This is a genomic window from Streptomyces sp. NPDC045695 (assembly GCF_056432025.1).
The window spans coordinates 1-111511 of sequence record NZ_JBWKJU010000017.1; the positions used below are offsets into that span (position 1 = coordinate 1).

General features: G+C 71.7%; 107 protein-coding genes and 3 pseudogenes (1 of these 110 cut by a window edge). 59 read left to right on the top strand and 51 right to left on the bottom strand.

Annotation, left to right across the window (positions count from 1 at the left end; genetic code table 11):
- Nucleotides 1-246 precede the first annotated feature (246 nt).
- The gene (locus tag AC07DU_RS25160; protein WP_479113717.1) at nucleotides 247-627 is read left to right on the top strand and encodes a hypothetical protein; all 381 of its coding nucleotides are present in this window, start codon (nucleotides 247-249) and stop codon (nucleotides 625-627) included.
- An 18-nt stretch (nucleotides 628-645) separates the two neighbouring features.
- Here AC07DU_RS25160 and AC07DU_RS25165 read toward each other — a convergent pair whose 3' ends face one another.
- Nucleotides 646-1566, bottom strand: coding sequence for a hypothetical protein (locus AC07DU_RS25165; protein ID WP_479113719.1), 921 nt, complete (start codon nucleotides 1564-1566; stop codon nucleotides 646-648).
- A gap of 94 nt (nucleotides 1567-1660) precedes the next feature.
- A complete protein-coding gene (locus tag AC07DU_RS25170; protein ID WP_479113721.1) occupies nucleotides 1661-3268 on the bottom strand; it encodes a phospholipase D-like domain-containing protein in 1608 nt (535 codons plus the stop codon).
- A 335-nt stretch (nucleotides 3269-3603) separates the two neighbouring features.
- Between AC07DU_RS25170 and AC07DU_RS25175 the strand changes: the two genes are divergently transcribed.
- Nucleotides 3604-4311 (top strand): DUF4232 domain-containing protein, encoded by a 708-nt coding sequence (locus tag AC07DU_RS25175; protein ID WP_479113723.1) that lies wholly within the window; start codon nucleotides 3604-3606, stop codon nucleotides 4309-4311.
- A gap of 304 nt (nucleotides 4312-4615) precedes the next feature.
- Here AC07DU_RS25175 and AC07DU_RS25180 read toward each other — a convergent pair whose 3' ends face one another.
- The gene (locus tag AC07DU_RS25180; protein ID WP_453370582.1) at nucleotides 4616-4891 is read right to left on the bottom strand and encodes a hypothetical protein; all 276 of its coding nucleotides are present in this window, start codon (nucleotides 4889-4891) and stop codon (nucleotides 4616-4618) included.
- Nucleotides 4892-5159: 268 nt separating this feature from the next.
- Here AC07DU_RS25180 and AC07DU_RS25185 point away from each other — a divergent pair, with 268 nt between their 5' ends.
- The 7 genes from AC07DU_RS25185 (at nucleotide 5160) to AC07DU_RS25215 (ending at nucleotide 10198) form a co-directional block, all read left to right on the top strand.
- Nucleotides 5160-6077: an HAD family hydrolase gene (locus AC07DU_RS25185; RefSeq protein ID WP_479113725.1), complete on the top strand. Its 918-nt coding sequence runs from the start codon at nucleotides 5160-5162 to the stop codon at nucleotides 6075-6077.
- Nucleotides 6078-6121: 44 nt separating this feature from the next.
- Nucleotides 6122-6949 (top strand): M28 family metallopeptidase, encoded by an 828-nt coding sequence (locus tag AC07DU_RS25190; RefSeq protein ID WP_479113727.1) that lies wholly within the window; start codon nucleotides 6122-6124, stop codon nucleotides 6947-6949.
- 75 nt (nucleotides 6950-7024) lie between these two features.
- Nucleotides 7025-7669 (top strand): helix-turn-helix domain-containing protein, encoded by a 645-nt coding sequence (locus AC07DU_RS25195; RefSeq protein ID WP_479113729.1) that lies wholly within the window; start codon nucleotides 7025-7027, stop codon nucleotides 7667-7669.
- Complete coding sequence (locus AC07DU_RS25200; protein WP_479113731.1) at nucleotides 7666-9012, top strand: MFS transporter; 1347 nt, start codon at nucleotides 7666-7668, stop codon at nucleotides 9010-9012. The genes AC07DU_RS25195 and AC07DU_RS25200 overlap by 4 nt, the downstream gene beginning before the upstream one ends.
- A gap of 186 nt (nucleotides 9013-9198) precedes the next feature.
- Nucleotides 9199-9618, top strand: coding sequence for a phage holin family protein (locus tag AC07DU_RS25205; protein ID WP_453286624.1), 420 nt, complete (start codon nucleotides 9199-9201; stop codon nucleotides 9616-9618).
- Entirely contained in the window at nucleotides 9615-9935 is a 321-nt protein-coding gene (locus AC07DU_RS25210) for a DUF3618 domain-containing protein (RefSeq protein WP_479029640.1), read from the top strand. Before AC07DU_RS25205 ends, AC07DU_RS25210 begins: the two co-directional genes overlap by 4 nt.
- Nucleotides 9932-10198: a DUF4235 domain-containing protein gene (locus AC07DU_RS25215; RefSeq protein ID WP_479029642.1), complete on the top strand. Its 267-nt coding sequence runs from the start codon at nucleotides 9932-9934 to the stop codon at nucleotides 10196-10198. Before AC07DU_RS25210 ends, AC07DU_RS25215 begins: the two co-directional genes overlap by 4 nt.
- A gap of 90 nt (nucleotides 10199-10288) precedes the next feature.
- Here AC07DU_RS25215 and AC07DU_RS25220 read toward each other — a convergent pair whose 3' ends face one another.
- From AC07DU_RS25220 to AC07DU_RS25230, 3 genes are all read right to left on the bottom strand, one after another.
- A complete protein-coding gene (locus tag AC07DU_RS25220; RefSeq protein ID WP_479113733.1) occupies nucleotides 10289-10738 on the bottom strand; it encodes a hypothetical protein in 450 nt (149 codons plus the stop codon).
- A 146-nt stretch (nucleotides 10739-10884) separates the two neighbouring features.
- Nucleotides 10885-11940 (bottom strand): NAD-dependent epimerase/dehydratase family protein, encoded by a 1056-nt coding sequence (locus tag AC07DU_RS25225; protein ID WP_479029646.1) that lies wholly within the window; start codon nucleotides 11938-11940, stop codon nucleotides 10885-10887.
- A gap of 83 nt (nucleotides 11941-12023) precedes the next feature.
- Nucleotides 12024-12530: a DUF5709 domain-containing protein gene (locus tag AC07DU_RS25230; protein ID WP_479029648.1), complete on the bottom strand. Its 507-nt coding sequence runs from the start codon at nucleotides 12528-12530 to the stop codon at nucleotides 12024-12026.
- 194 nt (nucleotides 12531-12724) lie between these two features.
- On the opposite strand from AC07DU_RS25230, the gene AC07DU_RS25235 reads away from it, so the two are divergent.
- Nucleotides 12725-13624: an oxygenase MpaB family protein gene (locus AC07DU_RS25235; RefSeq protein ID WP_479029649.1), complete on the top strand. Its 900-nt coding sequence runs from the start codon at nucleotides 12725-12727 to the stop codon at nucleotides 13622-13624.
- 62 nt (nucleotides 13625-13686) lie between these two features.
- Here AC07DU_RS25235 and AC07DU_RS25240 read toward each other — a convergent pair whose 3' ends face one another.
- The gene (locus tag AC07DU_RS25240) at nucleotides 13687-15207 is read right to left on the bottom strand and encodes a serine hydrolase (RefSeq protein ID WP_479113735.1); all 1521 of its coding nucleotides are present in this window, start codon (nucleotides 15205-15207) and stop codon (nucleotides 13687-13689) included.
- A 176-nt stretch (nucleotides 15208-15383) separates the two neighbouring features.
- Here AC07DU_RS25240 and AC07DU_RS25245 point away from each other — a divergent pair, with 176 nt between their 5' ends.
- Both AC07DU_RS25245 and AC07DU_RS25250 read left to right on the top strand, forming a co-directional pair.
- Nucleotides 15384-15806 carry a CBS domain-containing protein gene (locus AC07DU_RS25245; RefSeq protein ID WP_360891710.1) on the top strand — a complete coding sequence of 141 codons (423 nt, stop codon included), beginning with the start codon at nucleotides 15384-15386 and terminating at the stop codon, nucleotides 15804-15806.
- A 193-nt stretch (nucleotides 15807-15999) separates the two neighbouring features.
- The gene (locus tag AC07DU_RS25250) at nucleotides 16000-16449 is read left to right on the top strand and encodes an SRPBCC family protein (protein ID WP_479029653.1); all 450 of its coding nucleotides are present in this window, start codon (nucleotides 16000-16002) and stop codon (nucleotides 16447-16449) included.
- Between the two features lie 68 nt (nucleotides 16450-16517).
- On the opposite strand, the gene AC07DU_RS25255 is transcribed toward AC07DU_RS25250, so the two are convergent.
- Nucleotides 16518-16901 carry a VOC family protein gene (locus AC07DU_RS25255; protein ID WP_479113737.1) on the bottom strand — a complete coding sequence of 128 codons (384 nt, stop codon included), beginning with the start codon at nucleotides 16899-16901 and terminating at the stop codon, nucleotides 16518-16520.
- A gap of 213 nt (nucleotides 16902-17114) precedes the next feature.
- On the opposite strand from AC07DU_RS25255, the gene AC07DU_RS25260 reads away from it, so the two are divergent.
- Nucleotides 17115-17966 carry an MBL fold metallo-hydrolase gene (locus tag AC07DU_RS25260; RefSeq protein WP_360891719.1) on the top strand — a complete coding sequence of 284 codons (852 nt, stop codon included), beginning with the start codon at nucleotides 17115-17117 and terminating at the stop codon, nucleotides 17964-17966.
- A gap of 116 nt (nucleotides 17967-18082) precedes the next feature.
- On the opposite strand, the gene AC07DU_RS25265 is transcribed toward AC07DU_RS25260, so the two are convergent.
- Nucleotides 18083-20098 (bottom strand): MFS transporter, encoded by a 2016-nt coding sequence (locus AC07DU_RS25265; RefSeq protein WP_479113739.1) that lies wholly within the window; start codon nucleotides 20096-20098, stop codon nucleotides 18083-18085.
- 341 nt (nucleotides 20099-20439) lie between these two features.
- Between AC07DU_RS25265 and AC07DU_RS25270 the strand changes: the two genes are divergently transcribed.
- From AC07DU_RS25270 to AC07DU_RS25280, 3 genes are all read left to right on the top strand, one after another.
- Nucleotides 20440-21561 (top strand): nucleotide disphospho-sugar-binding domain-containing protein, encoded by a 1122-nt coding sequence (locus tag AC07DU_RS25270; protein WP_479113741.1) that lies wholly within the window; start codon nucleotides 20440-20442, stop codon nucleotides 21559-21561.
- A gap of 247 nt (nucleotides 21562-21808) precedes the next feature.
- On the top strand, nucleotides 21809-22756 hold the full coding sequence (locus AC07DU_RS25275) for an NAD-dependent epimerase/dehydratase family protein (RefSeq protein WP_479113743.1): 948 nt from the start codon (nucleotides 21809-21811) through the stop codon (nucleotides 22754-22756).
- 14 nt (nucleotides 22757-22770) lie between these two features.
- Entirely contained in the window at nucleotides 22771-23643 is an 873-nt protein-coding gene (locus tag AC07DU_RS25280; RefSeq protein WP_479113745.1) for an aldo/keto reductase, read from the top strand.
- Here the strand turns inward: AC07DU_RS25280 and AC07DU_RS25285 are convergent.
- Nucleotides 23603-24100 (bottom strand): annotated as a pseudogene (locus AC07DU_RS25285) (TetR/AcrR family transcriptional regulator); the annotation flags it as partial. The gene AC07DU_RS25280 and the pseudogene AC07DU_RS25285 overlap by 41 nt on opposite strands.
- On the opposite strand from AC07DU_RS25285, the gene AC07DU_RS25290 reads away from it, so the two are divergent.
- Nucleotides 24084-24374 carry a hypothetical protein gene (locus tag AC07DU_RS25290; RefSeq protein WP_479113886.1) on the top strand — a complete coding sequence of 97 codons (291 nt, stop codon included), beginning with the start codon at nucleotides 24084-24086 and terminating at the stop codon, nucleotides 24372-24374. The pseudogene AC07DU_RS25285 and the gene AC07DU_RS25290 overlap by 17 nt on opposite strands.
- Here the strand turns inward: AC07DU_RS25290 and AC07DU_RS25295 are convergent.
- Nucleotides 24367-25758, bottom strand: coding sequence for a pyridoxal phosphate-dependent decarboxylase family protein (locus tag AC07DU_RS25295; RefSeq protein WP_360891737.1), 1392 nt, complete (start codon nucleotides 25756-25758; stop codon nucleotides 24367-24369). The genes AC07DU_RS25290 and AC07DU_RS25295 overlap by 8 nt on opposite strands.
- A gap of 187 nt (nucleotides 25759-25945) precedes the next feature.
- Here AC07DU_RS25295 and AC07DU_RS25300 point away from each other — a divergent pair, with 187 nt between their 5' ends.
- The 3 genes from AC07DU_RS25300 to AC07DU_RS25310 are packed head-to-tail and all read left to right on the top strand — an operon-like array spanning nucleotide 25946 to nucleotide 30164.
- Entirely contained in the window at nucleotides 25946-26344 is a 399-nt protein-coding gene (locus tag AC07DU_RS25300) for a hypothetical protein (protein WP_479029667.1), read from the top strand.
- Nucleotides 26341-28281 carry a GMC family oxidoreductase gene (locus tag AC07DU_RS25305; protein ID WP_479113748.1) on the top strand — a complete coding sequence of 647 codons (1941 nt, stop codon included), beginning with the start codon at nucleotides 26341-26343 and terminating at the stop codon, nucleotides 28279-28281. The genes AC07DU_RS25300 and AC07DU_RS25305 overlap by 4 nt, the downstream gene beginning before the upstream one ends.
- A 26-nt stretch (nucleotides 28282-28307) precedes the next feature.
- Nucleotides 28308-30164: a peroxidase family protein gene (locus AC07DU_RS25310; RefSeq protein WP_479113750.1), complete on the top strand. Its 1857-nt coding sequence runs from the start codon at nucleotides 28308-28310 to the stop codon at nucleotides 30162-30164.
- Nucleotides 30165-30191: 27 nt separating this feature from the next.
- On the opposite strand, the gene AC07DU_RS25315 is transcribed toward AC07DU_RS25310, so the two are convergent.
- Nucleotides 30192-30998 (bottom strand): ABC transporter ATP-binding protein, encoded by an 807-nt coding sequence (locus tag AC07DU_RS25315; RefSeq protein ID WP_360891748.1) that lies wholly within the window; start codon nucleotides 30996-30998, stop codon nucleotides 30192-30194.
- Between the two features lie 369 nt (nucleotides 30999-31367).
- Between AC07DU_RS25315 and AC07DU_RS25320 the strand changes: the two genes are divergently transcribed.
- The 9 genes from AC07DU_RS25320 (at nucleotide 31368) to AC07DU_RS25360 (ending at nucleotide 44034) form a co-directional block, all read left to right on the top strand.
- Complete coding sequence (locus AC07DU_RS25320; RefSeq protein ID WP_479113752.1) at nucleotides 31368-32981, top strand: extracellular catalytic domain type 2 short-chain-length polyhydroxyalkanoate depolymerase; 1614 nt, start codon at nucleotides 31368-31370, stop codon at nucleotides 32979-32981.
- Nucleotides 32982-33208: 227 nt separating this feature from the next.
- Nucleotides 33209-33907 (top strand): TetR/AcrR family transcriptional regulator, encoded by a 699-nt coding sequence (locus AC07DU_RS25325; protein ID WP_479029676.1) that lies wholly within the window; start codon nucleotides 33209-33211, stop codon nucleotides 33905-33907.
- A 448-nt stretch (nucleotides 33908-34355) separates the two neighbouring features.
- A complete protein-coding gene (locus AC07DU_RS25330; RefSeq protein ID WP_360891757.1) occupies nucleotides 34356-36155 on the top strand; it encodes a carbamoyltransferase family protein in 1800 nt (599 codons plus the stop codon).
- A 71-nt stretch (nucleotides 36156-36226) separates the two neighbouring features.
- Nucleotides 36227-36526 carry a hypothetical protein gene (locus AC07DU_RS25335; protein ID WP_479029679.1) on the top strand — a complete coding sequence of 100 codons (300 nt, stop codon included), beginning with the start codon at nucleotides 36227-36229 and terminating at the stop codon, nucleotides 36524-36526.
- A gap of 600 nt (nucleotides 36527-37126) precedes the next feature.
- Nucleotides 37127-38614 carry a UDP-N-acetylmuramoyl-L-alanyl-D-glutamate--2,6-diaminopimelate ligase gene (locus tag AC07DU_RS25340; protein ID WP_479113754.1) on the top strand — a complete coding sequence of 496 codons (1488 nt, stop codon included), beginning with the start codon at nucleotides 37127-37129 and terminating at the stop codon, nucleotides 38612-38614.
- A gap of 321 nt (nucleotides 38615-38935) precedes the next feature.
- On the top strand, nucleotides 38936-39139 hold the full coding sequence (locus tag AC07DU_RS25345) for a cold-shock protein (protein ID WP_014047008.1): 204 nt from the start codon (nucleotides 38936-38938) through the stop codon (nucleotides 39137-39139).
- A gap of 576 nt (nucleotides 39140-39715) precedes the next feature.
- Complete coding sequence (locus tag AC07DU_RS25350) at nucleotides 39716-40366, top strand: DUF6338 family protein (RefSeq protein ID WP_479113756.1); 651 nt, start codon at nucleotides 39716-39718, stop codon at nucleotides 40364-40366.
- Nucleotides 40363-40512 (top strand): hypothetical protein, encoded by a 150-nt coding sequence (locus AC07DU_RS25355; RefSeq protein ID WP_479029686.1) that lies wholly within the window; start codon nucleotides 40363-40365, stop codon nucleotides 40510-40512. Before AC07DU_RS25350 ends, AC07DU_RS25355 begins: the two co-directional genes overlap by 4 nt.
- Before the next feature lie 3 nt (nucleotides 40513-40515).
- The gene (locus tag AC07DU_RS25360; protein WP_479113758.1) at nucleotides 40516-44034 is read left to right on the top strand and encodes a CHAT domain-containing protein; all 3519 of its coding nucleotides are present in this window, start codon (nucleotides 40516-40518) and stop codon (nucleotides 44032-44034) included.
- 241 nt (nucleotides 44035-44275) lie between these two features.
- Here the strand turns inward: AC07DU_RS25360 and AC07DU_RS25365 are convergent, their stop codons facing one another.
- From AC07DU_RS25365 to AC07DU_RS25380, 4 genes are all read right to left on the bottom strand, one after another.
- On the bottom strand, nucleotides 44276-44773 hold the full coding sequence (locus AC07DU_RS25365; protein ID WP_479113760.1) for a hypothetical protein: 498 nt from the start codon (nucleotides 44771-44773) through the stop codon (nucleotides 44276-44278).
- A gap of 162 nt (nucleotides 44774-44935) precedes the next feature.
- Nucleotides 44936-45466, bottom strand: a complete 531-nt coding sequence (locus AC07DU_RS25370) for a hypothetical protein (RefSeq protein WP_479113762.1) — start codon at nucleotides 45464-45466, stop codon at nucleotides 44936-44938.
- A gap of 407 nt (nucleotides 45467-45873) precedes the next feature.
- Nucleotides 45874-46011, bottom strand: coding sequence for a hypothetical protein (locus tag AC07DU_RS25375; RefSeq protein WP_479113764.1), 138 nt, complete (start codon nucleotides 46009-46011; stop codon nucleotides 45874-45876).
- A 456-nt stretch (nucleotides 46012-46467) separates the two neighbouring features.
- Nucleotides 46468-46782 (bottom strand): hypothetical protein, encoded by a 315-nt coding sequence (locus AC07DU_RS25380; RefSeq protein ID WP_479113766.1) that lies wholly within the window; start codon nucleotides 46780-46782, stop codon nucleotides 46468-46470.
- 491 nt (nucleotides 46783-47273) lie between these two features.
- Between AC07DU_RS25380 and AC07DU_RS25385 the strand changes: the two genes are divergently transcribed.
- From AC07DU_RS25385 to AC07DU_RS25395, 3 genes and pseudogenes are all read left to right on the top strand, one after another.
- Nucleotides 47274-47726, top strand: a complete 453-nt coding sequence (locus AC07DU_RS25385) for a hypothetical protein (protein ID WP_479029702.1) — start codon at nucleotides 47274-47276, stop codon at nucleotides 47724-47726.
- Between the two features lie 72 nt (nucleotides 47727-47798).
- Nucleotides 47799-48517 (top strand): annotated as a pseudogene (locus AC07DU_RS25390) (IS5 family transposase); the annotation flags it as partial.
- Between the two features lie 332 nt (nucleotides 48518-48849).
- Complete coding sequence (locus tag AC07DU_RS25395) at nucleotides 48850-50304, top strand: hypothetical protein (protein WP_479113768.1); 1455 nt, start codon at nucleotides 48850-48852, stop codon at nucleotides 50302-50304.
- Between the two features lie 108 nt (nucleotides 50305-50412).
- On the opposite strand, the gene AC07DU_RS25400 is transcribed toward AC07DU_RS25395, so the two are convergent.
- On the bottom strand, nucleotides 50413-51018 hold the full coding sequence (locus AC07DU_RS25400; RefSeq protein WP_479113770.1) for a TetR/AcrR family transcriptional regulator: 606 nt from the start codon (nucleotides 51016-51018) through the stop codon (nucleotides 50413-50415).
- Between the two features lie 116 nt (nucleotides 51019-51134).
- Between AC07DU_RS25400 and AC07DU_RS25405 the strand changes: the two genes are divergently transcribed.
- Entirely contained in the window at nucleotides 51135-52019 is an 885-nt protein-coding gene (locus AC07DU_RS25405) for a class I SAM-dependent methyltransferase (RefSeq protein ID WP_479113772.1), read from the top strand.
- Nucleotides 52020-52128: 109 nt separating this feature from the next.
- Here AC07DU_RS25405 and AC07DU_RS25410 read toward each other — a convergent pair whose 3' ends face one another.
- Nucleotides 52129-52563 (bottom strand): SUKH-3 domain-containing protein, encoded by a 435-nt coding sequence (locus AC07DU_RS25410; RefSeq protein ID WP_479113774.1) that lies wholly within the window; start codon nucleotides 52561-52563, stop codon nucleotides 52129-52131.
- A gap of 307 nt (nucleotides 52564-52870) precedes the next feature.
- On the opposite strand from AC07DU_RS25410, the gene AC07DU_RS25415 reads away from it, so the two are divergent.
- Together AC07DU_RS25415 and AC07DU_RS25420 are read left to right on the top strand one after the other, a co-directional pair.
- On the top strand, nucleotides 52871-54235 hold the full coding sequence (locus AC07DU_RS25415; protein WP_479113776.1) for a (2,3-dihydroxybenzoyl)adenylate synthase: 1365 nt from the start codon (nucleotides 52871-52873) through the stop codon (nucleotides 54233-54235).
- A gap of 130 nt (nucleotides 54236-54365) precedes the next feature.
- Complete coding sequence (locus tag AC07DU_RS25420; RefSeq protein WP_453370620.1) at nucleotides 54366-54851, top strand: VOC family protein; 486 nt, start codon at nucleotides 54366-54368, stop codon at nucleotides 54849-54851.
- A gap of 48 nt (nucleotides 54852-54899) precedes the next feature.
- Here the strand turns inward: AC07DU_RS25420 and AC07DU_RS25425 are convergent, their stop codons facing one another.
- The 5 genes from AC07DU_RS25425 to AC07DU_RS25445 form a co-directional block, all read right to left on the bottom strand.
- Entirely contained in the window at nucleotides 54900-55502 is a 603-nt protein-coding gene (locus AC07DU_RS25425) for a dihydrofolate reductase family protein (protein WP_479113778.1), read from the bottom strand.
- The gene (locus tag AC07DU_RS25430; RefSeq protein WP_479113780.1) at nucleotides 55499-56359 is read right to left on the bottom strand and encodes a metalloregulator ArsR/SmtB family transcription factor; all 861 of its coding nucleotides are present in this window, start codon (nucleotides 56357-56359) and stop codon (nucleotides 55499-55501) included. Before AC07DU_RS25430 ends, AC07DU_RS25425 begins: the two co-directional genes overlap by 4 nt.
- A 102-nt stretch (nucleotides 56360-56461) precedes the next feature.
- Complete coding sequence (locus AC07DU_RS25435) at nucleotides 56462-56914, bottom strand: hypothetical protein (protein WP_479029727.1); 453 nt, start codon at nucleotides 56912-56914, stop codon at nucleotides 56462-56464.
- Nucleotides 56911-57153 (bottom strand): hypothetical protein, encoded by a 243-nt coding sequence (locus AC07DU_RS25440; RefSeq protein ID WP_479029730.1) that lies wholly within the window; start codon nucleotides 57151-57153, stop codon nucleotides 56911-56913. Before AC07DU_RS25440 ends, AC07DU_RS25435 begins: the two co-directional genes overlap by 4 nt.
- A gap of 154 nt (nucleotides 57154-57307) precedes the next feature.
- Entirely contained in the window at nucleotides 57308-57775 is a 468-nt protein-coding gene (locus AC07DU_RS25445) for a MarR family winged helix-turn-helix transcriptional regulator (RefSeq protein WP_479029732.1), read from the bottom strand.
- 90 nt (nucleotides 57776-57865) lie between these two features.
- Here AC07DU_RS25445 and AC07DU_RS25450 point away from each other — a divergent pair, with 90 nt between their 5' ends.
- Both AC07DU_RS25450 and AC07DU_RS25455 read left to right on the top strand, forming a co-directional pair.
- Nucleotides 57866-58747 (top strand): SDR family oxidoreductase, encoded by an 882-nt coding sequence (locus AC07DU_RS25450; RefSeq protein WP_479029735.1) that lies wholly within the window; start codon nucleotides 57866-57868, stop codon nucleotides 58745-58747.
- Between the two features lie 157 nt (nucleotides 58748-58904).
- On the top strand, nucleotides 58905-61319 hold the full coding sequence (locus AC07DU_RS25455) for an Orn/Lys/Arg family decarboxylase (protein ID WP_479113782.1): 2415 nt from the start codon (nucleotides 58905-58907) through the stop codon (nucleotides 61317-61319).
- Here the strand turns inward: AC07DU_RS25455 and AC07DU_RS25460 are convergent.
- Nucleotides 61305-62288 (bottom strand): aldo/keto reductase, encoded by a 984-nt coding sequence (locus AC07DU_RS25460; RefSeq protein ID WP_479113784.1) that lies wholly within the window; start codon nucleotides 62286-62288, stop codon nucleotides 61305-61307. The two genes, AC07DU_RS25455 and AC07DU_RS25460, sit on opposite strands and share 15 nt — an antisense overlap.
- 115 nt (nucleotides 62289-62403) lie before the next feature.
- Between AC07DU_RS25460 and AC07DU_RS25465 the strand changes: the two genes are divergently transcribed.
- Nucleotides 62404-63000: a TetR/AcrR family transcriptional regulator gene (locus AC07DU_RS25465; protein WP_479113786.1), complete on the top strand. Its 597-nt coding sequence runs from the start codon at nucleotides 62404-62406 to the stop codon at nucleotides 62998-63000.
- Nucleotides 63001-63118: 118 nt separating this feature from the next.
- Here AC07DU_RS25465 and AC07DU_RS25470 read toward each other — a convergent pair whose 3' ends face one another.
- Nucleotides 63119-63547: a MarR family winged helix-turn-helix transcriptional regulator gene (locus tag AC07DU_RS25470; protein WP_360891831.1), complete on the bottom strand. Its 429-nt coding sequence runs from the start codon at nucleotides 63545-63547 to the stop codon at nucleotides 63119-63121.
- 131 nt (nucleotides 63548-63678) lie between these two features.
- Between AC07DU_RS25470 and AC07DU_RS25475 the strand changes: the two genes are divergently transcribed.
- From AC07DU_RS25475 to AC07DU_RS25490, 4 genes are all read left to right on the top strand, one after another.
- On the top strand, nucleotides 63679-64593 hold the full coding sequence (locus AC07DU_RS25475; RefSeq protein WP_479029745.1) for an MBL fold metallo-hydrolase: 915 nt from the start codon (nucleotides 63679-63681) through the stop codon (nucleotides 64591-64593).
- 276 nt (nucleotides 64594-64869) lie between these two features.
- A complete protein-coding gene (locus AC07DU_RS25480) occupies nucleotides 64870-66474 on the top strand; it encodes a flavin-containing monooxygenase (protein ID WP_479113788.1) in 1605 nt (534 codons plus the stop codon).
- 62 nt (nucleotides 66475-66536) lie between these two features.
- Nucleotides 66537-67421: a GNAT family N-acetyltransferase gene (locus tag AC07DU_RS25485; protein ID WP_479113790.1), complete on the top strand. Its 885-nt coding sequence runs from the start codon at nucleotides 66537-66539 to the stop codon at nucleotides 67419-67421.
- A gap of 106 nt (nucleotides 67422-67527) precedes the next feature.
- Nucleotides 67528-69636, top strand: coding sequence for a protein kinase domain-containing protein (locus tag AC07DU_RS25490; protein ID WP_479113792.1), 2109 nt, complete (start codon nucleotides 67528-67530; stop codon nucleotides 69634-69636).
- Nucleotides 69637-69742: 106 nt separating this feature from the next.
- Here AC07DU_RS25490 and AC07DU_RS25495 read toward each other — a convergent pair whose 3' ends face one another.
- The 5 genes from AC07DU_RS25495 to AC07DU_RS25515 form a co-directional block, all read right to left on the bottom strand.
- Nucleotides 69743-71467: an acyl-CoA dehydrogenase family protein gene (locus AC07DU_RS25495; RefSeq protein ID WP_479113794.1), complete on the bottom strand. Its 1725-nt coding sequence runs from the start codon at nucleotides 71465-71467 to the stop codon at nucleotides 69743-69745.
- A 56-nt stretch (nucleotides 71468-71523) separates the two neighbouring features.
- A complete protein-coding gene (locus AC07DU_RS25500) occupies nucleotides 71524-72081 on the bottom strand; it encodes a PadR family transcriptional regulator (protein WP_360891847.1) in 558 nt (185 codons plus the stop codon).
- Between the two features lie 87 nt (nucleotides 72082-72168).
- On the bottom strand, nucleotides 72169-72987 hold the full coding sequence (locus AC07DU_RS25505; protein WP_479113870.1) for an amino acid ABC transporter ATP-binding protein: 819 nt from the start codon (nucleotides 72985-72987) through the stop codon (nucleotides 72169-72171).
- 37 nt (nucleotides 72988-73024) lie between these two features.
- Nucleotides 73025-73855, bottom strand: coding sequence for an amino acid ABC transporter permease (locus tag AC07DU_RS25510; protein WP_479029763.1), 831 nt, complete (start codon nucleotides 73853-73855; stop codon nucleotides 73025-73027).
- Complete coding sequence (locus AC07DU_RS25515) at nucleotides 73822-74589, bottom strand: ABC transporter substrate-binding protein (protein WP_479113872.1); 768 nt, start codon at nucleotides 74587-74589, stop codon at nucleotides 73822-73824. The genes AC07DU_RS25510 and AC07DU_RS25515 overlap by 34 nt, the downstream gene beginning before the upstream one ends.
- 474 nt (nucleotides 74590-75063) lie before the next feature.
- Between AC07DU_RS25515 and AC07DU_RS25520 the strand changes: the two genes are divergently transcribed.
- The 3 genes and pseudogenes from AC07DU_RS25520 to AC07DU_RS25530 form a co-directional block, all read left to right on the top strand.
- Nucleotides 75064-77163: a SpoIIE family protein phosphatase gene (locus AC07DU_RS25520; RefSeq protein ID WP_479113796.1), complete on the top strand. Its 2100-nt coding sequence runs from the start codon at nucleotides 75064-75066 to the stop codon at nucleotides 77161-77163.
- Nucleotides 77160-77747: a DUF4232 domain-containing protein gene (locus AC07DU_RS25525; protein WP_479113798.1), complete on the top strand. Its 588-nt coding sequence runs from the start codon at nucleotides 77160-77162 to the stop codon at nucleotides 77745-77747. Before AC07DU_RS25520 ends, AC07DU_RS25525 begins: the two co-directional genes overlap by 4 nt.
- Nucleotides 77748-77760: 13 nt before the next feature.
- Nucleotides 77761-78438 (top strand): annotated as a pseudogene (locus AC07DU_RS25530) (PP2C family protein-serine/threonine phosphatase); the annotation flags it as partial.
- A 66-nt stretch (nucleotides 78439-78504) separates the two neighbouring features.
- Here the strand turns inward: AC07DU_RS25530 and hemC are convergent.
- From hemC to AC07DU_RS25555, 5 genes are all read right to left on the bottom strand, one after another.
- The gene (gene hemC, locus AC07DU_RS25535) at nucleotides 78505-79443 is read right to left on the bottom strand and encodes a hydroxymethylbilane synthase (RefSeq protein ID WP_479113800.1); all 939 of its coding nucleotides are present in this window, start codon (nucleotides 79441-79443) and stop codon (nucleotides 78505-78507) included.
- A 104-nt stretch (nucleotides 79444-79547) separates the two neighbouring features.
- Nucleotides 79548-80168, bottom strand: a complete 621-nt coding sequence (locus AC07DU_RS25540) for a DUF4232 domain-containing protein (RefSeq protein ID WP_479029776.1) — start codon at nucleotides 80166-80168, stop codon at nucleotides 79548-79550.
- A gap of 197 nt (nucleotides 80169-80365) precedes the next feature.
- Nucleotides 80366-80764, bottom strand: coding sequence for a pyridoxamine 5'-phosphate oxidase family protein (locus tag AC07DU_RS25545; RefSeq protein ID WP_479113801.1), 399 nt, complete (start codon nucleotides 80762-80764; stop codon nucleotides 80366-80368).
- A gap of 278 nt (nucleotides 80765-81042) precedes the next feature.
- The gene (locus AC07DU_RS25550) at nucleotides 81043-81573 is read right to left on the bottom strand and encodes a GNAT family N-acetyltransferase (protein WP_479113803.1); all 531 of its coding nucleotides are present in this window, start codon (nucleotides 81571-81573) and stop codon (nucleotides 81043-81045) included.
- 105 nt (nucleotides 81574-81678) lie between these two features.
- Nucleotides 81679-82302, bottom strand: a complete 624-nt coding sequence (locus AC07DU_RS25555) for a TetR/AcrR family transcriptional regulator (protein WP_360891877.1) — start codon at nucleotides 82300-82302, stop codon at nucleotides 81679-81681.
- Between the two features lie 77 nt (nucleotides 82303-82379).
- Here AC07DU_RS25555 and AC07DU_RS25560 point away from each other — a divergent pair, with 77 nt between their 5' ends.
- Nucleotides 82380-83153 carry an SDR family oxidoreductase gene (locus AC07DU_RS25560; RefSeq protein ID WP_479029789.1) on the top strand — a complete coding sequence of 258 codons (774 nt, stop codon included), beginning with the start codon at nucleotides 82380-82382 and terminating at the stop codon, nucleotides 83151-83153.
- A gap of 161 nt (nucleotides 83154-83314) precedes the next feature.
- Here the strand turns inward: AC07DU_RS25560 and AC07DU_RS25565 are convergent, their stop codons facing one another.
- From AC07DU_RS25565 to AC07DU_RS25580, 4 genes are all read right to left on the bottom strand, one after another.
- Complete coding sequence (locus AC07DU_RS25565; protein ID WP_479113805.1) at nucleotides 83315-83767, bottom strand: iron chaperone; 453 nt, start codon at nucleotides 83765-83767, stop codon at nucleotides 83315-83317.
- A 98-nt stretch (nucleotides 83768-83865) separates the two neighbouring features.
- Complete coding sequence (locus AC07DU_RS25570) at nucleotides 83866-85446, bottom strand: serine/threonine-protein kinase (RefSeq protein ID WP_479113807.1); 1581 nt, start codon at nucleotides 85444-85446, stop codon at nucleotides 83866-83868.
- A 148-nt stretch (nucleotides 85447-85594) separates the two neighbouring features.
- Nucleotides 85595-86308 carry a hypothetical protein gene (locus AC07DU_RS25575; RefSeq protein WP_479113809.1) on the bottom strand — a complete coding sequence of 238 codons (714 nt, stop codon included), beginning with the start codon at nucleotides 86306-86308 and terminating at the stop codon, nucleotides 85595-85597.
- Nucleotides 86309-86382: 74 nt separating this feature from the next.
- Nucleotides 86383-86967, bottom strand: a complete 585-nt coding sequence (locus tag AC07DU_RS25580; protein ID WP_479113811.1) for a MepB family protein — start codon at nucleotides 86965-86967, stop codon at nucleotides 86383-86385.
- A gap of 120 nt (nucleotides 86968-87087) precedes the next feature.
- On the opposite strand from AC07DU_RS25580, the gene AC07DU_RS25585 reads away from it, so the two are divergent.
- On the top strand, nucleotides 87088-87738 hold the full coding sequence (locus AC07DU_RS25585; RefSeq protein ID WP_453370650.1) for an HAD family hydrolase: 651 nt from the start codon (nucleotides 87088-87090) through the stop codon (nucleotides 87736-87738).
- A 1-nt stretch (nucleotide 87739) separates the two neighbouring features.
- Nucleotides 87740-88243: a hypothetical protein gene (locus AC07DU_RS25590; protein WP_479113813.1), complete on the top strand. Its 504-nt coding sequence runs from the start codon at nucleotides 87740-87742 to the stop codon at nucleotides 88241-88243.
- A gap of 31 nt (nucleotides 88244-88274) precedes the next feature.
- Here the strand turns inward: AC07DU_RS25590 and AC07DU_RS25595 are convergent, their stop codons facing one another.
- Nucleotides 88275-89666: a hypothetical protein gene (locus AC07DU_RS25595; protein ID WP_479113815.1), complete on the bottom strand. Its 1392-nt coding sequence runs from the start codon at nucleotides 89664-89666 to the stop codon at nucleotides 88275-88277.
- Between the two features lie 131 nt (nucleotides 89667-89797).
- On the opposite strand from AC07DU_RS25595, the gene AC07DU_RS25600 reads away from it, so the two are divergent.
- Both AC07DU_RS25600 and AC07DU_RS25605 read left to right on the top strand, forming a co-directional pair.
- Nucleotides 89798-90508, top strand: coding sequence for a 4'-phosphopantetheinyl transferase family protein (locus AC07DU_RS25600; RefSeq protein ID WP_479113817.1), 711 nt, complete (start codon nucleotides 89798-89800; stop codon nucleotides 90506-90508).
- A 17-nt stretch (nucleotides 90509-90525) separates the two neighbouring features.
- Nucleotides 90526-91059 (top strand): hypothetical protein, encoded by a 534-nt coding sequence (locus tag AC07DU_RS25605; protein WP_479113819.1) that lies wholly within the window; start codon nucleotides 90526-90528, stop codon nucleotides 91057-91059.
- Here the strand turns inward: AC07DU_RS25605 and AC07DU_RS25610 are convergent, their stop codons facing one another.
- The gene (locus tag AC07DU_RS25610; RefSeq protein WP_479113821.1) at nucleotides 91060-91998 is read right to left on the bottom strand and encodes an MBL fold metallo-hydrolase; all 939 of its coding nucleotides are present in this window, start codon (nucleotides 91996-91998) and stop codon (nucleotides 91060-91062) included.
- Between the two features lie 101 nt (nucleotides 91999-92099).
- Between AC07DU_RS25610 and AC07DU_RS25615 the strand changes: the two genes are divergently transcribed.
- A complete protein-coding gene (locus AC07DU_RS25615; RefSeq protein ID WP_479113823.1) occupies nucleotides 92100-93068 on the top strand; it encodes an AraC family transcriptional regulator in 969 nt (322 codons plus the stop codon).
- A gap of 167 nt (nucleotides 93069-93235) precedes the next feature.
- On the opposite strand, the gene AC07DU_RS25620 is transcribed toward AC07DU_RS25615, so the two are convergent.
- Both AC07DU_RS25620 and AC07DU_RS25625 read right to left on the bottom strand, forming a co-directional pair.
- Nucleotides 93236-94183, bottom strand: a complete 948-nt coding sequence (locus AC07DU_RS25620) for a DMT family transporter (protein WP_479029820.1) — start codon at nucleotides 94181-94183, stop codon at nucleotides 93236-93238.
- 76 nt (nucleotides 94184-94259) lie between these two features.
- A complete protein-coding gene (locus AC07DU_RS25625; RefSeq protein WP_479113825.1) occupies nucleotides 94260-95624 on the bottom strand; it encodes an AMP-binding protein in 1365 nt (454 codons plus the stop codon).
- Between the two features lie 180 nt (nucleotides 95625-95804).
- Here AC07DU_RS25625 and AC07DU_RS25630 point away from each other — a divergent pair, with 180 nt between their 5' ends.
- Together AC07DU_RS25630 and AC07DU_RS25635 are read left to right on the top strand one after the other, a co-directional pair.
- A complete protein-coding gene (locus AC07DU_RS25630) occupies nucleotides 95805-96305 on the top strand; it encodes an anthrone oxygenase family protein (protein ID WP_479029826.1) in 501 nt (166 codons plus the stop codon).
- Nucleotides 96306-96361: 56 nt separating this feature from the next.
- Nucleotides 96362-97282, top strand: a complete 921-nt coding sequence (locus AC07DU_RS25635; RefSeq protein WP_479029829.1) for a S41 family peptidase — start codon at nucleotides 96362-96364, stop codon at nucleotides 97280-97282.
- Nucleotides 97283-97291: 9 nt separating this feature from the next.
- Here AC07DU_RS25635 and AC07DU_RS25640 read toward each other — a convergent pair whose 3' ends face one another.
- Entirely contained in the window at nucleotides 97292-97993 is a 702-nt protein-coding gene (locus AC07DU_RS25640; protein ID WP_479113827.1) for a response regulator, read from the bottom strand.
- Between the two features lie 11 nt (nucleotides 97994-98004).
- Nucleotides 98005-99300 (bottom strand): sensor histidine kinase, encoded by a 1296-nt coding sequence (locus tag AC07DU_RS25645; RefSeq protein ID WP_479113828.1) that lies wholly within the window; start codon nucleotides 99298-99300, stop codon nucleotides 98005-98007.
- Nucleotides 99301-99522: 222 nt separating this feature from the next.
- Here AC07DU_RS25645 and AC07DU_RS25650 point away from each other — a divergent pair, with 222 nt between their 5' ends.
- Nucleotides 99523-99957 (top strand): hypothetical protein, encoded by a 435-nt coding sequence (locus AC07DU_RS25650; RefSeq protein WP_479113830.1) that lies wholly within the window; start codon nucleotides 99523-99525, stop codon nucleotides 99955-99957.
- A gap of 100 nt (nucleotides 99958-100057) precedes the next feature.
- Nucleotides 100058-100597, top strand: coding sequence for a GNAT family N-acetyltransferase (locus AC07DU_RS25655; protein WP_360891934.1), 540 nt, complete (start codon nucleotides 100058-100060; stop codon nucleotides 100595-100597).
- Here AC07DU_RS25655 and AC07DU_RS25660 read toward each other — a convergent pair.
- From AC07DU_RS25660 to AC07DU_RS25670, 3 genes are all read right to left on the bottom strand, one after another.
- Nucleotides 100578-101591 carry an AraC family transcriptional regulator gene (locus AC07DU_RS25660; RefSeq protein WP_479113832.1) on the bottom strand — a complete coding sequence of 338 codons (1014 nt, stop codon included), beginning with the start codon at nucleotides 101589-101591 and terminating at the stop codon, nucleotides 100578-100580. The genes AC07DU_RS25655 and AC07DU_RS25660 overlap by 20 nt on opposite strands.
- Before the next feature lie 74 nt (nucleotides 101592-101665).
- Entirely contained in the window at nucleotides 101666-102535 is an 870-nt protein-coding gene (locus tag AC07DU_RS25665) for an NAD(P)H-binding protein (RefSeq protein WP_479113834.1), read from the bottom strand.
- A gap of 92 nt (nucleotides 102536-102627) precedes the next feature.
- On the bottom strand, nucleotides 102628-103227 hold the full coding sequence (locus tag AC07DU_RS25670; protein ID WP_479113836.1) for an NIPSNAP family protein: 600 nt from the start codon (nucleotides 103225-103227) through the stop codon (nucleotides 102628-102630).
- A gap of 149 nt (nucleotides 103228-103376) precedes the next feature.
- Between AC07DU_RS25670 and AC07DU_RS25675 the strand changes: the two genes are divergently transcribed.
- Nucleotides 103377-103925: a flavoprotein gene (locus AC07DU_RS25675; protein WP_360891945.1), complete on the top strand. Its 549-nt coding sequence runs from the start codon at nucleotides 103377-103379 to the stop codon at nucleotides 103923-103925.
- 54 nt (nucleotides 103926-103979) lie between these two features.
- Here AC07DU_RS25675 and AC07DU_RS25680 read toward each other — a convergent pair whose 3' ends face one another.
- Nucleotides 103980-105152 (bottom strand): epoxide hydrolase family protein, encoded by a 1173-nt coding sequence (locus AC07DU_RS25680; RefSeq protein WP_479113838.1) that lies wholly within the window; start codon nucleotides 105150-105152, stop codon nucleotides 103980-103982.
- Between the two features lie 142 nt (nucleotides 105153-105294).
- Nucleotides 105295-106743, bottom strand: coding sequence for an argininosuccinate synthase (gene argG, locus AC07DU_RS25685; protein ID WP_453370668.1), 1449 nt, complete (start codon nucleotides 106741-106743; stop codon nucleotides 105295-105297).
- A gap of 231 nt (nucleotides 106744-106974) precedes the next feature.
- On the opposite strand from argG, the gene AC07DU_RS25690 reads away from it, so the two are divergent.
- Entirely contained in the window at nucleotides 106975-107793 is an 819-nt protein-coding gene (locus AC07DU_RS25690; RefSeq protein ID WP_479113840.1) for an SCO4651 family lipoprotein, read from the top strand.
- Nucleotides 107794-107869: 76 nt separating this feature from the next.
- Here the strand turns inward: AC07DU_RS25690 and AC07DU_RS25695 are convergent, their stop codons facing one another.
- Nucleotides 107870-109165 carry an LCP family protein gene (locus AC07DU_RS25695; protein WP_360891956.1) on the bottom strand — a complete coding sequence of 432 codons (1296 nt, stop codon included), beginning with the start codon at nucleotides 109163-109165 and terminating at the stop codon, nucleotides 107870-107872.
- A gap of 212 nt (nucleotides 109166-109377) precedes the next feature.
- On the opposite strand from AC07DU_RS25695, the gene AC07DU_RS25700 reads away from it, so the two are divergent.
- Together AC07DU_RS25700 and AC07DU_RS25705 are read left to right on the top strand one after the other, a co-directional pair.
- On the top strand, nucleotides 109378-110607 hold the full coding sequence (locus AC07DU_RS25700) for a serine hydrolase domain-containing protein (protein ID WP_479113843.1): 1230 nt from the start codon (nucleotides 109378-109380) through the stop codon (nucleotides 110605-110607).
- A gap of 212 nt (nucleotides 110608-110819) precedes the next feature.
- Nucleotides 110820-111511, top strand: partial view of a dienelactone hydrolase family protein gene (locus tag AC07DU_RS25705; protein WP_479113845.1) — the 5' portion only. It continues 136 nt past the right edge of the window; only the first 692 of its 828 coding nucleotides appear in the window; its start codon is at nucleotides 110820-110822; its stop codon lies beyond the right edge, outside the window.

Below are 111511 nucleotides of genomic sequence, written 5' to 3' on the forward strand. Positions count from 1 at the left end.
TGGTAAGGGGAGAAGGGGAAGAAGAGGGGGGAAAAGAGCCCCCTTCTGTGGAGAGATCACCCCGGGGTGGGGGAAACAAAGGAGCTCCCCCACCCCCCCCCCCCCCCCCCTCCTTTTTCCTTCCCCCCCCCCCCCCCCCCCCCCCCCCCCCGCCGCACCGGACACCGCAACGCACCGACCAACCGCCACCCCGCCCGCCCGAGCCCTTGGAAACAGCAGCCGCACATCCGACCCGGAAGGTTCTTCGTGGAGTTCTGGCAGTGTTCCCCGTCCGACGTCACGGTCCCTCAGCTGGACCTCGACCCCTACCGGTTTCCCGGCGCCGACACCATCAGGCCCCCGGCCTGTGAGGCCTCGCCGCAGGACCGCCCGGGTGATACGGACCGGAAACTGCCCCTCGGCGGCGAAGAGGGTGGGCGGGCAGACCAGCGGGAGGCGTCCGATCCCCGGCTCCTCTGGCCCCTGAGGCCCGTGGACCGGCGGCGGTTGGACCTGCACGCCGCACTGACCTCCGCAGGGATCGCGCCGCTGCCCGGTGACCTGGAAGCCATCCACACGCTCGCCTCGCTCGACGACACGACCCATGCGGCCCTCGTGCGGTGGATCACCATGACAGCTGCTCTCTGATGGTGGCCCGCGCCGCGTTCACGCCTCCTGGCCGGTGAGCTTCTCGGCCTTCCGCGCCGCCCCATCCGCCCGCGCCCGTGCCTTCGCAGCGGCTCGCCCGGCTTCCCGGTGACGGGCGAGCGCTTCGGTACTGGCCGCGCGTGCCGCCCGTAGGCGCTCCTTCGCCGCACGTACCTCCTCCTCGGCCTCGGCGACGGCAGCGGCCGCGCGGTCCACCAGCTCCTGGCCGGCGGCCTGCGCGGCTTCGAGCCGTTCCGCCTCGGCCAGGGCCCCGGCCAGCTCCGCCCGGGCCGCCTCCGCGCGCTCCCGGTGTGCCTGCGCCGCCCGCTCGTCCGCTCGCGGTTCCGGCGCGGGGGGCGGTACGCGCTCCGCAGTGGGCTCCGTAGGGTCCATAGGCTCCGTAGGCCTCGTGCGCCGGACGGCCTGCGGTGCTCGAGGGGGCGCGGCGCCGGGCTGCGGTTCCAGCCCGGCGAACCCGAGCACCGGGTCCGGGGTCTTCCCCAGCCGGCCCTCCCTCCACTGCGCGGCGACTTCCGCATCGGCGAGGACCGTGTGCAGGATCTGCTCGACTTCGCGCAGCACCGCTTCGCTCACCGGCCGGCCCGCCTCGGCGGCGAGGGCCGACGCCGTGCGCGCGAGCCGGCCGATCACCACGTGCTGATCGTGCGACAGCTTCCGCAGCTGCTCGGGATCCAGCGTTCGGTGCGCGGTACGCAGCGCCTCGCCCAGCTCGACGAGGCGCTGGGCCTCGTCCGGCCTGGCCCGCGCGAGCAGCCCGGCGGTCCACGCCGCGGCCGTCGGCTTGCGCAACCGGGCGATCGCGGTGGCCAGCTGCCGGTCACCTGCCGTGCGCGCCCGGGCGGCGTACGCGTCCCGGGCCGTGGTGAACTCCGACGGGTGCAGCCCGTACAGCTCCACCGTCACCGACTCGACGTCCATGCCCGGAAGTCTCCCGCCCCCGTCGCCGCGCGGCCGGTACCCCGTACCCGACCGCGCGTCGGGCCCGGCCGGAGGGCCGGGCGGGGCGGGGTGATCAGCCCTGGCAGAGGCCGCGGGAGTAGTCGTACGTCGCGGTGGCCTGGGAGTACCGCCACTGCGGGTCGAGCAGGCCGCTCTTCAGCTGTGCGGCCGCGGCCGGGCTCTCGACGACGTACCCGAAGTCCTGCAGCCAGGACGGGTACAGGTTCTTGGATCCGATGTAGAAGGCCGATCCGTCCACCGAGACCAGCTTGTGGTGCTGGGCGTACGGCTTGCCGTCCGCCCAGGTCGGCTGGTCGGACGCGCGGAAGGTCGCCAGCTGGAGGTTCTGGCACAGGGCCGTCCGCGCCCGGCCGCCGTCACCGGTCAGCGCCGTCAGCCGGCCGCGCAGGGCGTCGCTGACCTCCGAGAGCGACTTGATCTGCGAGTAGCCGCCGCTGCCGACAGCGCCGCGGTTCGCCGGGTCGCTCACGACGATGCGGACCTTCACGCCGGAGACGAGCTTGGCGGCGAGGGCGTCGTACAGGCGTACGTCGTAGCGGGGCAGCGGCGGGCAGGTGGCGTGCACGTCCTGCTGGGAGATCTCGATGTGGGAGCTCGCGCTGGAGACGAGGGCGCGCAGGGCGCTCTCCTCCGGATTGACGGTGTCGTAGTCCCGGTCGGCGTTGGTGTAGTCGTGCACCCCAATCCCGCACTTGGTGTCGCCGGCCGTGGGCAGAGCCGGGCGGAAGGACGAGGTGGGGTCGTTCTGGCGGATGCCCACGCCGAGGCCGCCGACGGCGAGCGCGGGCACGTTCCCGCCGCCCTCCGGGGAGGCGGGACGGGGCAGGGAGGGCATGCAGTCCGCGCCCGGCGAGGCGGCGAACCAGACCGAGGTCCAGTTGCTCTTGTTGCGACAGGTCCAGTCCCACAGGGAGTCCAGGTAGCGGCCCCCGGAGGCGGCTGCGGGCCCGGACAGGGCGAGGTCCACGTCGCTCACCGGGTGGGAGGTGTCGAGGTAGTCGTCCTTCCAGCTGTTGATGCCGCCGGTGATCACCGAACTGCCGTCGACCACGACCAGCTTGGAGTGGTTCCAGGAGAACGCGGTCTTCGAGGTGGTCATCGAGGCGACGTTGAGGGTGATGTTGCCGGATGCGGCCGGGCCCAGCTTCGCGAGCAGCTCGTCGCGGTAGGACGACGGGATCACCGTGGAGTGGTAGAGGGGCGCGGCGCCCACCAGGATGCGCACCTTGAGCCGGTTGCCCTTCTGGGCGGATTCCCTGAGGCCCGCGACGATCGCCTCCTGGTAGCCGCCGTTGGGGAAGGGCGCCAGCGTGGATATGTCCACCGTCTGCCGGGCGCCGGCGATGTCCTGGCGCATCTTCTCCAGGAGACGGCGCGATCCGGGCCGGTCGGCGCACGTGGCGTCGCCCCAGCAGCCGGGGGTCTGGAGCAGCCAGTCGGGGCTCCCGGGCGTGGAGGAGCCGAGCCGGTTGTCGGAGGTGCGCTCCCAGAGCGAGCCCTCCAGGCCGGGCGAGACCTGACGCAGGGTCTGCTCGACCGAGTCCAGGTGGGGGGTGGGCGCAGCCGCGGCGTACGCGGGGGCGGTGGTGGCGAGGAAGGAGAAGCCGAGTGCGAGGGCCGAGGTGCGGACGAGGGCCGTCGTACGGACGGTGCGTGCCAATGTGGTTCCTTGACTGGGGGGTGGCTCGGGCCGGAGCGTGGTCGGCCACGCCTCCGACCTTGATCAACTCCCGCAAGTTACCAGCACGTAGCGCTCCGTTCGCCCGGCTCGGGCGAGTTCTGGCCACGCGAAGCGGAACCGCCCGCCGTCGGATGGCGGAGCCGGTGCGAGGGGGTGGGACCGGGGGTCCGACCCGGCCCGGTCCCGTCTTACGACGGAACGGTGACCACCGCATGAGCGAGGTGTAACGATGCCTGCGGGGGCGTGAATCCGCGGCCGGGGCGGGCATCCTGTCGGCACCGATCCCAGCACATCAGCAGCCACGGGGGCTCGTGATGCGTACTCTCCGCCAGACCACCCATGCCCGGACGCTCGGCGCCCTGGGCCTCGCCGCCACCGCACTCCTGGCCGCGGCGGCCTGCGGGCCGAGCGACGACAAGGGCGGCCCGACCGCACCGCCGACGTCCTCCGCCTCCGCCTCCGCCTCCGCCTCCGGGACGCCTTCCGCGTCCCCGTCCGTCGCCGCGTCCGCGTCGGCCGTCCCCTCAGCATCGGAGCCGGGCCGTCCGGGCGAGGCCGAGGGAGACTCCACGGGCATCGACGGCAACTGCCCCGACGACTACACCGAGGTGAGGGTGGAGTGGGCCGTGCCTCCCACCAAGGACGACTCGAAACTCCTGCTGACCGTCACCAACACCGGCACCAAGCCGTGCAGCCTGCGGACCCATCCGGTACTCCGGCTGAAGGACGGTCACGGCCGGCTGGTAGCGGTCTTCGAGAACTCGAAGCCGCAGACGGAGGTGACCCTGGCCCCCGGCAAGGAGGCGTACGCGGGCCTGCTCCTGCGCGAGGGCGGCAAGGACGTCAGCTCCCTCGTGAAGACCATGGCACTCGCGCCGCACGGCCAGAGGCCCGACCACAACACGGGCGAGGGCGTGCTGCTGCAGATGCCGAAGGGCGGCGTGTACGTGGACGACAAAGCCCGTGTGACGTACTGGAACAGCAGCTCGGAGGCGGCCGTGTCGCCCCTCTTCGTCCATTGACGAGTCGATACGAGCCCGTCACGGACCATCATGCGCAGTGACTCGAACCCGCCTCTCTCCTCGCCTGGCTCCGGCAACACGTTTTACGGACCCGGACCCTCGGATAAGAACTCGCCGACTCGCACACAGACGGCGCATGCCCGACGGATGGGCGCGGCAGCGGGAGAAGTGTCGGCGCCGACCAGCACTGTTCACACAAGCGGGGGCGCACTGACAGCACCAGTCTCCGGCCGCCCGTAGCCGCCGGCAAGCGCAGCACGTACGAGTCCGGGAGCCGACCTGGTCCGGGATGACGGGGCACCGCTCAGAAAGGGACGTCCAGCCCGGCTGCCCGCAGCCGGGACAGCGCCTTGCCCATGCACTCGGCGACGGAGGCGCCATCCGCCCGCAATCCCCCGGACAGTGGCCCACCACCGGCGACGAACGTCCATGCTGGGCGGCCTTCCCGTACACGCTCTGCATCAACGCGGACCATGGCTCCCACGCCCTGCTCGCCGAGCCATTCCAGGATCAGCAGCGTCACGTCCTCAATGCCGCTGCCGGGGTCCTGCTTGGGCCACCGCTCCGTCGCCTTCGTCATGGTCCGCAACCCTACTGAGCATCCGTGTCGACACCGCCGGCGAGGAGCCGCGAAACCACCTGGGGGCGCGAGCTCAAGGCGGCCTGGACCGGCCTGATCCTCGTCAGGCGGGAACGCGGTGGCGGACAGACGATGAAGGGGGGAACCCCGGTTCAGCGTGCACGGGTGCGGTCACGCCCAGGGACGGCGCTCGGGGGATTCGCACTCACCCGGCATCGTCCCTGTGTGCCGTTCAACTGTGCGCCGTTCAACCATCGGAGGCGCCGAGATGACCACGCTCTTCTTCGACATCGGGGCGACGCTGGCGGACCCCCTCTTCGAGGCCGACGGATCTTTGAGCCTGCGGCCTCGCCCGCGCGCCGTCCGGGTCCTCGATGCGTTCACCGGGGAACGCACAGGCATCATCTCCGACCCGGGCACCGGACAGGATGCGGTCGCGCGGGCCGCGGCAGCGCTCCACGAGGCGTTTCCCGGGCGGTTCACGGACGACCACCTCATTCACTTCGGCCCCAAGACAAGCCGCGCGATCTTCGACAAGGCGGTCACGAGCAGCGGCGGTCCGGCCGACGACTGCGTCTTCGTGGGGGAGAACCACGACGAGCGCGCGTTCGCGCGCACGGCGGGCATGCGCGTCGCCGCCCACCCCGTGTTCACCCGGGCCGCCATCGAGAACCGCCCCGTCTTCTGGACGAGGGTCGAGCTTCCGGACGGCCGGAGTCTGGCCGCACTGGCGGCCGTGGCGGACAGCGCCGAGGTCGTTCCCGTGCATGTCGCCTCCCCTCGGCTCGTGCTCTCCATGGCGAGCGCACTCGGCGTGGACGCGCTCCAGCAGGGCGGGTTCACGACCGACGTACGGGGGCAGGTCGAGGACACGGCCGCCTTCCTGGTCCGGGACGATCGCTCGGTCCCGTTCCCCGACGCCTTCGCGGGCGCCTCGGAGGAGTCCAGGACCGTGAACGAAGGGGCGATGCGCGCCGCGGCCGTGTTCTGCTTCGCCTCCGGCGAGCTGACGGGGTACCCACGGCCGATCGCGTCGCTCGGGCCCGCGCCCGGCGGTGTGTACGTCGCGGCGCCCGCCGGCGTCCCGATCGAGGACGTGCATCCGCAGGGAGCCAAGCCGGGGCACACGGAGATCCTGCTCCCGGACCCGGCCCTCCTGTCGCGCCCCGGCCGGGCCGGCCGCTGAAGGTCCGTAGCCGTGACGCGGCGAGTGCCGACAACGGGCTCGTCGTGGACGCGCTGGTCCAGCACTTCCAGGAAGTCGGGCTCGTGGTCCGACGGCACGCGTTCAAGTGGCGGGGCCACCAGTTGTTCAACGTGGAATCGGAACATCACGTCGAGGGGGCCGACTCCGCCTTCCTCATCACGGGGCATCTGGACTCGACGGCCAAAGGCGGCCGGTTCGTCGATGCGAACGGCGACCCCCGCCCCTACGACCCCGCGGTGGACCCGGCCCCCGGCGCGGACGACGACGGGAGCGGCACCGCGGCGGTCATGGCCGCGGCGCAATGCCTGCACGCGCTCGTCGCGGACGGCAGGGAGCCGACGCGGCACGTGCGCTTCGTCCTGTTCAACGCCGAGGAGCAGGCACTGTTCGGCAGCAAGCGCTACACGCTCGCCGCCGCGGCGGCGGGCGACCGCATCGCGGGCGTCTTCCAGATGGACATGATCGCCGGTTTGCAGGACGGCAGCGCCCCCACGGTGGAGATCCATGCCGGCTCCTCGGTGCCCGGGCCGGTCGTGGCCGCTTCCGACGCACTGGGTGGCCTGGTCGTGCGTACCATCCCGGCCCTCGCCTCCGGCTTCTCGGTTCAACAGCTCACGGGGCCCGGGGACCCGGCCATCGGCCGGAGCGACCACGCGAGCTTCCACGAGCGGGGATGGGCGGCCATAGCCGTCTCCGAGGACCTCTTCGGCCCGCACGACGGACCGGGAACCGGCACCCGCCAGTACCACACCCCCGGCGACACCCTCCTCGACGAGGACCACGACGCGCAGTACGCCGCCGCGATCGCCCGCTCGGTCACCGCGACCGCCCTGACCTTCGCGGGTCTCTAGCCGGAACCCGACTTTCCAAAAACATTTCTGCAAAAATACTTTTGGAGATGCTCTGGAGCCTTCTAACCTCCCGTCATGGTCAGCGATGAGCACAAACGCGTACTCGATCCCGAGCAGGACACGGCAGCCCTGAAGGCCCTCACCCACCCGCTGCGCATCCGGCTGCTCGGACTGCTGCGACAGGACGGCCCGGCCACCGCGAGCGAACTCGCGGTCAGGACCGGGGAGTCATCGGCTTCCACCAGTTATCACCTGCGGGTTCTGGCGAAGTACGCCTTCGTCGCAGAAGCCGAGCACCGTGACGGCCGGGAGCGCCGCTGGCAGGCCGTGCACGCCGCGACCGCCTGGAGCAACAAGGCGATGGGGGCGACACCGGGCAGCCGCGCATACGTCAGCTTGTCGCGCAGGGCCCAGATCCAGCACCTGGAGGCCTCTCTCGTCCGGCACGAGGCCGACATCGCCGACGGACGGCTGGGCCAGGAGTGGGTGGAGCCGTCCGGGATCGGCGACCTGATGCCTCGCCTGACGCCCGAGTCACTCACCGAACTCTGGCAGGTACTTGACCGTAAGCTGGAGGAACTGACGGCCCGTGACGCGGCAGATCCGCGCGCCGTCCAGGTCGTGCTCCTCACCGCCGGGCTCCCCCTGGCTCAGCGGGACCCGGGTGCAGAGCCGGACGCCCCGACCCCTGCGGGGACAGAGGCCGAGGATGCGTCATGACCCCGCCGCAGGACATACGTACCGTGCGCCGCCGCTACGTCACGGTCTGCCTGCTGTTCTGGCTCCCGCTGGGGCTGACCGTCGCTCCCCTGATCCTGCTGTTAACCGAGCGCGGCATGACCATGTCGGCCATCGCCGGCTTCTTCGCCGCACACTCCCTCACCGCCGGCGCATTGGAACTGCCCACCGGAGGGCTGTCCGACGTCCTGGGACGCCGCGTCGTCCTTGCGGCCGCCGGCCTGCTGAACCTCGCCGCCTTGGCCCTTGAGGGCCTGGGCACCGCGCCTTGGACGCTCGGCCTGGGCATGGTCCTGATGGGAGCGGGCCGTGCGCTGTCCAGCGGACCGGCCGAGGCCTGGTACGTCGACACGGTCCACGCGCACTGCGGCCCCGGCGCCGAACTGCGCACCGGCCTGGCCCGCGGCGCCTCCGCGACATCCGCCGCACTGGCGACCGGCACCCTGCTCGGCGGCGCCCTTCCCTGGCTGCTCGCACGGGCCCCCGGCTTCGGCTCCCGGCTGAGCGAAGCGACCTCCGGCCTGGTAGTGCCCCTTTCGACCCCGCTGCTCCTCGGTGCAGCGGTCGAGATCGCCTTCGTGCTGTACGTCCTGACCGCACTGCGGGAGGTGCCCCGGCCGCGGGTCACCCCACGCGAGGCGCTGCGAGGCATCCCTACGGCCGTCATGGACGGGCTACGCCTGGGCGGCCAGGACGCACTCGTCCGCCGGATCCTCCTCAGCGCGGGGGCTGCCGGCAGCGCCTGCGCCGCGATCGAGCTGCTCACGCCGGGCCGGGCCGCGGCACTCACCGGTGCATCGGAATCAGGCGCGGTGCTCTTCGCCGCCCTCGCCTGTGCCGGTTTCATCTGCTCCGGCATCGGCAGCCACCTCGCACCGCTGACCGCCCGGCTCGCGGGCAGCAGCGAGCGCGCGGTCATGGTGAGCCTCGGCACGAGCGCGAGCGGCCTGCTTGTGCTCGGCGCCACGACGGTGTCCACGGGCGCGGGCGCCATGGTCACGGCCGTCATCGGCTACGGCCTGGTCTACCTCGGGCTCGGCGCGGCGGGGCCGAGCGAGAACCACCTCCTGCACGGTCGAGTCGACCTTTCGGGCCGGGCCACCGCACTGTCCGTCCAGTCCCTCGCCCTCCAACTCACGGGAGCTCTCACCGGCTTGATCATCGGCGTCCTGCCGCCGTCCCCCCTGCCCTGGCTGGGGGCAGGCGCCGTGCTTCTCGCCGGTGCCCTCCTGTGGATGCCCCGTCCCGCGCGGGGCGGGATTGGCCCTCTGGAGGCTGGGCAGGCGCTCACCGACAGCCCTCGTACGCGGGTGCCTGGTCCCTGATGCGGCAGACCGGCTGTGCGCCGGGCGCTGCGGGGCGTGTCCGGACGTGAGCGGGGCGCGCGAAGCGGGCGGGCGCCGGGGGACGAACCACCGCGGGGCATCGAGCCGTGAGGGACCCCGGACGAAGCTGCGAAGGCTGGACCGGCAGAAAGGCGACACGTAGAGGCAGGAAGGCAGGTGAAGGGGATGGAACACGCTGTCCACGACGGCCACCCGAAGGGCCGGGACGAATCGGTGGCCGTGCTCGTGTCGAAGGCATCCCAGCAGGTGTCGCAGCTGGTACGGGACGAGTTGCGTCTCGCACAGGCGGAAATGACGGACAAGGGCAAACGCTTCGGTCTCGGCGGGGGCATGCTCGGCGGCGCGGCCGTGGTGACGCTCCTGGCCCTGCAGGCGTTGGTGGCCGCGGCGATCGCGGCCCTCGCTCTGGTCGTGCCCCTCTGGGGCGCCGCGCTGATCGCGGCCGGGGGCCTGCTGGTGATCGCCGCCGCACTGGGCGGCCTCGGCAAGAAGAAGGTCGGCCAGGCCGGTCCGCCGATACCCGGGCAGGCCATCGAGAGCGTGCGGGCCGACATCGCCGAGATCAAGGAAAGGGTGCACCGATGAGCAGGACGCACTCGCCGGCAGGACCGCAGCGGGACACCGCGCAACTGCGTGCGACCGTCGAGGATTCGCGGGCTGAACTGGGCCGGACCCTTCAGGCGCTCGCCGCCAAGACGGACCTCAAGGGCCAGATGCGCGAGAAGGCCGTCGCGGCCACGTACCAGGCACGCGAGCAGGCAGCCGTCGCGACGCACCGCGTGGGCCGGACGGCGTCCCGGACGTTCCGGCGTGAGGGGTGGCTGGTCGCCGTGACCGCGGGGTGCATCGTCTGGCTGGTGGCGCGGCAGGCCAGGGGGACCAGGGGACGGAGGTCCCGGTGAAGGCATCGAAGATCGCGTACAAGCCCATGGGCCTGGCTCTCGGCGCCACCGGCGGCGCCCTGGCCGGCGCCGTGTTCAAGCAGATCTGGCAGCGGCTCGGTCACGAGCAGGACGCGCCGAACGCCACCGACCAGGACCGGTCCTGGCGGGAGATCCTCATCGCCGCTGCCTTGCAGGGAGCCGTGTTCGCCGCCATCAAGGCCTTGATCGACCGCAGCGGCGCGGTGGCCGTCAAGCGGCTCACGGGCACTTGGCCCGCCTGAGAGACGGAGCACGCTCGGCCGGCCGGGTCCCGGTGGGCTCGGACCGGCCGGAGGGCTCTGACCGGCCGGAGGGCTCTGACCGGCCGGCGGTCATGCGGAGCGGATCAGCAGGTCGACCTCCTTCTCCTGGTCTCCCGCCACCGTCCCGCGTTCCTCGACCGCGAAGGCGTCCTTGAGTGCGGCCACGACCCGGTCGACGGCGCGCGGGCCGCCTTGCAGACCGACGAGGACGGTTCCGTCCAGGGGGACGCTCTCGATGCTCTCCACGGAGGCCGTCTGCGCCGGCCCGGACGCCGTTTCCGCCGCGTTCACCGTCGTGCACCACACGGTGGCCTTCCCGTGCGGCCCCGGTTCGACCGCCACGCCCTCGGCAGCGGACACCGGAAAGGCCCGCTCCAGTACGTCCAGGAGCACCCGGGCGGCCTCCTCCGAGCAGTGGGCGGCCGTCACCACCACGTCCGCCGAAGACGACCGCTCCGGTGCGCCGGCGTCACCGGCCTCACCAGCCGTCTCTTCCGTTCCGCTGGGGCTTCCGGGCATCACGGATCTCCTTCTCGGGGTACGTCCGCTGGTGTACGTCCGCTGGGTGCGTACGCAGGGTTCACCGTCATGCTGCGAGGCCGTGCGGGTTCCCGCACCCCGGGTCCGCCACATGGCACCATCGATCGCCCACCACCCGCCACCCGTCAGGCGGCCAGCGGCGCGGTGGCCATCCCCGCGCCCTCGCGCAGGCCCGTCAGGAACTCCTCCACCGCTTCGACCGCCGTGTGCCGGGGCTGCCACGCGAGCTCGGCACGGGCGCGCGCGGCGTCCATCAGGGGAAGGCGCAGCACGGCGTCGAACAGGTCGGGAGAGGCGGGGACCAGGTGGAGCCGCCAGGCGGCGGCCAGCGCCGCCCGCACGGGGGCGGTGGGGAAGGTGAACCGGCGGGCGTGCAGGACGCCCGCGAGGACTTCCGCGTCGAGGGGCGGGTCCGCGGCCAGGTTGAAGGGGCCCTGCACGTTGCGGGTGGCGGCGGCCAGGTAGGCGGATGCCGCATCGTCCGTATGGAGGGCCTGGAAGGACAGGCCGGTCAGGTCGGGGACCGCCGGGATCATCCCGGGGCGCAGCAGCCAACTGGGCAGGAGCCGGCCCGCGAAGATCCTCCGCTGTTCCGACGCGGAGGTGCGCTTGAACAGGAAGGCCGGCCGCATGCGGACCACCCGCACCTCGGGGTGGGACCGCTCGAAGGCGTCGAGGACGCGTTCCAAGTAGGCCTTCTCCCGGGTGTACGCGGCCTGGGGCCACCCGTGGGTGGGCCAGGACTCGTCGACCGCACGGTCCTTGGGCCCGGGCGAGTACGCGCCGACGGAGGAGGCGTGGATCAGAGCCGGCACCCCCGCCGTGGCCACCGCCTCGAAGACGCGCACGCTGCCGAGGACGTTGGTCTGCCACGTCTGGGCCGGGTGGTGGGTCGGCTGGAACATCCACGCCAGGTGGATGACCGCGTCGGCTCCGGCGAGCAGGGGCACCAGGTCCGGAGCGTCCCGCCCGATGTCGACGGCCGCCCAGGACGTCTTCGCCGGATGCCACTGCGGGATCCGTCGGGCCAGGCCGAGGACGGAGCCGACGGCCGGACTGTCGGCGCACGCCTGCACCACGCTGGTTCCGACGTTTCCGGTGGCGCCGACGACCACGATCCGCAGACCGTCGTGGCCGTCGTGGCCGTCGTGGCCGGGCTGCGCGGATCCGGAGCGGTTCATGGCTGGTCCTTTCGCTTCGGGTGCGTCGCATGGCAACGGCCCGGGCCCGTCCCGGACGGAACCGGGGTCCGAAGATCCGCCGCTCACGCCTCGTCCTGTGCGTCCCGGCCCGCCGCGTCGTCCTCGGGAACTCCGGCTTCGTCTTCGAAGGGCGGGGGCTCTTCCATCGTGTGGACGGCGGCCTCCTCCGCCGATGCCGCGCCTCCGTCGATCCCGACGTCGCGGGCCAGTACGGAGATGTGGCGCTGCGGAGCCGGATCCGCGACGGGGGCCAGGCGGCCGGCCCGGTCCGCCCCCGCCAGCAGGGGGTCGCCGGCCTCGTCGGAAGCCTCGTCGTCCTGCGCGGACACGTCGGGTACCTCCCGCGCGAGCCGCTCGTCCAACGTCTCGCCCGTGCGCTGTTCGTCGGCCGTCGTGCCTTTCTCATCGACTGCCAGGGGACGGTCGGGCGGGACGTACGCGGTGTCGAGCTGGTCGTCGAGTCCCGGCTCGTCCAGGGTGTTCTCCAGGTCGGGCTGGGCCTCGGCGGGCTCGTCCGCTTCCTGCGGCTGGTAGACGTCGTCGCCGTAGGATTCGTCGGCGCTGCTCATCAGGTGCTCCGATCGGTCGGGGTCAGCGGGCCGCTCGCTCGCCGGCGCGGAGTCGCTTACGGGACTCTCGTACGGGCCCGTCCGCGGGCGGCCACGGCGTACCTCCTCGTACGGGAAAGCGCCTGCCCCTCGCAGGACCTCTCAATCCCGTCGGGGGCCTGTGCCCGGGGACGGGCCGGGCGCATACTGGGCCCATGGCACGGGGGACGACGGCCGTCCAGCGGATCAGGCGGCAAGCGGGCGAGGCGATCTTCCTGCGCGTGGCGGGGCCCGAGGGGCCCCGCAACCGCGAGCGGATCCACTGTGCTCCCGGAGCGCGCTGGTTCGCTCCGGGACGGCCGGTGCGGCAGGTCCACGGGGACGCGTCGATGTTCGTCGGCGGCCTGGCCGCACTGCTCCTGCAGTCGCTGCACCCCGTCGCCATGGCCGCCGTGGCGGCGCATTCCGGATACCGCGGCGACCCGTGGGGGCGCCTGCAGCGGACCAGCACCTTCCTGGCGGTCACGACCTTCGGCACGAGCAGCGACGCCGAGAGGGCTGTGGCCCGCGTCCGGGAGGTGCACGCTCGTGTGCGGGGCCGGACGGCCGAGGGCGTACCGTACCGGGCCGATGACCCCGAGCTGCTGACGTGGGTGCACGTCGCCGAGGCGTACTGCTTCCTGCGGGCCCACCAGCGGTACGGCAGGCAGCCGTTGGACTCGGCGGGCCGCGACGCGTACCTCGCCGACACGGCGCGGGTGGCCCGGGCCCTGGGTGCGGACCGGCCGCCGGAGAACGAGCACGAACTGGAGCTGCGGCTCGCCGAGTACCGGCCCTCCCTGCGGCCGACGGCGGCTTCCCGTGACACCGCCCGCTTCCTGCTGACCGACCCTCCGCTCCCGGGGGCCGCCCGGCTGCCGTACACGCTGCTGGCGGTGGCAGCGGTGGAGCTGCTGCCGCCATGGGCGAGGTCGGCCGTGGTCACCGGCTCAGCCGGGGCGGCTGCGGCCGCGCGCATACCACCGCCGGTCGCCCACGCCGGTGGCCATGCCGTGACCAGGGCGATCCGCTGGGCCCTGCCTCCGGCTCCCCGGCCGGCGCACCCCGCCGAGTGACGCACCGGCGTTCGACTGAGCTGCCCTTGTCGGTTCGACTGAGCTGCCCCTGTCGGTTCGACTTAACTGCCCTTGTCGAAGGTGCCGAGGCCGTTGGCGTCCAGGTACTCCACCCGCATCCTGCCGTCGGTGAAGGTCACCCCGGTGCGGCCGACGGCGTTCTCGCCGATGGTCTCGAAGCTGAAGGTGTCCCCGTCGTAGTGGGTGAGGGGGAAGGCCATCGGCTTCGGTCCCAGGTGCAGCACCAGCCCGCCGCCCGGGCCGGCCTCGACACTGGCCCGGCCGTAGAACGGGTTGGTGTACGTACCGGTGTACGCGCTGTCCTCGCGGGCCGGCTTCGGGTCCGCGGGCGGCTTGGTGAAGTCCGTCTTCGAGCGGCCTTCACCTAGCTGCTGCTTGTAGACCTCGCCCACCACGGGCAGCCAGTCCCGGCTGGGCTTGCCGTACTCGGCGGTGTCGAAGAAGTTGAGGGCGACGGTGTCGGGGAGACCCGTGGGGGCGCCGTTGGTGAGCACGACGATGGCGAGCTTCTCCGCGGGGACCACCATGACGCTGGTGTTGGTGCCCAGTGCGAAGGCGCCGGCGTGGCTCAGCCGCAGGCGGCCGTGGTCGTCGTAGCGCACGTTCCAGCCCAGGCCGTAGTAGCCGGCCTGGGTGTTCGGTTCGCCGGGCGGCTGGCTGATGATGTGCGGGAGGTGGGTCTGGGCCAGGCCGGCGCTGTTGATGACCTGCTTGCCGTCGATCTTTCCGCCGCCCAGCTGGAGGCGTAGCCAGCGGGCCATGTCCCGGGCGTTGGAGCTGACGCCGCCGGCCGCGGTCTGCGCGTCGGCGTCGCGGACGTAGCGCGGCTTCCAGGTGCCGTCGTCGGTCTTGACGTGGGTCAGGGCGCGGTCGGCCGCCTTCTCGTAGTCGCTGAAGCGGGAGCTGGTGTGCGTCATCCCGGCGGGCTTGTACAGCAGGTCCTCGGAGAGCTTGTCCCAGGGCACGCCCTTGGCCTTGGCGACGGCCTCGGCGGCCGCGGTGAAGCCGAAGTTCGTGTACGCGTAACTGGTGCGGAACGCGCCGAGCGGCTCGTCGCGCAGGTGGGACAGGATGTACGCCTGGTCGTAGCCGAGGTCCTCAAGGAGGTCGCCCGAGTGGTCCGGCAGGCCCGAGCGGTGGGAGAGCAGGTCGGCCGCGGTGACGTGCGAGCTGATCCAGGGGTCCTTGAGGGTGACGCCCTTGAGCGGGGCGTCGAAGCCGTCGGCGCCGAGGGCCTGGGCCAGCACGGTGGAGGCGACCGGTTTGGAGACCGAGGCGAGCTGGAAGACGGTGTCCGGGCCGACCTTCTCTCCCGGAGCGGCGGTGCTGCGGACACCGAAGCCCTTGAGGTAGACGACCTTGTCGTCGTGGACCACGGCCACGGAGACGCCGGGGACCCCGGTGCGCCGCATGCCGTCCCGCACCTGCGCGTCCAGGGTGTCCAGGGCCTTCGCCACGTCCAAGCCCCCGGGGCTCGGCGACGGTGCGGCGGCGACGGTCCCGGCCGCCAAGGCGAGCCCGGCGACCACGGTCAGCCCCCTGCGCTTGCTGTTGCGTCGCATGTGTCCATTGAACGCCGCCCCCGCTTCGGGCGCCTGGGCAGAGCCGGGGCGGGGAAAACGGCGCCTCTGCCGGGCCTCCGCGGGCGTCAGGAGCAGCGCTTACCACTCGCGCGGGCTGGGTAGGCGTCGAGTGGGATCCGCTTCCAGCGGGATCCGTTCCAGCCGTGGGAGGATTCATGACGCGGCGCGTCCACGAGGTGATGACCGGCAATCCGGTGACGGTCGAGAAGCTGACGGCGCTGTCGGAGGCCGCTCGCTTGATGCGCGACGCCGGCATCGGGGACGTCCTGGTCGTGGACGAGGGGCGCCTGTGCGGCATCCTGACCGACCGGGACCTGGTCGTACGGGCCATGGCGGAGAACAAGGATCCCGCCGACACGACCGTGAATGCCATCTGCAGCACCGACATCGTCACCGTGAAACCCAGTGACGATGTCGACCAGGCCATCGATCTGATGCGCCGGAACGCCCTGCGGCGCCTGCCGGTGCAGACCGAGGACGGCGAACTCGTGGGCGTCGTCACCCTCGGCGACCTCACGGTCGAACGGGATCCCGGCTCGGCTTTCGCGGCCATCGCCGCCGCCGAGCCGAACGCCTGACGCTCCCTGTTCGCCGCAGCCGCGACTGCTGGAGGGCCGCCTGGTCCGGCAAGTGGCCTCATTCGGGGAATCACCGGCGGGTAGCCGGGGCAAGGGCGCGGTGAGTGGGCACGGATGCGGTGCCCTGCGGAAGCCGGAGCGGCCCCGGGCCGCCCGGCTCCCCGTTCACCACCCGGATCAAAGGAGTCAGCACATGTCGCAGGTCGAGGAATCCATCGAGGTCAGCGTCCCCGTCCGTACGGCGTATGACCAGTGGACGCAGTTCGAGACGTTCCCGCAGTTCATGGACGGTGTCGAGAGGATCGAGCAACGCACGGACACGCTCACGCACTGGGTGACGAAGATCGGCGGCGTGGCGCGGGAATTCGACGCCGAGATCACCGAACAGATCCCCGACCGCAAGGTCGCCTGGGTGACCATCGGCGGTGAGACCGACCAGTCGGGACTGGTGACGTTCCAGCCCATCGATCCGTCCCACACCCAGGTCACGCTCAAGATGGACTTCGACCCCGAGGGGCTGGCGGAGAACATCGGCGACAAGCTCGGCTTCGTGGACCGGCAGGTCAAGGGTGACCTGAAGCGCTTCAAGCACTTCATCGAGGACCGCGGCTCGGCCACAGGAGCATGGCGCGGCGAGGTCTGACCCGGTGCCCGCCGGCTCTCCGGCCCCGGGCGGGCGCTACGGCGGCCCGCCGCCACGTCGCACGTGGGTCAGAGGGGCCGGAGCCGGGCGTGCAGAAGGCAGAATTCGTTGCCTTCCGGGTCGGCCAGGACGTGCCAGTCCTCCGCACCGCTCTGGCCGATGTCGACGGGCTTGGCGCCGAGGGCGAGCAGCCGCTCCAACTCGGCGTCCTGGTCGGGGTCGGTGGCGTTGACGTCGATGTGCAGTCGCAGCTTCCCGACGCGCGGGTCGCTGCTGGGGCTGAGGACGAGGGTGGGCGCAGGGCCGCCGGATCCCACGCCTGGCGGCCCGATCTCGATGCTTCCGTCGGACTCCCGGCCGAGCTCGACGTAGCCGAGGACCTCGCTCCAGAACGCGGCGAGCCCTTCGGGGTCGGCGCAGTCGATGACGAGCTCACTGATGCGGCATGCCATGTCCGTCAGTGTACGCGGGCACCCGAAAGCTCCAGTCGATCGTCGGTCCCCGACCGTCAACCAGGCTCGTGCGGGGCGCTGTTCCCCGCGGGCGCACCGAGCCGGTGAGCGGCCGGGCCGCGGCCGGTACCCCTCCGCGTTTGACGGCTGTCCGGGGCGGGGCTGCACTGGACGTATGGACGCTGCGGTGACTCCGTCCTAGGGAGAGCAGCGATGACAACCGTAGACAGCTTCAACCTTCTGCAGCCGTACAAGATCGCCGAGGAGACGTTCGTCATCCCGTGGGCCCTTGAGGCACCGCCGGTCGGCCACTTCCCGATGAACTCCATGGTGATCCGGGGAGCCGAACCGGTCCTCGTGGACACCGGGGCGCCCGCCGTGCGCTCCCAGTGGCTGGAGGCCGCCTGGTCCGTCGTGGATCCGCTGGACGTACGGTGGATCTTCCTCACCCACGACGACCGCGACCACGCCGGCAACCTCCTGGCCGTTCTCGCGGCCTGCCCGAACGCGACCCTGCTGACGACCTGGTTCTCCATCGGCCGCATGGCCGAGGAGTGGGAGACTCCCATCAACCGGTGCCGGTTCATGACCGACGGCGACACGATCGACGCGGGCGACCGCACCCTGGTGGCCAAGCGACCACCCCTGTACGACAACCCCACGACCCGCGCTCTCTTCGACTCGAAGACCAACGTCCTGTGGTCCGTCGACACCTTCGCCACGAACGTGCCGGCCCCCATGCCGGAAGTGGCCGCGCTGTCGCCGGAGGAATTCCGCGACGGCCAGTTCTTCGGGGGACGCCTGGTCTCTCCCTGGGTCGCCCTGCTGGACTCGGAGAAGTTCGGGACGGTCGTCACCGACTTCCAGCACCTGAACGCCGAGGTCATCGCCGGCTGCCACTGCCCGGTCCTTCGCGGCCCGCAGATCCCCGAGGCGTACGACCTCCTCCGCCAGCTCCCCCACGTCCCGCCGTGGACGGAGTTCACCCAGGCCGACCTGGACCAGTGGATGGCGGTGGCCGAGAGCTCGGTCCCGCCGGAGCAGCCGCGCCCGTCGGCGACGTGACGTGAGGGCCTGCCCGCCCCGGGCCTGGGATCGAGCCCGGGCCTGGGATCGAGCCCGGGACTGAGCGTTCACCCGCTCGGCCGGACAGCCGCTCGTGTGGCTAGGCCGGGCGGTGGCTAGTAGTAGATGTAGCCCATGCCCATGAGCAGGGCGACGACGCCGGCGTTGGCCAGGGCCGTCGCGAGGAAGTACCCGACGTGGGCCTGGGTTGTGACACCGGACGGCGAAGCCAGGGCGCCCGTCGCCCTGGTCTGCCACCACACGAAGCCCGCGAGCAGGATCCCGGCCGCCGGAAGCACGATGACATAGCCCGTGAAGTGCGGAAGGGCCCCACTGAGCGCGGCGATTCCGGCCGCGCCGAGCAGCACCCCGATCCCGTTGAACGGAACGCCGATGCGCCCCTGGCGGTCCTCGACCAGGCGCGCCACCGCGACCAGGGCGATCACGGCGAAGGGGATCGCGGCGAGCAGGCAATCACGCCAGCCCGGGCCGAGGTTGAGCAGGCTCCACCAGATCGCCAGCAGGCCGAGCGCCGGGCCGCAGCCCGCGATCGCGGCGTGGATCCCGAATGCCTTGCGGCGTTCCTGCGGGTCGGTGAAGGAGAGGGATACGAGGACCGGGGCGGAGGTGGAGACCATCGCTGCGAAAGCGCCCTGCAGGGCGCGGCCCGTGATCCACATGCCGGAGGTCGGCGCCAAGCCGGTGAGGGCGGCGCTCGCCGCGAATCCCAGCAAGCCGACCATCAGCATCCTCTTGCGGCCCATGAGGTCGGCGATGCGGGCGCCGAACAGCATCAGCCCGAGGAAGGCCAGGACGTAGGCGATGGACATCATGTCCAGGTAGACGGTGGACGTCACCCGCACGCCGTGGAAAGGGATCCCGAGGTCGCTGTGGGCGCCTTGCCAGGCCATCGCCTTGCTGGAGAACGCCGCATCGAACAGCACGACCAGCTGGGCCAGTGCGAGCGCCGCCAGGGCCCACCAGCGCCGGGGAAGGGGCGTCTCCGGGCCCGACGGGTGCGCCGGGGACGTACGTCCGCCCCAGGGCTCGGGCCGCGCGGTCGGCAACGGCGGCGCGCCGAAGCCGGGAGCCGCGCCGAAGCCGGGGCCGGCACCGGAGTGCGCGGCTGCCGTCGGGGCGTACGCGGGCGGCGGTGGCGTGAGCCGGGCGAGCGGGGTGCGGGGGTCCGGCCGCACGCTGCCGGCATCCGAGGGGCCGGCACCCGCAGGGCCGGCGGGGGCGTAGTCCAGCAAGTGCGCCGCGCGGCGGCCGAGTTGTGCCAGTACCGCTCCCGGCAGCCATTCTCCGGCTTCGTCGGTCGCCGTGCGCGAGGCCACCTCGTGGGGAGTGGGCCGTTTGCTCGGGTCCTTGTCCAGGCACTGGCCCACGAGCCCGACGAGCGAGTCCGGAACGCCGGTCAGGTCCGCCTCCTCCTCCGCGACCCGGAAGAGGTGGGCGTTCAGGCCGGTGTCCGTGGCGCCGAAGAGCAGGCGGCCGGTGGCGGCGTACACCAGGAGCGCGCCCAGGCAGAACACATCGGACGCCGGGGTGAGTTCGAGACCGCGCACCTGCTCCGGCGACATGAACCCGGGCGAGCCGATCAACATGCCGGTACGGGTGTGCAGACTGTCCCCGGCCAGGGTGTCCATCGCCCGTGCGATGCCGAAGTCGATGACACGGGGGCCGTCGACGGTGATGAGGACGTTGGACGGCTTGAGGTCACGGTGGATCAGGCCCGCCCCGTGCACGGCTTGCAGGGCGAGGGCGAGGCGGTTGGCGAGGGTACGGACCGACGGCTCGGGCAACGGCCCGAAGTCCTGGGCCACGACGGTGGTCAGGTCGGGCCCCGGTATGTACTGGGTCGCCACCCACGGCACGGCGGCCTCGGTGTCGGCGTCCAGGACGTCGGCGGTCCAGGCTCCGCCCACCTGCCGGGCCGCGGCCACCTCGCGGGCGAACCGCCTGCGGAACTCATGGTGTTGGGCGTGCTCGGCCTGGACGACCTTGACGGCGACCGTACGACCCAGGTCGGAGCGGCCCAGGTACACCAGGCCCATCCCGCCCGCGCCGAGGCGGGCGATCAGGCGGTACGGGCCGATGTGCGCGGGGTCCGCCCCCGTCAGTTGTTCCACGGTGGAGGTCAGCCCTTCGGGTTCCGGTCGTCCGCACCGCGCTGCGGGGTGCGGACGGCGGAGGTGCTCGGGGGTTCCAGGAACGGGCTCGGGGCTCCCAAGACCAGTTCGTCGTCGGCCATGCGGTGTGTTCCCCCCAGGATGAATGCGGAGGTCTCACGGTAGAACACGGAGGGAAGGCGCCGATGTGGATTGCCGGGACCAGTGCTCGGCCCAGAATGTCCGATTATCGATCCTGAGGGGGGAACACAGCGTGCCGTCCCGTCAGTTCACCGAAGGAAACCCGGGGGCTGGCCCGCACGACTCGTCCTCGGTCGGCAGAACGACGGCAAGGAGACCCCGTGCGCATCCTCTTCACTGGCCCCCCCGCGGCCGGCCACCTCTTCCCGATGATCCCGACCGCACAGGCCTTACGCGCCGCCGGCCACGAGGTGCTGTTCGCGAGCTCGCAGCCGCTGAACCGGCTCCGCGAGGCCGGTTTTCCGATCGTCGAGATAGGCGACGGCCGCAGCATCCGCGACGTGTTCGAGGAGTCGACCGGCGAGGAGGTGCGTTACGTCTCCCCTGACGCGAGCACGGACGAGATCCTCGACCGGGCGGCCCGCGCCTTCGCGCTCGTCTCCCGCTCCACCGTGGACGGTCTGATGGAGGCCGCCGACAGCTGGCGCGCCGACCTTCTGGTCTACGACTCCTTCCAGGCCTCCGCCGCGCTCGTCGCGGCAAAGCTCAAGATCCCCTCGGTGATCCAGAACTTCGGCGTCACCTCCGGCCTCCAGATGGTCGGCCGGCTCGCCGCCAACTTCACCGAGGCGTACGAGACGTACGGGGTGGCGGGCCCCGCCGAGCCCACCGCGCTGGACATCGTCCCCGCTTCGCTCGGCGGCGACCCGGGCGGCCTGCGGATGCGCTACGTCCCGTACAACGGCGGTGGCATCGTCCCGGCCGGGCTGTTGCGGCGTGGCACCCGCCCGCGCGTCGCCGTGACCCTGGGCACCGTGCTCACGGAGGTCGACGGCGTCCGCGCCATCGCCCGTCTGATCGAGGCCGCCGCCTCGGTGGACGCCGAGTTCCTGCTCGCCGTCGGTGACGCCGACCTCGCCCCGCTGGGCACCCTCCCGGACAACGTCCGCCCGCTGCCCTGGGTTCCGCTCGCCGAGCTGCTGACCGCCTCGGACGCGCTGATCCACCACGGTGGCTCCGGCACCATGCTCACCGCCCTGCAGGCCGGCCTCCCCCAGCTGCTCCTCCCCCAGGGCGCCGACCACTTCACCAACGCCTCCGCCCTCACCGCGACCGGCGCGGCTGTGAGCTCCGCGTCCGACGACGTCGACGACGCTCTCCTCATCCGTCTCACCACCGACCCGGCTCTGCGCGAGGCGGCCGCCCGCTTGCGGGCGGAGAACGCCGCGCTGCCCAGCCCGGCCGAAACGGTCCCCGCTCTGGAGGCCCTGGCCGCCTCCTAGAGCGGCCCCGGCCGGCCGGACCCACCACGGCGCTCGCCCCGTTCCGGGGTGGTGGGTCCGGCGAGCCGAGGGGTCGGAGCCGGCCCAGTCCTCCGTGGGAGCGCGGGCGGCGGCCGGAGCAGCGCCACGGCACAGGACCCCGGTCCCGATCCCGATGCCGGTCCCGGTCCCGGTCGCCAGTTTTACTTCATACGCCTTCAGCAAGACGGCACTTCTGCTGATGACGGGAGGTGCCCAGGATGGGGGCATGCAAAAGGTCTGTGTCATCGGCGGAAGCCGCTACTTCGGAAAACTCCTGGTGAAGCGCCTGCTGGCAGCCGGGCATCAGGTCACCGTGATCAACCGTGGCTCGCTCCGGCCGCCGAGCGGCGTCGAGCACCTCGTCGTCGACCGCAACGACGAGGCCGCCCTGAAGGCCGCGCTCGGCGACCGTACCTTCGACGTCGTCGTCGATCAGGTCTGCTACACCCCCGTGCAGGCCGCGATCGCCGCCCGCGCCTTCGCGGGCCGCACCCCGCGCTACGTCATGACGTCCACGATCGAGGTCTACGACCCCGCGACCGCAGCGCTGCCGGCTGTCGCGCCGGGCACTCCGGTACCGGAGGAGAGCGTGGATCCGGCCACCTGGCCGGTGACCCCGGAGCTTCCCTGGCACGACGGTGCGTACCTGGACGCGCACTACGCCGAGGGCAAGCGCCAGGCGGAGGCCGTCCTCACCCGCGCCGGCGGCTTCGCGTTCGCCTCCGTGCGCAGCGCGCACGTGCTCGGCGGCGGCGCCCAGGAGTTCACCGGCCGACTCGCACACTACGTCGAGCGCATCGCCCGGGGGGAGGAGATCGCTGTGCACGCGCAGGCGCTGCCGACGGTGTTCATCCACTACGAGGAGCTGGCGGAGCTGCTGCTGTGGGCGGCAGCGGCCGAGTTCACCGGCCCGGTCAACGCCTGCTCCGACGGCCCGCTCGACGTGTACGGCCTCGCCTCGGTCATCGCCGCGCAGGCCGGGCGGGAGCCGGTCTACCGGGTCGTGCGGGCGGGTGGGGAGGCTTCACCGTTCTCCTTCGACCGCCACTACGCGATGAGCAACGCCCGCGCGAAGGGGCTGGGTTTCCCCTTCTCCCGCTCCACCGACTGGCTGCCCGGCGCCGTTGCCGAAGCCACCGCAGCCCTCACCGCCGAGCCGTCCCCCACCGCCTGAGGAACCGACCCACGATGCAGTACCGCACCCTCGCGGACACCACCGTCAGCGCCATCGGCCTGGGTGCCATGCCGCTGTCCATCGAGCACCGCCCGGACGAGGCGCGTGCCATCGCCACCGTCCACGCCGCCCTCGACGCCGGTGTCACGCTCATCGACACCGCCGACAGCTACCACTGGCACGCCGGCGAAGTGGGCCACAACGAGTCGCTGATCGCCCGCGCCCTCGCCCGGTACGGCGGCGACACCTCCGGCGTCCTGGTGGCGACCAAGGGCGGCCGCGGCCGCCCCGGTGACGGCAGCTGGACCGTCACCGCCACCCCCGCCCACCTCAAGCGAGCTGCCGAGGCCTCGGCACGGCGTCTGGGTGTCGACGCGATCGGCCTCTACCACCTGCACAAGCCGGATCCCGCCGCGCCCTGGGCGGACTCCGTCGGCGCGCTGCGCGAGCTGCTCGACGCCGGCACCATCCGCGCCGCGGGGATCTCCAACGTCACCACCTCGCAGATCCGCGAAGCACATGCGATCCTCGGCGACGGGCTCGTCTCCGTGCAGAACCAGTACTCCCCCGCCGTACGCGACAGCGAGCCCGAGCTACGGCTGAGTGCCCGGCTGGGCCTGGCCTTCCTGCCCTGGAGCCCTCTGGGAGGCATCTCGCGCAGCTCCCTCGACGGACCGTCAGGCCCCGCCCCGGCGGCCACACCCTTCCACCACATCGCGGCCGAACGCGGCGTCAGCCCGCAGCAGGTCGCACTCGCCTGGCTCCTCGCCCGCTCCCCCGCGGTGATCCCGGTACCGGGAGCGAGCCGCCCCGCCTCCATCGCCGCCTCGGCCCGGGCCGCGGAGCTCACGCTGAGCGCGGAGGAACTGATGCGGCTGGATCGATGAGGGTCGCGGTGGACGCCAGGGCGCGGGCGGTGTCGGCGAAGTACTGCTCGTCGGCACCGGCCGCGAGGCCGAGGATGACGCCCTGCGTGAGACCGACGAACAGCGCCCTGAGCGCGGTGACCAGACGCTGCGCCTGACACGAGGTCACGACGTTCCCGTTGTGTGATCTGCCGGTGAACAGCGCGATCAGGTGGCTCTCCTGTGTCCGGACGGACCTGGCGAGCTGAGAACCGAGCTCAGGGTCGTGCAGGGCCATGTCCAGCAGGGTGATCTGCAGCGACAGGGCCGAGGTCGCGGTCGGGGCGTCACAGCTGCGCCGGTAGTACCGGGCGAAGGCTTCCACTGCGTCCAGCAGTTCCATTTCTGCGGGAATCGCCTGCTCGATCTCGTCATAGTGCGGCCGCAGGTAGTCGCTGACCAAGGCCGCCACCAGGCCGCCCTTGCTGCCGAACATGGTCGCCTCGGGCGTCGCCCTGCTGATCGGCGGCGGTATCGAGCTCAGGTATGTGCGCCGCCGCCCGTTCCGCACCCACGTGCGGCTCATGGTCGGCTACGACACCGGCTGGGTGCTGACGGCCGTGGTCGGGCTACTGGTGGCATGGCGGGACGGCAGCGCCGGGGGTGTGGTGTGGGTCGGCTACCAGACGGCCGCGCCCCTCGTGTTCGCCGCACTGTTGCTGATCGCCACGCCCGTGCCGCCGGCCTCGGGCACCCGCGCGGGGATCAGGTGAGGGCGGAGGCGCGCCTGATCGCGTCCAGTGCGCGCGTCACGTCCTCGTCGGTCGTCGACCAGTTGCTGACCGAGATGCGCATGACGCGCCGGCCGTGCCAGGTGGAGCCGCTGATCCACGCCGTGCCGTCGTCGAGCAGCCGGGCGAGGACCTGTTCGGTGCGCTCGTCGTCGCCGAACTCGGCGCAGACCTGGGTGAACACCACGTCGTTGAGGACGCTCGCGCCCTCGATCCCGGCGATGCCGGCGGCGAAGGCGCGGGCGTGCCGGCACAGCCGCTCGACGAGGTCGGCCACGCCGGATCGGCCGAGGGAGCGCAGCGCCGCCCACACGGGGAAGGCTCTGCCGCGCCGGGAGAGCTCGGGGACCTTGTCGATGGGGTCGCCCTGTTCGTCCTGGATGAGGTAGTCGCCGCGCAGGCCCATCGCGGCGCGGACCGCGAACGGATCGCGGACGACGGCGAGTCCGCAGTCGTAGGGGACGTTCAGGGTCTTGTGGGCGTCCGTCGCCCAGGAGTCGGCTTCCGTGCAGCCCGCGGTCAGGTGTGCGTAGGCCGGGGATGCCGCCGCCCACAGTCCGAAGGCGCCGTCGACGTGCACCCATGCGTCCGCGTCGCGAGCCGCACGGATCGTCTCGGCGAAGGGATCGAAAGCGCCGGAGTGGATGTCGCCGGCCTGGAGGACCACGATCGTGGGTCTGTGGCCGCCGACCGCGAGGGCACGGCGCAGGGCCTCGGGATCGATGCGTCCTTGATCGTCCGCGGGCACCAGTTCGGGCTCGCCGAGCCCCAGGTAGCGCAGTGCCAGGTCGATGGCCATGTGCCGGTCCTGGCCTGCGAGGACGCGTACGCCCGGCCCGCCCGCCAGTCCGTCGCGGGCGACGTTCAGCCCGGCCCGCCGCAGCACCGCGTCGCGCCCTGCGGCGAGGCACGTGAAGTTCGCCATCGTGGCGCCTGTGGTGAAGCCGACCGCGCTGTCGCCCGGCAGGCCGAGCAGGTCGAGCAGCCAGGCGCCGGCGATCTCCTCGGCTGCCGCGTACGAGGGTGAGACGGCGCGCATCACGCAGTTCTGGTCCCAGGCACTGACCAGCCAGTCGGCGGCCAGCGCGGCCGGTTCGGTGCCACCGACGACGAACCCGTAGAAGCGGCCACTGGGGAACGCGGTGAGCCCCGGCTCACAGGCCGTGGCGAGCAGGTCGACGACGTCGGCGGGGGTGCTGGGGCCGGCGGGCAGTTCGGTGCCGAGCGCACGCACGATCTCCTCGACCGAAGCGCGGGCGGGCACGCGGCGGCCGGGCAGGCTCGCCAGCCAGTCGAGCGCATGTCCGTAGGCCTGTCGCAGCGCCGCCTCGCGCGCGTCCGTACCCCCGTCCGTCCCGGCGTCCATACCTCGGACTATGGGACCGTCACCGCCACCCCGCAAGCCACCACCACGCGGGCCGCCGGGCCACGAGGTGCACGCGCACCACCCTCCGCCTAGGGTGGATTCGGGGGACGTTTCCGCTGTATGCCCGGGGGCAGGGGGCACCCCCCTCGTTGTGGCCGCAGAAGCCGCCGCACTCCAGGGAGACACCATGGCCAAGCCACGCGTGGCCCGCCGTCCGGTCTCGGTGTACGCACTGGCCGGCATCCGGCTCTTCAACGGCGTCGCCGGACTCCTGACGCCCACGCTGCTCATCCGGCGCCTCGACCCCGACCGTGACCTCAGTCCGGCGGCCGTCTACGCCTTCCGGCTCTTCGGGATCCGCACGATCCTGCTCGGCCTCGATCTGCTCGTCAACCGCGGACCCCGCCTTCAGGAGGACCTTCGCGAAGGCGTCCTGATCCACGGGAGCGACACCGCGACCGCCGCCCTGCTCGGCATCCGCGGCCAACTGCCGCCCCGTACCGCGGCCCTGACGACGCTGATCTCGGCCGTCAACACGACCCTGGCCGCCAGCGCGGCCGACTTCGGGAAGAGGAAGGGCAAGTGAGCGCGGGGCCCGGCGCCCCGTCGGCCGAGACGGGCTTCGACTACATCGTCGTCGGCGCGGGCGCCGGCGGTGGCCCGCTGGCGGCCAACCTCGCCGCCGCGGGGATGCGCGTCCTGCTGCTCGACGCGGGCGGTGCCGAGGAGAACGACAACTACCTGGTGCCCGCCTTCCACGCCGATGCGTCCGAGGACCCCGTGCAGCGCTGGGACTACTTCGTACGCCACTACGCGGACGAGCAGCAGCACCAGCGCGACAGCAAGCTCGTGCCGGGGCAGGGCATCCTCTATCCGCGGGCCGGGACGGTCGGCGGCTGCACCGCGCATCACGCGCTGATCACCGTCTACCCCTACAACAACGACTGGGACGACATCGCGCGCGAGACCGGCGACGCGTCGTGGGGCAGCGCCGCCATGCGCGGGTACTTCGAACGGCTGGAGCGCTGTACGTACCGCCGCCGGCCCAAGAAGCCGCCCGGCAACCGGCTGCTGGCCGCCCTGCTGGAGCTGCTTCCCTTCGCCGCGGCCCGCTACCGCAACGACTCCCGGCACGGGTTCGACGGCTGGCTGGCGACCGCTCTCGCCGACCCCGAACTCATCATCCAGGACAAGCAGTTGCTCAAGGTCATCCTGTCCGCCGCACAGGACACCCTCGTCGACTTCATCGGCCGGCCGCTCTCCCCCCTGGAGGGCCTCGGATCCTTCGTCGACCCCAATGACTGGCACGTGCAGAGCGAGGGGCTGCAAGGGTTGTGGCAGATCCCGATCTCCACGGCCGACGGGCGGCGCAGCGCCGCCCGCGAGCGGGTGCTGGACGTACAGCGCAGCCACCCGGACCACTTGGTCGTCCGGACGAACGCCCTGGTGACGCGGGTCGTGCTGGACGAGGACGGGGCGGCGACCGGCGTCGACTACCTGGACCAGCCGCACGCCTACCGGGCGGACCCCGGCAGTCCCCACCCTCCCGCGTCGCCGCTCCCGCGCAGGGCGCTCGCCTCCCGTGAGGTGATCCTTGCCGCAGGGGCCTTCAACACGCCCCAGCTGCTGATGCTTTCGGGCATCGGCCCGCGCGAGGAGCTGGAGCGGCACGACATCCCGGTACGCGTCCCGCTCCAGGGCGTGGGCGCGAACCTGCAGGACCGGTACGAGGTCGGCGTGGTGAGCCAGATGGACCGCGAGTTCCCGGTCATCAAGGACTGCGACTTCCACGCGCCGGAGCCCGGAGCCAAACCGGACCGCTGCTACCGGGCCTGGCAGCGCGGCGAGGGCCTGTACACGACCAACGGCGCCGTCGTCGGCATCACCCGCAAGTCCCGTCCCTCGCTGGACGCCCCGGACCTGTTCGTCTTCGGCGGTCCCTTCGACTTCCGCGGCTACCATCCGGGTTACTCGCGCGAGCTGACACGCCACCGGGACCGCTTCACGTGGGCCATCCTCAAGAGCCGTACGCACAACACCAACGGCCGGGTGCGCCTGCGCTCCGCCGACCCCCGGGACACCCCGCTGGTGAATTTCCACTACTTCACCGAGGGCACGGACGAGGAAGCGCGGGACCTCGACGCGATGGCCTCCGCCGTGGCGTTCGTGCGCAGCATGAACCGGAGCGCCGACTCCGTGATCCTCAAGGAGCTGTGGCCCGGCGAGCAGGTCGCCGGCACCGAGAGCGTCCGCCGCTTCGTCCAGGACGAGGCATGGGGGCATCACGCCTCCTGCAGCTGCAAGATGGGCCGGGCCGACGATCCCTCGGCCGTCGTGGACAGCCACTTCAAGGTGCGCGGCGTGGAGCGGCTGCGGATCGTCGACGCCTCGGTCTTCCCCCGCATTCCCGGATTCTTCATCGCCGTTCCGGTCTACATGATCAGCGAGAAGGCGAGCGACGTGATCCTCGGCGATGCCTCGCGCACGCGAACCGCCGTGGCCGCGTCACGGCACCCGACCTGACCGGGAACCGATCCTAGGAGCCCACGATGAGCACGCAACGACGCGCCACACCCCGGCGGTCCGGTTCCGGCTACCGCTCATCCCTACCCTGGCGGATCATCACCCGCATCGCCGAGTTCGTCGACCGGCACAACGGCTGGAACAACCTGGCGGTCACCCCCGGCCTGCTGGTCCTGCTCGGGCTGCGCGTCAAACTCCGTCAGAAGAACCTCCACGACACCTCGCGGCTGCCCTCCGTCAACCTTCCCGACCCCGCGCCGCCCTCCCCGAGGCACCGGGTCAGCCGGACGGCCGACGGCAGCCACAACGACCTCGCCGAGCCGCGGATGGGCATGGCGGGGACCCGCTTCGGCCGGAACATCCCGCTGGACGAGATCCCCCCGGCCACCCCCGAGAGCGTGCTCTCGCGCCCGAACCCGCGCGAGGTCAGCCGCGCCCTGCTCACCCGCCACGAGCTGATCCCGGCCGAGTCCGTCAACTCCCTGGTCACCGCCTGGCTGCAGTTCATGGTCCGCGACTGGTTCAGTCACGGAAAGAGCCCCACGGACCGGCCCTGGGAAGTACCCCTCATGGACGACGACCCGTGGCCGGAACGCCCCATGCGGATCATGCGGACCCAGGAGGACCCGACCCGCGACCCCCGGTCGCCCGCCGGTACCCCCGACACCCGCGTCAACGTCTCCTCCCACTGGTGGGACGCGTCCCAGATCTACGGGACGAACGAGGCGGAGCAGCGCCAGGTACGCACGGGCCGGCTGGGCAAGCTGCACCTCTTCGACGACGCGACGCCGGTCCCCTCCGACCCCTCTCGCGATCCCTCGCGGGTTCCGGGATTCTGGCTGGGCCTGGTCATGATGCAGAACCTGTTCACCCAGGAGCACAACGCGATCTGCGACCACCTGCACGCCGCCTACCCGTCCTGGGACGACGAGGAGCTGTTCCAGCGGGCACGGCTCGTCAACGCCGCGCTCCTCGCCAAGATCCACACGGTCGAGTGGACGCCGGCGGTCATCAGCCACCCCACCACCGTCAAGGCCCTGCGGGCCAACTGGTGGGGCATCGCGGGTGAGCGAGTCCACGGCGCCTTCGGCCGGATCTCGCAGAGCGAGACCGTCAGCGGCATCCCGGGCAGCAGGACGGACCACTACGGCGTCCCGTACGCCCTGACCGAGGAGTTCGCGGCGGTCTACCGCATGCACCCGCTCGTCCGCGACGACTGGCACCTGCGCTCCCTCACCGACGACTCCACCCTGAGCGAGTGCACGTTCCGTGACATCGCCGGACCGGAGGCGCTCAACGTGCTGAAGACCAAGGGCATGGCCAATCTGCTCTACAGCTTCGGCACCCTCCACCCGGGACTGGTGACCCTGCACAACTTCCCCAGGTTCCTCCAGGACTTCGAGCGCCCCGACGGGCAACGCCAGGACCTCGCCGCCACGGACATCCTGCGCAACCGGGAGCTGGGTGTCCCCCGCTACAACGACTTCCGGCGCCTGCTGCGGCTGAAGCCGGCGGCACGCTTCGAGGACCTCACCGGCAACCCGGTGTGGGCCGAGGAGATCGAGCGGCTCTACGACGGCGACATCGAGAAGGTCGACCTGATGGTCGGGATGTACGCGGAGAAGCTGCCGACCGGATTCGCCTTCAGCGACACGGCCTTCCGCATCTTCATCCTGATGGCCTCGCGCCGCCTGAACAGCGACCGCTTCTTCACCGACTACTACACCCCCGAGGTGTACTCCAAGGCGGGCATGGCCTGGATCGACGACAACAGCATGATCTCCGTGCTGCTGCGCCACTATCCGGAGCTGCGCACGGTCCTGGCGGGGCTCAAGAACGCGTTCGTTCCCTGGCACACCGCCGACGGCAGCGCGCGTTCCTGACGCCACCCGCTCCGCCGCCCCTCGCGTTCAGGGGCGGCCGGATCGGGCCGCCCAGCGGCCGTCGTGGCGGCTGACGTCGATGGGGCGGCCGAAGCACGTGGTGAGCGACTCGCCGGTCAGGACGGATGCGGCCGGGCCCGCCGCATGGACGCGGCCCTCGCGCAGCAGCAGCGCGTGGCTGGTGCTCGGGGGCAGTTCCTCCAGGTGGTGGGTGACCGTCACGGTGGCCAGGTCCGGGCGAGCGGCGGCGAGCCGGTGCAGGGCGTCGATCAGGTCCTCGCGCGAGGGCAGGTCGAGCGCGTTGAACGGCTCGTCGAGGAGCAGCAGGGGCGGGTCGGCGATGAGCGCGCGGGCGATGAGGATCCGGGCCCGCTGGCCGCCGGAGCACACGCCGTACGGCCGGTCGGCCAGGTCCTTGCAGTCCAGCTCGGCGAGCAGGTCGTGGGCGCGCTCGCGGGTCTGCGTGTCGTACATGCGCCACAGCGGCTGGACGGTCCCGGTCGCGCCGGTCAGGACGATCGTGTGCGCGGTCTCGTTCCCGGGAGTGCGCTGCGCGCTGGAGACCAGGCCGATGCGCGTCCGCAGGGCGCGCAGGTCCACGCGCCCCAGCCGGTGGCCCAGGACCTCGACGGTGCCGTCCGTGGGGTGCATCAGCGCCCCGAGGAGGCGCAGCAGGGTCGTCTTGCCCGCGCCGTTCGCGCCGAGCAGCGCCCAGTGCTCCCCGGAGCGCACGGTCCACTCGATGCGGTCGAGGATCACGAGGCCGGTGGTGAACCGGCGCACGCTCGCGGCGTTGAGCGCGGCGACGGTCCGAGGCTGCGCGGGCGTGTCCATGGGCGCTCCTGCCTTTCAGTCAATGCGACAGTGGTGAGGCGTACCTCCGCTGCCGGCAGTACGCCGCCTGCCGTCGCCAACGATCGGAGTTCCCGTGTCGTTCCGCATACCCGGCCGCCGGACCACCCTTCGCGCCTCCCAGCCCGCCGCTGAGGGCGGGAGGCGCCGGTTGGGCGCCGAGTGGGAGAGCCACAGCCGTACGTTCATGTCCTGCCCCGCGCTGGGTCTCGTGCCGTGGGCGTCCAGGGGCGCAACCGCCATAGAGGAGCCTGCTGTTGTGGCAAACGCCACCGTGCGTACGGGATGTGACCGGAAGCTATCGTCACAGCCGTCCGAACCGGTGAGCCGTCTCACACCAGTGGAGGGTTTGTGCGTCCATTCCTCGGAAGGCTCGGCGGGGCCGCCGCAGCACTGTTGCTCGGCGTCGGCGTGCTCGTCGCCGCCCCGGCCACCGCGGCCACCTCGGCCGCCGACCCAGCCGCCATCCCTCCCGTGCCCGGCGAGCTCAAGGCGTACAACGTCGACGGCGTCTACAGCGCCGGTGTCTCGTCCGGCGGGTACATGGCGACCCAGTTGCATGTGGCCTATTCCGGTACGTTCGACGGCTCGGCCGCCTTCGCCTCCGGACCGCAGTACTGCGCGCAGAACGACCTGGGCAAGGCCCTGAACGCCTGCATGGACGTGTTCCAGGACCTCCAGCTCGCCACCCTGCAACAGACCACAGCCAACTGGTCGGCGCAGGGGAGCATCGACGACGTGGCCGGGCTGAGCGGCGATCCGGTCTACGTCTTCAGCGGTTCCAACGACTCGACCGTCGAACGCCCGGTGTCCACCGCGCTGAACGACTACTACCGGCACTTCGGCGCCAACGTCCTCTACAACAACGCCACCGCCGCCGGCCACGCCTGGATCAGCCCGCTCGGCCCGAACGCGTGCACCGTCACCGGCAACCCGTGGATCAACAACTGCGGCTTCGACGCCGAGCGCGAGTTCCTGGGGCATCTCCTCGGCCGGGTCAGCGCACCCGCGGCGGGTCCCGGTGGCAGCCTCATCCGGTTCGACCAGAACAAGTACGCGCCCGGCGGCGCCGCCAAGCCGATCTCGATGGACGAGAAGGGCTTCGTCTACGTCCCCACCAGCTGCGCGAACGGCGCGGCCTGCAAGGTGGTCGTCGCTCTCCACGGCTGCAAGCAGGGTTACTCGTACCAGGGCTTCGGCACCCAGTTCATCGACAGGGCCTACCTGAACGAGTACGCCGACACCAACAACCTGATCGTCCTGTACCCGCAGGCCATTGCGACGACGACGCTCGACAACCCCAACGGCTGCTGGAACTGGTGGGGTTACCTCGGCGACTCCGACTACGCGCGGCACGGCGGCAGGCAGATCGAGACCATCATGAGCATGGTCAAGGCCCTGGGCGGAGGCGGCTCGACCCCGCCGCCCACGGGAACCGTCACGCTGCCCAGCGTGGACGCCGAGGACGGCTACATCAAGGCCGCGGGTGACGGCTCCGGCCCGGCCGTCGGCACTTTGGAGGAGACCTACGGTCTGGCACTGGGACGGGGCGCCGACGGCAAGTTCAACCGGACCGTCCTGTCCTTCGACACCAGCACCATCCCCTCCGGAAGGGAGATCACCCGCGCCTGGGTGACCCTGACAAGGAGCGGCGGATCCGGCAGTCCGTGGGCCAGTCCCGCCGGCAACCGGCTCCTGGTCGACGTCCACACCGGCTGCCTCGGCGGCTGCGCGGTGGAGAGCTCCGACTGGGCCGCTGCCACGACGGCCCCGGCCGCCGCCGAATTCGGCCCCTTCACCTCCGGCAGCAAGGCCTCCAGCAACCTGTCAGCCGCGGGTCTGTCCGCGATGAACCGCTCGGGGCGGACCCAGATGCGTCTGCGGTTCGAACTCAACCAGACGGCTACGGCCTACCTGTTCGTCAACAAGGACACCCAGGCAGCCCTGACCGTGGAGTACCGGTAGCGGCCACACCCGCACGCGCTGCTCCGCGTAGGTCTGGCACAGGGCGAACTCACCGATATCCCAAGGGAGTTCGTCCTGTTGTCACGCATGCGCCCGTGCAGCACGTGTCCATGAACCGGCCTCCGTCCTCAGGGTTTCCGAACCCGTTCTGAAATTAACACCAGAACCGGCTCGATGTCGAGCGCAGGGGCCTGAGGTGCCGGGTTCGGCTAGTGCATGATGGGGCGATGTCTCCCAACGCAGCACCGCACGGCCGTGTCGGCCGACCCCCCGTGACGTCCCGTACGCAGATCCTGATCGCGGCCCGCCGGCTCATCGACCGGGACGGCTGGGACAAGCTGACGATCCGCCGGCTGGCCGGCGAGATCGGCATCGGGGCGACGACCCTGTACCACCACGTCCGGGACAAAGAGGACTTGCTGCTCCTGCTGATCCACGAGCACGCGGACCAGATCCCGCACCCCGATCTGCCGGCCGAGCCGCGCGAGCGCATCATCGCGGCCGCCACCGCGATCCACGACTCCCTCGCCGCATGGCCGTGGGCCGCCGAAGTCCTGACCACCGACGGCTTCATCATGCGACTGGGCGACTCGGCCCTGTGGTTAGTCGAGGTCATCCTCGCCGGGGCCATCGACCACGGTTGCACACCCGCCCAGTCCGTCTACGTCTTCCGCAGCATCTGGTACTACACCGTCGGCGAGATCCTCGTCCGCGCCCACTCCGAGCGCGCCTGGGCGAACGACGAGGTCCCCGTCTCCCGCGAGTTCAGCGACCTTCTCGCCACCCAGTTGCCGCACTTGGCCGCCCTGAACGACCAGTGGGCGAAGCTGGCCCCGCAGAACACCTACCCCCGCGCTCTCCAGGCCTTCGTCGACGGACTGCTCGCACAGGCCGCGGCGCCCGTCCCCCAGCGCCAGGCCCGCTGAGCGCACCGTGGCGTCCACCGGCATCGGGTAGGTGCCGCTAGGTGCCGCGGCCGTGAGACCCGCCCGGAGTGTCGACGATCCGGCACTCCGCGATCCCCCCTGTCGCCTTTCCCTCTCGGCGTCGGCAATGCATTGGCGTCGACCCGTGAAATCGCATGCCTGATTCCGCTAACGGACGGATTACAGGGAACAGATCAAGCCATCTTCCCCTCGGGGATGTTGTGAGAAACGCATCCCTGACAGTGTGCTTCGAACCTTGCAGGGGGCTGATCGGCTCCGGTACCGTGGCGGAGAAATTTTTTAGGGCCGAATGCCATTCGAATGTTCCGACGAGAAAGTCCGACTGAATGCGCAACAAGAACATCGCCCTGTTCGACGCCGCCGGGTGTCTGCTCGCCCCCCGGCGGATCGAATGCACGCCGCCGCTCAACAGCGAAGGGAATTTATCATGATTGTCCTGGGTTGCAATGGCTTCACCCTGGGTGCAGAGGTATTCGCGACGCAATTCGGTGCGGTCGGGACCGAGAAGCACTACATTCTCGGCCACGACTCCGGTGCGGCACTGCTGGTGGACGGCAAGCTGGTCGCCGCCGTCGAGGAAGAGCGGCTCAACCGCGAGAAGAAGACCTCGGACTTCCCCATCAATGCGGTCCAGTGGTGTCTGGAACACGCGGGCATCGAGTTCTCGGACATCGATGTCATCGCCATCCCGTGGAACTTCTCGAACGACGTCTTCGATGCCACGATGCACGACCTCGCGTCTGCTCCGCTGAAGCCCGCGGAGAAGGTGGACCGGCTGCGTCGCATCGGTGAACTCTTCGACAAGGCCGTCGGGCGCGAGGCGATGCTCGCCGACTTCGCCGCACGCACCGGGTTCACCCCCGACCCGGACAAGGTGGTGTTCGTTCAGCACCACCTCGCCCACGCCATGACCGGTTACTACATGGCGGGCCAGAAGGACACCGCATTCCTCATCAGTGACGGTCGCGCGGAACTGCTCTCCTCGCTGACCGGTGAAATCCGCGATGGCCGGATCAAGGTCTTCGAAGACTCGCTCATCAGCGCGAACGACTCGCTGGGCAACCTGTTCGCCGCCATCACGCGATTCCTCGGTTTCGTGCCCAACAATGACGAATACAAGGTCATGGGCCTCTCCGGGTTCGCCGAGGCCCCTTCGCCGAACCCGTTCCTCGAGAACATCGTGCGGCTGCACGAGGGCGGGCGGTACAGCCTCGTCATGCCGCACGACCCGGCGAACCCGCGCTGCTTCGACGACCTGTTCGTCAAGGGCTTCGGTCCGTACCAGGACACGGTCGAGTACAAGGCCAAGGTGGCCGCGGCGGCGCAGGATCTGCTCACGGCCGTCACGAGCCACCAGGTCCGCGCACTGGAGTCCAAGACGGACCTGAACCACCTGCTCTTCGAGGGTGGTCTGGCGCTGAACTGCGTCAACAACACCAAGCTGCTGGAGGGTTCGCGCTTCGAGGACATGGAGGTGAGCTTCGGCGCCAGCGACACCGGCGTGGTCATCGGCGCAGCCGTCTTCGCCTGGGCGAACCACCCGGACAACACCGCCGAGGTGAAGTACGCCGACACGGTCACCCCGTACCTCGGACCGGAGTACGACACCACGACCATCGAGAGCGCCCTCAACGAGTTCAGCGACCAGGTGCGTTGGACGCGTCTGACCCAGGACGAGGTCGTCGACCAGGTGGCGAAGCTGCTCACCGACAAGGTCGTCATCGGCTGGTTCCAGGGCCGGATGGAGCACGGGCCGCGGGCGCTGGGGCACCGCAGCATCCTGGCGAACCCGAAGTTCCCGGACATCAAGGACGTCATCAACACGCGGGTCAAGCACCGCGAGCCGTTCCGGCCGTTCGCGCCGATCGTGCTCGAGTCGGATGCGCCGAAGATCTTCGAGATGGGCCGCAAGCCCCGTTCCCCGTACATGACGTTCGTGTTCCCGGTACGGCCGGAATACCACGACATCATTCCGGGTGCGACCCACGTCGACGGCACCTCCAGGGTGCAGACGATCACCGATGAGGCCGCGCCGTTGCTGTCGCGGCTCCTGAGGGAGTTCACGGCACTGACCGACGTGCCGTGCCTGATCAACACGTCGTTCAACGTGGCCGGCGAGCCGATCGTGTGTGCCCCGGTCGACGCGGTGAAGTGCTTCCTGAGCACCGAGATCGACTACCTCGTCCTCGGCAACTACCTCGTCACGAAGACCGACCAGGCTGCATGACCTCTGTGGTTCCCCACCGGGACGCCGTCGCACGGCGTCCCGGTTCCGGGCTAGGAAAAGGGAGTCGTTCTATGCGTGCCGTACATGAGACGGCCGTGGACCTCACGACAGTCGTTCCGTATCTGGAGAAGCTGGCCTCGGAGTTGCGCAACTCCCGGGTGCCGCGCACCCCGGCGGAGCTCAGCGCCGCCTCCGACGCGCTCACCTGCGCGGCTCTGCTGCTGCGCACCCAACAAACGGCGCCGGACGGCACCACCACCGAACTCCTGCTCGAAGCCATGGCCGTGGCGCGCAGTACGGTGGAATCGACGAAGTACGCGTGCCGCGCACGCGTGGGATCGCGTGCCGGGGTCGACGGCGCCCGGGCCTGAGAAGAGCGGGCAGCACCCGACACGGCGCGGTGAGCGAACCGGCCGGGGCCCGTAGGCGCGCTCCCTGGTACCGGTCCCCCACCAGCCGCCCGCAGGCGCGTGCCGCGGGCCGCGGGCCGCGGGGGGTCCCCGCGATCACCGGCGAAGAAGGACCTCTCCCCGACGTACACTCGGCCCATGGATCACACACGTGCCGCAGGGGAGGGTCTGCCACAGGCCACCCGTGTGCCGTGTCCGGTTCTCACGGGCCCGGCGGGCGTTCGCCCGGTGACCGCGGCGGTCGGCGAGGCTCCCTCGGTCGGCCGCGGCGCGCTGCACGGCCACGGCTAGCGATCGCCTCCGGCGCCTCGCCGCCGCCGTGTCATCCCCGGGTCCTGCCCGGGGCCTCCCCGCGGCTTCGCCGGCGGGGGCTGAGCCGCCCTGCTGCTCGCGCCGGACGGACTCCTGCAACGGGCTCCTGCGACGGACGCGGCCGTCGTTCGGCCCGTTCGCCCCCGTTCGCCCTGCCCCACTTCTTCACCGCAGACTCCGGCGCACCGCCGGCGCTGCCGCCTGGCTTCGGCCGCACGACGGGCCCGAGCCACCTTCGAAGGGACCATCGTGAAGCTGAGCGGGTTGCTGACAGGCCACGACCATGACGTTCTCCAGGGCGACCCGGAGACGACCCGCATCACATCGGGCATCACGTTCGACCTCGACCGGGTGTCCCAGGGGTGTCTCTTCATCGCGGTGCCCGGCCACTACGGAGGCGGTCTCGAAGCCGTGGGCCCGGCCCTGGCGCGCGGCGCGGTGGCCGTACTCGTCGGCGCCGAGGCGCGGGACCTTCCGGCTCCGGTCGGGGCGGCGGCACCGGGTGCGTGCGTCGTAGAGGTGTCCGACACCCGCAAGGCGGCCGCCGTGGTCTCCTCCCGCTACTTCGGTGAGCCCGGACGCGCGATGGACGTCGTGGCGATCACCGGCACCAACGGGAAGACGTCCATCTCGTACATGGTCGAGTCGGTGCTGCGGATCTCCGAGGGCGCGAGCGTGGGGGTCATCGGGACGGCCGGCAGCCGGATCGGTGACGCACTGATCCCGATGCCGAGGTCGGCGCTGACCACCCCGGAGTCACCGGACCTCCAGTACCTCTTGGGGCGCATGCGTGACGCGGGAGCCGGCAGCGCCGTGCTGGAAGCCACCTCGATGGCCCTGCTGACGCACCGGGTGGACCGGACGTTCATCGACGTCGGGGTCTTCACCAATCTGACGCAGGACCACCTGGACGATCACGGCACGATGACGAACTACCGGGACGCCAAGCTGCGGCTGTTCGAGGGCCTGTGCCGGCACGCGGTGGTCAACGTGGACGACGCCGTCGGCGCGGGCATCCAGGCGATGATGCCGGGCGCGGTGACCACGTACGCCCTGGACTCCGCGGCGGACTACCGGGCCACCGACCTCAGGGCGGACGCGTCCGGCACCCGTTTCACCCTGCACCACGGCGGCCGCACCCATCAGGCGGCGATCACCGTTCCGGGCCGCTTCTCGGTGGCCAACGCGCTGGCGACGGTCGCGGCCTGCCACGTCCTGGGGCACGACCTGGAGGGGCTGGTCGCCGCACTCGCCCAGATGCCGCCCGTCCCGGGCCGGTTCGAACGGTTCCAGACCCCGGGCGGGACCTCGGTGATCGTGGACTACGCCCACTCGCCGGACTCCCTGGACAAGGTCCTGAGCGCCATCCGCGGCTTCGCCCGCGGCCGGGTCATCACCGTCTTCGGCTGCGGCGGGGACCGGGACACCACCAAGCGAGCCGACATGGGGAGGATCGCCGGGACCTACTCGGACCTGTGCGTCCTGACGTCGGACAACCCCCGCGACGAGGACCCGGAGGCGATCTTGGACCAGATCGTCCCCGGTCTCACGGCGACGGGGACCCCGTTCGAACGCTTCACCGACCGCCGCCAGGCCGTCGCCTTCGCTCTGTCGGCTGCGGGCCCGGACGACACGGTCCTGATCGCGGGCAAGGGCAGCGAGCCGCACCAGATCGTGGGCGGGGAGCTCCTTCCCTTCAGCGACATGGCGACGGTGCGGGAGCTGGCCGGTCCGTAACGGCGCCCGGGGGGGCCCTGGGAAACACTTCGTCCCGGACGCCCGCATATCTGTGACGGCGAAGTGAAATACCATGGCGACGCGCGGTGAGGGAATCTCACACAACAGTCCGAGTGAAATGATTCACCGCGCACCGCCGATCTCACTGTGCTACTGTCGATCTCAGTTGCAGTTGTGGTTCCCAAAAACTCCAAGTGCCTCCACCGGCTTTCGGGCCGACGGAAGCACTTTTGTATTTCCGGTCATTTCCGGACGGGTGATCATCACGGCGACACGGAGCTCGCAGAGTGCGGACTCCGGCGCACCCCGAAGGAGATTGACATGGCATCTGGCACCGTGAAGTGGTTCAACGCGGAAAAGGGCTTCGGCTTCATCGAGCAGGACGGTGGCGGCGCTGACGTCTTCGCCCACTACTCGAACATCGCCGCCCAGGGCTTCCGCGAGCTGCAGGAGGGCCAGAAGGTGAACTTCGACATCGCCCAGGGCCAGAAGGGCCCGACGGCCGAGAACATCGTTCCCGCCTAAAGCACCCCCGCAGCATGAGCTGGGCCCCGCACCCTTGGGTGCGGGGCCCAGCTGTTTTATGTGTCCCCGCCCGCCTCCGGACGAATACTCCGTACGCGCTTTCCGTTAAAACCGGACCAGGCGGGCTTTCTCGCGCTTCGCTTTCCCCTGGCTCGTTCGCCATTCCCCGCGCCCTTTCTCCTCCCGCAGGAATTCCTCGCATACGTGCCACATCGCGGGGGTGAGCTCACCCGGTGAGTTCATCCAGCACTCGTGCGCCGCGGTGGCCCCGTCGTACCGGCCCTCCGCGCGGTGGACTTCGCCCAGGCCCTCCAGTGCGTGCGCGGACACGGCGGAGGTGCGGCCGATGTTCGCGAGCAGCAGGGTGTAGGTCTCCTCGGCGGCCGCGTACCAGTCGGCGAGGTGGACCCGTGGCCCAGTTCCCGGAGGCAGTCCGGGGCCTGCTCCCAGCGGTCATCGAGGGCGGCACGTGATCATCACTCACCGAGCGAGGGCCCCAACTACCAGGTATTCGTCCCGTCGTTCACGCAAGCCAGTAGCCTGATGGAACGAGTCCGTGAGACGTGGGGGTGGTGAGTGCAGGCGCCTGCGACGGTCGTACAGCTCGCTCTGCTCGTCCTTCTGGTGCTGCCCGGGGTCACCTATCAGTTCGTCCGGGAACGCCGCCGTGGGCCGGTGCCCGGTGAGCGTGATCTGGGTGAGCGGGTGCTGCGGGCGATCGTCGCGTCGATCGCGCTGGACGCCCTGTACGCCGTGGTGGCGGGGCCGGCGCTGGTTCGCCTGGCTCGAGGCACCGGCGGCGACTGGGACGGCTTCGTGGAGCGGCCGCGAGTGGTCGGCTTCGTCGCCGTGGTGCTGTTCCTCGTCGTGCCGGCCGTGGCGGCGGTCACCGTTTCCCTGGTGGATCGGCAGCGGCGCAAGGCTCGGTTCCTGCGGACGCCCAGCGCCTGGGACCACGCGTTCCGTGACCGCGAACCGTGCTTCGTGCGCGTGCGGCTCAAGGACGGCAACTGGGCGGGTGGCTGGTACGGCGACCGGTCGTACGCCTCCTCGTACCCCCACCCGGCCGAGCTGTACCTCGAGTCGGCGCGCGTGATGGGTGCCGACGGGTCGTTCGGCGCGCGCGTGCACGGGACGGCGGGCCTGCGGCTGCGAGCGGAAGACTTCGACGTGCTGGAGTTCGTCGAAGCCGGAGAACCGGCGGCCGTGCCGGGAGAGGAGCGATGATGGCGCACGAACCCGAGCTCTCGCCCGAAGAGGTGGCGCTACTGCAGGAGGCCGCGGAACGCGGCTACACCCCGAAAGCCACCGTCGCCGAGCCGGACGAGGCACCCGGCGGCCCGGCCGGCACCTCGAACGGCAACGGGGACTGACACATGACTGGCGGGACCGCGCACGGACCAGCCGAGCGGTTCTCCGAGGCGTTTCGCGTAGCCCGGCACAGCGCGGACCCCGTGTCGGTCGAGAAGGCGATCGACCTCGGCCGTGCCGTGCTGGCCGCCGAGGACGTGGGCGAGCGTGGCGAGGTCCTCTCCCATCTCGGGGGCCTGCTGCAGATCCGCTACCACCAGACCGGCGACTTCGAGCTCCTGCAGGAAGCCGTCCGGAACGTCACGGAGGCTTACGTCCTGGCGTACGAAAGCCCGGAGGAATCGGCCCACTGCGCCAACAACCTCGGCATGCTGCTGCACACCGCGTTCCAGCAGAACCAGGACCGTGAAACCCTGGCCGACGCGCTGGACTGGAGCCGGACGGCCGTCGAGGAGGAACCGTCCACGGACAAGGCGTTCTACCTGGGCAACCTCGTTGTCGCGCTGCGGACGGCCTACACCGTGACGAAGGACCTCGGTCCCCTGGCGGAAGCCGTCGAGCACGCGCGGGCCGCCGTCGCGTGCTCCCCCGACGACGAAATCGCCGCGACGAGCCTGCACTTCCTCGCCGTCGTCCTGCGCGACTGGATCCGTGACACCGGTGAGACGGGTGTCACGGAGGAAGCCGTCGACGCCGCACGGCGAGCGGTGGAACTCACGCCGGCCGGGTCGTCGGACGTGCTCGACCGGTTGAAGAACCTCGCGTACCTGCTCGACGACCACTACCAGGCCCGCGGAGCGCGGGACGATCTGGCCGAACTGCTCCGGGTCCGGCAGACGCTGGTGACCCACACCCCGGTCACCGATCCGCGGCACTCGCAGAACCTCGTCGAGCTGACGACCACGGAACGAGACTGGGCCGCGCTCACCGGCGAGCTCCCGCGATGGACCGGCGGTTTGGAACGCGCCGACGCCGAAGCCGAAATGTGCGGCCGGTACGCCGCCAAGTTCCTGCGGACCCGGGACGCGGCCCTGCTCCAGCGGGCGATCGAGCTCGGGCGCTCCGTGGCGGCGGCGACCCCCGCCGGGCACCCCAACCGTGGTGTGCGGCTGGACCACTTCGCCACGGCGCTGGCCACCCGCGGTGAGGAGTTCGGGGACCACGCCGCGCTCGCGGAGGCCGTCGCCATCGAGCGGGAGGCGATCGCGTGCACGTCGGCGGGCCATCCCCGACGGGTCCAGTTCCTGGGCAACCTCGCCGTCAACCTGAACGCGCTGTTCCGCGCGACCGGAGAGCTGGCCCACGTCATGGACGCGATCGACGTCGCTCGCCGTACCGCCCACGCCACCGTCGGACAGGGTGAGCACCCGCGTTCGCTCGGGATCCTCGCCGTCGTGCTGCACAGCCGGTTCCTGGTGACCGGTGAGGCGCAGGTGCTGTCGGAGGCGGTCGACCACGCGCGGGAGTCGGTCCGCCTCGGCGCGAACCTGGTCGCCGGGCAGGCCGAGCGGCTCTCCAACCTCGGCACCATGCTGTCCGACTGGTTCACCATGACCGGCAAGGCGAGCGTGCTCGACGAGGCGATCGCCGCGCAGCGCGCGGCCGCGGACGTGACGGCGGACGACGACCCGAACCGAGCGGGGCGGCTGGCCAATCTCGGCGGTGTGCTGGGGATGGCGTATGAGGAGTTCGGCGACCGGGAGGCGTTGTGGGACGCGATCGCCGCGCGTCGCGCGTCCGTGGCAGCGACGCCGGAGGACAGCCCGCACTGGCCCCAGTACACCGTGAGCCTGGCCGGCGCGCTCGGCAACTGGTGCACGAACCCCGTCGCACCCGTCGGCGCGCGACGCGAGCCGCCGGATCCGCAGGTCATCGCCGAGGCGGTCGCCCTGGCCCGGAGTGCGGCGCGCAGGCCCGAGCAGGAGGCCTATTCCCGGGCGGGTTTCCTGACCGGCGTCGCCAACGTCCTCGCGCTCGCCTTCCGGCACCTCGGCGACGGCGACGCGCTGACGGAGGCGCTCGGCCACTACCGGGAGGCCGCGGCGTCTGCCGGATCGCCGGCGGAGAGCCGGGCGGAAGGGGCGGACCGGTGGGGTCGTCTGGCCGCCGAGGCCGGGCGGTTCGACGTGGCCGCCGAGGCCTACGCCGCCGCGGTCCGGCTGCTGCCCCGGCTGGCCGGACGCCGCCTGGGCCGCGAAGACGCCCAGTACTGGCTCGGCCGGTTCGCCGGGGTCGCCGCCGACGCGGCCGCGTGCGCGCTGGCCGTCGGCGACGAGGTGAGCGCGGTGACCCTGCTCGAATCCGGACGCTGCGTACTCGCCGCCCAGGCACTCGACAGCCGCGGCGACCTTTCCGACCTGCGCGCGCGGGCACCCGAGTGGGCGGAGCGCTTCGAGGCGCTCACCAGGGAGTTCGAAACCGACACCCCCAGAGACCGCGTGGCCCTCGCCGACGAGCTCGACGCGGTGATCGACCGGATCCGTACGTTGCCCGGGATGGAGCGGTTCCTGCGGCCCCCGCTGCTCACCGACCTCACCGCGCAGGCGCACGAGGGCCCGATCGTGTACGTCAACGTCAGCCGGCACCGGTGTGACGCGCTGATCATCACTCCGGACGGGGTCCGGTCACGGGCGCTCGACGGGCTGAGCGAAGAGGCCGTGAGTCACCGCGTACGCGCGCTGCACACCGCGTTCACCGAGGGGCGGCTGGTCGCCGAGCGGACGATCCACGACACACTCGAGTGGCTGTGGGACACCGTCGCGGGCCCCGTGCTCGGCGAACTGGGGCTGACGGCGGAACCGCCCGCGGACGGTCCGTGGCCAAGGATCTGGTGGGCCCCGGTCGGGCCGCTCAGCCTGCTCCCCCTGCACGCGGCGGGCCACCACCGCGACGGCGGACCTGTGCTCCTCGACCGCGTCGTCTCCTCGACGACGCCGACGATCCGCGCTCTGGGCCACGCCCGCGCGAGCCGCCGCCACGACCGGAACGAGCCGCGGCTGCTGGTGGTCGCGATGCCGCACACTCCGGACGCCCCGGACCTGCCCGGCGCACAGGCCGAAGCCGACCACCTGGCCGCTCTCCTACCCGGCGCCACGGTCCTGGTCGGCGCGGACGCGACGCGTGACGCCGTTCTCGACGCCTTGCCGGCCAGTGGCTGGGCGCACTTCGCCTGCCACGGGTACAGCGACCCGGACAACCCTTCGGACAGCCACCTCGCGCTGCACGACCACGACCGCGCGCCGTTTCGGGTGCTCGACCTTTCCCGGCTGCGCCTGCGGAACGCGGAGTTCGCGTTCCTGTCGGCCTGCGACACGGCCCGCACTACCGCGCGCCTGTCCGACGAGGCGATCCACCCGTTGGCGGCTTTTCAGATAGCCGGGTTCTCCCAGGTGGTCGGCACGCTCTGGCGCATCGACGATGTCGTGGCGCCAGCCTTCAGTCAGCAGATCTACGGCGAGTTGATCGCGGATCGATCCGGTGCGTTGTGCGCGTCGGCGGCGGTCCATCGCACGGTCAGGCAGCTCAGGACGAAGTATCCGAACCTGCCGTCGGTGTGGGCCGCACACGTCCACGCGGGCGCCTGATGACGCGCACTCCGTCGTATCGGAGGTTGATCCGCAGCCGACTCGGCCAGGTGCGTCGGTAGCTGTCATCGGCATTGAACGCTAAGGAGACGGCTCGCTACGGGCGCGTGGGCGAAGTGGGTGCCGATCACGGCTTCGTGGAGGTGTCCGGAGACGGCGCGGTCGCCTTCGACACCCGTGACCCCGTCGGATAGGCCCGGCTGGCCAAGAGTCCTGGCCCGCCAGGCTAGATTTCCCACCGTCACCAGCTCAGTGTGGTCATCGTCTCGGTCGCCGGATTACTGACCTTGACTGTCCCGTGGTCCTTGAACTCGCCCGTGTGCCAGTCGGCAAAGGCCTTGGCTACCTTCTCTGCCTTCGCCACATCGGGTGAGTCGGAGTCCCGGAGTTTAGGGTCGAGGTTGGTGATGACCCGGATGGACAGGGGTGGACCGGTCCCCTCGGTCATCACATGCATGGAGATGGCCAGAAGCTCCTTGGTTGCTTCGCCTTCTGCGAGATGCTTGCGGAAGGCTTCCGTAGCCGGGTCGCCGTTGCCTGGCCAGTTCGAAGTGGGGGAGGAAGCGGCGGGCGCGGCGTCTGGGGAGTCGTCGTTGCGGTTACTACAGGCCAGCGCGGTGCTGGCCACAAGCAGCACGGTTGCTGCACCGAGTCTGATGAGACGGCGGCGATTGCCAGAGTGGGGCTTCTGGCCGGCAGCGCGAGAGGAAGCAGGGCCGTTCCGGTCGCTGAGATTCATACGCTTCCGTTTCCTTGGCGGCTCTCCTGCACGAAAAGACGTCTTATCAGTTCGCCAGGGCCGGCGAGGCACGACAGGCGATCATGGAAACCCTGACGCTTCCATGTTCAGGCGGCTGATGCCACGGGCCCCGTCTGGTGTTCTGGGGAGCAGTCCCCAAGGCTATTCGTCGTCCTCGTCCTCGGGTTCGGATTCCCTTACGAACCAGAGGTCGAGGGTGTACTGCTCAGCCGTAGAGCACTGTTTCCACGCTGCTCCGATCTCGTCCGCGCCCCATTGCTCATCGACAGCGCGCTGAAGGCACGTGTCGTAGTAGGCGGCCGTGGCGTCTCGTCCACTCCATGCCGCGTGCCCGTCGTAGACACCGGGCCGGGGCAGGTCCATCATGCCCGCCGGCCCGAAGGTGAGCTGGTCGACGACGAGTTGGCCCGTCTCTGATTCCAGGGAGACAGGGACCGTGCCCTCAGCGTCTTCCGGGGGCTTCTGGGGGGTGTCCCAGACCCTAATGGTGACTTGTACTTCGATGTCGGGTTGAAGGCTGTGCAGGTAAAAGTGATACCCGTTTCCGGCGACTACCTGAGTCCTTGACTGCTGCAACGCCTCGTCGTCGCCGAGGTAGGCGTCAGGGTCGTAGACCTCCACGATCCTGCGGTCGGGTCGGGCGGTGGTGCTGTACTCGGTGATGAGAGACACGGGGGCTCCGTCACTGCTCAGGGAGTGATCTTCACGTAGAACGCGTCTCCGTCGAGACCGAAGAGCGCGTGACCCTGCTGGTCAACCCGGCCAACGGCAACGGCGCAGTCCAGACCGTATACGAGGCGCGGGGCTACCGTGTCGTCGGTCATCAGCAGCCGTTCCCCGATTCCCCGAAGCACGCCGCCGTGGTCAGGCCAGTCACCCGCCCTTAGCAGGCAAAACAGAAGGGCGGCACCCCTGAGGGGTGCTGCCCTTCTGCTCGTCCGTCTCAGTGCCCGTCTCAGTTGCCACGCAGGCGGCGACCGCACATGCGACGGCATCCTGCCGACGGGGCGGCTCCGGGGGCGCGGACTCCCTCTGGCGCCCCACGGTCATCGACGGTAATGGAGGTACGGAGTGGACGTTCAGGTGACGGCTACGACGATCGCCCAGCCAGGGTCGAGTGTCCCTTCGTCCAGGCCGGTGAAGTGCCCGTTGGTGTCGAGCCGGGCGGTTTGGATGCGGCCACTGCGAGAATTGAAGAACAGCAGTTCCCTTGCCATGATGCCTCCTCGATTGGCGCGAAGGGCCCCCGCGGCCCAGGGCAAGAGACTGCCGCGCGGACAACTGGAATCGCGAGTGCGGGCAGGTGCTATGGGTTGTCGTCACCACGGCCACCCGCTGTAAACGAGCCCACTCTCGGGCTCTCATGGCGGCATGCGGAGCGAGCACTCATGACCGGCGAAAAGACCTGCTTCCCGTGACTGGTTAACCGAGCACAGCCGACCGCGAGCCGGATCGGGCAGCTTCCCCCAGTCCGGCAGGGCCGCCTGGCGGGATTCGTCGCGGGCCTGCATCCAGTCGCCACCGGCGGCGGGTAGAGCGTCCCCGGCGGGTCGACTGCCCTCGTCGTCCTCGGTCGCCTCCTCAGCGACATCCAGGGAGTTGGAGCGCCCCGAGCAGGAATGGAGTCTCCATACGGGCGACCTGCTGAGGCTCGTTCGGATGCCATCCGTGAGCTACGCACCGAGAGCCCCGCGGGTCCTTCTCAGTTCGGCAGCCCGCTCAGCGCCTTGCTGGTAGAGGTGCGGGAGCTGCCGGTGGACGAAGGCGACGGCCTCGCTGTCGACCTCGCGGTGGAACGCCCGGACAGCGCGCTTGAACTCCTCAAGCGTGAGCAGCACCAGGCGGCCGCGGGGCCGCTGCTCAAAGGTCCTGAGTACGCGTTCCTGCTGCGCGGCGAGTCGGCGCCAGGCTTCGTCGAGTACGGCCGCGACACGCCGGGCGACTTGGTCCGGGTCGCCGGGCACCAGCGGCGGCCAGTCGTACGCCACGGCGGCTACCGAGTCCGGCGGGCCGGTATGAGCGGCGCGGCGATTAGGCCGTCTCTTTCGGATCTTGCCGGGCCCGCGTCGCCCGGCGCCGCACCTCGCCGGGTTGTCGGGGCGCCCGAGTACGTCCGGTACACAGCGCGCTCCTCCGCTTTGCGAGCCACGGCACCGGACGAAGCGGGCTCGGCCGACAAGATCCGAAAGAGACGACTGCCTTCCTGCGAGACGTTGATCCGATGCGGAGAGGCACCCGCGAAGGCTACGCCGACGAGAGGCCCCTGAGCCGGTGTGGCAGTCCGGGACTGGCTACCGCACCCTCAGGCATGCGTCACGGTCGAGGGTGGAGGCCCGGTCGGTTCCCCTGCCGGCCAGGAGACTGGAAACGGCCGAGCTCGAGTCGTGAGACGGTGCTCGGCTCGGCTATCGTCCGGGCAACGAGACTCTACCGGGGGGATGGGATGAGGGCGGAGACCGTTACAGCGATATGTGCCGTCGTGATCGCTGTCGCGTCGCTGGTCGTGTCGATCTACCAAACGCGCGCGATGCGCCAGCACAACCGGCACTCGGTACGCCCGGTACTGCAACTCCATAGGGGCTGGCCGGCAGGGGGAAGAGCGGGGATCCGGCTCATCAACTCCGGGCTTGGCCCTGCGGTCGTGGTCGACAGCCTGCTGACAGTCGATGGCGAAACGATCGGTGCATGGTGTGAATCCAGTGTTGACCGCGTCCGCGAGGGCCTGCCGGTGAGCCCGGCCGCTGTGACCTTCAACCGGGGAGAAGTACTCGCCACCGACTACGAGCAGTATTTGTTGAGCGTCGCAGGCTATGACCCGCACGGCCACGCAGACGTCGAGGACCTGATCAACCGACGCGTCACGCTCGTGATCCGCTATGAGTCTTTGTACGGCGGAGAGAACTACACAGCGGTTCTACACCCCGTCCGCTGAGGCCTGCTGCCGAGTTCACATCGGCCGAGTGCTGGGCCGTTTCTTAATGATCATCTGATCGTTGGTTGATGTGTGTCGTTGGCTGACGCGCAGTGGGCGCGGATCGAGCCGTTGCAGCCGGACCGGACGCCCAAGCGTGGTGGGCGGTGGCGTGATCACCGGCAGGTGGTCGACGCCCTCGTGTTCAAGTACCGCGCCGGTACGCCGTGATGGACCTGCCTGAGCGCTTCGGCTCCTGGAAGGGTGCCTACAGCCGGCTGCGGATCTGGGCGATCGACGGCACGTGGGAACGGGTCTCGCCACCCTGCTCGCCCAGGCCGACGCTGAAGAGGACCTCGAATGGGTCGTCGCGGTCGACTCCACCATCGTCCGTGCCCACCAGCACGCCGCCGGGGCCCGTCAAAAGGGGCCCCGGACGGCGAGCCGGACGACCATGCGCTGGGACGGTCCCGCGGCGGACTGACCACAAAGATCCCCTTCGCCGCCGACGGACGCTGCCGGCTCCTCGCGTTCATCGTCACGCCCGGCCAGGGGGGACGCCCCCGCTCTCCCCCAGGTCATGGCAGCGATCCAGGTTGAACGGGCCATAGGACACCCACCGCCCCGGCCCGCAGCCGTGCTGGCCGACAAGGCCTATTCGTCCCGCGCGATCCGCGAACGCCTCCGCAGGCGCAAGATCAAGGCCGTGATTCCGCAGGCCGCCGACCAGATCGCCAACCGCAAACGGCGGGGCCGGTGGCCGCCCTCCGACCTTCGACCGTTGGGCGTACAAGCAGCGGAACACCGTCGAAGTGCGGGTCCGGCCGATGTGGTGTTCAGCGGAGGATTCGGCCGAGATTGAGCCGACTTCGCGCCAACTGCGGGCGGTAGACGCCGGGACGGCCCGGTCGGCGCGGGGCGGGACGTGACCCGCCCTTCCTGATGTCGGGCTGCTGCGCCAAGGCAGGACGGGCTGCGCGGCCCCATTCCTGACGGAACGTCAACTGCGTTCTGTAGTCGTGCATTGACGCACAGGCAATGTGACATGGCAGTGAGCCCATGGCATGCTTCCGCATCGTTACCCGTGAGTACTACACCGGGTAACACCGGCTGACCCCCCTCTTACCATCGCCGGAGGACCACTGTGCGTGCCTTCACCAGGACTTTCCTGGCCCCTGTCACTCTGACCGCGCTAGCCCTCGCTGCCAGCGGATGCTCTTCCCCTTCCACCGCGGCCGGTTCCGCCGCCGCTGCCTCTTCCACCGCCCGCGCGTCCGCCCCCGACGGCTCCCAGCAGCTCGACGTCGCCGCGGCGCCCGCCGGTGCGGCCACCCCTGCGGCCGTGACGCGGCCGGGCGCGGGCGGCTCCACGGCGAGCAAGACCTCGCTGAAGGTCGCCTCGTTCGACAAGGGCACCGGACGGGCCGTCATATCCCAGGCTCATAAGAGCTCCCCGGGCCCCAGCACCGCTCCCGGCGCCAAGCCCTCCGCTTCTTCCTCCGCCTCCGCCTCCGCCCCTGGCTCTGCCCCTGCCCCCGCCCCCGTCAAGACGGGCGACATCATCGCCAGCGCCCCGGTACCCGGCGCCCCCGACGGCCTGCTCGCCGAGGTCACCAAGGTCGGCGCCCAGACCACTCAGGGCACCGAGGTCGAGACGAAGCCGTCCGACCTCGGCGCGCTCCTCGCCGACGACAAGGCCGAGGGACAGGTCCCGGTCGACCCGTCGACCGTAGCCGTCGAACCCCTGCTCCAGGGCGTGAAGGTCTCCTGGGCCAAGACCGGCGGCGCCAGCTTCGGGCCCAACGGCGCCAAGCTGCCCCTCGGCAGCCTGCGCCTCGACGTCGGCACGGCCATCGCCACCGCCGAGGGCGCTCCCGCCTCAGCCGCCGCCTCGGTCTCCGGATTCGTGCAGCTCGCGCCCGAGGTGGAGTTCGCGTACGACGGGAGCGCACACCGGCACCACCTCGGCATGTCCGGCGCCTGGCAGGCCCAGTGGCAGCTCAAGGGCCGGGCGGCCGGCGGAGTCAAGCACCGCATCCCGTTCGCCAAGCTGCACGCCGACCCCGTGATCCAGGTCGGCTATGTGCCCGTCGTCGTCAACCTCGACCTGACCTGCTACCTCCAGGTGGAGGCCGACGGCCGCATCACCCTGGACGTCGAGCAGAACGTCAGCGGTGACTTCCGGGTCGGCGCCGACTACGCGAAGGGCAAGGGCTGGACCCCGGCCAGCAGCTCGAACGTCAAGAGCTCACCGGTCAAGGCGTCGGTCACGGCCGCGGGCACCGCGAAGACCACCCTGGGCGCAGAGGCGTCCGTCGGCCTGTACGGCATGGTCGGACTCGCCGCCGACTTCGCCCCGTACCTGCGCGGCGAGGCCACCGCCACCGCGGCGGCGGCCACGGACGGCGCCGCGTCGGCCGTCGCGACCTGGGGCCTCTACGGCGGCTTCGACCTGAACGGCCATCTCCAGTTGCAGCTCTCCATCTTCGGAACTCCGCTGCTGGAGCACCGCATCCCGCTGGGCAGCCTCACGCGCGAGTGGCCGCTCACCAGCGGCGGCGCAGGCGCCTCGGCCTCCCCCAGCCGGCCCGCCGCCTGATCGCTCCGCCGGACCGGCACACCGATGCCGGTGCGACCGACCAGCCCCGGGTGGCCTTCGCCGCCCGGGGCTGGTCGGCGTATCGGCACCGGTGTGCCGGGCTCTTGATCAGGGGCGCCCCTGTGGGTCGGGGCCGAGCAGGACGGCGAGCAGGCGTGCGGTCGCGTCCCGCGCATCCGCGCCCTCGCCCGGCGCGCGCGTCATCAGCAGGTGGTGGACGGTACCGACGAGCGCGAGGGCGATCGTGGCGACGTCGGCCCCCGGGTCCACCCGTCCGCCGTCCTGCTCCGCGCGGAGGTAGGCGGTCAGGGAGTGCTGGATCGCGTCGAACGCCGGCGCGCCGGAACGGAAGCCCTCCCGCGTGTGTTGGGCGGCCGCCGGGCGGGTCATGGCCAGGCCGACCACCGCGGGGTGCAGGGATTCCAGCAGGGCGAGCGCGATCTCCTGGAGGTTGCCCCCGACGCTGCCCTGGCCGACCCGGCCGGCCAGTCCTTCCGCGTGGCGGGCGCTGCGGGCGAAGCGGTCCAGGACGAGCTCGGCGATGAACTCGTCCAGGCCGGCGAAGTGCGCGTGCAGGACCCCCTTGCCACAGTCGGCTTCCGTCGTGACGGCGCGGCTGGTCAGGGCCGCGGCACCGTCCCGCGCGACCACCCGCTCCGCGGCCGCGAACAGCCGCTCCCGCAGGTCCGGAATCGCCACTCCACGAGGTGACACAACAACCCCTCTCGCTAAGCCTGTTGCACCTATGGGCAAGTGCCCATACTGTTTGGGCACTTGCCCATACTACGGGTCGGGGATGCTCGGCGTCCCCGCCGGGACGGATGTGCCGCATGGACCGGAACGCCACCCCCGCCACCACCGCCACCCCCGCCAACGCCGCGCAGGCGCAAGCCTGGAACGGCTACGAGGGCGCGCAGTGGGCCCGCAGCCAGGAACGCTGGGACGCCATCAACGACGGCTTCAACCAAAGCCTGCTCGACGCCGCCGACATCCGCGAGGGCGACCACGTACTGGACATCGGCTGCGGCGCCGGCCGCACCACCCGCCTGGCAGCCCGGCGAACGGGCGGGGGCCGGGCCGTGGGTCTGGACCTGTCCGATCCCATGCTGGAGCGGGCCCGGGCGAGCGCCGCGCACGAGGGAGTGCGCAATGCGTCGTTCACCCAGGGCGATGCCCAGGTCCACCCGTTCGAGCCCGGGTCCTTCGACGCGGCCATCAGCCGCTACGGCATGACCTTCTTCGCCGACCCGGTCGCCGCCTTCACCAACATCCGCCGCGCCCTGCGCCCCGGCGGCAGGCTGGCCTTCGTCTGCGCGGCGGAAGCCGAGTCCAACGAGTGGCTCCGCGCACTGGCCTCGCTGAGCGGCATCCTGCCCCTCGGAGGCTTCGGCGCGCCCGGCGCTCCGGGGATGTTCTCGCTCACCGACCCCGACCACACGCTCGCCCTCCTGACCGCAGCCGGCTTCGAGGAGGGCGGCGCGCAGCGCGTGGAAGCCGCCGGGAACTGGGGCAGGGACGCCGAGGACGCGGCGGGTTTCCTGCTCGACTCCGGCCCCGGGCGCCACCTGCTCAGCCAGGTCACGCCCGAGGTGCAGGAGCGCGCCCGCGGGGCGCTGATCGAGGCCCTGCGCCCCTACGAGGACGCCGGCGCGCTCTGGCTGCGCAGCAGTTCCTGGCTGGTCACCGCCGTACGGGAGCGGCCCGCGCGCGGCTGATGACCGAGGGGGCCTCAGTGGTCAGCGTCGGGCATGCGGACCGGCATCACCCCGAGGACAAGGTTCTCCATGGCCTCGGGCATCCGGCCGAACCGGGCCAGCCAGCTGGTCACGACATACAGTTCCCCTGCTCGTCCAGTCCGAGGAACGCGTGACCGTGGCCGAGTTCGCCCACGGGGAAGAGGCAGCGGCTGATCTCCTCGCCCCACTCGCCGAAGCGGTCGTCCTCGCCCAGCGCATGCAGCGGGTGGAGTGAGAACGCCTCCCGCGCTCTGGTGATCCCGGGACCACCGCCGGCCACCGTCAGACCGCCGAACTCGCGCAGAAGGCCCGCGGCGGCAGCGTGCATACGAAAGCCGTCCGCTTCCAGCCGCTCTCGCCACACGGTCGTGTCGATGCTTCGCCCGGGATGCCATCCCGCACCCCGCAGCACTGTTTCCGCCTCAGCCGCCCAGGCGTGCGGCCCCTTGCCCTGAGCCGCCTGCCGGTCATGGATCAGACCGGCTGCGAACGCGACCGCCTCGGCGGGATCGGCCGTCTCCAAGCCGACACGGTCTCCCCCACTCGTGCGGCCCACGACCTCATACGCGTCCGGACGGGCACACATCGCTCGCTACGCGAGGTGCGCGGTCGCCGTTTCCTTCCAGGGCGGGCCGCCCTGGCGACAAGCCGAGTTGGCGGTGTCCGGACCATTCCTCCTGATCAGCGGCGCCGGTTGGGCTTTCTGCTGAGGGAGCGCAGCGTCCTTGGTCGGGACAGCGCATTGCGCAGAGGGGCGTTGGCCGATTGGACTGCCCAGGTCAAGTCGCCGGGGTCGCCCCAAGGACCCGGCCTCGTACAGAAGGAAGCGGATGCCATCCATGCTCGACGGCTGCACGCCCTGGCCGGAGGAGTTCGTCGACCGCTACTGGGCAGCCGGGCACTGGCGTGGCAACACGCTGGACAACCTGCTGCGCGGCTGGGCCCTGCAGTACGGACCGCGGACCGCGCTCGTGCACGGCGCCACCCGCCTCACGTACGCGCGGCTGAACCGGCGCGTGGACCGCATGGCGGCCGGATTCCGGCTGCGCGGCCTGCGGGCCGGGCAACGGGTCGTCGTCCAGCTGCCGAACGTTCCCGAGTTCGTCATCACCGTCTTCGCGCTGATGCGCGCCGGCGCGGTCCCGGTGCTCTGCCCGCTCTCGTACCGCGGGTCCGAGGTGCCCCGCCTCGTACAGGTCACCCAGGCCGTCGGCTACGTCGGCCCGTCGACGTACCAGGGCTTCGACCACACGGCGATGGCCGCGGACATCGCGGCCCGAGGGCCTTTCCTGCGGCGGGTGTTCACCTGGGAGGTCCCGGGCGAGGAGACCCCGTACGGCGGTCTGACGACCGACCCGTCGGGATGCCAGTACAGCCCGCTGGGCTCCATCGAGGCCCCGCCCGAGCCGGCGCTCGCGCAGAGCGCGGACGAGGTGGCGTTCTTCCTCCCCTCCGACGCTACGGCCGCGGCGCCCCTGCTTGTGCCGCGCACCCACAATGACTACACCTACCAGGTGCGGGCCGCCGCCGAGCTGGTGTCGCTCACCGAGGACGACGTGTACCTCGCCGCGCTGCCCGCCGATGGCGCCTTCGCCTTCGGTTGCCCCGGCATCGTCGGCACCCTCTCCGTCGGCGGAACCGTCGTCCTGGTGGAAAGCCCCGACCCCGCCGTATGCCTTCCGGTCATCGCAAGGGAGCGGGTCACCCTCACCACGGTGGGACCCGCCGTCGCCCGGCGCTGGCTCGACGCACTTCCCACGGTCCGGGCCGACGTGAGCAGTCTGCGCCTCGTGCAGGTCTGCGGCGAGGCGCCCCTGCCCCGAGCGACCGCCGAACGGATCGGCCCCGCATGGCGCTGTCGCCTCCAGCAGGTCTTCGGCATGGCCGAGGGCTTTCTCACCCTCACCCGGCCCGACGATCCGGCCGAGACCGTCCTCGCGACGCAGGGCCGCCCGCTCTCACCCGACGACGAGGTCCGCGTGGTCGGCGCCGACGGCCGGGACGTGCCGGACGGGGAGCCCGGCGAACTCCTCGCCCGCGGTCCGTACACCCTGCGCGGCTACTACCGGGCGCCCGACCACAACGCACGCTCCTTCACCGGCGACGGCTACTTCCGCACCGGAGTCCTCGGGTGGCGCGCCCCGGACGGCAGCCTGGTGGTGACCGGCCGTCTCGCGGACTTCAGGGGCCGCTGAGTCACGGCCCTTCGGGGTATCCGCGGCCCGCCCGCAGCGCGGCGCGGGCCGTGTGCCGCGGGGGCGGGATATCTGTGGGCGCAGGCGGCGGTCGGCGGTGACCGTCACTGTCCGGAAAGGCAGGAGGCCGGTGACGGTCCAGCCCGTTCCCCAGGGATCCCCGCGCGTCACGCCGTACCTCTGTATCGACGGAGCCGCGGCCGCGATCGACTTCTACGTCTCGGTGCTCGGCGCACACGAACGCATGAGGATGGCCGCACCCGGAGACAAGATCGGCCACGCCGAGCTGGAGCTCGGCAACTCGGTCATCATGCTCGCGGACGAGTATCCCGACATGGGGTTCCGCTCGCCGAAGGCGGTGGGCGGCACGCCGGTCACCTTGCACGTGTACGTCGAAGACGTCGACGCGGTCTTCGCCAAGGCCCTGGCCGGGGGCGCCACCCAGCTGTCACCGGTCAGGGACGAGTTCTACGGCGACCGCACCGGACAGTTCGAGGACCCCTTCGGCCATCGCTGGAGCATCGCCACGCACATCGAGGACGTCACGCCGCAGGAGATGGAGAAGCGGTTCGGGGAAGCCGTGCGCTCCATGGGGTCCACGCCCGACGGCGCGTGAACTCAACCGCCCGGTTCCCCGCCAGGGCACCGGGCGGGCAGGGCCCGCTCAGTGGGCCCGGTCGTAGACGAGGGCCAACGTGCCGTGCTCGCCCGCGCGCTGGCTGACGAGCTCCCACTGGTCCGCCGGGAGGCCGTCGTCGAAAAGGCGCGGCCCGCCGCCGAGGAAGACGGGGAAGACGGTGAGCGCCAGCCGGTCGACCTTGCCCGCCGCCAGGAGCGCCTTGATGACGCTCGCGCTGGAGAGCACGAGGATGTCGCCGCCTTCGGTGGCCTTGAGGTCCGTGACCACCTCGGCGGTCGGCTTGTCGACGATCGTCGTCCGCTCCCACGGTGCGTCAGCGAGGGTCGAGGAGAGCACCACCTTTTCCGTGTCGACGAGCCACTTCGCGAAGCCCTCGTCGCGCGGGTCGGCCCCTTCCATGCCGATGACGGTGGGCCAGAAGCCGAGGAAGCCCTCGGCGTTGACCCGGCCGAGCAGAGCCGTCGTCGCCGGAGCCCAGAGGCCGGCCAGGTGGTCGCGGGCGACGTCGGTGTGGGCGTACGGCATCACCCAGCGCATGTCCTGGGGGTTGTCCGGCGCGGCGTATCGGCCGTCGAGGGAGAGGCTCATGTTGGCGACGACCCTGCGGCCGGCGGTCTGCTCTGTCACTTCGTACTCCTCGTGTCGATGCCGTGCGGGTTCGCCGCGATGACCGCCGCGAGCGTGTCGAGGCTCTGGCCGAAGCCGATCTCGATGCCTGCGATGAAGTCCGCGGAGTCGACGGTGCTGTCGGTGATCCGGAAGTGGACGTCGAGGTCCGTGCCGGTGTCGTCATCGGTGGGCCGCAGGTCGTAGTCGACGTGGGCGGTGAAGGCGGGGCCGCCGCCGGGAAGCAGCGGGGAGAGCCGGTAGGCCAGGCGCTCATGGGGGCGTACGTCCTCGACCACGCCCTCCGCGCGCCCCGCGACCAGGTCGGAGCCGTCGGCATCCTCGGCGTCGCGGTACCCCTGCACGATCCGCCCGCCCACGCGCGCCTCGAAGACGAGCTCGCTGACGCGGAGGTCGTCGGGCGTCCACCACCGGGCGAGCAGGGCGGCGTCGCTCAAGTGGCGCCAGACCAGCTCGGGCCTCCCCGCCAGAGACCGCCGGAACCTGAACGAACGGCCGTCGGCCCACCCCGGCCGCTGTGCGGCGAGCCGCTCCGCATCGAGGCTGAGCGCGTGGCGTTCGTAGGTCGCGAGCGGGCCGCCGCCCTCGGGGGCCCGCTCCGCTGTGTCTGCGAGCCGGGTGAGCGCGGCCGCCAGGTCGCGCAGCGGCCCGGGCCGGAGCGCGTAGACGCGGCGCTGACCGGTGCGCTCGGAGGTGACGACGCCGGCGCGCTCAAGGGTCTGCAAGTGCTTGGTCGTCTGCGGCTGGCGCGCCCCGGCGAGCTGGGCGAGTACGCCGACCGAGCGGGGGCGCTCGGCCAGCAGGCTCACGAGCCGCCAGCGGACCGGGTCGGCCAGTGCGGTGAGGAGTGCGTCCATGGCGAAAAGCATTCACCACAACGAATATTCTCGTCAAGGAATAATCCGGGGCGGACGCCCCGGCTCGCATGGGAGAGCAGCTGAAGGCCCCCGGGGGCCGCCCTATCCGCGCGCCGAGCGGTAGGTGGCCGTTCCGCCGGTATCCGCCACGACCGTCGGGCAGACCGCGCAGGCGGCCGCGCCGCGTTGCGCGAACCACCGGCACGTACGCCGGATGCCGCAGGCGGGCAGCGGCGCGTCTTCCCGCAGCGCACCTGCGCTCGGGGGCTCATCGTCAAGGATGTGGTCGATCACGGCGCAGTCGGTCCCGGTCCATTGCGGGCAGGCGCCCTCGGAGCAGGGGCCCGTGAAGCGGTACCGGCTCTCGGGACGGCCCGTCGCCTCCAGCCGGTCGGCGAAGGCGGCGTCGACGAGCACGGGCATGGGCAGGTACGCCAGCCGGCCCGATCCGGTCATGGCACCCAGCAGGGACGCACCCTCGTGACAGGTGACGCTCGGGCACGCGCGCGGCTGCCCGAGCGGCCCCTCTTCCTGGCCGGCCGTCACCGTGCTCACCGCTGCAGCCCGACCTCCTCGGCGGCGAACTCCTGCAGTTGCCGGACCACGCCCTCCTTCGGAATGCCGTGCCACCAGACCTTCGGGTCCAGCCGCACCCCGACCGCGTCGCGCGGCGCGAGGTCGCCCAGGGCGAGCGCACCGGCCTGGGCGATGGCGAGACTCACCCGCGCCTGCTGTTCTTCCGTCAGCTCCACACCGGTGACGACGAACTTGAACTCGTTCTTGCTGTTCTTCATGGCATGCCCTTCGGAAGGGGGGTCGGCGCCCTCAGCGCCGGCGAGGTCGGGATGCCCGATCCGGGCGGGCAGTCCCCCAGGCGACGCTAGAAGGGGCAGCGTGAAGCCGCGATTCCCCCGATCCAAACGGGTGGCCGTGACTCCCCCCTGCGGGTCACTCCCCCTGCGCGCCCTTCGCGGCCTTGAGCTTGCGCCATACCGTGCCGAGGGCCTCCAGGTCCTGTGCGTCGAGGAGGTCCGTGAAGACCGGCGCCAGGGCCTCGCGCCGGGTGGCGTCCGCCTCGGCGAACACCGTACGCCCGGCCGGCGTGAGCGAGACCTCCACGGAGCGCGCGTCACGCGCCGACGGCGTGCGGGTCACCAGGCCCCGGCCCTGGAGGGCGTCCACGACCCGGGAGACCTGGCTGCGGCTGAGCAGGGTGCTGTTGCCGAGTACGGAGGCGGGTACGGGCTCGGGGCTGGACGCCAGCCACAGCATGACCTCGAACCACGACACGGGCAGGTCGTGGGCCTTCACGAGGGCCTTGTCGACGCGGTCCGTCATGGTCGTACCGGCCCAGACGAGCCCGTAGAACGCGTAGTCGGCGGCCGGCATCTCGGCCTCGGTGAGCTTCTTCGGCATGTCACGCAGTCTACGGGTTGCGTGCACACGCACATAAATTTATAGTGTGTGTGCACGCACATAAATCCGACCGCTTCTGAGAGGTCCCCCATGACCACCTCCACCCCCTCCTCCGCCACCACCCCCGGCGCCCCGCTGCGCACCGTCCTGATCACCGGCACCTCCTCCGGCATCGGGCTGGCCGCCGCCATCGCCGCAGCCCGGGCAGGTTGGCGCACGGTGGCCACCCTGCGGGACACCGGTCGGGCCGACGCCCTGCGCAAGGCGGCCGCCGAGGCGGGCGTCGAGATCGACATCCGCCGCCTCGACGTGGTCGACGAGGCTTCCGTCGCCGCCGCCGTGGACGGCGTGATCGCCGACTACGGCCGCCTGGACGCCGTCGTGAACAACGCCGGCGCGGGGCACCTCGGCACGCTCGAACTCGAAACCGTCGCCGACGTCCGCCAGGTCATGGAGGTCAACTTCTTCGGCGTACTGAACGTCTCCAAGGCCGCACTCCCCCACCTGCGGGCCACCGGAGGCCGCCTGATCACCGTCACCAGTGTCGGCGGGGTCATCGGCCAGCCCTTCAACGAGGCCTACTGCGCCGCCAAGTTCGCGGTGGAGGGCTACATGGAGAGCCTGGCGCCCGTCGCGCGCGCCGTCGGCGTGAGCGTGTCCGTCGTGGAACCGGGCGCGGTGGCGACCGAGTTCGTCAACAACATCGGGCTCGACCTCGACGCCCGGATCGCGGCGGCCGGACCGTACGCCGACAGCCTGCGGCACTACATCGACCGTACGGTGGCCCAGTTCGCCGGTGACGCCGCCCAGACCCCGGCCGGCGCGGCCGAGACCGTCATGGAGGCCCTGACCGCCGAGCACCCCGCCTTCCGCCTCCAGACCTCGCAGTGGGCCCGCGACTTCACCGCGACCAAACTGGCCGACCAGGACGGCGCGGCCGTGCTCGGCATGACGGGAACCTGGGTCGCCTGACGCCATCCCCCGGCTCCCGCGGCCGAACGTCACCCCGACTCCCCGCCACGCCCACCTGCGGGTGAAGCCCCGACGAAGATCGACGGCGGCACCGGTGGCACGGGGACACTGAGGCGCGGTACGGGCAGCCGTACCCCTGGGCGTGGGGAGCGGACACATGGCGAACGGCACGGTCCTGCTGGTGCTGCGGGAGAATCCGATGGGCGGCGGCGTCAGCGCCGAGCAACTGCGGCGCATCGGCAAGGACTTGGAGAACCAGGGCCTGGAGCTGCGCTGGGCGCCGAGTGCGCGCGACGCACAGGCCGCCCTGCAGACCGAGGCCGGGCTCGCGGCGGCCGTGGTCGCCTGGGACCTGCCGCTTACGGCGGGGGGCGCGGTCGAGGAGGGCGGCGGCGGGGAGGTCCTGCGGCACATCGAGCGCCGGTTCAAGGACCTGCCGGTCTTCCTCGTCATGGCGGACGACACCGACCAGGACCTGGAGCGGCTGCCGCTGTGGGTCTCGGAGACGGTGGTCGGCTACATCTGGCCGCTGGAGGACACCCCGTCCTTCATCGCGGGCCGGGTCGCGGCCGCGGCCCGCGGCTACCACCGGGACCTCCTGCCGCCGTTCTTCAAGGCGCTGCGCCGGTTCGACGACTCCCACGAGTACTCCTGGCACACCCCCGCCCACTCCGGAGGGGTCGCCTTCCTCAAATCCCCGGCCGGGCGGGCGTTCTTCGACTACTACGGGGAGCGGCTGTTCCGCACCGACCTGTCCATCTCCGTCGGGGAGCTCGGTTCCCTCTTCGAGCACAGCGGTCCGATCGGCGAGGCCGAGCGCAACGCCGCCCGGGTCTTCGGCGCCGACCGCACGTATTTCGTCCTGCACGGCGATTCCACCGCGGACCGGATGGTCGGCCACTACAGCGTGACGACCGACGAGATCGCGCTCGTGGACCGCAACTGCCACAAGTCGGTGTTGCACGGGCTGGTGATCTCCGGGGCGCGCCCGGTCTACCTGGTGCCGACCCGCAACGGCTACGGGCTCGCCGGCCCCCTGCCGCCCGCCGAGACCGACCCGGCGGCGGTGGCCGCGCGGATCGCCGCGAACCCGCTCACCGCGGGCGCCCTCTCCCCCGCGGCCCAGTACGCGGTCGTGACCAACTCCACCTACGACGGCCTGTGTTACGACACCGTCGCGGCGGCCCGGGCCTTCGCGCCGAGCACGCCGCGCCTGCACTTCGACGAAGCCTGGTTCGCGTACGCCCGTTTCCACCCGCTCTACGCGGGCCGCTACGGCATGGCCGTCGGACCGGACACCTTCCCGGACACCCTCCTGGACACCGACACCGACACCGCCCCGGGGGCGGGCGCGGGCCCGGGAGCAGGGCCGGGGCGGCCCACGATCTTCGCGACGCAGTCCACGCACAAGCTGCTGGCCGCACTCTCGCAGTGCGCGATGGTCCACATCAGGTCCGCGCCGCGTGCCCCGGTCGAACACGAGCGGTTCAACGAGGCGTTCATGATGCACGGCACCACCTCGCCGCTGTATCCGGCGATCGCCTCCCTGGACGTGGCGACCGCCATGATGGACGGCCCGCAGGGCCAGTGGCTGATCGACGAGGCGGTGACCGAGGCGATCCGGTTCCGACAGGCCGTCGTGCGCACCGGGCGCCGCGTCGCCGCCGCCGGGGACCGGCCGGGCTGGTTCTTCGGCGTGTGGCAGCCCGACTCGGTCACCGATCCGGTGACCGGGGCGCGCGTCGCGTTCGCGGACGCGCCGCCGTCCCTGCTGAGCCGCGAGCCGTCGTGCTGGCACCTGGAGCCGGGCGCCGACTGGCACGGCTTCGCCGGGCTGAGCGAGGGCTACTGCCTGCTCGACCCGGTCAAGGTCACGCTCACCTGCCCCGGGGTGACGGCCACCGGTGAGACCGGCGACTGGGGCATCCCCGCACGGATCCTCACCGCCTACCTGGCGGCGCGCGGGATCGTCGTGGAGAAGACCGACAGCTACACCACGCTGATCCTGTTCTCGATGGGCATCACGAAGGGCAAGTGGGGCACCCTGATGGACGCCCTCATGGACTTCAAGGCCCTCCACGACGCGGACGCACCACTGGACCGGGTGCTGCCACAGCTGGTCGAGCAGTTCCCGCGCCGTTACGCAGGCACCACCCTCGGCGCCCTGTGCCGCGCGATGCACGAGCACCTGACCCGCGCCGAGCTGATCGACGCCCTCGACGCGGCCTTCCAGGAGCTCCCGGAGCCGGTGGCCCCGCCGCGCCACTGCTACCAGCTGCTGATCCGGGGCGGTACGGAGCGCGTACGGCTGGCCGAGGCGGCCGGGCGGGTGGCCGCGGCGATGGTGACCGTGACCCCGCCGGGGATCCCCGTACTGATGCCCGGGGAGTCCACCGGCGCTCCGGACGGGCCGCTGCTGCGGTACCTGCGCGCCCTGGAGGCCTTCGACCGGGCCTTCCCGGGCTTCCACAGCGAGGCCCACGGTGTGACCGTGGATCCCGAGAACGGCGACTACCTGATCGAGTGCGTCCGTACGGACCGCGAGGGGGCTCCGGGCTCAGCCGTTCAGTGACGTCATGAGCTCGGGCGCGTACCGGTCCCCCGAGACCACGCCGTGCGGCGCGACGGCGTCGATGGAGGCCAGGTCGGCGTCGGTGAGCGTGACCGCGGTCGCGGCGACGTTCTCCTCCAGGTAGCGGCGCCGCTTGGTCCCGGGGATCGGTACGGCCCCCCTGCGCAGGGTCCAGGCCAGCGCGAGCTGCGAGGGCGTGACCCCCTTCCGGGCGGCGAGGTCGCGGACCCGGTCGACGACGGCCAGGTTGCGGTCGAAGTTCTCGCCCTGGAAGCGGGGGTCCGTGCGGCGGAAGTCGTCCGCGGCGAAGTCGTCGGGGCTGGTCACGGCTCCGGAGAGGAAGCCGCGGCCGAGCGGGGAGTAGGCGACGAGACCGATCCCGAGCTCACGCAGGGTGTCCAAGAGGCCGTCGTGCTCGATCCCGCGCTCGAAGAGGCTGTACTCGGTCTGTACGGCGGCCAGCGGGTGGACGGCGTGGGCGCGGGCGATAGTGGCCGCGGCCGCCTCGCAGATCCCGATGTGGCCGACCTTGCCCGCGGCGACCAGCTCGGCCATGGCGCCGACGCTCTCCTCGATCGGCACGTTCGGGTCGACGCGGTGCAGGTAGTACAGGTCGATGTGGTCGGTGCCGAGGTGGCGCAGGGAGCGGTCGGCGGAGCGGCGGATGTACTCGGGGGTGGCGTTGTGGCCCAGAAGCGCACCCTCGTCGGTGAACTCGACGCCGGTCTTCGTGGCGATGACGGCGGCATCGCGGCGGCCGGCCAGGGCCTTGCCGAGGAGCTGCTCGTTGAGGAAGGGGCCGTAGCCCTCGGCGGTGTCGAGCAGGGTCACGCCCAGTTCGAGGGCGCGGTCGATGGTGGCGAGGGACTCGGCCTCGTCGGTGGCTCCGTAGTGGGCGCTCATGCCCATGAGGCCGAGGCCCTCGGCGCCGACCTTCAGTCCCTGGCCGCCCAGTGCGCGGATCTCCATGGTGTGTCCTCCGTGGGGTGGGTTGGTCCGTAAGTAACTAACTGGATAGTTCGAGTGTGCGCCACGGCTGCGGCAGATGTCAATAACTAGATAGTTACTTGCTAGGCTGCCTGCCATGGCACGGGATTCCAGCGCAACGAAGGCACGGCTGCTCGACGCCGCCTTCTCCGAGTTCGCCGCGTACGGCATCGCCGGGGCGCGGGTCGACCGCATCGCGGAGACCGCCCAGGCGAACAAGCGGCTCATCTACGTCTACTACGGCAACAAGGAGCAGCTCTTCGACGCCGTGCTCCAGCGGGCGCTGGAGACCGGCTCGGAATCGGTACCCTTCGACGCCGAGGACCTGCCCGGGTACGTGGGGGCGGTCTTCGACCACCTCGTGGCACGTCCGGACCTCATGCGCCTGGTGCAGTGGAAGCAGCTGGAGCGGCCGGGAACCACCGACGCCGAGGCGGAGTCCTACCGGGGCAAGATCACGGCGGTGGAGCGGGCACAGCGGGCGGGGCTGATCGATCCCGCCCTCGATCCGGCGGACCTGCTCGCGCTGGTGATGGGCCTGGCGCAGGCGTGGACGGGCACGGTGGACGGCACGGCCGCGGGCGGCCCGGGCGACGCGTGGCCCCCGGAGCGGCTGGCCCGGCACCGCGAGACGGTGGTCGAATCCGTCCGCCGCCTGATCCGGCCGCCGCAGTCGGCGGGGCAGGACGACTAGACAGCCAGACAGCTGACAGCTAGCTGACAGCTGAGGCAAGACATCGAGGCGCCACCGCACCTCGTCACCACAGGGTGGGCGGGGGGCGCGCACCTCCGATGGCCGTGCCGGCGTCGGCTCAGGCGGAGGTGACGGCCTGCTCCAGCAGGCCGTGCAGGACCCGCTGTTCCTGCGGGGTGAGGCCGGAGAGCGGGGAGTCCACCGCGAGGAGTTCGAGGAGACGCGTCCGCAGTGCGGCGCCCTCGGCCGTGAGGACCAGGTGCTTGGCGCGGCGGTCGGTGGGGTGCGGGTGGCGCTCGATCAGACTCTGCTTCTCCAGCTTGTCGACGACGAAGGTGGTGTTGGAGGGCTCGCAGCTCATGCGGTCGGCGAGCTCCCGCATGGTCATCGGGCCGCTCATCTCCCGCAGCGCGGTCGCCTGGGACGCGGTGAGGCCGAGGGTCGCGGCGCGCTCCCGTACGTGCTCGGCGATCCGCTGGGCCAGTCCGTTCACCAGACCGCACAGCTGTCGCTCGGCGATGGCCTGCGAGTCGGGGGACGTCGTCATGCCACCACCCTAGCAAGTCCGTCAAGGCAACATATTTACAGCTTGAATGATTCGAACTTGATGTTTATGGTGATCGTCGTCGCCGCAGGGAGCCCTGCCGCGACCTGATGACGACTCACAGGAGAAGACTCATGGCTGACGGACTCATGACTGACGGACTGGCGGCTGACGTGACGGTGGCCCAGGACGTACGACTGCGCCGGCCTGCGGGAATCCGCTCGATACGGCTGGGCGACACGAAGGTCTCGTACGTACCGGACGGCGACGTACGACTGCGGCCGCTGCGCCTGCTCCCGGACACCACCGACGAGGTGTGGGCCGCACACCCGGAGTACCTGGACGCCACGGGCCACCTCGTGGGGAGCGTCGGCGGCCTGCTGGTGGAGCACGGCGACCGCGCGCTGCTGATCGACGCGGGCTTCGGTCCGCAGGAGCACCGGGGCCCGGACGGCCCCATCAGCGCCATCCACGGAGGCGCCCTCGCGCAGAACCTCGCCGAACTCGGACGCAGCCCGCAGGACATCGAGGCGGTGGCCTTCACCCACCTCCACTCCGACCACCTCGGCTGGGCGTGTCACCCCGCCCCCGGCGGTGACCGGCCCGTGTTCGCCCACGCCGATTACCTGATCTCCGAGCAGGAGTGGGAGCGGCGCGACCTCCTGGAGGCCCAGGGCATGACCGAGCAGGTCGCGGCCCTCGCACCGCGCGTCCGTACGGTCACGGACGGACAGGAGGTCTTCCCCGGCGTGCACGTGCGGATCACCCCCGGCCACACCGTCGGGCACGCCGAGTACGTCATCACGGGCGGCGGACGGCGCCTGATCGCCTTCGGTGACGCCGTGCACTCGCCGATCCAGATCGACCACCCCGAATGGTCCTCGGCCTTCGACCACGACCCCGCCCTGACAGCCGACCACCGCAGTCGCCTCGTCGCCGAGCTGGCAGAGCCCGGCACCATCGGATTCGGCGTCCACTTCGCCGACGTGGTCTTCGGACACGTCCGGCAGGAGGGGGACGGCCCCGCCTGGCGGCCCCTGGACGCCTGACCCGACGGGGCCCGTGCCATCGGCGGCTCGCGCGCCGGGGCGGCCGGCGGGCACGCTTCGCGGCCGGGCCGTGCTCCGTTCGAGTGCCGTCGTCGGCGGCGGGAGTCCCTCAAATCCCCAGTCCGGAAGGTTTCTTCCCTTGCTCCGGACCAGGCGGGTGTGCGCTGCCCGGGTGAGCGGTTCGAGGATGATGCGGCCCATGGCGTCAATGAAGCGAAACGCGTATCCGTGGCCCGAGCGGTCGACCGGGGCCCGCCAGCCGTCCGGCCCGGTGCTGTGACCCCGGCGGACGCGGCGCACCCCGCGCACCCGGCGCACCCGGCGGACGCGGCGCAGGCCGCACGGCACGGAAAGCACGTACGCGTCGTGGTCGTCGGAGCCGGGTTCTCCGGCATCGGCGCTGCCATCCGACTGCGTCAGGCGGGTTTCCGCGATGTCCTCGTCCTGGAGAAGGGGTCAGAACTCGGCGGTACGTGGCGGGAGAACACCTACCCGGGCTGTGCCTGCGACGTGCCCTCGACGCTCTACAGCTACTCGTTCACCCCGGGCGCCGCCTGGAGCAGGGTCTTCGCCGGACAGCGGGAGATCCATGCGTACCTGCGGACGACGGCCGAGCAGCACGGGCTCGGCGATGTCCTGCGCTGTGGGGTGCACGTCCGCGAAGCCCGGTGGGATCCGGCGGCCGGGCGCTGGCTGCTGGAGACCAGCGACGGGCCCTACAGCGCCGCGGTACTGGTCCTGGCCACCGGGCCGTGGCACGTTCCGCGCCGCCTCGACGCCCCCGGGGTCGAGGAGTTCCCCGGGCCCGTGCTCCACACGGCCCGCTGGGACCACGGCGTCGACCTGGCCGGGCGGCGTGTGACCGTGGTGGGGAGCGGCGCCTCCGCCGTCCAGATCGTCCCGGCCATCGCGGCCCGGGCGGCAGCCCTGCACCTCTTCCAGCGGACCGCCCCATGGGTGCTTCCCAAGCCCGACCTGCCGGTGCCGGCGGCCTTCAACCGGGGCCTGGACAGCCTGCCCGGTGCCCGCCGGGCCCTGCGCGCCGGGCAGTACACCCTGCAGGAGGGCTTCGGATTCGCCTTTCGTCACCCGCGGGTCGCCCGCCTCGTCGAGGCGGGGGCCCGAGCACACCTGCGGCTCGCGGTCCGTGACCCGGCCCTGCGCCAGGCGCTCACTCCGGACTACCGGCTGGGCTGCAAGCGCCTCCTCACCTCCAGCACCTACTACCAGGCCCTGACGCAGCCGCACGTGCGCCTGCACCCGACTGCCGTGACCGCCGTGCGGGGGAACCACGTCGTCGGCGCCGACGGCAGCACGGCCCCGACCGACGTCCTCGTCACGGCCACGGGCTTCCGCGTCGGCGAGCTACCGCTGGCCGGCAGTCTGCACGGCACGGACGGCAGGACGCTGCACGAAGCCTGGGACGGCGAACCGCAGGCGTACCTGGGGACGAGCGTCAGCGGATTCCCCAACCTCTTCCTGCTCCTGGGACCGAACCTGCTCGGCGGCTCCACCTCGGCGATCACGGTTCTGGAGGCCCAGCTGACGTACCTCACCGCCGCCCTGAGCCACCTCGACCGCGGCGGCCATCGGGCGCTCGACGTCCGGCCGGGCGCGCAGGCCACGCACAACACGGCGGTGCAGGAGGCGTTGCGGAGCACCGTGTACAACTCCGGCGGCTGCACGAGCTACTACTTCAGCCCCGGCGGGCGGAACACCTTCGCCTGGCCGTGGTCCACCGGGCGGCTGGTGCGCCGGCTGAGCCGCTTCGACCCCGGTTCCTACACGTGGTACGCACCGGGCCGGCCCGCCGCCCTGCCGGCTCAGGCGAGGCCGCGGCACGACGACCGTACGGCTCCGGCGAAGGGAGAGCAGCCCTGACAGGTCCCCGCAAGCGCGACGCCCCGACCGGGGGGCCCGGCGCCTTTGCCTAGGGTGGGGGGATGAACGAGATAGCGATCGCGGCCGAACCGGGCCGCTGGCGGGGCGGGTTCGAGGAGCGGGTCCTGGCCGGGTACCGGGCGGCGGGATGTTCGGAGCGCCTGGCCCGGGCCCTGCTGGAGCGGGCGGTGAAGGGGATCGACGACTGGACGGTGGCCACGGACGGCGAGGGGTGGATCGCGGTCGGGGTGACGGAGGACAACGGGGCGACCGTGGGCCGGATCCACGACCTGACGGTCCCGCGCGGGCGCGAGTGGGCCGAGCGGTGGTGCGCGGAGCACGGCGCGCAGCGGGTGGAGGTCCGGCTCACGGGCGGGGCGGGAGCGGGGGTGTTCGCCGACTACCCCGTACTGGGACAGAACCGGATGCGTGCCGCCGCCGAGGAGCCCGAGCTGCCACCGGGTCTGACGGTCCGCCCGCTCACCGAGGAGGAGTACCCGCTCTGGTATGCCGGTCAGGAGGCCGCGTACATCGCGGACATCGTCCGGGCCGGAGCTCTGACGCCGCAGCAGGCCAAGGAGAAGTCGGACCAGGACTTCGCCCGGAACCTCCCCCAGGGGTTCCGTTCGCCGGGGCACGCCTTCTACGCGATGGAGGCGGACGGCCAGGTGGTCGGCACCGGCTGGCTGAACCACGGCTTCCTGCCGGGCGTGACCTTCGGATTCTCCCTGGACGTGCACGAGCAGCACCGCGGCAAGGGCTACGGCCGGGCCGCGATGGCCGTCGGCGAGTGGGCCACCCGGCAGGGCGGCGACGAGGCGATGATGTTCAACGTCTTCGGCGGCAACGAGATCGCGATGAAGCTGTACGACAGCACGGGCTTCGCGGTGCTGGACGAGTACCGCTCGCTCGACCTTCAGCCTCCCGGTGGCCGCGTGGATCGCTGACCGGCCGGGGGCCGGGTCGGCGCCGCGGGGGCCTCGCTTGACTGGTGAGCGGCGCGACCGGTACAGAGAGGCTGTTCATCGTGCAAGGCGTGATACGGGGGGACCCATGAAGCCGCTCGAAACGGGTGACCCCACTTCCGTCGGTGAGGGCCGCTACCGCCTGGTCGGACGGCTCGGCCAGGGGGGCATGGGCGTGGTCTACCTCGGCCGCTCCCGGTCCGGCCGGGCGGTCGCCGTCAAGGTCGTGCGTCCCGAGCTGAGCACCGAGCCCGGGTTCAAGCGCAGGTTCGCCGACGAGGTGGCGGCCGCACGGCGGGTCGGCGGCTTCCACACCGCCCCCGTCGTCGACGCCGATCCGGACGGGGAACCGGCCTGGCTGGTGACCGCCTTCGTCCCCGGACCCACCCTGCAAGCGGTGCTCGCGCAGGTGGGATCGCTGCCCCTGGACACCCTCACCGTCCTGGCAGCCGGCTTGGCCGAGGCACTGCAGGCGATCCACCGGGCGGGGGTCATCCACCGCGACCTCAAACCCGCGAACATCATCGTCGCGGAGGACGGGCCGCGCGTCATCGACTTCGGCATCGCGCGCGCTCTGGACGGGACGGCCCTGACGCAGACCGGAATGCAGGTCGGCACGCCCGGATTCCTCGCACCCGAACAACTCACCGGCGGTGGCGCCGTCACCCCCGCCGTCGACATGTTCGCCCTCGGGGTGGTGCTCACCCAGGCCGCGGGCGGCTCGCCCTTCGGCGACGGTCCGTCCGCGGCCAGGCACTACAAGGTCGTCCATGAGGAACCGGACCTGGCGGCCGTCCCCGGCGAACTCCGCGAAGCCATCGGCGCCTGTCTGTCCAAGGACCCGCGGGCACGCCCCACCCCGACCGCCTTCCTGGACAGCCTGACCGTCCGCCACCCGGCGGGTGACTGCTGGCTGCCGGACGCGGCGACGCAGCTGCTCCCCCGCCTGGACCCGGCATCCGATCCCGTTCCGGTGCCGGACCGCCCGCACGGCGTCCCGGCACCGGACACCCTCCGGTCCGGCGACGCGGAGCCCGAAGCCGGACCCGAGGCCGGTCCCGAAGCCGGACACGAGCCCGTACCCCTTCCCGTACCGCTACCCGGTCCCGGTCACGCTCCCGCTCCCGTTCCCCATCCCGGTCCCGGTCCCGGTCCCGGCCCCCATCCCGGTCCCGGGCCCGAAGGGGTGCGCCAGCCGGTGGGCGCGCGGCCCCGGCGCCGCCGCGCCGTGGTGGTGGCGGCGGCGCTCGTGACCTCCCTCGCGGCCGTCGGCCTGCTGCTGTGGCAGCCCTGGAACGGCTCCGCCAAGGGCGATGCCAAGTCCCCCGCCGCCTCTCCCAGCAGCTCGGCGCCCGCCCCCGGCCCCGCCCCCTTCCCGACCGACCCCCTGCTGATCCGGCAGGACACCGCCCCCGGGTGGCCCGCGACCTGCCACGGCGCCGTCGCCCGCCGTGACGCGGGGGCTCCCGCGCCGGTACGGCTCATCGCGGGTGGCGCCTGCGACATGCTGCCCCAGTGGTCCCCCGACCGCAGGTCGTTCGCGTTCACCCGGACCACGCCCGAGGGCACGGCCGTCTGGACCGCCCGCGCCGACGGCTCGGACCCCCGGCGGATCGCCTCCATCGCCGGCGGCAGGGTGTCCTGGTCGCCGGACGGCAGCCAACTCGCCGTCCTGCGCAAGAAGGACGGCGTACAGCAACTGTTCGTGGTCGACGTCGCCGACGGCACGGCCCGCCAGCTCACCTCGGGCGCGGGCCAGGTCGAGGATCCCGCGTGGTCCCCGGACGGCAAGCGCATCGCGGTCTGCCTGCAGACGGAACCCGAGAACTGGCAGATCCACGTGGTAGACCCCGCCGCCCCGGACCGCGCTCCCCAGCAGGTGACCCGGCTGCCCCATCCGGCGCTCGATCCGGTGTGGTCCCCGGACGGCGCGACGTTCGCCTACACCGCGGGGACCTACGGCACGGGGACTCAGGGCGACATCCGCCTCGTGGACGCCGACGGCACGGACGATCGTGAGCTGGTGGCCACCGGCGCCCATGAGATGGACCCCGCCTGGTCCGTCAACGGCGCGTGGGTCGCCTTCGTCCGCGGCCCGTACGAGAAGCCCGCGATCTGGGCCGTGCGCACGGACAAGACCGGCGAGCGCGCACTCACCGACGGCGCGTCCGCCGAAGGCCACCCGTCCTGGCGCTGAGCCCGCGGCCCGGCGGCGCCCCCGCGCACGGACGGACGGCACCCGCTGCCGGGTGCCGTCCGTCCGTTCACTCCTCGCCGCGCGCCGCCCGCAGGACGGTCCGGCGTTACGGCGCCATCTCGTACGCCCCGGCCAGCGCCTCCACGCGCGCCCACACGCGCGCCGAGCGCTCGGCGTCGACGACCGGGCGCCGGACCGCGCCCAGTGCCCACTCCTGCTGGTCCGCGGTGGCGGAGTCCTTGCCGTGCAACTCGACGGCGTGCGCGGAGAAGTCGCGCACGAGGACCCCGAACAGCTCGTCGAGGACGTCCTCGTCCAGGCCGGTCAGACGGGCCTGCTCCAGGATCAGCTGGCCGTGCACCACCAGCGCGAAGAGCTGGCCCACGGCCAGGAGGAGGTCGAGGTCCCGGCTCTGCTGCTCGTCAGGGGCGGCGGTCTTGACGAACTCGCAGAGCGCGTCGGCCTGTTCGCGGAAGCGGCTGACGTTCGGCACGGTGGCGTAGGCCTCGTAGGCGGGGCGCCAGTCGTGGAAGCGTACGGAGCCCAGACCGCGGGCCGGCCCCTGACGGAAGAGGAAGGCGTCGTCCGCCGCGTCGAGGCGGGTCGGTACCTCTGCGTACGCGGCCGGCTCCAGCAGGTGGTTGCGCATGAACTTGAGGATCAGCGCGAGGTTGACGTGGACCGTGCCCTCCAGCTTCGGCAGACCGCGGATCTCGACGGCCGCCTGGGCGAAGTAGGTGTCCTTCTCGAAGCCCTTGGCCGCGATGACGTCCCACATCAGGTCGATGACCTTCTCGCCCTCGGTGGTCACCTTCATCTTCGTCATCGGGTTGAACAGCAGGTAGCGGCGGTCATCGGGGCCGGCGGAGCGGAAGTAGTCGACGGCCCGGTCGCTGAAGAGCTTCATCCCGACGAGGCGGACGTACGCGTCGCTCAGCTCGCGGCGCACGTGCGGGAAGGCGGTGACGGGGCGTCCGTAGAGGATGCGGCCCTGCGCGTGCGTAACGGCCTCGTACATCGCGTGCTCACAGATGCCGATGGAGGCGGTGCAGAGGTTGAACTTGCCGACGTTCACGGTGTTGAGGGCGGCGTCGAAGGCGGCGCGACCGGTGTGCAGGACGTCTTCGGGGGCCACCGGATAGTCCTCCAGGCGGAACTCGCTGACGTACTTGGAGGAGTCGACGACGTTCTTGACGAGCCGGTACGACGGGTGGCGGCTGTCGGCGGCGAAGAAGACGTAGCCGTCGGGGCCCTCCACGTCGGTGCGGCGGCCGAAGACGGAGACGAGACCGGCGGCGTTGCCGTTGCCGATGTAGTACTTGGAGCCGGTGGCGCGGAAGCCGCCGTCACCGTCGGGCTCCAGCAGCATGTCGGTGGAGTAGATGTCGGCGCCGTGGGTCTTCTCGGACAGGCCGAAGGCGAACACCTCGCCCTCGCTCAGCAGTTGCGCCGCCCGGGCGCGGGCTTCGGCGTTCTCGCTCTGCCAGACCGGGCCGAGACCGAGGATGGTGACCTGCCACGCGTACCAGTAGTCCAGGCCGTAGAAGCCGAAGATCTCGTTCAGGGCGGCGATCCGTGCGGTGTCCCAGCGCTTGTCCGGCTCCGCCTCGCCGGCGGCGGGGGCGGGCGTCAGGAAGGTGGCGAAGAGCCCCGACTCGGCCGAGAACGCGAGGAAGTCCGCCAGCCAGGCACGGGAGCGGTAGTCCTCGATGAGCCGGCGCTTGCCGCGGTTCTCGAACCAGTCGACGGTCGCGCGCAGCAGCCTGCGGGTCTCGGGGTCGAAGTGCGCCGGGTCGTAGGTGCGCGGGTTGAACAGCAGCGGGTCGGACATGTCGGCCGGCCTTTCGGTCGAGGGATGAGGGGTTACTGGTGAGGCGGGTGAGCCCGTCAGGGGGCGGCGAGGCGGTGGAGCGTGGCGAGTACGTCCTCCAGCCAGGCGAGCTGCATCCGCTCGTACGCGATGCCGCCGCGGAGCACGACGTGCTGGAGCTCCCGTCCGGGGTCGCGGGACACCGCGGGGGCCTGCGGCCCGGTGAAGTCGCGCAGCTCGCCCGCGAGGTAGTGCGTGAGGCGGTCGCTGTGCGCCCGGTGGTGCCGCTCGACCTCGTGAATGAGCGCGGCCGGGTCGTCGAAGGCCGCGCCGCGGATCTTCACGGCGAGCTCGTGGCGGACGCTGTCGGGCTGGATCGGCTCGGCCAGCCAGGCGGCGAGGGCGGCCCGGCCGGCCTCGGCGACCGAGTAGTCCTTCTTGTCCGGCCTGGCCTGCTGGGGCACCTCGCGGACGTCGAGCCAGCCGTCGCCCTCCATGCGCTTGAGCACCCGGTAGATCTGCTGGTGGGTCGCGGTCCAGAAGTAGCCGATGGACCGGTCGAACCGGCGGGCCAGCTCGTATCCGGAGCCCGGCTTCTCCAGCAGAGAGACGAGGATCGCGTGCTCAAGTGCCATGACCCGATTTTTCTATGCAACTCGTTGCATAGACAAGCGCCCCCGCCCGGGTGAGACGCGGCTCACCCGGTGCGCCGCCGCCGGTCCTCAGTCCTTCGGGCCGCCGTCGGCCGGTTCCCCCCGCTCGGGGCCCCCGTGGACGGAAGGCACCTCGACCGCCGCCGGGTCCAGGATCCGGTTGAGGAAGTTCCGGGTCCTCTCGTGCTGCGGACGGGTCACCACCCGCGTGGCCGGTCCCTGCTCAACGATGACCCCGCCGTCCATGAACACGACGCGGTCCGCGACCTCGCGGGCGAAGCTCATCTCGTGGGTGACGACCATCATCGTCATCCCCTCCCCCGCCAGGACCCGCATCACCGACAGCACTTCGCCGACGAGTTCCGGGTCGAGCGCCGAGGTCGGCTCGTCGAAGAGCATCACCTCAGGCCCCATCGACAGGGCCCGGGCGATCGCCACCCGCTGCTGCTGGCCGCCGGACAGCTGCGCCGGAAAGGCGTCCGCCTTCTCGGCGAGGCCGACGCGCTCCAGGTTCTCGCGGGCGACGGCGGCGGCCTGGGCCCTGTCCCGGCCGAGCACCCGCCGCTGCGGCAGCGTGAGGTTCTCGGTGACGCTCACGTGCGGGAAGAGGTTGAACTGCTGGAAGACCATGCCGATGCGGCGGCGCACCGCGTCGATGTCGACGTCCAGGTCGGTGACCTCGGTACCGCCGACGAAGACCTGGCCCGCGGTCGGCTCCTCCAGCAGGTTCACGCAGCGCAGGAGCGTCGACTTGCCGGAGCCGGACGGCCCGATGACGCAGACCACCTCGCCGCGGGCGATCTCCAGGTCGATGCCGCGCAGGACGTGGTTGTCACCGAAGGACTTGTGCAGCCCGCGGATCTCGATCTCCGGACGGTCCGTGGTCATCGTGTGCGCCGTTCCCGTCGTCTCTGTCATCGCGTCCTCACGTGGCCTTGTCCGCGCGGGCCTCAAGACGGCGCACCACGAAGCTCAGCGGCACGGTCACGAGGAGGTAGCACAGGCCCGCGACCAGGATCGGGGTGGAGTTGGCGGTCTCGCTGGCGAGGTCCCGGCCGAATTTCGTCAGTTCCCGCTCCTCCAGTGTCACGCCCAGGAACAGCACCAGCGAGGAGTCCTTGAACAGCAGGACCAGCTCGTTGGTGAGCGGGGGGATGACGATGCGGAACGCCTGCGGGATGATCACCGACACCATGGCGCGGGCGTGGGAGAAGCCCAGCGAGCGGGCCGCCTCCATCTGGCCCTTGGGCACCGCCTGGATGCCGGCCCGGATCGTCTCGGCCATGTACGCGGCCGCGACCAGGCCGAGGCCGAGCGCGACCTTCCCGTACGTCCCGCCGGGGATCTCGGTGCCCGGGAACGCCAGGGGCACCGCCACGCCCACGAAGATGAAGATCAGCAGGGCGGGCAGGCCCCGGAAGAGTTCGATGTAGACGCTCGCGACCCACCGGTAGGGGGTCACCGAGGACAGGCGCATCATCGCGATGACGAGACCGAGGACCAGGCCGAAGACGAACCCGGACATCGTGTACACCACCGTGTTGCGCAGGGCGATGGTGATGATCTTCGGGAAGAGGCGGAGGGCCAGGTCCGTCTGCGCGAACTGGTTCTGCAGCCGGTCCCAGTCGGCCAGGACGCCTATCACGACGATCGCGGCGATGAAGATCGCGTACTGGACGCCCTGCCAGACCCGGCGCCGCTGGCGCCGGGTGAGCCGAGAGGTCACGACGTGGCCCGGGGCAGCGGGCCGATCCACTGCTCGTAGAGCTTCTTGTAGGTACCGTCCGCCTTTGCCGCCGTGATCGCCTTGTCGATCTCGGCGAGGAGAGCGGTGTTGCCCTTCTTCACCGAGAACCCGTACTGCTCACCGGTCTCGATGTTCTGTCCCAGAACGAACTCCGACGCGTTCGCCTTGTCCTTGAGCCAGCCCTGCACGACGGGGTAGTCGATGACGACCGCGTCGACCTGGCCAGTGCGCAGCCCGTTGAGCACCGCGTCGGAGCTCTCGAAGGCGACCGGGTTGAAGCCCTGGCTCTTGGCGTAGCTCTCGCCGGTGGTCTCGGCCTGCGCGCCCAGCTTCTTCCCCTTCGCCTTGACGTCGGCGAGCGAGGTGACACCGCTCTTCTTCGTCGCGAGCAGGGCCTGGGTCGCGTCGAAGTAGGGAACGGAGAAGTCGACGTTCTTCTTGCGCTCGTCGGTGATCGTCATGCCGGCCGCGGCCAGGTCGCACTGGCCCGAGTTGAGGAACGCACCGGTCTTGAAGTTCTCGAACGGCGTGTCGAGGATCTTCTGTTCCACCTTGAGGTTCTGCGCGACGAGGTCGATGAGTGCCACGTCGAAGCCGACGACCTTGCCGTTCTGCTCGAACTGGAAGGGCGGGTACGGCAGATGGGTGCAGGTGGTCAGCTTGCCCTGCTGTACGACGCGTACGCCTCCGGCCGCTTCCCCCGGACCGCTGTCGCCGGAGGAACAGCCCACCGCGAGGAACATTCCCGCGGCGGCGGCAGCGCCGGCCGCCGAACGGATGCGGTGGCTGCGGCGGTGAGTGCGGTGTCCTTGCGCCGTCCGGAACACGGTAGACCTCCACGGGTGTGGGTGGGGCGGCGGTCGCGGGACGAGACCGTCCGTCGCGATCGTAAGCCCCCGTGGCGCGCGGCGGTGGATCATTCGTGAAGCGTCGTCGCCGGTACGGCCGAGCCCCGGCCGAGCCCGGCCGCCCAGGAGCGGCGCCGGGTGCGGCGGTGCGGCGTGCGGCCGAAGAGCGGCGCCGGGCCGACAGGGCGACGATGGGAGGTGTGGACGAAGCCCAGCCGCCGCCCGCAGCGGGCGAGCGGCCGCGGGAGCTGACCGTGGCACCCCTCGTGCCCAGGGGTGGCGCCGGCGCGCACCACTGCCCAGGCCCGCCGCACCGCACGGCCAGCGCCGTCCGGGCCGGCCGCACCGCCCGGGAGGAGCGGGTGCACGATGGATGAGGGGACTCCGTTCGACGACCTGGTCAGCAGCGCCGCCCAGGACGCCGGAGGGTGGCTGGGCGCCCTGCCGGTGGCTCTGGTGGCCACCAGCAGCGACGGGATGATCGTGCGCTGGAACCACGGCGCGCAGGACCTCCTCGGGTACGCCCCGCCCCAGGTCATCGGGCGGCACATCGCCGATCTGCTGCATCCGGGGGCCGACCGCAGCCTGGGCCGGTCCCTGTGGGAGACGGCCGCCACCGGCCGCGGGGTGATGGGCACGGTCACCGCCTGGCACCGCAACGGTCACCCCCTGGAACTCGAAATCTGGGCCTGTCCCGTACCGGACCGCCGCCACGGCGCCTCGGCCGTGCTGGTCTTCGCCGCGGACGCCCACGCCGCCCGCCGCATCCGGGGATCCTCGGCGGTGTGGGACGGACTGTTCGCCCGCTCACCCGTCGGCATCGCCATCCTCGACACGCAGCTGCGGTTCCTCCAGGTCAACCCGGCGCTCGAAGCGATGAACGGGCTCGCGGAGTCGGCCCACGTGGGCCGCCGCCTGGCCGAGGTGCTCCCCCAGGTCAACGCCGACGAGATGGAAGAGGCCATGCGGGAGGTCCTGGACACGGGCGAGCCGGTGCTCGACCGCCGTCGCACCGGCCGGACGCCCGCCGACCCGGAACACGACCGCGTGTGGGCCTGCTCCTACGTCCGCGTGGAAGACCCGGGCGGCCGCCCCATCGGCGTCATCGCCTCCCTCCTCGACATCACCGCCCAGGAGCGCGACCACACCGAGGCCGAAACCGGACGCCGCCGGCTCGCCCTGCTCAGCGAAGCCAGCTCGCGCGTCGGCGCCAGCCTGGACCTGGAGCGCACCGCGCAGGAGCTCGCCGACCTCTCCGTACCGCACCTCGCCGACGCCGTCACCGTGGACGTACTGGACTCACTCGCCCGGGGCGGCGAACCGGGCCCGGGACTCGCCGCGGGCGTGGCGCTGCGACGCCTGGGCAAGGCGCCGCTGAGCGGCTCCGCCGTCACCCGGATCCTCGCCCCGCTGGGCCGCACCCTCACCTTCCCCGCGTCCGCCCCGTACACCCAGGCCCTCGCGGCACGCCAGCCGTTCCTGATCGCCCACCTCGACGACCGGGCCGTGGCCCCCGCCGCCCGCCACTCCCCCAAGCCCGCCCAACTGCTCGAAACCGGCGTGCACTCGTTCATGATGGTCCCGCTCATCGCCCGGGACCTGGTCCTCGGGGTCGCCACCTTCTACCGCACCCGGCGCGTGAGCCCCTTCGGCTCCGACGACGTCACCCTCGCCGGCGAACTCGCGGCGCGGGCCGCCATCAGCATCGACAACGCACGCCTCTATCTCCACGAACACGAGACCGCCGTCGTCCTCCAGCGCAGCATGCTCCCCCAGCACGTCAGCCCGCCCCCCGGCATCGAGATCGCCCACCGCTACCTGCCGGCCAGCGACGTCAACGAGGTCGGTGGCGACTGGTACGACGTCCTTCCGCTCGCCGGAGGCAGGGCCGCCCTCCTGATCGGGGACGTCATGGGCCACGGCATCGCGGCCGCGGCGGTCATGGGACGCCTCTCCGCGACGGTCCGCGCGCTCGCACGCCTCGACATGTCCCCCGCGGCCCTCCTCCAGCAGCTGGAGGCCACCCTCGCCGACCTCACCGAGCCGATGCTCGCCACCTTCCTCTACGTGGTCTGCGATCCGGCCACCGGGCACTGCACCGTCACCCGCGCCGGACACCCGCCACCCGCCGTGGCCCAGCCCGACGGCACCGTCTACGTCGTCAACACCCCACCCGGCGCGCCCCTCGGGGTCGGCGGCATCACGTTCACCACCACCGACATCACCTTGCCGCCCGGCAGCCTCCTGGTCCTCTACACCGACGGCCTCATCGAGGCCCGCAACCGCGACATCGACGAACGCCTGGCCGAGCTCACCAGCCTGCTCACCGATTCCCGGCAACCGCTGGACCACCTGTGCGACTCGCTGATCGCCCACCTCGTACCGGCATCCGCCGACGACGACATCGCCTTGCTCGCCGCCCGCATCGGTACGCACGGCCGGGCCGCTCACCGCGAGGCGCAGCCGTGAGGGGCCCGAGGCGGCGCGGCGCGGGCCGGGGCCCGGGCCCGTGGGCGGTAGCGGTGGCGGCCGTGGCCTGCGCCTGCGCCTTGTCGCCGTCCGCCGGGCCGGCCGCCGCGGCGCCGGCCGGGGCGCGGTCGTCGTCCACAGCGCCCTGTACGAACGAGCAGCTCACCGCGGACGGTGCGCGGCGCGTCGACGGCAGCCGGGTGCGGATCACCGTGAGCAACGACGGTCCCGCGCCGTGCGTCCTGAAGGGGTTTCCGACGGTGGCCCTCGCCGGTCAGGGCTCGCCCGACCGCAACAAGCCCCTGCACGTGGTCGGGCAAGGCCCGGCGCGCGCCGTGGAGTTGGCGGTCGGGGGCCGTGCCTCGACGGAGCTCGCCTTCACGCCGGTCCTGGGTGAGGCCGGCGGGTACTGCGCCTCCGGTGCGGAGCCGACCGTCGTCCCTTCGCTGGTGGTGGGTGTGAGCGGCGGGGGTGGGGACGGGGCGGGTGGGGGCGGGTTCCAGCTGGCGCCCGACGACGGCGGGCAGTTCGCGCTGTGCGGCGCCACCGTGCACGCCACCGCCTTCCGCGGCAGCGGTTCCTGACCGGCCGAGGACGGAGGCGATGCTGCCCGCGCCGCTCCCGCTCGGCCACCACCAGGCCGCCGTCCGCTACCGGCCCGCCGCCGGAGGGCTGAACGTGTGCGGCGACTGGTACGACCTCGTCGACCTTCCCGGCCGGACGGCCGTCGCCGTCGGTGACGTCGTGGGCCACGGACTGCGCGCGGCCGGTGTCATGGGCCGGCTCCGCAGCGCCCTGTCAGCCGCCTCCCGCGTCGCCGAGGACCCCGCCCGGGCCCTCGAAGGCCTCGACCTGTACGCGCGCTCCATCGGCGGCGCCGACTCCACGACCGCGGTGCTGGTCTTCATCGACCGGGACGGCCGCACCCTCACCTACAGCAGCACGGGCCATCCCCCGCCCGCGCTCTGCCACGCGGACGGCACCGTCACCTTCCTCGACGGGGCCACCGACCCGCCGCTGGGTGCCCGGCCCGAACCGGCCGGGCGCCCCCAGGCCCGTACGGCCTTCACCGACGGCTCCACGCTGGTCCTCTACAGCGACGGCCTGATCGAACGCCGTGGCGAGGACATCGGCACCGGCCTGCGAAGGCTCGCGCAGGCCGTGGCACGGCACCGCACCGCCGACCCCGGCGCGCTCGCCGACGCCCTGCTGACCGATCTCGTCCCGCCGGTCGGCATCACCGACGACACGGCGCTGGTCGTCCTGCGCCTGTGAGGGCCGACGCCCTCGCCCGCCCGCCCCACCTGCACGGAGCACGGCGGCCCCTGGGGTCGCGGCGGCTCAGGGCTGCCTGATCGCGGCGAGCACGGCCGCAGCGCCCTGGGCCAGGAGGTCATCGGCGAGGCAGGCCCCGAGCTTCTCCGGACTGTCCGCCGGGCCGGCGCCCGAGGCCCTGACCTGCGTGGTCCCGTCCAGTGAGGTGACGGCCGCCGACAGGTGGAGCAGACCGTCCGACTCGATGCGCCCCCACGCACCGACCGGTACGGAGCACCCGCCGTGGAGTTCCGCGAGCAGCGCGCGCTCCGCCCGTACGCAGGCGTCCACGTGTGCGTCTCCGGTACCGGCGAGGATGCGGGCGGCCTTCGAACCGGTGCGGACCTGAATGCCGAGGGCTCCCTGTCCGGGCGACGGGAGGAAGAGGGCCGGGTCGAAGACATGGCTCCGGTCGGCCGGGGGCATCATCGCCAGCCGGTTCAGTCCCGCTGCGGCCAGCACCACCGCGTGCATGCCGGCGCGGCCGGCGTGCTTGATCCTCGTGGGCACGTTGCCCCGGATGGGGATCACGTTGAGATCGGGGCGCAGATGGAGGAGCTGAGCGATCCGTCTCGGGGCGCCGGTGCCGACCGAGGCGCCGTGGGGCAGGTCGTCCAGGGTGGATCCGCACAACACGTCGCGGACGTCTTCGCGCGGCCCGGGTGTCCTCATCAGCACCGTGCCCTCGGCGACGGTGGTCGGCAGGTCCTTCAGGGAGTGCACGACCACGTCGACCTCTCCCTCCACCAGGGCCCGTTCCTGGTCGGTGGAGAACGCGGAACCCCCCGACGTCCTGGCGACCTCCGCCAGCGTGGCGGTCACGCGGTCCCGGTCTCCGCCCTCGGTGAGCAGACGCCGCTTGAACACGACGCCGCGGGTCACGGACGCGATCTGCTCCAGCCACTCGCGCGCCTGCTTCTTCGCCAGCGCGCTGGCCCGTGAGCCCACCACGATCACGTCTGTCATTCCGGCCAACTCCCCGCTCGGGCAACCATGTTGACCTTCAAGCCTAGCCCCTCGAAAGCATGCGCTTTCCGACAGAATGTCACCAAGGGGCTTCGGGGATGCGTCTACAGGCTGAGCGCGTCCTCCGCGTTGTCGACCCACGCGGTCACGGAGTTCTTCGTGGGCGACACGTACAGGCCGGGGGTCGAGGCCTTGAGCGGGGTCTGCACCAGATCGGACTCGGTGTTCATGGTCATCGCGATCGTGTTGACGGTCTTGCCCGTGCCGTCGTGGGCGCCACCCATGAGCCCGGCGTACGCCGAGGCGCCCGGGGCGAGCCGGATCGCGTCCTCGATGCCGGGGGCCTTGCCCCGCTCGGTCGCCTGTCCGTCCAGGTCACCGAAGGTCACGACCGGGTGGCCCAGCGCCCTGCACGCCTTGGTCCCCTTGTTGGTGATCTTCAGCAGATAGCTGCCGGTGGTGGGCTCCGCGAGGGACGCCGTGAACGTCAGGTCGTTCGTGCCGCACGGGAAGACGTCGAAGTCGGGATCGGGCGACGGGGTCGCGCCCTTGCCCGGGGTCCCGGACGGCTTCGCGGGCGCCGCGGACTTCGTGGGCTTCGCGGGGCCGGTGGCCGGACCGCCCGACCCGGCTGACGCGCCGTCCTCGGCGGGCCCACAGGCGCTCAGGACGGCCAGGGCGGATACGGCGGCGAGGACGGCAGCGGCTCTGCGTACGGTGCTCATCGTGTTGCTCCCTTGATGGGACGCGCGGAATGCGCCAGGCGGAACACCAGCGTCCCGTGGAAGCTTCACAGCTTGGTGACGGTCTCTCGCCGAAGCGACACCAGAGCGCGGGCTCGATGACCGGCCGCGCCGCCCGGCCAGGCCCCGCTGCTGAACGACGGCGGGGTGGAGGACCCCGCCTCCGGCGCCTCCTGGCCCTACCAAGACCGATCCTGCAGCCTAGGAGGACGGTCGGGCACGAACCGCACCATCTTCGTAGCCGGATCCTCCAGCGGCTCGGAGAATCGTGCCGGCCAGAGCTCCACCGGCCCGAGGTACTTACCCAACTTGCGTACCGCCCGCGCCCGGTCAAGCGCCACTGTTTCGGCACTCCCCCGGCACGTCACGGAGAACACCTCCCCCGTGGCCGGCTCACAGGTATCCACGACCACTGCCATGCGCGGATCTTCGGCGATGACCCGCCCAAGCCGGGAGTACGCGCCAGTAAGCCACCAGAATGCCCCCTCCTCCCAGACGAACCACACCGGGCGGACGGAAGGGCCCACGGTTGCCACACGGGCGACCAGGGGGCGGGCTAAAAATTCGTTCACGTCCATCGCGGCAATGTAGCGGCGCGCCGCCGGGCGCAGTCTCGAAGGGGTGGTCCGAAACGCCGACCACGGGCACCCGGGCGTGCCGGTGTCACGGGATGATCAAGCGTCAACGGTCCACGCACCCCCAGCCCGGCCGATCGGCCCGGTGAACCCATGCGGTCACAGCAACACCGACGGCGCCAGGAGTGCAGCCGGACCGCATCCGCGTCCTCGCGCCGCAGAACAGTCACCAGCGTCCCTGCAGACGAGCAAACGCAGCCGACCAAGCACCGCCCCGAGCATCAAGGCCTCAGAAGTCCACCCACCCACCAGTCGTGCGGCTTGCCATCGTTGGCGATGCTGCGATTGCCCAGTGTCCCTTCGACGGTGAAGCCGAGTTTCTCGGCGACGGCACGCGAGCCGGTGTTCCCGGCCATGGCCCACCACTCGATGCGGTGGACGTCGATGGTGGCCCAGCCCCAGTCGCACAGGGCCCGAGCGGCCTCCGCCGAGTACCCGCGTGCGCGCTGTTCCTTGACCGCCCAGTACCCGAGCTCCCAGACGCCGCGGCTGATGAGGGTCAGGCAGTACGAGCCGACCAGGGCGCCGGTGTCCTTGCGGAACGCCCCGAGGGTGTAGTCCCTGTCCTCGGCCCACTGAGTGGGCAGCGTCTCGCCGACGAGCTTCTCCGCGTCCGCACGCCGGTACGGCACCGGCACCGGGGTGTAGAACTGGATGTCCTCGTCCTGGCAGGCTTCGTACACCGCATCCACGTCGGCAGGGGTGAAGGCCCGCAGCACCAGACGGTCCGTCTCAAGAGTCACTGGATCCATCGCGGCAGTATGACCACCATCAACAAGCGGCGACCAGCGAATATCTCGACCGAGCACCGCCCACCACAACACCCCCGGGCTGGTCAACCGAACCCTTAGTGCTGATCAGCGTTGCGCGGTCGGCCAGGCGGTCAGCGCCAGTTCGGCTACTGCCGCCAGTTGAGGGGCGGTAGCGCCGTCCTGGGCTCGCTGCGAGAGGCCCTGGAGGACTGTGGCGAAGTAGTCGGCCAAGGCCCGAGGGCCGGCCCCGGCAGGTAGCTCTCCGGCCAGCTGTGCCTCCCGTAGCCGGGCCTCGAAGCCGTCCACGTTCTTCTTCCGCAGATCACGGAGGAACGCCTGTACCTCCGCATCCTGCTGAGTGACGTTGGTTGCGGCGCTGATGGCCAGGCAGCCCGCCGGGTGCGAGGGATCCGGGTAGATCGCCGCCGCCTCCCGAAGGATGCGTGCGAACGCCCCGTACGCAGTCGACTCCTCGCGGAGCGCCACCTCTGCGAAGGCACCGACAGGTGACCGGCCGTAGGCGGTGACCACTTCCTCGAAGAGGGACTTCTTGTCCCCGAAGGCCGCGTACAGGCTCCCGGAGCGGATCCCCATCGCCTCGGTCAGCTCGCCGATGGAAACGCCTTCATAGCCGCGCTCCCAGAACAGGCGTGTGGCCACGGTCAGCGCCGCCGCGCGGTCGAAGGTGCGCGGACGGCCGCGCTTGGGCGTCTCAGTCATGCGCCACATTCTAGAGCGATCGACCAAGAAATCGTGCTAGCTTCTTTTTTGGTCGAGCACTCAACAAATGAAAGGCTCCAACCGCCATGGGTATGCACCGACTTGAAGGAAAAATCGCGCTGGTCACCGGCGGCAGCAGGGGCATCGGGCGAGCCGTCGCGGAGCGGCTCGCCCAGGACGGCGCTGTTGTCGCACTCACCTACGCCAGCGACGCCAGCGCGGCTCACGACGTCGTGGAACGCATCCGAAAGGACGGTGGCCGGGCCTTCGCCCTCCACGCACAGCTGGGCCATCGCGGTGACGCCGCCGCCTTGTGGTCGGCCTTCGACGCCCAGATCCCCCAGCACGCACCCGGGCGAGTCGTCGACATCATCGTCAACAACGCCGGCATCGGCCTCAGTGCTGACCTGGCGTCACTGACCGAGGACGGTTTCGACGAGGTCTTCGCCGTGAATGTGCGAGCGCCGTTCTTCATCGTGCAAGAGGGCCTGAAGCGACTGCGCGACACTGGCCGGATCATCAACATCTCCAGCGGCGCGGCCCACCTCGCCATGCCCGAGGCCATCGCCTATGGCGCCACCAAGAGCGCCCTGGACAACTTCACCCTCAACCTCGCCAAGGAACTCGGCGCCCGGGGCATCACAGCGAACTCGGTCGCTCCCGGGATCATCGACACGGACGTCAACGCAGGCTGGCTGCGAGGCAATCCGGAAGCCGAAGCCCACGCAGCCTCCCTAGCCGCACTGGGACGGGTCGGCCAGCCGGAAGACGTCGCCGACATCGTGGCCTTCCTCGCCTCGGACGACGCACGCTGGGTCACCGGCAAGGTGATCGACGCCACCGGAGGTTCCAGTCTGTGAACCTCCACCCTTGGGCGGGAGCACCCGTCTGTGAATCCCGCTCCAACTGCTGGACGGTCGCCGGAACTCTCCCAGGACCCTTCAGCCGTTCAGCCGTTGAGGTGGTGCGGAGCGCACACGGGGTGCGTGTGCTCCGCTACGGTGCGGCGCCGTCGCGCGCCTCAGCTCACCGCCTGCTTCACGAGCGCGCCGATCCGCGCCTCCACCTCGGCCGTCACCTCGGTCAGGGCGAAACCGGCCGCCCACATCGGGCCCTCGTCCAGCTTCGCCTGGTCGCTGAACCCGAGGGTCGCGTAGCGCGCCTTGAACTTCTCCGCGCTCTGGAAGAAGCAGACGACCTTGCCGTCCAGTGCGTACGCGGGCATGCCGTACCAGAGCTTCGGTGCGAGGGCCGGGGCGCTGGCCGTGATGACGGCATGGACGCGCTCGGCCATGATCCGGTCCGAGTCCTGCATCTCGGCGATCTTCGCGCGCACCTCGCGCTCCGCCTCCGCCGCCTTGTCCGCGCGCGAGCTCCGGCGCGCGGCCGACTTCAGCTCTTGGGCGTGGTCCTTCATCGCGGCCCGCTCCTCGGCCGTGAATCCCTCGTGCGTGCTCTTCCCGGTGCTGCTCATGGCAGACCTCCCCGTTGAGGATCTTGATGATGAGGACTTCGAGAGGGACCTTATCCCGGCGCACTGACAGCGGCCCGTTCCCCGCAGGGGGGCCGTGGTCAGTGGCGGCGGGTCAGGGTGTCGGGAGCGCCGGCCGACTGCGCTCCTTCCGACTCGAGGGTCAGCCGGTCCGGTTCCGCCATCGTCAGTACGTAGAGGTTGCCCCGGGGGCAGTCGAAGGAGGCCGCTCGGTCCGTCGGATGGCTGGTCACCGCGGCGAAGACCACGCTGTTGCGGCTGATCTGCCTCAGCTCGAGGGCTTCCGTGCATCCCAGGTTCCGCCCGGTGGAGAGCTCCTTCAGGTCGCTGACCTGCCGGCCAACGATGTCGCCCACGGCCCCGGCGTTCAGGGTGACCGTGACGGCGAACTCCCCCGTACGCGCCTGGGTGATGCTGTCCGCGCCCGGCGTCCCGGAGCCGACACCGGACCACGTTCCGACCCACGCCGCCGGCAGAGCCGACGCGGAGGACTGCTGCGCCGGTGAGGAGGGCGTGGCCGAGGCGGAGGGAGCCGCCGCGTCACCGTCGCCGCCACCGAGGAGCCGGACCGCGAGCGTGACGGCCACCGCGAGGGCCGCGGCGCCTGCGACCGCGCCCAGCACGCGTGGCCGACTGGGCAACCGTCCACGGCGGCGTTCCGGCACAGCGGGTGGGGGCGGCGGAGTGCCGGGAGCCGCGAAGGCGCGCGCCGGTTCCGATAGCGGCGCCGGGGGAACGGCCGGCGTCGGTGGCTGCGCGTCGGCGAGCAGGCGCCGCAGCTCGGCCTCCCGGCGCCCGGTCTCCTCCAGCAGGGCCGGTGGCACAGCCCTGAGCCAGTCCTCCTCCTCGGCGGCGCCCAGCCGCGCCCGTACCTCCTCGGCGGTCGGGCGCAGGGCAGGGTCCTTGGCCAGGCACGCGCGCACCAGCGGAAGCAGTGAATCGGGTACGCCGTCGAGCCGGGGCTCGTCGTGAACGATCCGGTACAGGAGGGCGGGCAGGGAAAGCTCCTCGCCGCCCGCCAGGAAGGGACTGCGGCCGGTGGCGGCGTACACGAGTACGGCGGCGAGCGAAAACACGTCGGCCGGGGCCGAGGCCACGGCGCCCGTGGCCTGCTCCGGTGCCAGGTATCCCGGCGTACCGACCACCGTGCCGGTCCGCGTGTGGCGGGGGTCGCGCACCGCCCGGGCGATGCCGAAGTCGATGAGGAAGGGCCTCTGCGCGCCGAGCAGCACGTTCGCCGGCTTGATGTCACGGTGGACCACCCCCGCCGCCCGAACGGTGACGAGCGCGGCCGACAGCTCCCGGGCCAGACACCACAGGGCCGGTTCCGCCAGCGGCCCGTACCGGCTCACCCAGTCGCCCAGCGACGGAGCGGCGATGTACTCCGTCGCCAGCCACTGCGGCGACGAACCCGGCGGGCTGAAATCCACCACCGAGACCGTCCACGCGCAGCGCACGCGGTCGTTGGCGCGTATCTCCCGGTCGAACCGTTCGGCGAAGTCCGGCTCAAGGCTCAGGTCGCGGTGCACGGTCTTCAGGGCCAGCGGTCGGCCGGACGCCGTCCGGGCCAGGAACACCTCACCCATTCCTCCCGCGCCGAGACGCGCCAGCAGGCGGTACCCCCCGATCTCCGGCGGGTCACCAGGCCGCAAAGACTCCACCGACTCCCCCTGTCCCGATGCCCGTTGTCAGGGCCGCAGTGTACGGACCCCCGCCGGGCACCGTAGGGGCCGCCCGTGCCCGCGTGTCCCGCGTGTCCCGCGTGTCCCGCGTGTCCCGCGTGTCCCGCGTGACAGGGAGCTCAGGAGCTCAGGAGATTCCGTACCACTGGCTGGCCCAGCCGGTGTTGATGGTGCTCGTGGACTGCTCGGCGAGGTTCAGGGTGGCGGGCAGCGAGGTCTGACCGGTCAGGACGGTGCTGTACCGCAGTAGCGGCGGCGTCAGACCGGCGTTCACCGAGATGCCGGCGCCCGTGGACTTCAGGGTGAGGGCATTGGTGGCCCAATTGCCGTTGAGGAGCAGGGCGATGAAGTAGGTGCCGGGGGCGGCGGTGAACGGCTTGTCGAGGGCCAGGGGCTTGGCGATCGGATCGGTCATCAGCTGGGGCGAGATGTCCGGGGTGGCCGCGACGCGGGCGCCGGTGGCGTCGTACACGCCGAGGTAGCAGTTGGCGAGCTGGGCGTTCGGGTCGATCCCGGCGAGGCCGAGCCAGATGTTGGACCAGGTGATCTGCTCGCGCAGCACGATCCGTACCAGGGTGATCCGCCCGCCGACCCCGGCGGCCGACTGGGCCGTGACGTGCCCCGCGTCATTGGGGTCGCCCGTCCACGCCAACAGGTTCTGGTCCTGTGGCCGGGGCCCCTCGAAACCGGACCCGCTGCCCTGCGGGACCGGGGACGTGGACGCCGTGGAGTGCACCGCCTTGGGTCCGCTCCCGCCCGGCGTCGTGCATCCGGCCAGGACGAGCAGGGCCGACAGCGCGGCAACGAGGCCGGTCGCGGCGGCGGTGGTGCGGGTGCGCATGGTCCCCCCATGAGGTGCGGATGTGCCGACGGACATGATCACACGGGCCGCCGGAGCGCAGCCGACGCGGCGGCCTACGGGCGGTAGAGCTCCTCGGCGCGGGCGGCGTCCACGGACCGGTCCGGGGGAAGGTGCAGGAAGTGGTCCAGCTGCCACGCCTGCGCCGTACCGGCCTGGCGGTTGGTGGTGGTCACCCAGGGCGGGTAGACGCGGAAGGCCCGCTTCCCGCCGGAGCCGTTCTCCGACACGACCCCGCGGCGGCGGAGCACGTCGAGGGGGAACACGAACTGGCCGAAGTGGTGGCCCTCGCGGCTGCTGATGACGAAGAGGTCGACGGGGTCCGTGGCGTCGAAGGGCTGGATGGGCCCGCCCGGCGACCTCTTCCACACGGTGACGAACTGGCCGACCTTGGTCGGGGTCGTCCTGGCTGCGCGGAACCGGACGGCGCGGCCGTCCAGGGTGAAGGTGTGGGCGGCGTACTCGGCGCTCTCGGCCTCGGGGACCGGCTGCGAGCAGGTGAATCCACAGGGGTCGTAGACGAGCGCCTTCGCCGCGAGGAGATCACCGTGGACCGGTGCGGTGTCCGGCCACGGTGAGGGGGTGGTGGGGTGGAGAGCGGTGGGGTGGCGAGGGGAGGGGCGCGTGCGGTCCGGCGTCATGCGTTCACCTTGTCACGGGTACGCGGCTTCACCGGTACGCGGACGGCCCTGCGCGCTCGGTTCGCGGGCTGAGAGCTTGGACATCGGCTGCGTCCTTCCGGTCGGCTTTATGCTGCGGGAATGATCAAGCCGATTGAACTCGTGATATTCGACTGCGACGGGGTTCTGGTCGACAGCGAACCCCTCGCGACGCGCGTCCAGGTCGCGTTGGGAGCGGAGCTGGGCTGGCCGCTCACCGAGGACGAGGTCATCGACCGGTTCATCGGGCGCTCCAACGCCTCGGTGGCCGAGCAGGTCGCCGCCCGGCTCGGCGACGAGACGGCCGCCGTCTGGCGGGAACGGTTCGAACAGCTCCACCGCGAGGCAGTGGACGCCGGGCTGTCCGCCGTCGAGGGACTGCCCGAGGCACTCGACGCGATCACCTTGCCGACCTGTGTCGCGTCCAGCGGCTCGCACGAGAAGATGCGCCACACCCTCGGCCGCACCGGCCTCTACGAACGCTTCGCCGGCCGCATCTACAGTGCCACCGAGGTCACCCGCGGCAAGCCCGCCCCGGACCTGTTCCTGCACGCCGCACGGCAGATGGGTGTCGACCCGGCGCGGTGTGTGGTGGTCGAGGACAGCCGGCCCGGCGTCCAGGCCGCCCGCGCCGCCGGTATGCGGGCCTTCGGCTACGCGGGCGGCCTGACCCCGGCCGGGCGGCTCGAAGGGACCGGAACCGTCGTGTTCCACGACATGCGCGAACTGCCCGCTCTCATCGCCGGGGTGTGACATGACCCGCGCACCCATCGACGACACGCATTTCGGCGGCATCACCGTCCGGCAGGACGGCCACGCGCGTCTTGAGGTCAGCGGTGAGGCGATCCCGCACGTGGTCCTGGAGCGCGGCCCGCGAGCGCCGGTGGAGCCGCACACCGCCATCGGCACGCGCGACCCCGCCCACCTCACCCTGCGGATCGACGGCGCGCGGGCCGACGTGCGGCCGGCGAAGGGCAGGCTGAGCAGGCGTTCGTACCGGGTGGACGTGGAGTACGGCGGTGTGAGGTACCGCCTGGTCCCGGACTCCGTCCCCAGCAGCCGCCTGACCCGCGACGGGGTGCACATCGGTGACTTCTCCTGCGACGGGGACGAGACGGTCGTCGCCGAATGGAAGGAAGGGTCCCGGATCCAGCCCGCGGACGCCGCGATCGGCTACGCCCTGGCCTCGGCGTTCGGCACGGGCGGCCAGCCCCTGTGGATGATGCTCGTCGACGCCGTGAGCAGCGCGCTCCCCTAGAGGGTGTCTTGTGGCCGTCGCCTCTACTCCGCTACGGGTGGAGGGCGCGCGGGCTGTGAGCGGTGCGCAGCGCCTCCAGTCTCTGCTCGGTCAGGTGCAGGTGGCGGGGGTCCAGGGACGGCAGGACGCGCAGGAAGCGGATCAGCTCGGGCCCGGCATCGATCGCCGCTGCCCGGTCCTTGAGCTGGGTCCAGCAGTGGAGGGCCCCGGCCGCAGCGGCGTGCACCTCGGGATCGCCCGGGCCCTGGCGGGACAGGCGGGCCTGGCCGGCGCCGATCCAGAGCCGGGTGGCGAGGCGGAAATCGCCCGCCATCCGTGCGAGGTCGGCGCGGATCTCCGCCCACTGGGTCGCTTCCGGGGAGGCGTACCCGTGGGTCTGCAGGACGTGTTGCTCCCATGCCTGGGCGAGGGCGGCCGCCTCGTGATGGCGTCCGCCGGTGGCCAGGGCGTGGAGGTGCGGCCGGGGATCCTGGGCGGCGGGGGCTGAGGCCGGGCTGGGAGCGGGGGCCGGGCTCGCAGCGGGGGCCGGGGGGACCGCCGGTTCGGGCGGATGCGGCCGCGGGTGCTCCGGTTTCTGCCCTCGCGAGGGGCCCTGTTGCTGGTGTTGCTCTTGCTGTTGTTGCTCTTGCTGTTGTTGCTCTTGCTGGTGTTGCTCTTGCTGGTGTTGCTCTTGCTGGTGTTGCTCTTGCTGGTGTTGCTCTTGCTGGTGTTGCTCTTGCTGGTGTTGCTGCTGTGCGGCGGGCCGCGTGCCGAGTTCGTGGGCACTCGGCAGCACGAGGGTGCCCGGTGGCAGCGCCGCCGCACCTACCGCCAGGGCGTGCAGGTTGACGTTGGCGGGCCGGGCGGGACTGTGACGCAGCTGGTCGATCCAGTGCCGGGTGTAACTGCTCACCGCGGAGCCCGTGGTGGCGAAGGCGGGCGGGCACACCACCCCGTACACCTCCGCCCAGGGCGAGGCGGGCAGGTGGCCGTACTCCTGCAGCAGCGGCCATGCCTCCTTGTCGGCGGCGAGGTCGAGCAGCACGGTCGTCAGTCCCGCGGGCCGGCCGCGCAGTTCGGTGGCCAGCCACTGCCAGGGCAGTGAGGTGTAGCGGACCGTGCCCGGCGTGGTGCCCGCCAGGGCGAGGTGGAGCTGGCGGCTACGGCGGTCGACGGTGAGCCGGCCCGAGAGGTAGAGCAGCAAGGGGCCCGGTGTGGCGGCGGCCGCGCGCAGGCGCGTCAGGACGGTGTTCGGGTCGCGGGCCCCGTCGAGGCACACGGTGTCGCTGGGGATCTGACTGTCCAGCAGCATGGCGGCCGGCACCATCGCGAGGGCAGCGAGATTGGCGCTGGGCGCGAGCTGTACCGTACGTCGGCGCACGGCGACGTCTCCTGCTATCAGGAGGACATGCCCCCGTTGCTGCTCCGCTGCATTGATGTGCATGAGCAGACCGTACTCAACTCGCGGCGCCCCGATGCACGGTGTCGCGGAGAGCGGATGTCGCGCAGCCTGGGGGACGGGGACGGCACGAGGCGGCGGTCGGTTCACCGGCCCTCTGGTCTACTCTCGGTCGGGTGATCGAGTACGTGGAGCAACTCGGCGGCGGCGTGCCGCGGATCGGCCCGCCCCTCAAGGGCGCGGCCGTGGCCGTCTGGTCGATGGACACCCTGCAGGACGTCGTCGGCGGGCACCGGGTCGCCGAGGCCGCGGCGGTGCTGGACGCCGACGAACGCGAGCGGGCCGGGCGGCTCCTGCGGCTCGGTGCCCGGCAGCGCTACCTCGCCTCGCACGTCGGACTGCGGGTGCTCCTGGGCGGCTACCTGGGGATGCCCGCGCGGGACGTGCGTCTGGTCCGGGAGGACTGCCCGTGCTGCGGCGGTCCGCACGGCCGTCCCGCCGTAGGCGGGGGCGCCGTCCACTTCTCCCTCTCGCACAGCGGCGACATGGCCTACTTCGCGTTCGCGGCGGTGCCGGTCGGTGTGGACGTGGAGGAGACCCCGAGCGCGGAGGCGGTCGCCGACGTGCTGCCCACCCTGCACCCGGCGGAGAGCGCCGAGCTGACCGCCCTGGAGCCGGGCGAGCGACGGGCCGCGCTCGCCCGTGTCTGGTCCCGCAAGGAGGCCTGCCTCAAGGCCATCGGCCGGGGTCTGGCCCTCGGCCTGGTGGAGCCGTACGTCGGCTGCGGCCCCACCCCTGCGACGGTCGCCGACTGGACCCTGACGGACCTGCCGGCCCCCGCGGGTTACACGGCGGCGCTCGCGGTCGCCGCCCCTTCCTCGCAGTGAACGGGAGCTCCGGCGTCATGGACTTCGAGCAGGTGTTCACCTACGCGTGGAAGGCGCCGGAGGAGGAGCGGCCGTGCGTCCTGTCCGTCGCCTACGAGCCCACCGGGGCCGGCGCGGGCGGCTCCCGGCGCTGGCTGCTGCTGGCCGCCCTGCCCGTCTTCAGCGAGTTCCTCGCTTTCGACGACGCCGCGCACGTCCGGGAGTTCGCCCGTGCGGTGCTCGGCCTGCCCCTCACACCGGAGCCCTACGAGCGGGAGCTGCACCTCAGCGAGACCCGTACCCGCACGCTCCTCTCGGGCCCGGCCACGGAGGAGCGCTCCGCCGGTCTGTCGGTCGGCCGCGACCCCGCCGACGGGCTGCGCGCCTACTTCGCCTACCAGTCGTACTACGCCTTCCCCGGCAAGCCGCAGTACGCCGCGCTCGGTCTCGAAGTCGTCTGCGAAGACGTCGACGTTCCCCGGGCGCACGCCGAGGCACGGGTGCTCCTGGCGGCGCTCGACGCGTCCGAAGGGGACACATCGGGCCCCGGGGGGCCGGACCCCGCCCCCTGATCAAGCCCGTCGGCCGCCGGTGGCCTCGGAGGCGCGCCAGGAGGCCCATCGGGCGGGGGCGAAGGTGTCGGCCTCACGGCGGATCTCCAGCGCGCCGGATCCCGCGAAGTGGGCGGGGAAGACCAGTTCCCGGTCGGCCGCGGCCCGTTCGAGGATCCGGCGGCGGGTGGTCGCCGCCTGGTCCGCGTCCAGGCAGAAGCAGCTGTTGCACGAGGGGGCGAGGATCTGCACCGGGCTGTGCAGGAGGTCGCCGACGAAGACCGCCCGCTCGCCGCCGGAGGTCACGCGCAGCACGGCTGAGCCAGGGGTGTGGCCCGGTGCCGACTCCAGGGTGAGGTGTTCGTCGATGCGGTGGACGCCGTCCCACAACACCGCCTGCCCGGCCCGGTGGACGGGCGCGACGCTGTCCTCGTACATCAGGCGGTCGTCCGGCCTCAGGCCGCCGCCGTAGGAGTTGCGGGGGCCGAAGTGGAAGTCGTCGGCCGCCGGGATCAGGTAGCGGGCGTTGGGGAAGGTCGGGAGCCACTCGCCTGCGGCGTCGTGGGTGTTCCAGCCGACGTGATCGGCGTGGAGATGGGTGTTGACGACGATGTCGACGTCCTCGGGGCGGATCCCCGCGGCTGTCAGGCGGTCGAGGAAGTCCCCCTGCCAGTGGTGGAACTGCGGCGAGTGGGGCCGTTCGCGGCCGTTGCCCACCCCGGTGTCGACCAGGACGGTCCGTCCGGCGCTGCGCAGGACCCACGTCTGCAGGGCCATGACCGCCGCGTCCTCGTCGGGGTGCCAGTGGTCGGGCGCCAGCCACGCTTCGTTGTCCTGCCACATCTCGGCCGTGGAGTCGGCCAGGAGGCCGCGGGCCGGGGCGAAGGCGCCCTGCCACTCGACGACCCGGATGATCTCGACGTCCCCCAGCATGAGGGACTGCTTGCTCTCGCTCGTCATGCCGTCGACTCTAGGAAGAGTGCGGTGAGCCGCTCAATGCCCATACGGCTCATGCGGATACGCGGGCGTCTCGTCCTTGACGCCCGGGATACCGTGGCCGGATGGACGTGGTGAGTGACGCGATCTCCGCCGTCCGCATCGGGCGGCCCTCCTCGCAGCGGGTACGGGTGAGCGGGAGGTGGTGCACGCGGCTCGACCCGTACGACGGCGCGGGCTTCCACGTCGTGCTGGAGGGCAGCTGCTGGCTGCTGCCCGACGGGGGCGACCCGCTCTCGCTGGGCCCGGGTGACGCGGTGCTGCTGCCGTACGGCACGGGTCATGTGATCGCCGATCGTCCGGCCGACGCGGGAGCGGTGGAGCGGGCGGTGCCGTTCGGGCGGTGGGACGCGATGCGCGAGCCGCTCGCGGCGGGCGGCGTGCGGGACGGCTCGGGGGTGGTGGAGATGCTGTGCGGGAAGTACCGGCTCGACCGCGATCGGGTGCACCCCCTGATGGCGGAACTGCCGAAGGTCGTCCACCTGCCGAACCGGGTGGGAGGCCGCCCCGAACTCCGGGCCGCCATCGACCTGCTGGGCCGGGAGCTGGCCGAGATGCGGCCCGGCTCCGGCATCGCCGTCCCCGGCCTGCTCGACCTCCTCCTCGTCTACATGATCCGTTCCTGGGTGGCCGAGGGCACGACGGGCGTGTGGTCGGCCGCGCTGGGCGACCCGGTGGCGGCCGCGGCTCTGCGGGCCCTGCACTCGGACCCGGCCGCGCCCTGGACCAACGAGCGCCTCGCCGAGCAGGCGGGGGTCTCGCGCCCCACCCTCGCCCGGCGCTTCACCTCCCTGGTCGGCCGTCCCCCCATGGCCTATCTGACGTGGTGGCGGCTGAGCCTGGCCGCGGCGCTGCTGCGCGACGGCGACAAGCCGCTGGCCGCCATCGCCCGCCAGGTCGGCTACGGCACCCCCTACGCCCTCTCGCACGCCTTCAGCCGCGAATTCGGCACGACCCCGGGCCGCTACCGGGCACAGGCCGCGGCCTCCCCCTCACTGTCCTCGTCCCCGGACGTCGCCGGCACCAGTGCATGAGCCCCGGGGCGGATGCCGCGCCGACGGCATCCGTACCGTTCCCCTCACCGACCTGGTTCCGGGGCGCTACGTCTGGGCCGACCACCAACTCGACGCCGAGCACACCGCGTCACCCGGCGCGAGCTGACCCCGGCGCGAACTGACCCCGGCCGTCCCCGGAGGCGCGGTCAGTCGGCGCGGTGCACGCTCGCGCCGTCGCTCGGCCGCACCGTCGCGGGAACGCGGTGGGCGGGGCGGCGGCTGCGGGAGACGGCGACACCGGCCAGGCAGATCGCACCGCCCAGCAGGGTCAGCCAGCCGGGGATCTCGTCGAGCGCGATCCAGGCGATGAGCACCACGGCGGCGGGCACCGCGTAGGTGGTCGCGCCCAGCTTTCCGGCGGTGGTCCTGGCGAGGGCGTACGTCCAGGTGGTGAAGGCCAGGGCCGTCGGGAAGAGGCCCAGGTAGACCATGTTGAGGGTGGCCGCCGTCGGTGCCTGGGGCAGTTGTGACAGCAACTGCCCGGCGAACGGCAGGGTCAGCGCCGTGCCGACGAAGCAGCCGTACGTGGTCACCTGGAGCGGGCTCGCGTACTTCAGCGCGGGCTTCTGCGAGACGACCCCGGCCGCGTAGGCGAGGGCGGCCAGCAGGCAGAGCAGGACGCCGGTCAGGGAGGCGGAGCCGCCCTTGGAGGTGGACAGGCCCACGACGGCCGCGCCGGCGAAGGAGACGGCCATGCCCGCCAGCAGCTTCGGCGGGAACCCCTCCCCCAGCAGCCACCCACCGAGCAGGGCGATCACGATCGGGCCGATGTTCACGATCATGGCCGCGGTGCCGGCGTCCACGCCCTGCTCGCCCCAGTTCAACGCCACCATGTAGAAGCCGAACCACAGCGCTCCGGAGGCCAGGATCCCCGGCCAGGCCTGGCGCGGGGGCAAGGGGACCCGCTTGACGACGAGCACGACCGCCAGGGCGAGCGAGGCCGTCAGGAGCCGTCCCAGAGCCAGCGCCCCCGGCTCGTAGTGGGCGGCCGCCGAACGGATGGAGACGAAGGCGGAGGCCCACAGTACGACGGTGACGGCCGCCGCTGCCAGGGCTCGCTGATCGGTTCTATGGCCATCGGCCGTGTGATCCATACAGGTCAACGTACCTACGCCGCCGTGCGCTTGCCCAGGGGGTTTCCCCGCGGCCGCGGCCGCGGGGAAACCCCCTCTAGGTCCGCTCCTGGTGCTCCTCGTTCAGCAGCAGCCGCTTCTGCGGCTTGCCCATGGCGTTGCGCGGCACCGCGGCCACGAATCGGACCTCGCGCGGGCGCTTGTGCGTCGACAGGTGCGCGGCCACGAACTCGGTGAGCTCGGCGCCGGTGACCCCCTCGGCGACGACGAAGGCGACGATCCGCTGGCCCAGGTCCGTGTCCGGGACCCCGACCACGGCCGCCTCGCTCACCTTGGGGTGGTCCAGCAGCGCGTTCTCGACCTCGCCCGCGCCGATCCGGTACCCGCCGGACTTGATCATGTCGATGGAGGCGCGGCCCACGATCCGGTGCACTCCGTCCGCCTCGTCGACGGCCGCGATGTCGCCCGTGCGGAACCAGCCGTCCTCGGTGTACGCCGCGGCGGTCGCCTCGGGCCGGCCCAGATAGCCGGAGAACAGGGTGGGCCCGGTGAGCTGGAGTTCCCCGATGTCGGCGCCCGGCTCGGCGGCGATGCGCGTACGGATGCCCGTGAGCGGCGTGCCGACCGTGCCCGGCCGGACCTCGCCGCCGGCGCGGCCGCTGAGGGTGATCAGGCTCTCGGTCATGCCGTACCGCTCGACGATCCGGTGCCCGGTGAGGCGTTCGAGGTCGCGGAAGACGGGCGAGGGCAGGGCCGCGCTGCCCGACACCAGCAGCCGGGCCCCGGTCAGCGCCGCAGCGGCCTGCGGCGCCCCGGCGATGCGGGACCACACGGTGGGAACGCCGAAGTACAGGCTGCCGCCGGCCTCCGCGTAGGCCTGGGGCGTCGGCCGCCCGGTGTGCACGAGGCGGCTGCCGGTGCGCAGCGCGCCCAGGACCCCGAGGACGAGGCCGTGGACGTGGAACAGCGGCAGGCCGTGCACCAGGGTGTCCTCGGCGCTCCACTGCCAGGCCTCGGCGAGCGCGTCCAGGTCGGCGGCGATCGCGGCGGAGCTGAGGACCACGCCCTTGGGCGGGCCCGTGGTCCCGGAGGTGTAGAGGATCAGCGCCGGGTCGCCGGGCGCGGCCGTCGTGCGGGTCGGCGGCGCGGCCGCGCGCCGTGCGTAGTCCACCTCGATCAGGTGCGCCCCGGAGTCGCGCAGGATGTGCTCGCGCTCGGCGGGCCCGGCGTCGGGCGGCAGCGGTACGCAGGGCAGTCCGGCCAGCAGGCCGCCGACCACGGCGGCCACGGTCTCCAGGGAGGCCGTGGCCGTCACGGCGAAGGCGGGGAAGGGGGCTCCGGCGAGGTCGGCGGCCACCGCGCCCGCCGCGCCGAGCAGTTCCTCGTAGGAAGTGGTGCGGCCGGCGACGGTGAGCGCGTCCGCGCGGTCCCCGTGGATACCGGTGAGGGCGGTCAGCAGCATGGCGGCGACTCCGTTCGGCGACGGTACGGATGGATACGGGTGGATACGGATGGATACGCACGGACACGGATGGTGCGGACGGACACGGTCAGACTACGGGGGCGGCACGGCCCGGTCCGCACTTATGATCGGCAGGACTTGACCGTTCGATGACCCATTTCTCGTCCCGGGGGGCTCCGCGTGGAAACGGCACGGTTCGCGTCATTGATCGCCGCGACGATCACCATGGGTTCGGTGAGCGGCCTCTTCTACGGGTTCTCGGTCTCGGTCATGCCGGGCCTTCGGCGCAGCGGCGACCGGACCCTGATCGAGACGATGCAGCGCGTCAACGTGGCCATCCTCAACGGCTGGTTCATGCTCGGCTACCTCGGCGCACTGTTGTTCACCTCGGTGGCGGTGGTGCTCCACGCCATCGGACCCGGCGAGCGCGGGGCGCTGGCGCCGCTGATCGGCGCGCTCCTCGCCTACCTCGCGGCGATGGGCGTCACGGCCCGGGTGAACATCCCGCTGAACAACGCCCTCCAGGCAGCGGGTCCGGTCGAGACGATCACCGATCCCGCAGCCGTGCGGCGCGCCTTCGAGGCGCCCTGGGTGCGCGCGAACCTGTGGCGGGCGGTGCTGTGCACGGCCGCCCTCGCCCTGCTCGCCTGGGCGCTGGTGCTGCACGGCCAGGGAAGCTGACCGCCGGCTGAAAGCCGTTGGCGAGCCCGCCTGTTGGCTGCCTAGCATGACCGGTTGTGATCACTAACGAGGAAATCATCGGACAGGCCCTGGACCGGATCAGTGCAGGCTATGTCTTTCCCGAAAAGGCCGTTGTCATCGATGCCGCGATCCGGGGTCGGCTGGCGGCGGGCGCGTACGAGGGCCTGGACGGGCCGGCTCTGTGTGAGGCGGTGACGGCCGACCTTCAGGAGGCGTGCCCGGACAAGCATCTGCGACTGCTGTGGACGGAAGAGCCGCAGTCGCTGGTGCCGCAGGACGAGGACGGCGGCGAGGCCGCTTTCCTCGCCCGCATGAGGGCCGAGAACCAGGGGGTCCAGCGCGTCGAGCGGCTGGAGGGGAACATCGGGCTCATCGAGCTCAACCGCATCGCGACCGCCGCGGAGGGCGCGAGCGTGATCGGCGCCGCCATGCAACTGGTCGCGCTCAGCTCCGCGCTCGTGCTGGACCTGCGTGGCTGCCTCGGCGGGTCGCCGGAGGGGGCCGCGATGTGGTGCAGCTACTTCTTCCCCGACGACCAGGTGCACCTGACCGACATCTACGACCGGACCACCGACACGACCCGCCAGTTCTGGACGACCGCGCACCTGCCCGCGCCGCGCTACGCGGACCGCCCCGTCTACGTCCTCACGAGCGAGATCACGTTCTCCGGAGGCGAGGACGTGGCGTACACCCTGCAGGCACACGGCCGCGCCGTCGTCGTCGGTGCGACGACCCGGGGCGGCGCCCACCCGACCGCCCGCCACGCGGTCGCCGAGCACATCCTGGTGACCGTGCCGCAAGCCCGCGCCGTCAACACCGTCACCGGCACCAACTGGGAGGGCGTGGGCGTCGTTCCCGACGTCCGGGTCCCGGCGGTCCAGGCGCTCGACACCGCGCTCAAGGCCGCCCTGCGGCGCCTGGAGGCGGAGCCGGACTCCGGTCCCGCGACGGGCTGACGCCGCCGTTCACCACTGTGTGAAGCCGGCGGACTGCGGCAGGGCCGTCGGGCCGCCCGGCGTCACCAGACCGGTCTCGTAGGCGAAGACGACGACCTGGGCGCGGCTGGAGAGGCCCAGTTTGGCCATGGCGCGGTTGAGATGGGTCTTCACGGTGGCTTCGCTGATGAAGAGCCGCTGGGCGACCTCCGTGTTGGTCAACCCGGTGGCCACCAGACGCAGGACGTCGCGTTCGCGGTTGGTCACGGTGTGCCATTCCGGGGCGATCACCGCAGGCGGTGTCGGCCCGGGGTGGTACGCCTCGATCAGGCGCCGGGTGACCGTCGGCGCGAAGAGCATGTCGCCCGAGGCGACGGTGTGGATGGCGGCGATCAGGCGCTCGGGAGGCGTTTCCTTCAGTAAGAACCCGCAGGCGCCCGCGCGCAGGGCGTTGTAGACGTGTTCGTCCTGGTCGAAGGTGGTCAGCACGAGAACCCGTGGTGCCGTGTCGCCGGCCCCGCCGAGTATGCGTCGCGTCGCGGTGATGCCGTCGGTGCCCGGCATGCGCAGGTCCATGAGGATGACATCGGGTGTGGTGGCCTCCGCCTGCCGGACCGCCTGCTCACCGTCGCAGGCCTCGCCGACCACGGACAGTCCCGGCGCGGCGTTCAGCAGGGACACGAGCCCGACACGGATGAGCACTTGATCGTCGACCACCAGCACCGTGGGCATCGGGGAAATCCTCACCGGGAGCGGCCGTCCCCGGGGCCGGGGGCCGGCGGACCGTCCAGCCGGCCACTGATGGTGGGTGCCGGAAGGACCAGTCGGACCTCGAATCCGCCGAGGGTACGGGGGCCAGCGGTGACTGCCCCGCCGTAGATTTTCGCCCGTTCGCTCATCCCGATCAATCCATGACCGGGTGCTATCGCCTTGTTTGGCTGGAAGCTGCCGTCTCCCTCGTCGGTCACGCACACCACGAGGGCGGGGCTTTCGTACTGTATGGCGACATGCGCCCGGGTGGGCCCCGCGTGCTTCAGCACGTTCGTCAGCGCCTCCTGGATCACCCGGTAGACACACAGGTCCATGCCCTGCGGCAGCGGGGTGGGAGGGCCGGCGACCTCCAGCGTGACGTGGACTCCCGCTCCCCTCACCCGGTCGAGCAGGCTCTCCAGCAGGTCGAGCCCGGGGGCCGGCGCGTAGCCACCGCCGTCCTCCAGCGCGTCGCCGCCGCCTCCCAGCGCGTCACCGCCGTCCGGGTCCGTCGGCGCCTCCTGGCCGACCCGCAGGAGCACCAGCATGCGGCGCATCTCCTCCAGCGCCTCCCTGCTGGTGGCGGCGATGACGTCCAGGGCCCGCCGGCTGGCCGACGGGTCGGTGGGGAACACGTACGAGGCCATGCCCGCCTGGAGCGAGATCACGGACATGTGGTGCGCGACCACGTCGTGCAGTTCCCGCGCGATGCGCACCCGTTCCTCGGTGAGCAGCTGGCGAGCGTTCTCCTCCTGCTGCCTGCGCAGTTGGAAGGTCAGTGCGGCGAACTGCCGGTTCCGCTCGGCGAGTGCTCCGGAGCCGCGCCCGACGACGAAGACGACCGCCGGGAACAGGACCGCCTGGGCGAGGACGGTCGGCATGGAACCGTTGGCGGCGTTGCTCAGACCCGCGTACACCCAGATCGCGGACACGACTGCCGTACACACGACGGACGTACGTACCTGGCGGGTCGCCGCGACGGTGTACAGGCCCAGGAGCGGGGGCATCGAGTTGACCACCGGCCAGTACCCGCAGGCGATGAACAGGACCCACAGCGCGCTGCTGGAACCGAACACGACGACGGGCGCGATCCGGCGGGCCACCATGACCAGACCCACCAGGACGGTCAGCACGCCTCCGAAGGCGTCCATGCCCCGCCATCCGAGCGGCGGCTGCTCCTGCCCCAGCAACAGCCCCGCGCCGGCGTAGCCCAGCGCCAGCAGCGCGTCGACGACCAGGGACCGGGACCTTCCCGCGGGACCGTCGAGAAACCCGAATGCAGCGTGCATCGGCGCAGCTTACGGGCCTCGGCACGCCGGAGCCATGGGTCAGCCGCAGCACCGGCGCGTACCGCGCGGGCACGCCCCGACTACCGCTGGAGTTGCAGGCCGGCCGCGCGCCACCCGCGCAGGGTGGAGATCCGAATCATCCCGGTGCGTGCCGATGCGGGGCGCACCGCTCGCCTAGTTTTCTGTCGACCGCTCCACTCCCCGAGAAAGGCAGACACCGCCATGACCCTCGTTGTGAAGCGCACCCTCCTCGGAGCCTCCGCCGTGGCCTCCGCCCTCGTCATCGGGCTGGCCGGCACCGCCGGCGCGGCCACCATCGGCTTCAACAAGACCTCCGGCAGCGGCAAGGCCGAGATCAGCGGCACGTACGAGTACCACGTGTCGGGGGAGATCCCCGAGACCAAGGAAAAGCTCTACGCCGGATCGTTCAAGGGTGCCACGGCCAAGGACAAGGTGGCGGGTGACGGGTACGAGGCCGTCCTCGCCCTGTCCTACCAGGACTTCAGGAACGGCGCCTGGTACCCCGTGAAGAACTACGTGGCCGTGGTGAACGGCTCGAAGAGCTGGACCTTCAAGAACAAGAAGGAGGTCAAAGCCTGGGCCTGCGACCGCAAGGTCGGCACGACCAAGCTGCTGAACTGCCGAGCCGCCTTCTAGCCTTCCCGGGCCCGGTTTTCGCCGGGGGTCTGCACCGGCCTCAAGGCGGCGCAGACCCCTCGCCCCCGTTCGCCGACCCGGCCGCCCTTAAGCTGAGATCATGCCCAAGGACATGATCACCTCGTCGCCGCGCCCGTTGCGCCTGGAACCCGTGACCGAGGAGAACTTCGACGCGGTCTGCGCGCTCCAGGTACGCCCCGACCAGGCGCACTTGGTCTCCCCCGTGGTGAAGTCGCTGGCAGAGGCCTACGTCCACGGGGAGAGGGCCTGGCCGCGGGCCGTCGTCGACGGGGAGGACGTGGTCGGCTTCGTCATGGCCTTCCTCGACTTCCCCTGGGATCCGGCCACCGACCCCGCCGACCGGCGCTCCGGCATCTGGCGCCTGAACGTCCACGCCGACCACCAGGGCAAGGGCTACGGCCGCTTCGCGGTCCGCGCGGTCTGCGAGGAGATCCTCCGCCGCGGGACCAGCCTGGCGTACGTCAGCTGGCACCCCGGCCAGAACAGCCCCGAACCCTTCTACCTGGGCCTGGGCTTCCGCCCCACGGGCGAGCTCGCCGGGGACCAGAAGGTCGGCGTGCTCACCCTGCCCGCGGGTCCGGATACGGCCGCGGCTACGGCTACGGACCCCGCTCTGTAAGGACCACCGTGCCCCCCGGCCCCGGCCCGAGCGCGGCCGGGACGGGTCCGCTCGCGCCCGCGCGGAACTCCCTGGGGCTGACACCGCGGACCCGCTTGAAGGCCGTGGACAAGGCGAAGGCACTGCCGTAGCCGACCCGGCGGGCCACCGTCGCGACCGTGGCGTCCGGCTCGCGCAGCAGGTCGGCCGCCAAAGCCAGCCGCCAGCCGGTCAGATAGCCCGCCGGCGGCTCCCCGACGACCTCCGTGAAGCGGCGGGCCAGCGAGGCCCGGGAGACGCCGACCCGCAGGGCCAGCTCCTCCACCGTCCAGCCGTGCGCCGGGTTCTCGTGCAGCAGCCGCAGCGCCGGTCCGACCACCGGATCGCCCCCGGCCCGGTACCAGGCCGGGGCGCCCGATCCCGCGGCCGTCGGCCACGCCCGCAGCACCCCGATCAGCAGCAGGTCCAGCAACCGGTCCAGGACCACTTCCTGCCCCGGTTCCTCACGCGAGATCTCCGAAGCGAGCAGCGTGATCAAGGTGGCGTCCGCGGCCCCCGCAGGGCGGACCAGGATCGTGGGCAGGGCATCCAGCAGCCGGCGGCCGATCTCACTGGGGGCCTGATAGGTCCCGCTCAGCATCACCGCCGCCCCGGCGCCCGGAGAGGCGGCGCCCCAGGTACGCACGCCCAGCGCCATGGAGTCGGAGACGTCCTCGCCCGCCTGCGTGCTGCACCGCTGATCCGGGCCCACCGTGATCTGCACCGGTGTTTCAGGGGAGTCGGCGACCCTGTACGGCTCGGGCCCCCGGACCACCGCCACGTCACCGGGGCCGATCCGTACGGGTTCGGCGTCCTCCCCCTCGGGCAGCAGCCACGCCGTACCGTGCACCATCGTCACGACGGACAGCGGGGCGCGGTCCTCGATCCGCACGGACCACGGTGGATCGAGGACGGACTTCAGGAGGAAGGCACCCCGCGCCTTGGGGCCTTCGAGGAGACCGGTCAACGTATCCATGCGCACATCCTCCCCGAACCGCCACAGCCCGGGCCGGCCCGGGTCCGAGGGGAGGTTGCGGTTCAGGCTCAGGTTCAGGACGTCACGTCCCACACGCCGGTCGCGGCGGCCTCGCGGGCGTAGTCGGCGAAGTCCCTCGGCGCGCGCCCCAGCACCTCCTCGACCCCGTGGACCAGGTGCGCGTTGCGCCCGTCCAGGATCAGGGTGAACAAGTCGGCGAAGTCCTCCGGCAGATCGTTCGCGCGCAGCACCGCACGGTAGTCCTCGCCCGAAACCGGCACGTAGGCGATCTCACGGCCGGTGACCTTCGACAGCTCTGCGGCGACGTCGGCGAAGCTCAGCAGGCGCGGTCCGGACAGTTCGTAGGTCCTGCCGATGTGCCGGTCGTCGCTCAGAGCCGCCACCACCACGTCGGCGACGTCCTCGGTGTCGACGAACGCCTCGACGCCGTCCCCCGTCGGCAGGGCGATCTCGCCGGCCAGTACCGGCTCAAGGAAGAAGCTCTCGTCGAAGTTCTGGTTGAACCAGCTGGAGCGGACGACGGTCCAGTCCGCCCCGGAGGCCTTCAGCTTCTCCTCGGCCAGCTGCGCGGCCTCCTCGCCGCGCCCCGACAGCAGCACCAGACGGCGCGCTCCGGCCGCCACCGCCGCCTCGGCGAAGGCGCCCACCTGGTCGGCGGCGCCCGGGAGGGCGAGATCGGGGTAGTAGGTGACGTACACCCGGTCGACGCCCTCCAGCGCCGCGGTCCAGGTGGCGGGCTCGTTCCAGTCGAAGGCGGGCTCACCGCCACGGGAGCCGACCCTCACCGGCCGGCCCTGGGCGGCGAGCTTCCCGGCGACCTTGCGGCCCGTCTTGCCGGTGCCCCCGATCACGAGGGCCAGGGCCTGGTCGGTGGTGCGTACGGTCCGGGTGCTCTGCGTGTCGTTCTTCGTGGTCTGCGTCATGACCCCAGTCAAGTGGGACGGGGCGAGCGGCGACATAGCCGAAAAGCTCAGCCACATACGCGTACGTCCAACCCGCCCCGCCCTGTGAGCCGCTACCGGTGGACCGGCTCCAGCCGCAGCCGCTGCGGAGGCGACTTCAGGTGGGCCGAGAGGTCCGGCAGGGCCGGCGCCTGGGGCGCCGTGAACCAGAGCAGGACGTCCTCACCGGTCCGTACCGGCAGGGCGGGGAACTCGTTCTCCGCGTGCTCCGAGCGGTGTACCGCCCGAGCGGGGGTCCCCGCGGCGGCCAGCGCGGGGCGCAGGTGCTGCTCGAAGTGGTCGGCGAAGGTGCCGTCCAGGGGGTGGCAGAGGGTCGCGACGACCGGACCCGGCGCGTCGGATGCGGCGAAGCCCGGTCCGCGCAGCAGGAGCACGTCGTCCGAGTCCCGCATGGTCGCGTTGGCCCGCTCGCGGTGCGCCTGCCAGACGGGGCCGCCGTAGAAGGCGTGCAGTGCCCGGGTCCGCGCCGCCATGTCCGGGAAGGCGCGCAGCCACACGAAGCGGTCCGGGTCGTCCAGGTCCCGGAACCGGCCGCCCACGGTGATGCCGGCCGTCTCCTGTCCGGTGACGAATTCCCTCTCGAAGAGGTCGATGAGGGTGTCGCGGGCGCCCGGGTGGCAGGTGTACTGCCTGAGTTCGACGATGAGGTCCATGCCCGGAGGCTAGGGCCGGTTCCCTGACATCTCCTGACAGTGGAGTAGGCGCGGGGCCGCGGCGTCTGGCAGGCCGTCAGAGGGCGTACGCAGGGGAAGGGAGGGGAGCTCAAGGATGGTTGAGGTCCAGAGTATGATCATATGGCGACATGACCACGAGGACTCTCTATCTGCTCTGCTCCGCCGCCCCGCCCGTTTTCGACGTGGCCCACGTCATCGAGAACGCCCAGGCCCGCGGCTGGGACGTATGCCTGGGACTCACCCCCACCGCGGCGCACTGGCTGTCCGAGAGCCTGGACGGACTGGCCGCCCTGACCGGCCACCCCGTCCGCTGGCAGTACAAGATGCCCGGGGAAGCCGACGTATGGCCGGCCGCCGACGCCCTCCTCTTCGCCCCGGCCACCTTCAACACCGTCAACTCCTGGGCCCTCGGCCTCACCGACCGCTTCACCGTCGGTGTCGCCGCCGAGGCCACCGGCAAGGGGACCCCCGTCGTCACCATGCCCTGCACGAACGCCGCCCTCGCCGCGCACCCCCGGTTCGACCAGTCCCTGGCCACCCTGCGCGCCGCCGGAGCCGAGGTCCTCTACGGCGAGAACGGCTTCACCCCCGGCCCCGCCGGCCCGGACAACCCTCCCCATTTCCCGTGGCAGGCCGCGCTGGACGCCGTCGACCGCGTCGCCGCCCCCCGTACCTGACGGCCCGCCAGGCCCCCGGTCAGGCCCCGGTCCCGTCCCCGGCTCCGTCGCCGGTCACCGCAGCCCGCGGAAGAAGGCCCGTACGTCCTCCACCAGCAGGTCGGGCACCTCCATCGCGGGGAAATGGCCGCCCCGGTCGTACGATGTCCAGCGCACGATCGAGTCGGTACGCGCGGCGACGTGCCGCAGCGGGATGAAGTTGTCCCGGGGGAAGTCGGCCAGGGCGGTCGGGGTGGCCGACTGCTGGGGCGGCTGGCCCGCGTAGTCGGCATGGGCCCGCTCGTAGTAGATCCGGGCCGCGCTGCCCGCCGTGCCGGTGAGCCAGTACAGCATCACGTTCGTCAGCATCTGGTCCCGGTCGACCGGGCAGGAGGGATCGCTCCACTCGTCGAACTTCTCGGCGATCCAGGCGAGCAGCCCGACCGGCGAGTCGTTCAGGGCGTACGCCAGGGTCTGCGGCCGGGTCGCCTGGATATCGGCGTATCCCTGCCTTTCCCGCACCCACGTCCGGTACCGCTCCCAGGAAGCCAGGGTCCGCTCGCGCTCCGCCGGGTCGAGCGCGGCCAGCTCGTCCTCCTCCGGCTGCGCCGTAGCGCCACCCCCGGGCAGCAGGTTCAGGTGCACCCCGATCACGTTCCGGGGCCTGATCCGCCCGAGCTCCCGCGAGATGGCCGCCCCCCAGTCCCCGCCCTGGACCCCGTACACCTCGTATCCGAGCCGCGCCATCAGCACCGCGAACGCCCGCGCCGCCCTCTTGAACTCCCAGCCCGCCTCGACGGTCGGCCCCGACAGCGTGAAACCGGGAATGCTCGGCAGGACGAGGTGGAAGGCGTCCGCCGGGTCCCCGCCGTGCGCCCGCGGATCCGTCAGCGGGCCCGCGACCCGCTGGAACTCCATGAAGGACCCGGGCCAGCCATGGGTCATCAGCAGCGGGGTCGCGTCGGGCTCGGGCGAGCGCAGATGCGCGAAGTGCACCCGCGCGCCGTCGATGAGGGTGGTGAACTGCGGCCACTCGTTCAGCCGCGCCTGCGCCGCGCGCCAGTCGTAGCCCTCACGCCAGTACGCGACCAGCTCACGCACCCGCGCCAGCCCGATCCCGTACGCCTGCCCCGCCCCGGGCAGCTCGTCGGGCCACCGGACCCGGCCCAGCCGCTCGTCGAGGTCGTCCAGCTCCGCCTGCGGCACGTCGAGCCGGAACCCGTACAGCCCCTCGTCAAGATCACTCATGGCCCCACGCTAAGCGGTCCCGCCCGGACGGGTGACCCGCGGACCGGGGGCACCGGGGCACGACGGCGCCCCGGCCCGCGCCCGCCCGGTGCAGGCGGGGTGCGGACCGGGGCGGCCGGGACGTACGCGGTCGGCGCCGATATCAGTCGGTGCCGAACTCCATGGCCGCGCGGTCGAGCATCTCCTCGTCGCCGGAGACCTCGCCGCGCGAGGCGATGGCCTCGGCGCCGCCCTCCGGCATCGCACCGATCAGGCCGGTCGAGGCAGCCTGGGCAGCGCCGATGGCGGGATGGGCGGCCGTGCCGATCAGGCCCAGCCCGGCGTACTGCTCGAGCCTGGCGCGCGAGTCGGCGATGTCGAGGTTACGCATGGTGAGCTGGCCGATCCGGTCCACCGGGCCGAACGCGGAGTCCTCGGTGCGCTCCATCGACAGCTTGTCCGGGTGGTAGCTGAAGGCCGGGCCGGTGGTGTCGAGGATCGAGTAGTCCTCACCGCGCCGCAGCCGCAGCGTGACCTCGCCGGTGACGGCCGAGCCGACCCAGCGCTGGAGCGACTCGCGCACCATCAGCGCCTGCGGGTCGAGCCAGCGGCCCTCGTACATCAGCCGGCCGAGGCGCCGTCCCTCGTTGTGGTACTGGGCGAGGGTGTCCTCGTTGTGGATCGCGTTGACGAGGCGCTCGTACGCGGCGTGCAGCAGCGCCATGCCGGGCGCCTCGTAGATGCCGCGGCTCTTCGCCTCGATGATCCGGTTCTCGATCTGGTCCGACATGCCCATGCCGTGGCGGCCGCCGATGGCGTTCGCCTCCATCACCAGGTCGACCGCGGAGGCGAACTCCTTGCCGTTGATCGTCACCGGCCGGCCCTGCTCGAAGCCGATCGTCACGTCCTCGGTGGGGATCTCCACCTGGGGGTCCCAGAACCGCACGCCCATGATCGGCTCGACGGTCTCGACACCCGTGTTCAGGTGCTCCAGGGTCTTGGCCTCGTGGGTGGCGCCCCAGATGTTGGCGTCGGTGGAGTACGCCTTCTCGGTGCTGTCGCGGTAGGGCAGGTCGTGGGCGAGCAGCCACTCCGACATTTCCTTGCGGCCGCCGAGCTCGGTGACGAAGTCCGCGTCCAGCCAGGGCTTGTAGATCCGCAGGTGGGGGTTGGCGAGCAGGCCGTAGCGGTAGAACCGCTCGATGTCGTTGCCCTTGAAGGTCGAGCCGTCGCCCCAGATCTGTACGTCGTCCTCCAGCATCGCCCGCACCAGCAGCGTGCCGGTGACGGCCCGGCCGAGCGGCGTGGTGTTGAAGTAGGCGCGACCGCCCGAGCGGATGTGGAAGGCGCCGCAGGCGAGCGCGGCGAGGCCCTCCTCGACCAGGGCCGCTCGGCAGTCGACGAGGCGCGCGATCTCGGCTCCGTACGCCTTGGCGCGGCCGGGCACCGAGGCGATGTCGGGCTCGTCGTACTGGCCGATGTCGGCGGTGTAGGTACAGGGGACGGCACCCTTGTCGCGCATCCAGGCGACGGCGACGGAGGTGTCGAGGCCGCCGGAGAAGGCGATGCCGACGCGCTCGCCGGTGGGCAGGGAGGTGAGGACCTTGGACATAGGAAGAGTATGCATGACTACGCATGATCATGCAATGCCCTTCGGTGGATCGTCTCCGGTGGCGGCCCCGGGATCGGCCCCCAGCGGCCCCGGGTGGCTCCCGGCGGCGCCGGGCCGCACCCAGCGACTCCGGGCCGCCTGTGTGGAGCCGGTCCGAAAGGATTGGGCCACTGTCAGTCCTGCCCAATATGCTCTGCGGGAGAGCGAATTCGGCTCGAACAAGGGGTGGGGATGAAGAAGAACAAGGCCGTCACGGGTGTCGCCGCGGCGCTGGTCATAGCAGCCGGCTCGGTCGGCTGCTCCGCGACGACGGTGGCCGAGAAGGCCGGCGATTCGGCGCAGACGCTGGTCGAGGCGCTCTCGCGCGCCTCCGACGAGGCGTCGAAGGCCGGTTCGGCCGAGATCAACATGGTCGTGACCTCCAGCGAGACCGCCGGGAAGCCCGTGCAGATGAAGGGCGTCTACTCCTGGGGCGACGGGGTCGCGATGGAGACCGAGATGCCGGCCAAGGACCTACAGATGGAGGACCTGGTCGCTGACGGCACGATCACCATGCGCATGGTCCAGGGCGCGTACTACTACGGGGTGGACCCCAGCCCGGACGGACCGTTCAAGGGCAAGAGCTGGCTGAAGCTCGACGTGTCCGCCGTCCTCGGCGAGCAGGGCGCGGCCGGCATGAAGGGGGCCAACAGCGACCCGACGGCGGGCCTCAAGACGCTCAAGTACGCGAAGGGGGTCAGCAAGGTCGGCACGGAGAGCGTCAACGGCAAGACCACGACCCACTACCGTGCGACGGTCCCCGGGGACAAGCTGGGTGAGGCCGCCGCCATGTACGGCAAGCTGGGGAGCGCCGGCGGCGAGGTCGTCACGGACGTCTGGGTCGACGACAAGGGGATGCCGGCCCGCATGAACCAGACCTTCGGCACGACCAGCATGAACCTCGACTTCCTCTCCTTCGGCAGCGCGAAGGCCATATCGGCCCCGCCCGCCGGTGACACGGCCGACATCACCGAGCTCTACAAGAGCGGGCAGGCCGGCGGCCCGGCCTGACGCCCACCGTGGTCGGCCGACGGGGGTCGGCCGACCACAGCCGCACGACCGGCTCTCGCTTCGGCTACGGCCACGGCTACGGCATGGCGCCCGACGGCTGTCCCGCCGCCCCGGCGCAGCGCAGGCGGTCGGAGGTCACGGGGGCGCCGTCGGCGACGTTGCGGTCGTAGGTGACGCTCTTGACCAGTACGGGCTTGCTGCCGACCGTGACGTCGAAGGTCGCGCCTTGGTGCGCGACGGGCCGCAGGCGCGCCCCGGGAAGGGCCGCGGCCAGGGTGGTCGCGTCCTCCTCGCGGCCCGGGGCGTACCGGATCACAGGCGGGCCCGCAGGGCGGACGGCCGGTGCGGACGCCGAGGTGTCGGTGACCGCGAACCCGCCGCGGCGCAGGGCCGCGGCGACCGTCGCGTCGTCCACCCGGACGGCGATCCCCGACGGGCGGGTGGGAGTGGCCTCGGCCCCGGCGGGCTGGATGCGGGTGTCACCCGTGACGGGCCGGTCGGCGGCCAGCGCCTCCCAGAGTGCGGCGGAGCGGTCCTCGTCCCACAGCAGGGTGGAGCCGACACCGGGCACCCGGTGGTCGAAGATCCGGATCGGTACGGTCACGAACTCCGCCTGGTGCGGGCGCAGCCTGCCGAGCGTCCGGCCGATGCGGACCAGGTCGAACACGTCCGTCCCGGCGTCGGTGCGCACGGACTTCAGCAGGGCGCGGGCGGTCCGGGCGGCGTTCACCGGCCCGGAGAGGGAGCCGTCCGCGGTGAGGCGGGCCAGGAGGTCCACCACCATGCGCTGCTGACGCCGCATCCGGCCCAGGTCTCCGGCCCGGTTGATGTGGCGCGCCCGCACGTAGCGCAGTGTGGTGTTGCCGTCCGTGTGGTGGACTCCGGCGGTGATGTCGAGGCCGGAGTTCTCGTCCTGGAGGGGCTTGTCCGTGCAGACCGTCGCGCCCCCGAGGTCGTTGACGGCTTGTTCGAAGCCGGTGAACCCGGTTTCCAGGTAGTGGTCGATGTGCAGGCCCGTGGCCTTCTCGACCGTGCGCACCGCCATCGGGCCGCCGCCGAGGGCGTACGCCCCGTTGATCTTGCCGCGCTTGCCGGTGCCGTCCGCGTACTCCACGTACGAGTCGCGCGGGACGGAGACGACGCTCGCACGCCGCCCGTCCTCGGACAGGTGCAGGAGCATCATCACGTCGGTGCAGTTGCAGCCCTTGCCGCCGACGTGCAGCCTCCGCTTCTCGGCGGCGGACAGGCCGGCGCGGCTGTCGATGCCGACGACCAGGATGTTCGTACCGCGTCCGCCGCCAGGGGCGCCGTCCCCCGCGGTGTGCGCGTTGGCCAGCCAGGTGCCGGAGGCGAGGGTGGCCAGCAGGGTCACGGCAACGGTGAGACGGCGCAACTCAGAACCCCCAGAATCGGGTCAATCGGGCTAATCCGGATGAATGCCGACCGTACTGGCTCCGGACCGCAGCGCCGGGCTACACGCCGCACCGCGCCTCACAGGGGCGCCGGATGGCTCACCGCGCGACCGGGTAGGCACGGACCTACGCTGGTGAGGCTGCCTCGTCCTCGACGACAGGAGGCCGTCTCGTGAAGCCGACCCGCACACGGCTGCGCCGGGCCTGCGTGGCCGCCGCCACCGCAGGTGCACTCGTCTCCCCCGTCGCGGCGGGCCCCACGTACGGGGCCACCCCTCCGACGCCGTCCGCCACCGCCTCCCCCTCCCCGGACGGGGACACCGACTTCCCCCAGCTCACCCCTGCCGTCGCGGCTCAGCTGGACGCCGCGGTGCAGCGGGTCATGCGCGAGGCGCAGGTTCCCGGCGTGAGCGTGGGGCTGTGGGCCCCCGGCAAGGGCGGCTACGTCAAGTCCTTCGGTGTGGCGGACAAGGCGACCGGCGCACCCATGACGTCCGATCTCCACGTACGCATCGGCAGCGAGACCAAGACCTTCACCGTCACGGCCCTCCTGCGGCTGGTCGACCAGGGAAAGCTCTCCCTCGACGACCACATCGGCACGTACGTCACCGGCGTTCCGAACGGGGACCGCATCACCCTGCGCCAACTCGCGGGCATGCGCAGCGGGCTCTTCAACTACAGCGAGGACGACGGCTTCAACAAGGCGCTCGACGACGACCCGGTCCGGCCCTACACGCCTCAGGCGTTGCTGGACTACTCCTTCAAGCACCCCGTGCAGTTCCAGCCCGGCGCCGAGTTCGAGTACAGCAACACCAACCTGGTCCTGCTCGGCCTGGTGGTCGAGAAGGTCACCGGTCGGCCGATCCACGAGGTCATCCAGCGCGACGTCCTGGATCCGGCCGGACTGCGCCGCACGGTCTTCCCCACGAATGCCGCGATACCGGCGCCCTACGCGCACGGCTACTCGGACGAGATCGCCTCGGGCAAGATCGAGGACGCGACCCACTGGAACCCCTCCTGGGCCTGGTCCGCCGGTGCGATGATCTCCGACCTGCAGGACCTGCACAGTTGGGCCCGTACGCTCGCCACCGGCACCCTGCTGACGCCCGCGACCCAGGCCGAGCGCCTGAAGACGACCCCGATGAACATTCCGGGTGCCGGCTACGGACTGGGCATCTTCAACGTGCAGGGCTGGATCGGCCACAACGGCTCGCTGCCCGGGTACGAAACCCTCACCGTGTACCTGCCGCAGGAGCAGGCGACCATGGTCGTCGTCCTCAACACCGACGTCCTGCACGACGGCCAGGAGCCCAGCACGCTCTTCGGCGAGGCGATCACCGGCATCGTGACCCCCGATCACGTGTATCCGGGCCACAAACCGACCACCCCGAAGAAGAACTGACGGGGCGCACGCGGCGGAGCCGGACCCGGGCAGCGGCCAGCTGCCGCGACGGGGCCGGCTCCCCCGTGCGCGGCACGTGGCGTGATCCTCGCCCCGATCCCCCCGCTTCCTCGGTCCCCGGCCACAGGGCGACCTTCGCATGCCAGACTCGCCTCGGTCGGTGAGGGCCTCTCGGCGACCGGTTCCGGTGCGCGAAGGGGTTGAGAAGAGTCATGGCGGACCACGACCTGACCGGCTACGAACAGGGCACGTTCACCCACGAGGGGACCCAGCGCCGCGTCCTGCGGCGCGGTACCGGCCCCGCCGTGATCGTGATGGCCGAAATACCGGGCATCACTCCGAAGGTGCTGGAGTTCGCGGACCGCGTGGCGGCGATCGGCTGCACCGTCGTGCTGCCGGTGCTGTTCGGCGAGCCGGGCCTGGACCCCCATCCCGATGCGCACGGGCGGCTGGGCACCGCGCGGTACTGGGCTTCCACGGCTCTCAAGGTGTGTGTGAGCCGGGAGTTCACACTGCTGGCCACCGGCCGCAGCTCGCGGGTCGTGTCCTGGCTGCGGGCCCTCGCGGCCCACGAGCACGAGCGGTGCGGCGGCCCGGGCGTCGGCGCCATCGGGATGTGCGTGACCGGAGGGTTCGCCCTGGCCATGGCCACCGACGACCGGCTGATCGCCCCGGTGCTGTCCCAGCCTTCGCTCCCGGTGGCCGTCTCGGCGGGCCGCAAGCGGACGATCGACATCAGCCCCGCGGAACTCGCCGTCGTACGGGGCCGCTGCGAGCGGGAGGGCCTGCAGGTCATGGGGCTGCGGTTCAAGGGCGACTGGTTCGTACCGGGAGACCGGTTCGCCCTTCTGCGGCGCGAGCTCGGCGACGCCTTCGTCGCCGTCGAGCTGGACGACAGCAGCGC

Bases quoted from the DNA above. Each gene is read 5' to 3' on its own strand.
- AC07DU_RS25165 (WP_479113719.1), bottom strand. From the start codon at position 1,566: ATGGACGTCGAGTCGGTGACGGTGGAGCTGTACGGGCTGCACCCGTCG.
- AC07DU_RS25175 (WP_479113723.1), top strand. From the start codon at position 3,604: ATGCGTACTCTCCGCCAGACCACCCATGCCCGGACGCTCGGCGCCCTG.
- AC07DU_RS25180 (WP_453370582.1), bottom strand. From the start codon at position 4,891: ATGACGAAGGCGACGGAGCGGTGGCCCAAGCAGGACCCCGGCAGCGGC.
- AC07DU_RS25185 (WP_479113725.1), top strand. From the start codon at position 5,160: ATGACCACGCTCTTCTTCGACATCGGGGCGACGCTGGCGGACCCCCTC.
- AC07DU_RS25195 (WP_479113729.1), top strand. From the start codon at position 7,025: ATGGTCAGCGATGAGCACAAACGCGTACTCGATCCCGAGCAGGACACG.
- AC07DU_RS25200 (WP_479113731.1), top strand. From the start codon at position 7,666: ATGACCCCGCCGCAGGACATACGTACCGTGCGCCGCCGCTACGTCACG.
- AC07DU_RS25205 (WP_453286624.1), top strand. From the start codon at position 9,199: ATGGAACACGCTGTCCACGACGGCCACCCGAAGGGCCGGGACGAATCG.
- AC07DU_RS25210 (WP_479029640.1), top strand. From the start codon at position 9,615: ATGAGCAGGACGCACTCGCCGGCAGGACCGCAGCGGGACACCGCGCAA.
- AC07DU_RS25220 (WP_479113733.1), bottom strand. From the start codon at position 10,738: ATGCCCGGAAGCCCCAGCGGAACGGAAGAGACGGCTGGTGAGGCCGGT.
- AC07DU_RS25225 (WP_479029646.1), bottom strand. From the start codon at position 11,940: ATGAACCGCTCCGGATCCGCGCAGCCCGGCCACGACGGCCACGACGGC.
- AC07DU_RS25230 (WP_479029648.1), bottom strand. From the start codon at position 12,530: ATGAGCAGCGCCGACGAATCCTACGGCGACGACGTCTACCAGCCGCAG.
- AC07DU_RS25235 (WP_479029649.1), top strand. From the start codon at position 12,725: ATGGCACGGGGGACGACGGCCGTCCAGCGGATCAGGCGGCAAGCGGGC.
- AC07DU_RS25240 (WP_479113735.1), bottom strand. From the start codon at position 15,207: ATGCGACGCAACAGCAAGCGCAGGGGGCTGACCGTGGTCGCCGGGCTC.
- AC07DU_RS25245 (WP_360891710.1), top strand. From the start codon at position 15,384: ATGACGCGGCGCGTCCACGAGGTGATGACCGGCAATCCGGTGACGGTC.
- AC07DU_RS25250 (WP_479029653.1), top strand. From the start codon at position 16,000: ATGTCGCAGGTCGAGGAATCCATCGAGGTCAGCGTCCCCGTCCGTACG.
- AC07DU_RS25255 (WP_479113737.1), bottom strand. From the start codon at position 16,901: ATGGCATGCCGCATCAGTGAGCTCGTCATCGACTGCGCCGACCCCGAA.
- AC07DU_RS25260 (WP_360891719.1), top strand. From the start codon at position 17,115: ATGACAACCGTAGACAGCTTCAACCTTCTGCAGCCGTACAAGATCGCC.
- AC07DU_RS25275 (WP_479113743.1), top strand. From the start codon at position 21,809: ATGCAAAAGGTCTGTGTCATCGGCGGAAGCCGCTACTTCGGAAAACTC.
- AC07DU_RS25280 (WP_479113745.1), top strand. From the start codon at position 22,771: ATGCAGTACCGCACCCTCGCGGACACCACCGTCAGCGCCATCGGCCTG.
- AC07DU_RS25295 (WP_360891737.1), bottom strand. From the start codon at position 25,758: ATGGACGCCGGGACGGACGGGGGTACGGACGCGCGCGAGGCGGCGCTG.
- AC07DU_RS25300 (WP_479029667.1), top strand. From the start codon at position 25,946: ATGGCCAAGCCACGCGTGGCCCGCCGTCCGGTCTCGGTGTACGCACTG.
- AC07DU_RS25310 (WP_479113750.1), top strand. From the start codon at position 28,308: ATGAGCACGCAACGACGCGCCACACCCCGGCGGTCCGGTTCCGGCTAC.
- AC07DU_RS25315 (WP_360891748.1), bottom strand. From the start codon at position 30,998: ATGGACACGCCCGCGCAGCCTCGGACCGTCGCCGCGCTCAACGCCGCG.
- AC07DU_RS25325 (WP_479029676.1), top strand. From the start codon at position 33,209: ATGTCTCCCAACGCAGCACCGCACGGCCGTGTCGGCCGACCCCCCGTG.
- AC07DU_RS25330 (WP_360891757.1), top strand. From the start codon at position 34,356: ATGATTGTCCTGGGTTGCAATGGCTTCACCCTGGGTGCAGAGGTATTC.
- AC07DU_RS25335 (WP_479029679.1), top strand. From the start codon at position 36,227: ATGCGTGCCGTACATGAGACGGCCGTGGACCTCACGACAGTCGTTCCG.
- AC07DU_RS25345 (WP_014047008.1), top strand. From the start codon at position 38,936: ATGGCATCTGGCACCGTGAAGTGGTTCAACGCGGAAAAGGGCTTCGGC.
- AC07DU_RS25355 (WP_479029686.1), top strand. From the start codon at position 40,363: ATGATGGCGCACGAACCCGAGCTCTCGCCCGAAGAGGTGGCGCTACTG.
- AC07DU_RS25360 (WP_479113758.1), top strand. From the start codon at position 40,516: ATGACTGGCGGGACCGCGCACGGACCAGCCGAGCGGTTCTCCGAGGCG.
- AC07DU_RS25365 (WP_479113760.1), bottom strand. From the start codon at position 44,773: ATGAATCTCAGCGACCGGAACGGCCCTGCTTCCTCTCGCGCTGCCGGC.
- AC07DU_RS25375 (WP_479113764.1), bottom strand. From the start codon at position 46,011: ATGGCAAGGGAACTGCTGTTCTTCAATTCTCGCAGTGGCCGCATCCAA.
- AC07DU_RS25405 (WP_479113772.1), top strand. From the start codon at position 51,135: ATGGACCGGAACGCCACCCCCGCCACCACCGCCACCCCCGCCAACGCC.
- AC07DU_RS25415 (WP_479113776.1), top strand. From the start codon at position 52,871: ATGCCATCCATGCTCGACGGCTGCACGCCCTGGCCGGAGGAGTTCGTC.
- AC07DU_RS25430 (WP_479113780.1), bottom strand. From the start codon at position 56,359: ATGGACGCACTCCTCACCGCACTGGCCGACCCGGTCCGCTGGCGGCTC.
- AC07DU_RS25440 (WP_479029730.1), bottom strand. From the start codon at position 57,153: ATGAAGAACAGCAAGAACGAGTTCAAGTTCGTCGTCACCGGTGTGGAG.
- AC07DU_RS25445 (WP_479029732.1), bottom strand. From the start codon at position 57,775: ATGCCGAAGAAGCTCACCGAGGCCGAGATGCCGGCCGCCGACTACGCG.
- AC07DU_RS25450 (WP_479029735.1), top strand. From the start codon at position 57,866: ATGACCACCTCCACCCCCTCCTCCGCCACCACCCCCGGCGCCCCGCTG.
- AC07DU_RS25455 (WP_479113782.1), top strand. From the start codon at position 58,905: ATGGCGAACGGCACGGTCCTGCTGGTGCTGCGGGAGAATCCGATGGGC.
- AC07DU_RS25460 (WP_479113784.1), bottom strand. From the start codon at position 62,288: ATGGAGATCCGCGCACTGGGCGGCCAGGGACTGAAGGTCGGCGCCGAG.
- AC07DU_RS25465 (WP_479113786.1), top strand. From the start codon at position 62,404: ATGGCACGGGATTCCAGCGCAACGAAGGCACGGCTGCTCGACGCCGCC.
- AC07DU_RS25470 (WP_360891831.1), bottom strand. From the start codon at position 63,547: ATGACGACGTCCCCCGACTCGCAGGCCATCGCCGAGCGACAGCTGTGC.
- AC07DU_RS25475 (WP_479029745.1), top strand. From the start codon at position 63,679: ATGGCTGACGGACTCATGACTGACGGACTGGCGGCTGACGTGACGGTG.
- AC07DU_RS25485 (WP_479113790.1), top strand. From the start codon at position 66,537: ATGAACGAGATAGCGATCGCGGCCGAACCGGGCCGCTGGCGGGGCGGG.
- AC07DU_RS25490 (WP_479113792.1), top strand. From the start codon at position 67,528: ATGAAGCCGCTCGAAACGGGTGACCCCACTTCCGTCGGTGAGGGCCGC.
- AC07DU_RS25495 (WP_479113794.1), bottom strand. From the start codon at position 71,467: ATGTCCGACCCGCTGCTGTTCAACCCGCGCACCTACGACCCGGCGCAC.
- AC07DU_RS25500 (WP_360891847.1), bottom strand. From the start codon at position 72,081: ATGGCACTTGAGCACGCGATCCTCGTCTCTCTGCTGGAGAAGCCGGGC.
- AC07DU_RS25505 (WP_479113870.1), bottom strand. From the start codon at position 72,987: ATGACCACGGACCGTCCGGAGATCGAGATCCGCGGGCTGCACAAGTCC.
- AC07DU_RS25515 (WP_479113872.1), bottom strand. From the start codon at position 74,589: ATGTTCCTCGCGGTGGGCTGTTCCTCCGGCGACAGCGGTCCGGGGGAA.
- AC07DU_RS25520 (WP_479113796.1), top strand. From the start codon at position 75,064: ATGGATGAGGGGACTCCGTTCGACGACCTGGTCAGCAGCGCCGCCCAG.
- hemC (WP_479113800.1), bottom strand. From the start codon at position 79,443: ATGACAGACGTGATCGTGGTGGGCTCACGGGCCAGCGCGCTGGCGAAG.
- AC07DU_RS25540 (WP_479029776.1), bottom strand. From the start codon at position 80,168: ATGAGCACCGTACGCAGAGCCGCTGCCGTCCTCGCCGCCGTATCCGCC.
- AC07DU_RS25545 (WP_479113801.1), bottom strand. From the start codon at position 80,764: ATGGACGTGAACGAATTTTTAGCCCGCCCCCTGGTCGCCCGTGTGGCA.
- AC07DU_RS25550 (WP_479113803.1), bottom strand. From the start codon at position 81,573: ATGGATCCAGTGACTCTTGAGACGGACCGTCTGGTGCTGCGGGCCTTC.
- AC07DU_RS25555 (WP_360891877.1), bottom strand. From the start codon at position 82,302: ATGTGGCGCATGACTGAGACGCCCAAGCGCGGCCGTCCGCGCACCTTC.
- AC07DU_RS25560 (WP_479029789.1), top strand. From the start codon at position 82,380: ATGGGTATGCACCGACTTGAAGGAAAAATCGCGCTGGTCACCGGCGGC.
- AC07DU_RS25565 (WP_479113805.1), bottom strand. From the start codon at position 83,767: ATGAGCAGCACCGGGAAGAGCACGCACGAGGGATTCACGGCCGAGGAG.
- AC07DU_RS25575 (WP_479113809.1), bottom strand. From the start codon at position 86,308: ATGCGCACCCGCACCACCGCCGCCGCGACCGGCCTCGTTGCCGCGCTG.
- AC07DU_RS25580 (WP_479113811.1), bottom strand. From the start codon at position 86,967: ATGACGCCGGACCGCACGCGCCCCTCCCCTCGCCACCCCACCGCTCTC.
- AC07DU_RS25585 (WP_453370650.1), top strand. From the start codon at position 87,088: ATGATCAAGCCGATTGAACTCGTGATATTCGACTGCGACGGGGTTCTG.
- AC07DU_RS25590 (WP_479113813.1), top strand. From the start codon at position 87,740: ATGACCCGCGCACCCATCGACGACACGCATTTCGGCGGCATCACCGTC.
- AC07DU_RS25595 (WP_479113815.1), bottom strand. From the start codon at position 89,666: ATGCACATCAATGCAGCGGAGCAGCAACGGGGGCATGTCCTCCTGATA.
- AC07DU_RS25605 (WP_479113819.1), top strand. From the start codon at position 90,526: ATGGACTTCGAGCAGGTGTTCACCTACGCGTGGAAGGCGCCGGAGGAG.
- AC07DU_RS25610 (WP_479113821.1), bottom strand. From the start codon at position 91,998: ATGACGAGCGAGAGCAAGCAGTCCCTCATGCTGGGGGACGTCGAGATC.
- AC07DU_RS25615 (WP_479113823.1), top strand. From the start codon at position 92,100: ATGGACGTGGTGAGTGACGCGATCTCCGCCGTCCGCATCGGGCGGCCC.
- AC07DU_RS25620 (WP_479029820.1), bottom strand. From the start codon at position 94,183: ATGGATCACACGGCCGATGGCCATAGAACCGATCAGCGAGCCCTGGCA.
- AC07DU_RS25625 (WP_479113825.1), bottom strand. From the start codon at position 95,624: ATGCTGCTGACCGCCCTCACCGGTATCCACGGGGACCGCGCGGACGCG.
- AC07DU_RS25640 (WP_479113827.1), bottom strand. From the start codon at position 97,993: ATGCCCACGGTGCTGGTGGTCGACGATCAAGTGCTCATCCGTGTCGGG.
- AC07DU_RS25645 (WP_479113828.1), bottom strand. From the start codon at position 99,300: ATGCACGCTGCATTCGGGTTTCTCGACGGTCCCGCGGGAAGGTCCCGG.
- AC07DU_RS25650 (WP_479113830.1), top strand. From the start codon at position 99,523: ATGACCCTCGTTGTGAAGCGCACCCTCCTCGGAGCCTCCGCCGTGGCC.
- AC07DU_RS25655 (WP_360891934.1), top strand. From the start codon at position 100,058: ATGCCCAAGGACATGATCACCTCGTCGCCGCGCCCGTTGCGCCTGGAA.
- AC07DU_RS25660 (WP_479113832.1), bottom strand. From the start codon at position 101,591: ATGGATACGTTGACCGGTCTCCTCGAAGGCCCCAAGGCGCGGGGTGCC.
- AC07DU_RS25665 (WP_479113834.1), bottom strand. From the start codon at position 102,535: ATGACGCAGACCACGAAGAACGACACGCAGAGCACCCGGACCGTACGC.
- AC07DU_RS25670 (WP_479113836.1), bottom strand. From the start codon at position 103,227: ATGGACCTCATCGTCGAACTCAGGCAGTACACCTGCCACCCGGGCGCC.
- AC07DU_RS25675 (WP_360891945.1), top strand. From the start codon at position 103,377: ATGACCACGAGGACTCTCTATCTGCTCTGCTCCGCCGCCCCGCCCGTT.
- AC07DU_RS25680 (WP_479113838.1), bottom strand. From the start codon at position 105,152: ATGAGTGATCTTGACGAGGGGCTGTACGGGTTCCGGCTCGACGTGCCG.
- argG (WP_453370668.1), bottom strand. From the start codon at position 106,743: ATGTCCAAGGTCCTCACCTCCCTGCCCACCGGCGAGCGCGTCGGCATC.
- AC07DU_RS25690 (WP_479113840.1), top strand. From the start codon at position 106,975: ATGAAGAAGAACAAGGCCGTCACGGGTGTCGCCGCGGCGCTGGTCATA.